Annotated in this window: 123 protein-coding genes and 3 pseudogenes (1 of these 126 running past the window's edge); 38 read left to right on the forward strand and 88 right to left on the reverse strand. The window is 34.4% G+C overall.

The annotated features are described in order from the left end of the window. Window positions 1-578: hypothetical protein (locus tag DT250_RS16685; protein ID WP_149213368.1), on the forward strand; the 578-nt coding region annotated here is incomplete at its 5' end. Between the two features lie 112 nt (window positions 579-690). Here DT250_RS16685 and spoVS read toward each other — a convergent pair. Then, window positions 691-963: a stage V sporulation protein SpoVS gene (gene spoVS, locus DT250_RS16690; RefSeq protein WP_000427790.1), complete on the reverse strand. Its 273-nt coding sequence runs from the start codon at window positions 961-963 to the stop codon at window positions 691-693. Window positions 964-1,437: 474 nt separating this feature from the next. Between spoVS and DT250_RS16695 the strand changes: the two genes are divergently transcribed. Next, window positions 1,438-2,022, forward strand: coding sequence for a hypothetical protein (locus DT250_RS16695; RefSeq protein ID WP_002085940.1), 585 nt, complete (start codon window positions 1,438-1,440; stop codon window positions 2,020-2,022). Between the two features lie 185 nt (window positions 2,023-2,207). Here the strand turns inward: DT250_RS16695 and DT250_RS16700 are convergent, their stop codons facing one another. After that, window positions 2,208-3,809 carry an esterase/lipase family protein gene (locus DT250_RS16700; RefSeq protein ID WP_097857106.1) on the reverse strand — a complete coding sequence of 534 codons (1,602 nt, stop codon included), beginning with the start codon at window positions 3,807-3,809 and terminating at the stop codon, window positions 2,208-2,210. A gap of 550 nt (window positions 3,810-4,359) precedes the next feature. Here DT250_RS16700 and DT250_RS16705 point away from each other — a divergent pair. Then, window positions 4,360-5,199: an arylamine N-acetyltransferase family protein gene (locus DT250_RS16705; protein WP_048540941.1), complete on the forward strand. Its 840-nt coding sequence runs from the start codon at window positions 4,360-4,362 to the stop codon at window positions 5,197-5,199. A gap of 93 nt (window positions 5,200-5,292) precedes the next feature. Here DT250_RS16705 and DT250_RS16710 read toward each other — a convergent pair whose 3' ends face one another. Both DT250_RS16710 and exsG read right to left on the reverse strand, forming a co-directional pair. Next, entirely contained in the window at window positions 5,293-5,502 is a 210-nt protein-coding gene (locus tag DT250_RS16710) for a hypothetical protein (protein ID WP_000830261.1), read from the reverse strand. A 216-nt stretch (window positions 5,503-5,718) separates the two neighbouring features. Next, window positions 5,719-5,871 (reverse strand): exosporium protein ExsG, encoded by a 153-nt coding sequence (gene exsG, locus DT250_RS16715; RefSeq protein ID WP_000395678.1) that lies wholly within the window; start codon window positions 5,869-5,871, stop codon window positions 5,719-5,721. Window positions 5,872-6,078: 207 nt separating this feature from the next. Between exsG and DT250_RS16720 the strand changes: the two genes are divergently transcribed. From DT250_RS16720 to DT250_RS16750, 7 genes are all read left to right on the forward strand, one after another. Further along, window positions 6,079-6,972, forward strand: coding sequence for an excalibur calcium-binding domain-containing protein (locus DT250_RS16720; protein ID WP_149213369.1), 894 nt, complete (start codon window positions 6,079-6,081; stop codon window positions 6,970-6,972). A 205-nt stretch (window positions 6,973-7,177) separates the two neighbouring features. Beyond that, a complete protein-coding gene (gene ric / locus DT250_RS16725; RefSeq protein ID WP_060488596.1) occupies window positions 7,178-7,885 on the forward strand; it encodes an iron-sulfur cluster repair di-iron protein in 708 nt (235 codons plus the stop codon). 211 nt (window positions 7,886-8,096) lie between these two features. Next, entirely contained in the window at window positions 8,097-10,502 is a 2,406-nt protein-coding gene (gene nirB, locus DT250_RS16730; RefSeq protein ID WP_098802040.1) for an NADPH-nitrite reductase large subunit, read from the forward strand. 15 nt (window positions 10,503-10,517) lie between these two features. Next, entirely contained in the window at window positions 10,518-10,835 is a 318-nt protein-coding gene (gene nirD, locus DT250_RS16735; protein WP_097858829.1) for a nitrite reductase small subunit NirD, read from the forward strand. Window positions 10,836-10,893: 58 nt separating this feature from the next. After that, entirely contained in the window at window positions 10,894-12,318 is a 1,425-nt protein-coding gene (locus tag DT250_RS16740) for a uroporphyrin-III C-methyltransferase (RefSeq protein ID WP_097858828.1), read from the forward strand. Then, window positions 12,315-13,025 carry a sirohydrochlorin chelatase gene (locus DT250_RS16745; RefSeq protein WP_097858827.1) on the forward strand — a complete coding sequence of 237 codons (711 nt, stop codon included), beginning with the start codon at window positions 12,315-12,317 and terminating at the stop codon, window positions 13,023-13,025. The genes DT250_RS16740 and DT250_RS16745 overlap by 4 nt, the downstream gene beginning before the upstream one ends. Then, window positions 13,018-13,488 carry a precorrin-2 dehydrogenase gene (locus DT250_RS16750; protein ID WP_098815598.1) on the forward strand — a complete coding sequence of 157 codons (471 nt, stop codon included), beginning with the start codon at window positions 13,018-13,020 and terminating at the stop codon, window positions 13,486-13,488. Before DT250_RS16745 ends, DT250_RS16750 begins: the two co-directional genes overlap by 8 nt. A 194-nt stretch (window positions 13,489-13,682) precedes the next feature. Here DT250_RS16750 and DT250_RS16755 read toward each other — a convergent pair whose 3' ends face one another. From DT250_RS16755 to moaA, 8 genes are all read right to left on the reverse strand, one after another. Then, complete coding sequence (locus DT250_RS16755; protein WP_149213370.1) at window positions 13,683-14,060, reverse strand: SpoIIAA family protein; 378 nt, start codon at window positions 14,058-14,060, stop codon at window positions 13,683-13,685. A gap of 185 nt (window positions 14,061-14,245) precedes the next feature. Then, window positions 14,246-14,443, reverse strand: a complete 198-nt coding sequence (locus tag DT250_RS16760; protein ID WP_000737854.1) for a PspC domain-containing protein — start codon at window positions 14,441-14,443, stop codon at window positions 14,246-14,248. 268 nt (window positions 14,444-14,711) lie between these two features. Continuing rightward, window positions 14,712-15,881 (reverse strand): nitrate transporter NarK, encoded by a 1,170-nt coding sequence (gene narK / locus DT250_RS16765; RefSeq protein WP_000678171.1) that lies wholly within the window; start codon window positions 15,879-15,881, stop codon window positions 14,712-14,714. 80 nt (window positions 15,882-15,961) lie between these two features. Continuing rightward, complete coding sequence (gene moaD / locus DT250_RS16770; protein WP_097858824.1) at window positions 15,962-16,195, reverse strand: molybdopterin converting factor subunit 1; 234 nt, start codon at window positions 16,193-16,195, stop codon at window positions 15,962-15,964. Then, entirely contained in the window at window positions 16,192-16,662 is a 471-nt protein-coding gene (locus DT250_RS16775; protein ID WP_097858823.1) for a molybdenum cofactor biosynthesis protein MoaE, read from the reverse strand. Before DT250_RS16775 ends, moaD begins: the two co-directional genes overlap by 4 nt. 41 nt (window positions 16,663-16,703) lie before the next feature. Next, a complete protein-coding gene (locus DT250_RS16780) occupies window positions 16,704-17,996 on the reverse strand; it encodes a molybdopterin molybdotransferase MoeA (RefSeq protein WP_149213371.1) in 1,293 nt (430 codons plus the stop codon). A gap of 42 nt (window positions 17,997-18,038) precedes the next feature. Next, window positions 18,039-19,052 carry a molybdopterin-synthase adenylyltransferase MoeB gene (locus DT250_RS16785; protein WP_097858821.1) on the reverse strand — a complete coding sequence of 338 codons (1,014 nt, stop codon included), beginning with the start codon at window positions 19,050-19,052 and terminating at the stop codon, window positions 18,039-18,041. A gap of 17 nt (window positions 19,053-19,069) precedes the next feature. After that, a complete protein-coding gene (moaA, locus tag DT250_RS16790) occupies window positions 19,070-20,083 on the reverse strand; it encodes a GTP 3',8-cyclase MoaA (RefSeq protein WP_149213372.1) in 1,014 nt (337 codons plus the stop codon). Between the two features lie 278 nt (window positions 20,084-20,361). Here moaA and DT250_RS16795 point away from each other — a divergent pair, with 278 nt between their 5' ends. Then, window positions 20,362-21,054 carry a Crp/Fnr family transcriptional regulator gene (locus DT250_RS16795; protein WP_097858819.1) on the forward strand — a complete coding sequence of 231 codons (693 nt, stop codon included), beginning with the start codon at window positions 20,362-20,364 and terminating at the stop codon, window positions 21,052-21,054. A gap of 93 nt (window positions 21,055-21,147) precedes the next feature. Here the strand turns inward: DT250_RS16795 and narI are convergent, their stop codons facing one another. The 4 genes from narI to DT250_RS16815 are packed head-to-tail and all read right to left on the reverse strand — an operon-like array spanning window position 21,148 to window position 27,553. Further along, on the reverse strand, window positions 21,148-21,837 hold the full coding sequence (gene narI, locus DT250_RS16800) for a respiratory nitrate reductase subunit gamma (RefSeq protein ID WP_000969208.1): 690 nt from the start codon (window positions 21,835-21,837) through the stop codon (window positions 21,148-21,150). Window positions 21,838-21,854: 17 nt separating this feature from the next. Further along, complete coding sequence (gene narJ, locus DT250_RS16805; RefSeq protein ID WP_060488583.1) at window positions 21,855-22,385, reverse strand: nitrate reductase molybdenum cofactor assembly chaperone; 531 nt, start codon at window positions 22,383-22,385, stop codon at window positions 21,855-21,857. A gap of 19 nt (window positions 22,386-22,404) precedes the next feature. Beyond that, a complete protein-coding gene (narH, locus tag DT250_RS16810; RefSeq protein WP_046953633.1) occupies window positions 22,405-23,880 on the reverse strand; it encodes a nitrate reductase subunit beta in 1,476 nt (491 codons plus the stop codon). Next, on the reverse strand, window positions 23,870-27,553 hold the full coding sequence (locus DT250_RS16815) for a nitrate reductase subunit alpha (protein ID WP_097858817.1): 3,684 nt from the start codon (window positions 27,551-27,553) through the stop codon (window positions 23,870-23,872). The genes narH and DT250_RS16815 overlap by 11 nt, the downstream gene beginning before the upstream one ends. A gap of 476 nt (window positions 27,554-28,029) precedes the next feature. On the opposite strand from DT250_RS16815, the gene DT250_RS16820 reads away from it, so the two are divergent. From DT250_RS16820 to DT250_RS16840, 5 genes are all read left to right on the forward strand, one after another. Then, window positions 28,030-28,530 carry a hypothetical protein gene (locus DT250_RS16820; RefSeq protein ID WP_097858816.1) on the forward strand — a complete coding sequence of 167 codons (501 nt, stop codon included), beginning with the start codon at window positions 28,030-28,032 and terminating at the stop codon, window positions 28,528-28,530. Window positions 28,531-28,647: 117 nt separating this feature from the next. After that, entirely contained in the window at window positions 28,648-28,989 is a 342-nt protein-coding gene (locus tag DT250_RS16825) for a hypothetical protein (RefSeq protein WP_060488579.1), read from the forward strand. Window positions 28,990-29,394: 405 nt separating this feature from the next. Next, window positions 29,395-30,357 (forward strand): AAA family ATPase, encoded by a 963-nt coding sequence (locus DT250_RS16830; protein WP_000553990.1) that lies wholly within the window; start codon window positions 29,395-29,397, stop codon window positions 30,355-30,357. Next, a complete protein-coding gene (locus DT250_RS16835; RefSeq protein WP_149213373.1) occupies window positions 30,357-31,571 on the forward strand; it encodes a DUF58 domain-containing protein in 1,215 nt (404 codons plus the stop codon). The genes DT250_RS16830 and DT250_RS16835 overlap by 1 nt, the downstream gene beginning before the upstream one ends. Further along, entirely contained in the window at window positions 31,568-33,796 is a 2,229-nt protein-coding gene (locus tag DT250_RS16840) for a transglutaminase TgpA family protein (protein WP_149213374.1), read from the forward strand. Before DT250_RS16835 ends, DT250_RS16840 begins: the two co-directional genes overlap by 4 nt. Before the next feature lie 83 nt (window positions 33,797-33,879). Here DT250_RS16840 and bsaA read toward each other — a convergent pair whose 3' ends face one another. Continuing rightward, the gene (gene bsaA / locus DT250_RS16845) at window positions 33,880-34,362 is read right to left on the reverse strand and encodes a glutathione peroxidase (protein ID WP_060488576.1); all 483 of its coding nucleotides are present in this window, start codon (window positions 34,360-34,362) and stop codon (window positions 33,880-33,882) included. A 224-nt stretch (window positions 34,363-34,586) separates the two neighbouring features. Here bsaA and DT250_RS16850 point away from each other — a divergent pair, with 224 nt between their 5' ends. The 4 genes from DT250_RS16850 to DT250_RS16865 all read left to right on the forward strand — a co-directional run bounded on the left by DT250_RS16850 (window position 34,587) and on the right by DT250_RS16865 (window position 36,779). Continuing rightward, window positions 34,587-34,796 (forward strand): DUF3925 family protein, encoded by a 210-nt coding sequence (locus tag DT250_RS16850; protein WP_060488575.1) that lies wholly within the window; start codon window positions 34,587-34,589, stop codon window positions 34,794-34,796. Window positions 34,797-34,891: 95 nt separating this feature from the next. Next, complete coding sequence (locus DT250_RS16855) at window positions 34,892-35,863, forward strand: MBL fold metallo-hydrolase (protein ID WP_097858474.1); 972 nt, start codon at window positions 34,892-34,894, stop codon at window positions 35,861-35,863. An 85-nt stretch (window positions 35,864-35,948) separates the two neighbouring features. Further along, on the forward strand, window positions 35,949-36,383 hold the full coding sequence (locus DT250_RS16860) for a hypothetical protein (RefSeq protein WP_060488573.1): 435 nt from the start codon (window positions 35,949-35,951) through the stop codon (window positions 36,381-36,383). A gap of 150 nt (window positions 36,384-36,533) precedes the next feature. After that, window positions 36,534-36,779, forward strand: a complete 246-nt coding sequence (locus tag DT250_RS16865) for a hypothetical protein (RefSeq protein WP_060488572.1) — start codon at window positions 36,534-36,536, stop codon at window positions 36,777-36,779. A gap of 54 nt (window positions 36,780-36,833) precedes the next feature. On the opposite strand, the gene DT250_RS16870 is transcribed toward DT250_RS16865, so the two are convergent. Together DT250_RS16870 and DT250_RS16875 are read right to left on the reverse strand one after the other, a co-directional pair. After that, entirely contained in the window at window positions 36,834-37,514 is a 681-nt protein-coding gene (locus DT250_RS16870; RefSeq protein ID WP_098190071.1) for a DUF3600 domain-containing protein, read from the reverse strand. Then, window positions 37,511-38,089, reverse strand: a complete 579-nt coding sequence (locus tag DT250_RS16875) for a sigma-70 family RNA polymerase sigma factor (RefSeq protein WP_149213375.1) — start codon at window positions 38,087-38,089, stop codon at window positions 37,511-37,513. The genes DT250_RS16870 and DT250_RS16875 overlap by 4 nt, the downstream gene beginning before the upstream one ends. 206 nt (window positions 38,090-38,295) lie before the next feature. On the opposite strand from DT250_RS16875, the pseudogene DT250_RS16880 reads away from it, so the two are divergent. Next, window positions 38,296-38,836, forward strand: a pseudogene (locus tag DT250_RS16880) (alcohol dehydrogenase catalytic domain-containing protein). 29 nt (window positions 38,837-38,865) lie between these two features. Continuing rightward, a complete protein-coding gene (locus DT250_RS16885; RefSeq protein ID WP_088080925.1) occupies window positions 38,866-39,504 on the forward strand; it encodes a zinc dependent phospholipase C family protein in 639 nt (212 codons plus the stop codon). 44 nt (window positions 39,505-39,548) lie between these two features. Here the strand turns inward: DT250_RS16885 and DT250_RS16890 are convergent, their stop codons facing one another. The 5 genes from DT250_RS16890 to DT250_RS16910 form a co-directional block, all read right to left on the reverse strand. After that, window positions 39,549-39,932, reverse strand: a complete 384-nt coding sequence (locus tag DT250_RS16890; RefSeq protein WP_000581455.1) for a VOC family protein — start codon at window positions 39,930-39,932, stop codon at window positions 39,549-39,551. 123 nt (window positions 39,933-40,055) lie between these two features. Then, a complete protein-coding gene (locus tag DT250_RS16895) occupies window positions 40,056-41,225 on the reverse strand; it encodes a DEAD/DEAH box helicase (RefSeq protein ID WP_000588608.1) in 1,170 nt (389 codons plus the stop codon). 19 nt (window positions 41,226-41,244) lie between these two features. After that, entirely contained in the window at window positions 41,245-41,772 is a 528-nt protein-coding gene (locus DT250_RS16900) for a hypothetical protein (RefSeq protein ID WP_149213376.1), read from the reverse strand. 90 nt (window positions 41,773-41,862) lie between these two features. After that, on the reverse strand, window positions 41,863-43,551 hold the full coding sequence (locus DT250_RS16905; protein WP_088081189.1) for a formate--tetrahydrofolate ligase: 1,689 nt from the start codon (window positions 43,549-43,551) through the stop codon (window positions 41,863-41,865). Window positions 43,552-43,645: 94 nt separating this feature from the next. Further along, window positions 43,646-44,326 (reverse strand): class I SAM-dependent methyltransferase, encoded by a 681-nt coding sequence (locus DT250_RS16910; protein WP_149213377.1) that lies wholly within the window; start codon window positions 44,324-44,326, stop codon window positions 43,646-43,648. Between the two features lie 204 nt (window positions 44,327-44,530). Here DT250_RS16910 and DT250_RS16915 point away from each other — a divergent pair, with 204 nt between their 5' ends. After that, on the forward strand, window positions 44,531-44,869 hold the full coding sequence (locus DT250_RS16915) for a hypothetical protein (protein ID WP_060488565.1): 339 nt from the start codon (window positions 44,531-44,533) through the stop codon (window positions 44,867-44,869). A gap of 29 nt (window positions 44,870-44,898) precedes the next feature. Here the strand turns inward: DT250_RS16915 and DT250_RS16920 are convergent, their stop codons facing one another. The 4 genes from DT250_RS16920 to ytfJ form a co-directional block, all read right to left on the reverse strand. Next, window positions 44,899-45,111, reverse strand: coding sequence for a hypothetical protein (locus DT250_RS16920; RefSeq protein WP_000798747.1), 213 nt, complete (start codon window positions 45,109-45,111; stop codon window positions 44,899-44,901). Window positions 45,112-45,180: 69 nt separating this feature from the next. Continuing rightward, a complete protein-coding gene (locus DT250_RS16925; protein ID WP_048540982.1) occupies window positions 45,181-45,501 on the reverse strand; it encodes a hypothetical protein in 321 nt (106 codons plus the stop codon). A gap of 51 nt (window positions 45,502-45,552) precedes the next feature. Beyond that, the gene (locus DT250_RS16930) at window positions 45,553-46,329 is read right to left on the reverse strand and encodes an oxalate:formate antiporter (RefSeq protein ID WP_000014094.1); all 777 of its coding nucleotides are present in this window, start codon (window positions 46,327-46,329) and stop codon (window positions 45,553-45,555) included. A 160-nt stretch (window positions 46,330-46,489) separates the two neighbouring features. Further along, the gene (ytfJ, locus tag DT250_RS16935; protein WP_060488563.1) at window positions 46,490-46,915 is read right to left on the reverse strand and encodes a GerW family sporulation protein; all 426 of its coding nucleotides are present in this window, start codon (window positions 46,913-46,915) and stop codon (window positions 46,490-46,492) included. A gap of 132 nt (window positions 46,916-47,047) precedes the next feature. Here ytfJ and DT250_RS16940 point away from each other — a divergent pair, with 132 nt between their 5' ends. Continuing rightward, window positions 47,048-47,833, forward strand: coding sequence for a GNAT family N-acetyltransferase (locus tag DT250_RS16940; RefSeq protein ID WP_149213378.1), 786 nt, complete (start codon window positions 47,048-47,050; stop codon window positions 47,831-47,833). A gap of 283 nt (window positions 47,834-48,116) precedes the next feature. On the opposite strand, the gene DT250_RS16945 is transcribed toward DT250_RS16940, so the two are convergent. The 25 genes and pseudogenes from DT250_RS16945 to DT250_RS17065 form a co-directional block, all read right to left on the reverse strand. Beyond that, a complete protein-coding gene (locus DT250_RS16945; protein ID WP_000628355.1) occupies window positions 48,117-48,890 on the reverse strand; it encodes a DUF3952 domain-containing protein in 774 nt (257 codons plus the stop codon). Window positions 48,891-49,066: 176 nt separating this feature from the next. Next, a complete protein-coding gene (locus DT250_RS16950; protein WP_149213379.1) occupies window positions 49,067-49,843 on the reverse strand; it encodes a hypothetical protein in 777 nt (258 codons plus the stop codon). A 62-nt stretch (window positions 49,844-49,905) separates the two neighbouring features. After that, window positions 49,906-50,676, reverse strand: a complete 771-nt coding sequence (locus DT250_RS16955) for a hypothetical protein (protein WP_149213380.1) — start codon at window positions 50,674-50,676, stop codon at window positions 49,906-49,908. Window positions 50,677-50,738: 62 nt separating this feature from the next. After that, window positions 50,739-51,523: pseudogene (locus tag DT250_RS16960) on the reverse strand (hypothetical protein). 57 nt (window positions 51,524-51,580) lie between these two features. Then, the gene (locus DT250_RS16965; RefSeq protein WP_149213381.1) at window positions 51,581-52,351 is read right to left on the reverse strand and encodes a hypothetical protein; all 771 of its coding nucleotides are present in this window, start codon (window positions 52,349-52,351) and stop codon (window positions 51,581-51,583) included. A 236-nt stretch (window positions 52,352-52,587) separates the two neighbouring features. Continuing rightward, window positions 52,588-53,385, reverse strand: coding sequence for a hypothetical protein (locus DT250_RS16970; protein ID WP_149213382.1), 798 nt, complete (start codon window positions 53,383-53,385; stop codon window positions 52,588-52,590). A 182-nt stretch (window positions 53,386-53,567) separates the two neighbouring features. Beyond that, the gene (locus DT250_RS32300) at window positions 53,568-53,825 is read right to left on the reverse strand and encodes a hypothetical protein (protein WP_149213383.1); all 258 of its coding nucleotides are present in this window, start codon (window positions 53,823-53,825) and stop codon (window positions 53,568-53,570) included. Window positions 53,826-53,954: 129 nt separating this feature from the next. Beyond that, window positions 53,955-54,188, reverse strand: coding sequence for a hypothetical protein (locus tag DT250_RS32305; protein WP_236788292.1), 234 nt, complete (start codon window positions 54,186-54,188; stop codon window positions 53,955-53,957). Between the two features lie 355 nt (window positions 54,189-54,543). After that, window positions 54,544-54,987: a DUF5085 family protein gene (locus tag DT250_RS16985; protein ID WP_062921603.1), complete on the reverse strand. Its 444-nt coding sequence runs from the start codon at window positions 54,985-54,987 to the stop codon at window positions 54,544-54,546. Then, window positions 54,984-55,445, reverse strand: a complete 462-nt coding sequence (locus tag DT250_RS16990; protein WP_016088165.1) for a DUF5085 family protein — start codon at window positions 55,443-55,445, stop codon at window positions 54,984-54,986. The genes DT250_RS16985 and DT250_RS16990 overlap by 4 nt, the downstream gene beginning before the upstream one ends. A gap of 101 nt (window positions 55,446-55,546) precedes the next feature. Further along, window positions 55,547-56,344: a hypothetical protein gene (locus DT250_RS16995; RefSeq protein WP_149213384.1), complete on the reverse strand. Its 798-nt coding sequence runs from the start codon at window positions 56,342-56,344 to the stop codon at window positions 55,547-55,549. Between the two features lie 31 nt (window positions 56,345-56,375). Further along, window positions 56,376-57,926, reverse strand: a complete 1,551-nt coding sequence (locus tag DT250_RS17000) for a T7SS effector LXG polymorphic toxin (RefSeq protein ID WP_149213385.1) — start codon at window positions 57,924-57,926, stop codon at window positions 56,376-56,378. Window positions 57,927-57,938: 12 nt separating this feature from the next. Beyond that, window positions 57,939-58,238: a TIGR04197 family type VII secretion effector gene (locus DT250_RS17005; RefSeq protein ID WP_088015821.1), complete on the reverse strand. Its 300-nt coding sequence runs from the start codon at window positions 58,236-58,238 to the stop codon at window positions 57,939-57,941. 3 nt (window positions 58,239-58,241) lie between these two features. After that, window positions 58,242-58,664: a YwqH-like family protein gene (locus DT250_RS17010; protein ID WP_149213386.1), complete on the reverse strand. Its 423-nt coding sequence runs from the start codon at window positions 58,662-58,664 to the stop codon at window positions 58,242-58,244. Window positions 58,665-58,676: 12 nt separating this feature from the next. After that, window positions 58,677-63,188 (reverse strand): type VII secretion protein EssC, encoded by a 4,512-nt coding sequence (gene essC / locus DT250_RS17015; RefSeq protein ID WP_149213387.1) that lies wholly within the window; start codon window positions 63,186-63,188, stop codon window positions 58,677-58,679. Between the two features lie 43 nt (window positions 63,189-63,231). Next, window positions 63,232-64,431: a type VII secretion protein EssB gene (gene essB, locus DT250_RS17020; protein WP_149213388.1), complete on the reverse strand. Its 1,200-nt coding sequence runs from the start codon at window positions 64,429-64,431 to the stop codon at window positions 63,232-63,234. A gap of 73 nt (window positions 64,432-64,504) precedes the next feature. Continuing rightward, window positions 64,505-64,756, reverse strand: a complete 252-nt coding sequence (locus DT250_RS17025) for an EsaB/YukD family protein (RefSeq protein ID WP_001007572.1) — start codon at window positions 64,754-64,756, stop codon at window positions 64,505-64,507. Between the two features lie 4 nt (window positions 64,757-64,760). Then, the gene (gene essA, locus DT250_RS17030) at window positions 64,761-65,264 is read right to left on the reverse strand and encodes a type VII secretion protein EssA (protein ID WP_149213389.1); all 504 of its coding nucleotides are present in this window, start codon (window positions 65,262-65,264) and stop codon (window positions 64,761-64,763) included. Beyond that, a pseudogene (esaA, locus tag DT250_RS17035) lies at window positions 65,236-68,843 on the reverse strand (type VII secretion protein EsaA). The gene essA and the pseudogene esaA overlap by 29 nt, the downstream one beginning before the upstream one ends. 126 nt (window positions 68,844-68,969) lie before the next feature. Continuing rightward, window positions 68,970-69,266, reverse strand: a complete 297-nt coding sequence (locus tag DT250_RS17040; protein ID WP_000918601.1) for a WXG100 family type VII secretion target — start codon at window positions 69,264-69,266, stop codon at window positions 68,970-68,972. Window positions 69,267-69,643: 377 nt separating this feature from the next. After that, window positions 69,644-70,072: a GNAT family N-acetyltransferase gene (locus DT250_RS17045; protein WP_097907110.1), complete on the reverse strand. Its 429-nt coding sequence runs from the start codon at window positions 70,070-70,072 to the stop codon at window positions 69,644-69,646. Next, a complete protein-coding gene (locus DT250_RS17050; RefSeq protein WP_097889439.1) occupies window positions 70,069-70,440 on the reverse strand; it encodes a cupin in 372 nt (123 codons plus the stop codon). Before DT250_RS17050 ends, DT250_RS17045 begins: the two co-directional genes overlap by 4 nt. A 12-nt stretch (window positions 70,441-70,452) precedes the next feature. Continuing rightward, complete coding sequence (locus DT250_RS17055) at window positions 70,453-70,938, reverse strand: GNAT family N-acetyltransferase (protein ID WP_149213390.1); 486 nt, start codon at window positions 70,936-70,938, stop codon at window positions 70,453-70,455. After that, window positions 70,935-71,495: a 2'-5' RNA ligase family protein gene (locus DT250_RS17060; RefSeq protein ID WP_088063135.1), complete on the reverse strand. Its 561-nt coding sequence runs from the start codon at window positions 71,493-71,495 to the stop codon at window positions 70,935-70,937. The genes DT250_RS17055 and DT250_RS17060 overlap by 4 nt, the downstream gene beginning before the upstream one ends. A 6-nt stretch (window positions 71,496-71,501) precedes the next feature. Further along, entirely contained in the window at window positions 71,502-72,068 is a 567-nt protein-coding gene (locus DT250_RS17065) for a GNAT family N-acetyltransferase (protein WP_149213391.1), read from the reverse strand. A 136-nt stretch (window positions 72,069-72,204) separates the two neighbouring features. Here DT250_RS17065 and DT250_RS17070 point away from each other — a divergent pair, with 136 nt between their 5' ends. Then, window positions 72,205-72,831, forward strand: coding sequence for a DUF1648 domain-containing protein (locus DT250_RS17070; protein ID WP_149213471.1), 627 nt, complete (start codon window positions 72,205-72,207; stop codon window positions 72,829-72,831). Window positions 72,832-72,862: 31 nt separating this feature from the next. On the opposite strand, the gene DT250_RS17075 is transcribed toward DT250_RS17070, so the two are convergent. Both DT250_RS17075 and DT250_RS17080 read right to left on the reverse strand, forming a co-directional pair. Beyond that, window positions 72,863-73,990, reverse strand: coding sequence for a metallophosphoesterase (locus DT250_RS17075; RefSeq protein WP_149213392.1), 1,128 nt, complete (start codon window positions 73,988-73,990; stop codon window positions 72,863-72,865). Between the two features lie 120 nt (window positions 73,991-74,110). Next, the gene (locus tag DT250_RS17080; RefSeq protein ID WP_087982720.1) at window positions 74,111-74,533 is read right to left on the reverse strand and encodes a GNAT family N-acetyltransferase; all 423 of its coding nucleotides are present in this window, start codon (window positions 74,531-74,533) and stop codon (window positions 74,111-74,113) included. A gap of 130 nt (window positions 74,534-74,663) precedes the next feature. On the opposite strand from DT250_RS17080, the gene pdxR reads away from it, so the two are divergent. Then, complete coding sequence (gene pdxR / locus DT250_RS17085) at window positions 74,664-76,064, forward strand: MocR-like pyridoxine biosynthesis transcription factor PdxR (RefSeq protein WP_149213393.1); 1,401 nt, start codon at window positions 74,664-74,666, stop codon at window positions 76,062-76,064. Between the two features lie 46 nt (window positions 76,065-76,110). Here pdxR and DT250_RS17090 read toward each other — a convergent pair whose 3' ends face one another. After that, window positions 76,111-76,956: a YitT family protein gene (locus DT250_RS17090; RefSeq protein WP_000831975.1), complete on the reverse strand. Its 846-nt coding sequence runs from the start codon at window positions 76,954-76,956 to the stop codon at window positions 76,111-76,113. Between the two features lie 170 nt (window positions 76,957-77,126). Beyond that, window positions 77,127-78,335: a macrolide family glycosyltransferase gene (locus DT250_RS17095; RefSeq protein ID WP_088609019.1), complete on the reverse strand. Its 1,209-nt coding sequence runs from the start codon at window positions 78,333-78,335 to the stop codon at window positions 77,127-77,129. Window positions 78,336-78,721: 386 nt separating this feature from the next. Here DT250_RS17095 and DT250_RS17100 point away from each other — a divergent pair, with 386 nt between their 5' ends. Genes DT250_RS17100 through DT250_RS17110 form a run of 3 tightly spaced genes read left to right on the forward strand, consistent with a single transcriptional unit; the run spans window position 78,722 to window position 81,217 of the window. Next, on the forward strand, window positions 78,722-79,600 hold the full coding sequence (locus DT250_RS17100) for an aminoglycoside phosphotransferase family protein (RefSeq protein WP_149213394.1): 879 nt from the start codon (window positions 78,722-78,724) through the stop codon (window positions 79,598-79,600). Between the two features lie 23 nt (window positions 79,601-79,623). After that, window positions 79,624-80,511 (forward strand): GNAT family N-acetyltransferase, encoded by an 888-nt coding sequence (locus tag DT250_RS17105; protein ID WP_149213395.1) that lies wholly within the window; start codon window positions 79,624-79,626, stop codon window positions 80,509-80,511. Further along, entirely contained in the window at window positions 80,504-81,217 is a 714-nt protein-coding gene (locus DT250_RS17110) for a class I SAM-dependent methyltransferase (RefSeq protein WP_097889431.1), read from the forward strand. Before DT250_RS17105 ends, DT250_RS17110 begins: the two co-directional genes overlap by 8 nt. Before the next feature lie 20 nt (window positions 81,218-81,237). Here DT250_RS17110 and alr read toward each other — a convergent pair whose 3' ends face one another. Continuing rightward, window positions 81,238-82,413 carry an alanine racemase gene (alr, locus tag DT250_RS17115; RefSeq protein ID WP_149213472.1) on the reverse strand — a complete coding sequence of 392 codons (1,176 nt, stop codon included), beginning with the start codon at window positions 82,411-82,413 and terminating at the stop codon, window positions 81,238-81,240. A 171-nt stretch (window positions 82,414-82,584) separates the two neighbouring features. Here alr and DT250_RS17120 point away from each other — a divergent pair, with 171 nt between their 5' ends. After that, window positions 82,585-83,046 carry a DinB family protein gene (locus DT250_RS17120; protein ID WP_098147741.1) on the forward strand — a complete coding sequence of 154 codons (462 nt, stop codon included), beginning with the start codon at window positions 82,585-82,587 and terminating at the stop codon, window positions 83,044-83,046. A gap of 7 nt (window positions 83,047-83,053) precedes the next feature. Here DT250_RS17120 and DT250_RS17125 read toward each other — a convergent pair whose 3' ends face one another. From DT250_RS17125 to DT250_RS17140, 4 genes are all read right to left on the reverse strand, one after another. Next, window positions 83,054-83,830, reverse strand: coding sequence for a Cof-type HAD-IIB family hydrolase (locus DT250_RS17125; protein ID WP_098856743.1), 777 nt, complete (start codon window positions 83,828-83,830; stop codon window positions 83,054-83,056). A 6-nt stretch (window positions 83,831-83,836) separates the two neighbouring features. Further along, window positions 83,837-84,427: a histidine phosphatase family protein gene (locus DT250_RS17130; RefSeq protein WP_149213396.1), complete on the reverse strand. Its 591-nt coding sequence runs from the start codon at window positions 84,425-84,427 to the stop codon at window positions 83,837-83,839. A 264-nt stretch (window positions 84,428-84,691) separates the two neighbouring features. Beyond that, window positions 84,692-85,663: an SPFH domain-containing protein gene (locus DT250_RS17135; protein WP_088063126.1), complete on the reverse strand. Its 972-nt coding sequence runs from the start codon at window positions 85,661-85,663 to the stop codon at window positions 84,692-84,694. A gap of 2 nt (window positions 85,664-85,665) precedes the next feature. Next, window positions 85,666-86,094 (reverse strand): NfeD family protein, encoded by a 429-nt coding sequence (locus DT250_RS17140; RefSeq protein WP_087982739.1) that lies wholly within the window; start codon window positions 86,092-86,094, stop codon window positions 85,666-85,668. 275 nt (window positions 86,095-86,369) lie between these two features. On the opposite strand from DT250_RS17140, the gene DT250_RS17145 reads away from it, so the two are divergent. Continuing rightward, window positions 86,370-87,587, forward strand: a complete 1,218-nt coding sequence (locus DT250_RS17145; protein WP_149213397.1) for an MFS transporter — start codon at window positions 86,370-86,372, stop codon at window positions 87,585-87,587. A gap of 45 nt (window positions 87,588-87,632) precedes the next feature. Here DT250_RS17145 and DT250_RS17150 read toward each other — a convergent pair whose 3' ends face one another. The 5 genes from DT250_RS17150 to spoIIP all read right to left on the reverse strand — a co-directional run bounded on the left by DT250_RS17150 (window position 87,633) and on the right by spoIIP (window position 92,390). After that, complete coding sequence (locus DT250_RS17150; protein ID WP_097906684.1) at window positions 87,633-89,108, reverse strand: amidase family protein; 1,476 nt, start codon at window positions 89,106-89,108, stop codon at window positions 87,633-87,635. Between the two features lie 185 nt (window positions 89,109-89,293). Further along, window positions 89,294-89,740 carry an NUDIX hydrolase gene (locus DT250_RS17155; protein ID WP_076537077.1) on the reverse strand — a complete coding sequence of 149 codons (447 nt, stop codon included), beginning with the start codon at window positions 89,738-89,740 and terminating at the stop codon, window positions 89,294-89,296. Between the two features lie 23 nt (window positions 89,741-89,763). Beyond that, entirely contained in the window at window positions 89,764-90,504 is a 741-nt protein-coding gene (locus tag DT250_RS17160) for a M15 family metallopeptidase (protein WP_149213398.1), read from the reverse strand. An 11-nt stretch (window positions 90,505-90,515) separates the two neighbouring features. Then, window positions 90,516-91,013, reverse strand: coding sequence for a GNAT family N-acetyltransferase (locus tag DT250_RS17165; protein WP_147786275.1), 498 nt, complete (start codon window positions 91,011-91,013; stop codon window positions 90,516-90,518). Window positions 91,014-91,235: 222 nt separating this feature from the next. After that, window positions 91,236-92,390 (reverse strand): stage II sporulation protein SpoIIP, encoded by a 1,155-nt coding sequence (gene spoIIP, locus DT250_RS17170; RefSeq protein WP_088609015.1) that lies wholly within the window; start codon window positions 92,388-92,390, stop codon window positions 91,236-91,238. Window positions 92,391-92,479: 89 nt separating this feature from the next. On the opposite strand from spoIIP, the gene DT250_RS17175 reads away from it, so the two are divergent. Both DT250_RS17175 and DT250_RS17180 read left to right on the forward strand, forming a co-directional pair. Then, a complete protein-coding gene (locus DT250_RS17175; RefSeq protein ID WP_088609014.1) occupies window positions 92,480-92,776 on the forward strand; it encodes a hypothetical protein in 297 nt (98 codons plus the stop codon). A 4-nt stretch (window positions 92,777-92,780) separates the two neighbouring features. Beyond that, window positions 92,781-93,086, forward strand: a complete 306-nt coding sequence (locus tag DT250_RS17180) for a hypothetical protein (protein ID WP_048543104.1) — start codon at window positions 92,781-92,783, stop codon at window positions 93,084-93,086. On the opposite strand, the gene DT250_RS17185 is transcribed toward DT250_RS17180, so the two are convergent. The 4 genes from DT250_RS17185 to cbpA form a co-directional block, all read right to left on the reverse strand. Further along, the gene (locus DT250_RS17185; protein WP_088063120.1) at window positions 93,059-93,586 is read right to left on the reverse strand and encodes a DUF1572 domain-containing protein; all 528 of its coding nucleotides are present in this window, start codon (window positions 93,584-93,586) and stop codon (window positions 93,059-93,061) included. The two genes, DT250_RS17180 and DT250_RS17185, sit on opposite strands and share 28 nt — an antisense overlap. 17 nt (window positions 93,587-93,603) lie before the next feature. Continuing rightward, on the reverse strand, window positions 93,604-93,933 hold the full coding sequence (gene csaA / locus DT250_RS17190) for a chaperone CsaA (protein WP_046954946.1): 330 nt from the start codon (window positions 93,931-93,933) through the stop codon (window positions 93,604-93,606). Window positions 93,934-93,999: 66 nt separating this feature from the next. Then, a complete protein-coding gene (gene brnQ4 / locus DT250_RS17195; protein ID WP_472926193.1) occupies window positions 94,000-95,334 on the reverse strand; it encodes a branched-chain amino acid transport system II carrier protein BrnQ4 in 1,335 nt (444 codons plus the stop codon). 443 nt (window positions 95,335-95,777) lie between these two features. Continuing rightward, complete coding sequence (gene cbpA, locus DT250_RS17200; protein ID WP_088063119.1) at window positions 95,778-96,425, reverse strand: cyclic di-AMP binding protein CbpA; 648 nt, start codon at window positions 96,423-96,425, stop codon at window positions 95,778-95,780. A 244-nt stretch (window positions 96,426-96,669) separates the two neighbouring features. Here cbpA and DT250_RS17205 point away from each other — a divergent pair, with 244 nt between their 5' ends. The 3 genes from DT250_RS17205 (at window position 96,670) to DT250_RS17215 (ending at window position 99,539) form a co-directional block, all read left to right on the forward strand. Then, window positions 96,670-97,539, forward strand: coding sequence for a hypothetical protein (locus tag DT250_RS17205; RefSeq protein ID WP_088609012.1), 870 nt, complete (start codon window positions 96,670-96,672; stop codon window positions 97,537-97,539). Window positions 97,540-97,747: 208 nt separating this feature from the next. Next, window positions 97,748-99,055, forward strand: coding sequence for a hemolysin family protein (locus tag DT250_RS17210; protein WP_000353742.1), 1,308 nt, complete (start codon window positions 97,748-97,750; stop codon window positions 99,053-99,055). Window position 99,056: 1 nt separating this feature from the next. Then, on the forward strand, window positions 99,057-99,539 hold the full coding sequence (locus DT250_RS17215) for a DUF456 domain-containing protein (RefSeq protein ID WP_046959211.1): 483 nt from the start codon (window positions 99,057-99,059) through the stop codon (window positions 99,537-99,539). Window positions 99,540-99,564: 25 nt separating this feature from the next. Here the strand turns inward: DT250_RS17215 and DT250_RS17220 are convergent, their stop codons facing one another. The 4 genes from DT250_RS17220 to cls all read right to left on the reverse strand — a co-directional run bounded on the left by DT250_RS17220 (window position 99,565) and on the right by cls (window position 102,470). Then, entirely contained in the window at window positions 99,565-100,185 is a 621-nt protein-coding gene (locus DT250_RS17220) for an NAD(P)-dependent oxidoreductase (protein ID WP_088063116.1), read from the reverse strand. 243 nt (window positions 100,186-100,428) lie between these two features. Further along, window positions 100,429-100,608 carry a hypothetical protein gene (locus tag DT250_RS17225; RefSeq protein WP_001045960.1) on the reverse strand — a complete coding sequence of 60 codons (180 nt, stop codon included), beginning with the start codon at window positions 100,606-100,608 and terminating at the stop codon, window positions 100,429-100,431. 187 nt (window positions 100,609-100,795) lie between these two features. Continuing rightward, window positions 100,796-101,254: a spore coat protein gene (locus DT250_RS17230; RefSeq protein WP_000340548.1), complete on the reverse strand. Its 459-nt coding sequence runs from the start codon at window positions 101,252-101,254 to the stop codon at window positions 100,796-100,798. A gap of 31 nt (window positions 101,255-101,285) precedes the next feature. Then, the gene (gene cls, locus DT250_RS17235; RefSeq protein WP_142310359.1) at window positions 101,286-102,470 is read right to left on the reverse strand and encodes a cardiolipin synthase; all 1,185 of its coding nucleotides are present in this window, start codon (window positions 102,468-102,470) and stop codon (window positions 101,286-101,288) included. Between the two features lie 160 nt (window positions 102,471-102,630). Between cls and DT250_RS17240 the strand changes: the two genes are divergently transcribed. Further along, entirely contained in the window at window positions 102,631-102,717 is an 87-nt protein-coding gene (locus DT250_RS17240; RefSeq protein ID WP_000505094.1) for a YjcZ family sporulation protein, read from the forward strand. Between the two features lie 126 nt (window positions 102,718-102,843). On the opposite strand, the gene DT250_RS17245 is transcribed toward DT250_RS17240, so the two are convergent. The 8 genes from DT250_RS17245 to cotH all read right to left on the reverse strand — a co-directional run bounded on the left by DT250_RS17245 (window position 102,844) and on the right by cotH (window position 110,622). After that, window positions 102,844-103,350: an acyl-CoA thioesterase gene (locus DT250_RS17245; RefSeq protein WP_000141167.1), complete on the reverse strand. Its 507-nt coding sequence runs from the start codon at window positions 103,348-103,350 to the stop codon at window positions 102,844-102,846. Between the two features lie 195 nt (window positions 103,351-103,545). Beyond that, the gene (locus DT250_RS17250) at window positions 103,546-104,415 is read right to left on the reverse strand and encodes a TIGR03943 family putative permease subunit (RefSeq protein ID WP_088063115.1); all 870 of its coding nucleotides are present in this window, start codon (window positions 104,413-104,415) and stop codon (window positions 103,546-103,548) included. 3 nt (window positions 104,416-104,418) lie between these two features. Then, window positions 104,419-105,315 (reverse strand): permease, encoded by an 897-nt coding sequence (locus DT250_RS17255; RefSeq protein WP_000418724.1) that lies wholly within the window; start codon window positions 105,313-105,315, stop codon window positions 104,419-104,421. 198 nt (window positions 105,316-105,513) lie between these two features. Beyond that, complete coding sequence (locus tag DT250_RS17260) at window positions 105,514-106,455, reverse strand: magnesium transporter CorA family protein (RefSeq protein ID WP_000932392.1); 942 nt, start codon at window positions 106,453-106,455, stop codon at window positions 105,514-105,516. Window positions 106,456-106,639: 184 nt separating this feature from the next. Further along, window positions 106,640-108,019, reverse strand: coding sequence for a putative polysaccharide biosynthesis protein (locus DT250_RS17265; RefSeq protein ID WP_046954954.1), 1,380 nt, complete (start codon window positions 108,017-108,019; stop codon window positions 106,640-106,642). A 96-nt stretch (window positions 108,020-108,115) separates the two neighbouring features. After that, the gene (gene uptA / locus DT250_RS17270; RefSeq protein ID WP_000881203.1) at window positions 108,116-108,718 is read right to left on the reverse strand and encodes an undecaprenyl phosphate transporter UptA; all 603 of its coding nucleotides are present in this window, start codon (window positions 108,716-108,718) and stop codon (window positions 108,116-108,118) included. A gap of 104 nt (window positions 108,719-108,822) precedes the next feature. After that, entirely contained in the window at window positions 108,823-109,440 is a 618-nt protein-coding gene (locus DT250_RS17275) for an NUDIX hydrolase N-terminal domain-containing protein (protein ID WP_088063114.1), read from the reverse strand. A 105-nt stretch (window positions 109,441-109,545) separates the two neighbouring features. Next, window positions 109,546-110,622 carry a spore coat protein CotH gene (gene cotH / locus DT250_RS17280; RefSeq protein ID WP_149213473.1) on the reverse strand — a complete coding sequence of 359 codons (1,077 nt, stop codon included), beginning with the start codon at window positions 110,620-110,622 and terminating at the stop codon, window positions 109,546-109,548. A gap of 181 nt (window positions 110,623-110,803) precedes the next feature. Between cotH and exsB the strand changes: the two genes are divergently transcribed. Next, window positions 110,804-111,382 (forward strand): exosporium protein ExsB, encoded by a 579-nt coding sequence (exsB, locus tag DT250_RS17285; RefSeq protein ID WP_097906694.1) that lies wholly within the window; start codon window positions 110,804-110,806, stop codon window positions 111,380-111,382. A gap of 45 nt (window positions 111,383-111,427) precedes the next feature. Here the strand turns inward: exsB and DT250_RS17290 are convergent, their stop codons facing one another. The 5 genes from DT250_RS17290 to DT250_RS17310 form a co-directional block, all read right to left on the reverse strand. Next, window positions 111,428-112,039 carry a phosphoserine phosphatase 1 gene (locus tag DT250_RS17290; RefSeq protein WP_097906695.1) on the reverse strand — a complete coding sequence of 204 codons (612 nt, stop codon included), beginning with the start codon at window positions 112,037-112,039 and terminating at the stop codon, window positions 111,428-111,430. Continuing rightward, a complete protein-coding gene (locus tag DT250_RS17295) occupies window positions 112,036-112,572 on the reverse strand; it encodes a short-chain dehydrogenase (protein ID WP_149213400.1) in 537 nt (178 codons plus the stop codon). Before DT250_RS17295 ends, DT250_RS17290 begins: the two co-directional genes overlap by 4 nt. A 12-nt stretch (window positions 112,573-112,584) precedes the next feature. After that, complete coding sequence (gene fosB / locus DT250_RS17300) at window positions 112,585-113,001, reverse strand: FosBx1 family fosfomycin resistance bacillithiol transferase (RefSeq protein ID WP_088063110.1); 417 nt, start codon at window positions 112,999-113,001, stop codon at window positions 112,585-112,587. 58 nt (window positions 113,002-113,059) lie between these two features. Then, complete coding sequence (locus DT250_RS17305; RefSeq protein ID WP_097906697.1) at window positions 113,060-114,721, reverse strand: peptide ABC transporter substrate-binding protein; 1,662 nt, start codon at window positions 114,719-114,721, stop codon at window positions 113,060-113,062. A gap of 84 nt (window positions 114,722-114,805) precedes the next feature. After that, on the reverse strand, window positions 114,806-115,343 hold the 3' portion of the coding sequence (locus tag DT250_RS17310) for a DUF2628 domain-containing protein (RefSeq protein WP_098649354.1). It continues 467 nt past the right edge of the window; 538 of the gene's 1,005 nt are visible here — the last part of the coding sequence; the start codon falls outside the window, past its right edge; its stop codon occupies window positions 114,806-114,808.

The raw sequence follows: 115,343 nt of genomic DNA on the forward strand, positions 1-115,343 counted from the left end.
CGCAAAATCAAGAACAACAATATCAGCAAAATCCATATGCAACAACGCAAAATCAAGAACAACAATATCAACAAAATCCATACGACTCACGTCCAAATTATGAATACCCTCAAAATCCATATGTAGCACCACAAAATCAAGAGCAACAATTTCAACGAAATCCATACGAAACTCAGCCGCAACAACCACAATACCAACAACAAATGTACCAACCAAACTACAACGCACGTGTCTCACCGCCTAAACCACCAACAATTGATCCAACACAACCACAAATTTTACCACCAGGACCAACACTCGATATTACACAACCGCAAATCTTACCGCCTGGACCAATTACAGAACCAACACAACAACAAATTCAACAAGTTGTCGGTACACAGTTTTTACCTTTAAAGAAACCTGTACTAGATTTCGTAAAACCTTGGGTAGATTACGGTTTAAATGAAGCAAAACATACATCACACAAACACGCTTTAACAGAAGTTGCTGCGATTATGTTTTTAGTTGGGAAAGGGTTCAACCCGACGATTGCACATTATATTGTGGAATCTTGGGAGAAGAATGAGCAGTTTTAGAGGTTTTTATTCTCACAAAACTATAAAAGTGTCACAAATGCCTATTTCATAAGCATTTGTGACACTTTTTGTTTGTTATGTTAAATTTCATTTCAATACTGAATTACTGCAGTTACCTTTTCCTTCTAGGACCTACAATTAATTTAATCGCCGTTCTTTCTTGATCATTAATAGTAACCTCTTGAAATGCTGGAACAAAGGCCAAATCAATACCACTTGGAGCAACAAATCCTCTTGCGATTGCAATTGCTTTAATCGCTTGATTTATAGAACCCGCCCCAATCGCTTGAATTTCCACATTGCCACTTGTTCTTAGTACACCAGCTATTGCACCTGCTACTGAATTTGGTTTTGATTTTGAAGATACCTTTAATATATTTTCCATGTAAGTTGCTCCCTCTATTATTTAATTGCTCTTTTGTTACGGTTTAAAATATTTCAACGTATCTTTTATTACTATTCACACCAAAAGCAAACAATGCTACATATGTACATTCATTCGATACTTTTCGTCTTCTTCCTGCCCCACTATGTAAATAAAAGATAATAACCATAAACTCTAATATACAAACACTTCAAAATAGACATTCACTTAAACGATCACATCATTGCAACTGAGGATAATGGTTTTACTTTCACATGTAAAATATGAGTGCCCGCTTTACTTCAATCTTTCAAGATATTCCACTGATATTTCCACCAAAACATCAACCTTTTCTTCTTCAAAATCGTTACAACTACTATTCTATTACTACATTTCATCGTATTAGCACTTTATACTCCAAATCTATCACCTTTTATATAAGACAAGCATAAAATACTATGAGTATACACTTCATTCATAATAGGAGGTAATATATTGGGTTCATACTATCATTCTTCAAATTCAAATAAAAAATGTTCATGTAACTCTTCTTCCAGTTCATATAAAAAATGTTCATGCAACTCCTCTTCTAGTTCCTATAAAAAATGTTCATGCGACCATTCACATAAAAAAAGCTGTCCAGCATACGGCACTTTTTGGCAAACTGAGTTTATAACTGTTCCTTTTGGAGATCCTTTTCCATTTAATCACGTTGGCCCTATAGCAGGAGGAGTTTCCTTACTAAATCCTACTACTATACAATTTAGTCAAGCTGGTGATTATAGAGTTTCTTTCATTTCAACGATTAACACTACTTCAAATCCTGTATTTCCACATATTCCAGTCATGACTATATTTTTAAATAATAATCCACTCGCTAATAGTCAAGGTGATTTCGCTTTCCAAATGAATACTTCATCAAATAACGAATGTCTTCAACTAGCAGGCGAAACGATTGTTACAGTGACAGCTAATTCCACTCTTCAACTGAAAAATAATAGTGGTTTTAATCGTCAAAGTATTGCAACTTGTGATAATGGTATTAATTCAGTTGAATTAACAGTTATAAAACTAAGTTAATAATCCTCTTCACATTCAGATGCTATTTCAGCATCTTTTTTTATTGAATAATGCTCTTTTGATTCCTATAATCAAACATAAATTCCATTGTACGTTTCTGTTAATCTAATAAACATGAAAAAAGTACCGAACTCTTCTACTACAAAAGTTCGGTACTTTTTATATTAAAAACCCCTCATTCTTTCTTACTTCTCCACATAAACCGACTTAACAATTGTACGATTATACGGTTGTCCTTCTTTATTCGTCCCTTTTATATCCATCGTAACGTTATATACTCCTGGTTGCTTTATGTCCTTCAAAGCACCAGTAAACGTATTGTTATTACCCTTTTGTAATTCATTGTATTCAGAGACTAGTTTCCCTTCTTTATTAACTACTCTTACTGTTATAGAAAGATCCCCTTTCATTTCAGGTGCCACAGGTGATTTTTTCAGTTTATACTCAGATTTATTCACTTTAACTTTTGTAGGCATTTGGAGAACAAATGGTGCACCATCATTGTAATCGCTTACAATCAGAAATGCATCTTTCGACTGCTTCGCCATCATTTTAACTTTCCATTCTCCTACATCCATTTTATCAAATTTAAATGTTCTAATTGTCGCACCACCAAAGAAAGATTCACCTTCACCAGTAGTAATAACGCTATCCTTATTTGTATACATTTTTCCTTTTGGAGACATCATTTGTACTTCTACATCAGAAGACGCTGTTAAGATAGAAACTATTCCTTCAGCTTTTTTATCAACCGTAACAGTTTGCTCTATCCACTGATTTTGTGGCAATTCTCCTCCTAATATGTTTTGATTTGAAGTTGTATTTAATTGTTCTATATTTTCATTTGAACTAGTGCTGGATGCTACTAAAGCTGGTACGGCTACACTTGCTGTACGTAAATATGGTTCAATTCGAGAGAAAACAGCAGATCCTTTTCGTATATTATCATGATCAAATCTGGAATCTGTAAATAAATGCGTTCCATATGGCAGCTTAGCACTCCACTCATTTACTAGTCCATCATTTGAACCGTATGATGACAAATATAACCCGCCCATAGATAGCGCAGAAAATACTGGTCCCCAGCTAGTCCCAGTAGCCGTATAGTAACGGTTTAATTTAGCTGCTGGATTATTATCAATCGTTGAACGAAATTTTGCCATTTCGCCCATTTGTAATGAGTACGTACCATCATCTTTTTGACCTAAAATAGAAGCAAGCCATCCTGCCCACCAACTATATGATAAGTCCGCTAAATTTGAGCCATGATGTGGCGTCGCAAGCGTTATAACATTTCCAACAAATCGATTTGCACCATATCCTACTAATGCAGCCTGTGTATCGATACCGCCTTTACTATGTGCTACAATATTAACTTTTTTACCGAAGTGATTATATATTTCTTCTAACTTTTGTGCTAACAATTTTCCGTTGTCCCACTGACTAGCTGACCCTTTCCCAGCAGCATCATATAATTGTATAAATACTGTTTGATATCCTGCTTTCAAAGCATAGTCATACATATCATTTATATCGTGATACACTGTCTTTCCATACCAACTATCAGCATTCCCATTCCTTCCTTGTACAAAAAGAATTGGAGGCTTATTCTCATCATAATTAGCAGGTTTTTGACCTAAAAACCATTCTCCAGGTGTAAATACTTCTGTATCAGGAAATCCCTTTCCAAGCTCTTTTACAACTTCTGCCCGTACATTCGTGCTAATCATTGGAGCCATAATTAAAAATACAATCAGTAAGGCAACACATCTTCTCATCAATCGCATGTTACTCCCCCCACTTTTTTTGAAAGAAGGTGCTCTTTGTAATATTTTTTTATCTTCTCTCTTAATACTAGATAATCTTTTTACTTAAACAAAATCTTGTCCCTATTTGCAAGAGATTACTAGTACACCTTCTTTCTTAACTCACGTTATTCTCTTTGTTTCTATCTCTTCCTTTTGAGAGAACACTATAAAAAAGTTTCTCAATAATTGTTAACCGTACTAAATCCAAATATCTCTAAATCATTATTGTCTATATAAAGTATACAAATCTTGAAAAAACTTTAGGAAAAAAACACTTTATTACCACCTAGTTATAAAAAAGATTAATGAAGATATGTACTTTTATTTAATTTTATACAAAACAAACGAATAGAGGCTTATACTGTAAGACTTTCCTACCATTAAATTTTAAACTGAAATTTCCGAATAGAAAATAATATTTCGAGAAACATATATTATGATAATTTTCGCAGACTTGAATTAAACTTTTATAAATACTAACCTATCGGTGAGCAGAAGAAAATTCTGTAAAAAGAAAGGAGAATGCTTTATGATGACCAATTTACAAAAGGAGTTTTTTAAACGACTAAAAATTCCTGCAAAAGAAATAACATTTAATGATTTAGATGAAATTCTCTTGAAAATGGGCTTGATTCTCCCCTATGAAAATCTCGATATTATGGCTGGTACTATTAAAAACATCTCAAAAAATAACTTAGTAGAAAAGTTACTAATTCAAAAACGAGGCGGTCTTTGTTATGAATTAAACTCCTTATTGTATTACTTTTTAATGGATTGTGGGTTTCAAGTATATAAAGTAGCTGGTACTGTTTATGATCTTTACGATAATAAATGGAAACCCGATGATGGTCATGTCATTATCATATTAAATCATAATTATAAAGATTATGTTATAGACGCAGGTTTTGCATCTCATCTACCTCTACATCCCGTCCCTTTTAACGGAGAAGTGATTTCTTCTCAAACGGGAGAATATCGAATTCGCAAACAAACTACCCGAAAAGGTACACACATTTTAGAAATGAGAAAAGGAGCTAACGGGGAATCTACAAATTTCTTGCAATCTGAACCTTCACACGAATGGAAAATAGGCTATGCTTTCACTTTACATCCAATAGATGAGAAAAAAGTGAATAACATTCAAAAAGTGATTGTAGAGCATAAAGAATCGCCTTTTAATAAAGGGGCTATTACTTGTAAATTAACTGATTATGGTCACGTATCATTAACAAATAAAAATTATACAGAAACCTTTAAAGGCACAAAAAATAAACGACCAATAGAATCAAAAGATTATGCTCGCATTCTTCGTGAATCTTTTGGAATAACACAAGAAAAATATGTAGGAAAAACACTAGAAAGAGGATAGTTGACTAGAAGTATTTCATAATAAAGCAGATTCCATATTTAGAATCTGCTTTATTTTATATTTTGTTATAAAGAATTTTTTTGCTGGTATCCTTTAATTTTCAATGATATACTCATCATCATATTTATCATATTGGAGGCCTGATCCTATTTTTGATTCCGTAACTTGATCTCTTAAAAACGGTGCAGCTTCCATTTTGCTAGTTGCAATTTCAATTCCATATTTTTTCGTTAAATGGGCTAATTCTATTAAAAACCACTCTCTTCGCAATGTAACTGGAATATCCAATGTTCTTCTTTTCATATATAATAGCACCTCTTTAATTTCATAACTTAATGAACATCACTACATGCACGTGTGAAAACTACCTTTCATCACTAACATCCAATGAAACATTATAGTATATGCATGTCCATTTTAAACGTGCTATTACAAAACAATATTTTAGTTTACATAATCATATTATGTAAGAGTAGAAGAGAAAGGTATATCCCTTCCCTTCTACTCTAGAAACTTAAATTAAGAACATCTTGGTACACCTAAAGCTAAGAATAAACCTGCTACTCCCGCAGTAATCGGTACTTTTAACGTAATAACATCGTCTACTTTCGTTACTAAAAAGAAAGCATTACCTTCTTGTAATATACAAGTTACCAATAATTGAAATTCCATTTAACCCCCTCCTTTCAATCGTTATATTATACTTTATGAATTCTTCTTAAAAATGTAATAGGAAATATATCTATTTTTCCTTATATATAAAATAAATATTTATAAATCTATTAAAAATACTAATTTTCTAAATTTATATAAATCGTGTAATATCCAATAAGTTCCTATATAATCAATAGTGAAAATCTTACAAATGGAGGTATAAAAATGGCGATTTTGAGTAATATTGGTGCAGCTTTATTTTTTATTGCTTTTATTCTTTTAATTCTATGTATCATTTCATTCTTTAAGAAAAATGGAAAAGCAAAACAATATGGTCGTCCTACCGTTATTCTTTTTATGATTTCAATTCTCTTAACAGGAATGGGCACTACAAAATCTGAACACCCAGTCATCGATTTTTTTGCTACTTTAAGTTTAATTTCATTTATTTTTTTCCTTATTCTAGCAATCTTATCCGTAATTAAAAAGACAGGTGTAGCAAAAAAACAATTTATTATCACTGCTATTTTATTTGTCATTTTTGTTGCATTATCAAGTATTTCAGCTCCTTCTTCTGAAAAGACGACAGCAACAAATAAACAAGTCGCTTCTAATAATGCAGAGAAAAAAGATGATAAAAAGAAAGAAGCGGACGAGAAAACTCAAAAGCAAGAAGATGAGAAGCGTCTAGCCGATGAACAAGCTCGTAAGCAAGAGGATGAAAAACGTCTAGCCGATGAACAAGCTCGCAAACAACAAGAAGAGCAAAAACGTCTAGCTGATGAGCAAGCTCGCAAACAACAAGAAGAGCAAAAACGTCTAGCTGATGAGCAAGCTCGCAAACAACAAGAAGAGCAAAAACGTCTAGCTGATGAGCAAGCTCGTAAACAACAAGAGGAACAAAAACGCCAGGCTGATGAGCAAGCTCGTAAACAACAAGAGGAACAGAAAAAAGCACAGCAAGCTCAAACACAACCTGCTGTAAGTATCAATAGTAATGTAACTTACGCAAATTGTGCCGCAGTTAGAAGTGCTGGGAAAGCTCCTTTATATAGAGACCAACCAGGTTATAGTTCTAAACTTGATCGTGATGGTGATGGAGTCGCATGTGAAAAATAGTAATAAAAAAAGAAGCTTCTAGTAAGCTTCTTTTTTTATTACATAGTATTGCAACTATTTACCTCCCCTCCCTCTTCCTTTTATAAAACTCATTTTATTATTCTCAAATCAGACACATAATAAGTGATTTCAATCACCACATTGTTTTTCATTTATCGCTATTCTTAATTTAGATATTACATTTAAACTTTATGGAGGCATTCATATGGAACATACATTTACTGAAACTTCAATTGTTGGTGAGATTGTTACACAATTTCCGAAAGCTAGTGATCTTTTTAAATCTTATAGAATAGATTTTTGTTGTGGTGGTAATAAGCCGCTTATTGATGCAATTCATGAAAGAAATTTATCGGCTTCTGAAGTAATTACAAAGTTAAATACACTTTATCATAATACGAAACGATTAAATGAATCTGAAATTGATTGGAAAAATGCTTCTTATCGTGAATTGATTGATTATGTAATTCATAAGCATCATCGTTATTTAAATGAAGAGTTACCGCAGTTAAGTCCATATGTGACAAAAGTATTACGCGTTCATGGAGCAAATCAACCTCATTTAGCTCAAATTCATAAGCTGTTTCATGAACTTAAAATGGAATTAGAACAGCATTTAATTAAAGAAGAAACGGAAGATTTTCCATTAATTTTAGAATTTGAACAAAATCCAACTGATGAAAACTATGAAAAGTTAAGCAAGGTAGTAGATGAGTTGGAAAATGAACATAGCCACGCCGGAAATATTATAAAAGAACTTCGTAAAGTGACAAATGACTTTACGCCGCCAGAAGGAGCTTGCGGCACTTATCGACTTGTTTATCAACGTCTTGAAGCGCTAGAGTCTGATTTATTTGAGCATATTCATTTAGAAAATAATATTTTATTTCCACGTGCAATTACAAGAGCATAAATAAAAGCAGGACATGAGTATTTCTACTCATGTCCTGCTTTTTCATTACGTGAATAACATCCACACTTCTCCCCTTCACATTAACCCGAATTTTAATAATTTGTGAATCATTATAGAAGTGTGATAAATATCACATCTCCCCCTTTTTTGATTTTCTATAATAGAAATATAATCCTTTGTTCAACATTTCACATAAAAAGGGGAAACGAAAATGAAAAAACGTTTAGTGATGATCGGAAATGGTATGGCTGGCATACGCTGTATGGAAGAAATATTAAAACATGATAGTGATTCATATGAGATTACTATTTTTGGAGATGAACCGCATCCAAACTACAACCGTATTATGCTCTCTCATGTTTTACAAGGCAAAACAAATATGCAAGATATCATTATGAATGAATATAGTTGGTACGATGAAAACGAAATAACTTTGTATACAAACGAAAGAGTTCAAAGTATTAACCGAGAAGAAAAAATTATTACTACAGAAAAAAATCGTACTCTTACATATGACAAGCTCATTATAGCAACAGGTTCTAGTGCTTTTATTTTACCTGTTGAAGGTTCCACACTTCCTGGTGTAACAGGATTTCGAACTATTGAAGATACACAATTTATGATAGATACCGCTAAAGAAAAGAAAAAGGCCGTTGTCATTGGTGGCGGGTTACTCGGTTTAGAAGCCGCAAGAGGTCTAATTGACTTAGGAATGGACGTACATGTTGTTCATTTAATGCCTAGCTTAATGGAGCAACAACTAGATACGAAAGCAGCTTCTCTATTGCGTGAAGATTTAGAAGCACAAGGCATGAAGTTTTTAATGGAAAAGAAAACTGTAAAAATTCTTGGTACAGACTATGTTGAGGGCATTCAATTTGAAGATGGTGAAGTTGTAGATTGTGATTTAATCGTAATGGCTGTCGGAATACGACCAAATACGAAAATAGCAAGAGATGCTGGTCTCATTGTCAATCGAGGCATTGTAGTCAATGACTACATGCTTACAAATGATGAATCCATTTATGCAGTTGGCGAATGTGCAGAACATGATGGTATCGCATATGGACTTGTTGCCCCTCTTTATGAACAAGGCGCAATATTAGCGAAACATATAACGAATTTACAAACTGATGGATATACGGGCAGTATCGTCGGTACGCAATTAAAAGTTGCTGGTTGTGATTTATTCTCTGCTGGCCAAATTTATGAAGATGATCAGACGAAAGCAATTTCAATATTTGATGAATGTAAACGTTCCTATAAAAAAGTATTAATTCGTGATAATAAAGTCGTCGGTATCGTTTTATATGGTGACACAGCTGATGGCACACGCCTCTTTAGCATGTTAAAGAAAGAAGAGGATATACAAGAATATACAGCCGCTTCCCTTCTTCACAAAGCTGGTGAAGAAAGTGAACTTGACGTTGCTACAATGAGTGCAGATGACACGATTTGTGGATGTAATGGTGTTACGAAAGGTACAATCGTTCATGCCATTTTAGAGCAAGAGTTAACTACTTTTGAAGAAGTAAAAGGCTGCACGAAAGCCGCAGGATCTTGTGGTAAATGTCGTCCGCTTGTGGAACAAGTTTTATCTCATACACTCGGAGATGCTTTTGATGCTTCTGCGCAGTCTGCTGGTATGTGCGGATGTACAACTTTATCACGTGATGAAGTCGTAGCCGCCATTCACGAGAAAGGCTTAAAATCTCCAAAAGAAGTACGCAATGTTCTTGGTTTTGCATATGAAGACGGCTGTTCAAAATGTCGCCCTGCTTTAAATTACTACTTACGGATGGCGATTCCAGAAGAATATGAAGATGATAAATCATCTCGTTTCGTTAATGAAAGAATGAATGGTAACATTCAGCACGATGGTACATTTTCTGTTATTCCACGTATGTACGGAGGCGTTACAACAGCTGATGATTTAATGAAAATTGCTGAAGTTGCGAAAAAATATGACGTCCCTCTTGTGAAAATTACAGGTGCGAGTCGAATCGGCTTATATGGTGTTAAGAAACAAGATTTACCTAACGTATGGGCTGACTTACATATGACTTCGGGATATGCGTATTCAAAATCGCTTCGTAATGTAAAATCATGTGTTGGTTCTCGCTTCTGCCGTTTCGGTACGAAAGATTCATTAGGACTTGGTATGCTCCTTGAACAATCATTAGAAATGGTAGATACACCCCATAAAATGAAGATGGGTGTAACGGGTTGTCCGCGTAACTGTGCGGAAGTACTGACGAAAGATTTTGGCGTTGTTTGTGTCGAAAATGGATACCAACTTTATATTGGTGGAAATGGTGGTACAGAAGTACGCGAAGCTGATTTTGTAATGATTGTCCCTACTGAAGGTGATGTCCTTCGCATCGCTACAGCTTACATGCAATATTATCGTGAAACTGGTATTTACGGAGAGCGTACTGCCTACTGGACAGAACGTTTAGGTTTCGATCACATAAAAGAAATACTACAAGATGCAAGTATGGTGACTACGCTAAATGAACGCTTCCAAACAGCTCGTAGCACATATACGGAAGCGTGGGGACAAGCACTAGAAACGAAGTCATTAAAAGCGATGTATGAAGTAGAAACTGTGAAATAAGGAGCTGTGATCTATATGATACAAACGAAAGAAAAAATAAAAGTTATGCGTGCGGAAGACCTTCCTATTCAAATCGGTAAAGAAGTGCAAATGAAAGGTATGTCTATCGCCCTATTCCGCCTTTCAAATGGAGATATTCGAGCTGTAGAAAATCGTTGTCCTCATAAAAACGGACCGTTAGCAGAAGGAATTGTATCTGGAGAATTCGTCTTTTGTCCACTGCATGATTGGAAAATTTCATTACTAACAGGTGAAGTTCAAAAACCTGATGACGGCTGTATTCAAACATACGAAGTAGAAGTTATTGATAGTGACATTTATTTATACATGTAATTTTCGAAAGGAAGCCTCCTCTGGCTTCCTTTTAAATAAAAATAGAAGAGGTGCGATGATGAACGGATATGTATATTTAGTTGGTGCAGGACCAGGTGATGAAGGGCTTATTACAAAGAAAGCGATAGATTGTTTAAAGCGTGCAGATATCGTTTTATATGACCGTTTATTAAATCCTACCTTTCTTAGTTATACAAAAGAAACATGTGAACTTATTTATTGCGGCAAAATGCCAAAGAATCATATTATGCGACAAGAAATGATTAACGCCCACCTCCTTCAATTCGCACAAGAAGGAAAAATCGTTGTCCGATTAAAGGGCGGAGATCCATCTATTTTTGGCCGTGTTGGTGAAGAAGCAGAAACTTTAGCAGCAGCGAACGTTCCATATGAAATCATACCAGGTATTACATCTAGCATCGCCGCTAGTAGCTATGCAGGTATCCCCCTCACCCACCGTAACTACAGTAATAGCGTCACTTTATTAACTGGGCATGCAAAAGGGCCTTTAACCGATCATGGAAAATATAATTCATCCCACAATAGCGACACAATTGCCTACTACATGGGTATAAAAAACTTACCTACAATTTGTGAAAACTTACTACAAGCAGGAAAGAAAAAAGATACGCCAGTAGCCGTCATTGAATGGGGTACAACCGGAAAGCAGCGCGTTGTCACAGGAACACTTTCAACCATTGTTCCTATCGTCAAAAACGAGAATATTTCAAATCCATCCATGACAATTGTTGGTGATGTCGTTTCCTTACGTAATCAAATTGCTTGGAAAGAACGTAAACCATTACATGGTAAAAAAGTTTTATTTGCATCCGCAACGAATAAAACAAGTTCAATGAAGCAAAAGTTACAAGAAGCCGGTGCAGAAATATATCAAATTCCTACTTTCAAAAAAGCAGAATACACATTAATACTTGAACAAATCAATGAAATTTTTAACGTTGATCGCCTTGTTTTTTGTTCAGCTGAAAGTGTAGAAATATTGATGCGATCATGTAGTAAACATCAGAAAGATATTCGTTCCTTACAGGCGAAACTGCAATATTTGAACGTTGCCACTCAAGAAAAACTTATGCAATATGGGCTACTAAGTAAACAAGCAGAGTTCTCTTCCGATACAACTGTTTATTTAGGTAGAAATATTAATCGAATTGCTTTTATTCAAGAGAAAATTGGTGCCGGTTCATATATGATGACTCATGCGTATACAATTGATCATCGTTTCGATGAAGTCCATTCTCGTATGCTTTCTGAATTCTCATGGGATAGCATTGTGTTTGAAGGGCGTGCCTCAATTGATACATTTTTATCAGAAATAAAACGACTTGGCTTTATCGATATTCTTACTCTTCCCTTCTCGTATACCGATATTCCAACTTTACACTATGCGAATAAAGTCGGTTTTCATAATGTAGATGAGCAATTACAAGACATGATTATGAAGAAAGATTTGGTGGTACGATGAAAGGAATTGTATATGTTGGACACGGTAGTCGCCTGCGAGAAGGTAATGAACAATTCATTCACTTTATTCAATCTGTTATGAAAGAACGTAACGAAAGGAGTCAAAAAATAGCTTTTCTTGAACTAACGACACCTACCATTCAAGATGCCATTACAGAAACGATACTAGAGGGAGCAACTGAAATAATGATTGTACCTGTTTTATTATTTGCAGCAGCTCACTATAAACGTGATATTCCTTTTGAGATAGAAAAAATACAAAAGCAATATCCACATATAACATTTTCAGTTGTACAACCTTTTAGTACACATCCACATATGGTTGAACTTGTAGTAAAAAGAATACGTGAAACTATTCCAATGCAAAGTAGTAGCGTTTTACTCGTAGGGAGAGGTAGTAGTGACCCCCAGCCGATACATGAGTTACAACAAATCGGAGCAGCTGTCGAACGAAAACTCAGTATGCCAGTATGTTGTTCCTTTTTAACGAAAGGAACGCCCACTTTTACTGCTGTGCTCAAGACTATAACATCGACTGCATCCCATGTATATGTCATGCCGTACCTTCTCTTTACTGGATTATTGCTTCAAAAAATTAAGTTGCATACAAAAAAATACGATCACGTTACAACTTGCAATTGCCTTCAGTTTGATACATATATGAAATTAACATTATTAGAACGAATGGAGGAATGTGTGTATGTATAACATGTACCCTCTTATGTTTAATCTACATAATAAAGTGGTCGTTATCATTGGTGGAGGTAAAATCGCATATCGAAAAGCGTCTGGATTAAAAGATACAGGCGCTTTTGTCACCGTTGTCAGCCCAGAAATTTGCAAGGAAATGAAAGAACTTCCTTATATTAATTGGAAGCAAAAAAATTTTTCTAATGATGATATTAAAGATGCTCATCTTATTTATGCAGCTACAAATCAACATGCTATAAATATGATGGTCAAACAGGCCGCCCATGATTTCCAGTGGGTTAACGTTGTAAGTGATGGTGCAGAATCATCGTTTCACACACCTGGTGTCATCCGACATGATGAATATGTTGTCACTATTTCAACTTCAGGTAAAGATCCATCGTTTACGAAGCGTTTGAAGCAGGAACTAACATCTATACTTCCTAAACTTGTAAAAAAGCTTTCTCGTACTCACAAATAATAATCTATTTCTTAGCTAAAATAGTAATTACCTTTGGACAAACGTTTTTTAGAAGCGTTTGTTCTTTTTGTTTTGGTTTCTTTTTTGAAACTGCACAGGCAATCTGCGAAGAAATTGAATGGTGTTGGCAACTTGTAAACCAGTAAATGTTATGATAACTGCAACATTACGAGCAACTCGTTCCATTCAGTTTTTTATATTGAGTATTCATCCAACCAAATTAGCGCTTGTTCATAATCATCAAAAAATTTCACAGATTCTTTCGTATTGGATTGTTGCAAATAATTCAGTATCTCCCCTTCTTCAAGAAGAAATGCAATTGCCTTACTATGATTCAAAATGGTTTCATTGAAGAACTTATCTTTCCATGCTTTTTGAACAGAAAAATGAGTTGGCTTGTATCCTTTTCTATCTACCAATAATTTGTATTTCCGCCCCTCAGAAATAAATTGCTGACAAACCTGTTCAAAACCATTAAACCATTCATACACATCCTCTGTATTAATCTGGCCAATTAGATGGGTAACAATCAAATCTCCTGAAACTGTCGTTCTAATATTCCGTTTATTCAACTTAGAATCATCCCCCTTAGCGTAAAAATCTCATAACACTCTTACTTAATACTCCCATCCCTACAAAAGCAAGCTGACCAAAGGAAGCCTCTTTCTAGTACGCTAAACGTGTAAGAAGCGGAATGCCTTTATCTACTCGTTTCTTTAAAGTTCCTGATTGTAGAATTAGGTTTAAGGTCATACATTTATCCCTTAATTTCTTTATCCGTAGGCAAAACAATTGCAGCAATTATATAAAGTAACACTGTAAATCCACTAGTAAAAAAAGCTGATAATGCAGTTACTATGCGAAGAATACTTACATCAATTCCATACTTGTCGCTTAAACCACCTAATACACCTGATACTTGTTTATCTTGAGTGGACTTATATAGTTTTTTCATCTAAACACCCCCGATCCGATTAAATATTTGTATGCTAAAAATTAGTTCGATCTTTGGAAGAGATTTAAAATTTCTTTAACTGACCCTTTAATTGAATAACTTCTGATATCTATATTTTAACATAAAATTCCATAAAACTTCTGTTTTTCATTTTCAAACCACATTATTTTAGAATACAAGTGTTTGTTAAGCTAGCAATAAAAAACATAGCGAAGCCTATTACTAAAAGACCCCTCCTAGATTACTTTAGGAGGGGTCTTTTTCTTTATTAATGATTCTTTAACATCACTAACAGCTTTTCTTGACTATACATCCATACTGTAATGATTAAACAAGCAAGTGCGACTTCTGATAATGCCATAAATCCAATTGCATAATGACCTGTTAGTTGGAATAGTAAAGTTAAAATTAGGGGCGGGAAGAACCCTCCTAGTCCACCTAAAGCTGAAACGAGTCCATTTACAATACCAGCTTGTTCAGAGAAGTACATTGGAACGAGTTTGAAGATTGTACCATTACCAATCCCTGCACAAAATGCGACTAGTAGGCAACCAAAAGTATACACGTTCATACTAGGCATAAATGATAAAATAATACCTGAAAGTGTTAAACCGATAAATACGAAGATTAATATTTTAAACGGGTTAAACTTATCACCAAGCCAACCACCAATCGGACGCATCATTGTTGCGAGTACGATGAATCCGGCTGTCCGCATACCTGCATCTACTTTTTCTAATCCGAAGTGAGATACTAAAAAGTTTGGTAAGTATACTGTAAATGCGACAAATGATCCGAATGTTAAAAAGTAAAAGATACATAAAAACCAAAGTTTTTCATTTTTATATACACCTTTTATTTGTTCCATTAATGGTGTATTCACCTTTTTCTCCTTACGATCACCTAATAAAAAGTTCATAAGTGCAAATGCTGCAAGTAAAACTAAATAACACTGTACTGTCGTTCTCCAGCCAACTGAAGTTGCGATAACTGGTGCTAAAAACGAAGTAATTGCTGTTCCGGCGTTACCGACACCGTAAATACCATTTACAAAACCGTGACTCTCTTTCGGAAAGTATTTCGGTAAAGAAGTTACCCCTACGGAGAATACGGCCCCACCGATTCCGACGAATAAGCCACCAATAATTAAATCCATCATTGAATTGGCAACACTAATATAAAAGACAGGAAATAATAATAGAATAAAACTAATAAAGAATAATTTTCTTGCTCCGAAACGATTTGTCCAATAACCAATTGGAATGCGAAGAACAGAACCTAAAATAACTGGTACTGCTGTTACCATAGAAATTTGTCCCGCAGTTAATGGAATATCCGCTTTAATATAAGGCATTAATGATGATAAAATGACCCATACCATAAAACCGATAACTAGATTAGAAGTTTGTAAACTTAATTGAAAATTAGGACCTTTCATCCTGTTCCCTCCTATGTATGCATAGTTATATTCATTCCCTCCAGCCTAATCACGTCCTAACATGATTAGGCTGAAAAGAATCAACCACCACTTACTGGCGGAATCATTGCTACGACATCGCCAGTTTGAATGATATCATCCTCATTTGCATACTCTTCATTTATAGCGACCATTATCTCACTTGAAATTGCTACGTTGTATTTCGTAATAAGGACTTCCTTTAGTTCAGCAACCGTAATATTTTCATAATCTATGTGCAAGGACGGCTTACTTGCTTCTTCTTGTATATGTGCAAATAATAGTACTTCAATCATATTCTCATCTCCTTTCCAGGCTCACCATTTGCATACGCTACCTTCTCTAACTGATCACCTATCCATGACTCACCATCTTCCCAAAACTCTTTTTTCCAAATCGGAACAATTTGTTTTATACGTCCCATAATATATTCGTTCGCCTCATAGGCAGCTTTCCGGTGTTGTGTAGAAACAGCCACGACAACAGCAAGATCAGAAATTTGTAATGTACCAATGCGATGTGTAATGGCGACAAATGTCCCAGGCCACCTCTCTCCTACTTCAGTACCAATTTTCTCAAGCTGTTTTTCTGCCATTGCTTTATATGCTACATACTCTAAGTATAGTGTACGACGTCCTTTCGTAAATTCTCTTACAGTACCAATGAAAGTAGTAACAGCACCACACTCACGACGAATTACTTTGTTTGTAACTTCTTCAATTGAAATAGGTGTATCAATTACTTCATAATACGTATGTGTCATCTTGCACCTCTTATCTTTGTATAAGTTAGCAATCTATTTTTCTATTCTTTGTATGATCGAAACTGTTCTTCCCACGGCCACTCACTTCCGACGTTTGATTCTAATAACAGTACCGAAACAGTCATTCCTGCTTCAAATCCTCTCGTTCCGCCCGGCAGGACGATACATGCATTCGCTTCTGCAAGTGAAGAAATGGCACTAGATTTATCTAAACCAACTGGTGTTGCTTGCAATGTTCCATCTACAATTTCCACTTTCCCTCTTACAAAACGAGTAAATGGGTTTGCTTTCAGAAAGTCTTTCTGTAAAATTGCCTCTGCACGAAATATGTGCGGATCTTTTCTATGCAAATATGTTCTAATGACTGGCCGGACATATAATTCACAACCGACATAACAAGCAGAAGGATTACCAGATAGACCAAATAATAGTTTTCCTTCTAGCTCAGCTACAGTTGTCACACTTCCTGGTCGCATCGCTATTTTATTGAAAAGTACATTAGCTCTTAATTTCTCATAAATAGCAGGTAAATAGTCATAGTCTCCTACCGAAACGCCACCAGTTGTAATTAAAATATCGACTTCTTTTATCGCTTTTTTCACAGTGTTATAACATGTCTCAAAATCGTCAGCGAATTGTCCATAATACTGTACAACCCCGCCCGCTCGTTCAACTTGAGCAGCTATCATATAGGAGTTACTATTTCGAATCTTCCCTGGCTTTAATTGTTCATGTACTTCAAGCAGTTCACTTCCTGTCGTTACAATTCCAATAACCGGCTGTTTTACAACGTGAACGGTACTATAACCAAACGTTGAAAGAAGCGCCACTACTCCAGGGTTAATAACAGTCCCTTTTTTCACAAGGATGGTATTTTGTTTTACATCCTCTCCTTTAAAAGAAATGTTATCCCCAGCAATAAAGGAACGTTTCAATTTTATATAAGTCTTTTCATTTTCTTCAAACCCTTCTGTTAGCTCTAACATAACAACTGCATTACACCCTTTCGGAATTGCGGCTCCTGTCATAATACGGACAGCTTGAAATGCTTTCACTTCTTCTGTAAAAACAAAACCGGCTCCAATTTCACCAATCACTTCAAACAGAATGGGATTACTGCTACTTGCTTCTTTTGTATCTTCTGCTCGAATCGCAAACCCGTCGTATGGAGAGCGATCAAAATGAGGGACATCATGATCTGCAATAACATCTTCTCCAAGAATTCTTCCGTAACTTTCTATAAGAGAAACCTCTTCTATTTCACCTTGATGAGCGTATTTCATTACACGTGCCACTGCTTCTGCCACCGGAATTGGTATACGTTTTTCTAACATTCTTTTTCACCTCGTTTTAATAAGGGACAACGCTCTTTCTGTTCATCCTATATATTTTGCGTATAATCGTTTTGCTATTTTCACATCATTTGTTCCATGAATAAATGCCCTACCGTCTGTAAATAAAACGAAACGATATTTATCAATTAGAAATGATAGTAAGTAAGGCGTTTTTTGGACATGTACACTTTTTTGTAATCGTTTTTGAATTTCGTTTAAATTAAGATCTCTCTTTATTCCTGAACGGATTTGAACTGTATTCCGTCCGCATAGCACTTCAGTTTTCATCTGCGCTTCAAATGCTAGACTTGGATACGTTCGTGATTTCCCACAAGATGGACATGTACTTTTTTTCTGTCTATTTACTTTTAATGAGAGATATTGATTGTTCCAAATATCAAATGATAGCATCGTTCCTCTTAGTGACTCATAATCATCCACCAATATTTTCATCGCCTCTGTCACTTGGTGAGCAACAACCATCTGTACAGCTGGCTGAATAATTCCGGCTGTATCGCATGTTGCACCGCCCATAGGATGATTCATTAGACAGCGAAAACATGGTGTTTTCCCAGGAAGAATTGTATACGTTACACCGTAACTTCCAATGCATCCACCGTATATCCAAGGTATATTTTCTTTTTGTGAAATGTCATTTATAAGTAGGCGCGTATCAAAATTGTCAGTCGCATCTAATATGAGCTCCACTTCTTTTGTTAACTCTTCTATTTCTTGCATTGTGACATCCGTTACAACTGGTACAATTTCCACTTCAGAATTAATCTTTCTTAAATGTTCTGCCGCTGCAATTGCTTTCGGTTTACAATGCTTTGCATCTTCTTCTGTATATAACTGTTGCCGCTGTAAATTACTCCATTCGACGTAGTCACGATCGGCAATTGTCAATTTCCCAATTCCCATCCTAACGAGCGCTTCCGCATTTGCAGCTCCTAGTGCACCCGCACCGATTAGGAGCACTTGCTTTTCGCTTATTTTGCTTTGTCCCATTTCACCAATTCCAGAAAACAATACTTGCCTTGAATATCGCTCTTGCATAGAGAATCCTCCTTTCGCTATCCGCCAATGTATGACATTTCAACTTTTGGACGTTTATTTGTACTTTCCACCGTTCTTTCATCTGAATATCGATCTGTTCTATATCGCCATGTATGTTGTAAAATTTTTAATAGTGAGGCATCCGAAATATTTTCTCGAAGAAGCGTTCGCAAATCCGTTCCTTTTTCTCCAAATAAGCACGTATAAAACTTGCCGTCTGCCGAAATACGAGCTCTCGTACAAGAAGAACAAAATGACTCAGATACTGAAGTAATAAATCCAACTTCGGCATCGCTCCCTACATATCGATACAATTTCGCAACTTCTCCAAAGTAACGAGATTGAACAGGCTCAATCGGATATACGCGATTAATCTTCACTATTAATTGTTCCTTCGTAATAACTTGTTCAAAGTTCCATCCGTTCGTACTGCCAACATCCATAAACTCAATGAAACGTAACTGTATTTCTTGTTCTTTAAAATACTGAGCCATAGGAAGAATTTGACTATCATTCATTCCTTTTTTTACGACCATATTTACCTTTACTTCTAATCCAGCTGCCTTCGCTGCTTCAATTCCTTTCAGTACAGGTTTTGTACTTACATTTCTTCCGTTAATTTTTTGGAAGACGTGATCCTCTATCGCATCTAAACTAATATTTACACGCTTTAATCCCGCGTCTTTTAGCGCCTTAGCTTGTTTTGCTAAATGAATTCCGTTTGTTGTGAGCCCAATGTCTTTTAAACCTTCTAGCTTTGTAAGTCTAGCGATTAACTTCGGTAAGTCTTTACGCAATAACGGTTCACCGCCAGTAAGTCTAATTTTTTCAACTCCCATACTTATAAATAATCTAGCTAGTCTTTCTATTTCATTAAAAGTTAATAAAAACTCTTCCTGTAAAAAAGCGTAATCAGATCCGAACACTTCAGCAGGCATACAGTATGTGCACCTAAAATTACAACGATCAATAACTGAAATACGTAAATCTTGAAGTGGACGTTCTAAAGAATCTTTCATTTTCTCGTGCATCTATATCCCTTCTTTTCTGCTGCAATCCTTAGTAAGTTTTCAATTTTTCATTTGCCTTTATTATAAAAAAGAAGCTACATATTCAATGTGACTTTTCTCACATCACTTTCCCCATTCAAAAATTCTTCACAAATCCGTTCGAATTTTGTTCACATCTTCAGTGCCTACTCCTTACGGTCATTGAAATTTCACTATATTTTTAAAATAGCTCTTGCATTTCCAGCATACTTACACTCAAAATAGGAAATGGATTGCTTATAAGAAGAAAGGTGATTGCTGTGACAAACAGTATGACATTATCTCAAGATTTAAAGGAATTACTTGCATCTGTTGAATATAAAATGCAGATAAAAAAAGGTAGTTTTATTTTTCAAGAAGGTATGGAGGCAACCGAACTCTATATTATCCACTCAGGAAAAGTACAAATTAGTAAACTTAGTGCTGACGGACAAGAATTAACACTTCGAATTTGTTCAGCATATGACATTATTGGAGAATTAACATTGTTCACGGACGATGCGAAGTATTTATTAAATTCAAAATGCCTTGAAGATGTTGAAGTAGGCGTTATAAAGCGTGAAGCGTTAGAAAGAGAATTACTCCAAAAGCCTGCACTTGTATTTGAATTTATGAAATGGATTAGTGAACATTTAAGAAGAATGCAAACGAAGTTCCGAGATTTAGTATTACACGGCAAAAAAGGTGCCCTTTATTCTACTCTCATTCGAATGACAAATAGTTACGGTGTATTAAAAGAAAATGGTATTCTCATCGATTTACCGTTAACGAATCAAGAACTTGCTAATTTCTGTGCAACTTCACGCGAAAGTGTAAATCGAATGTTAAATGAATTAAAAAAGCAAGGTACAATTTCTATTCATAAAGGAAAGATTACAATCCACGATTTACAATTTTTAAAACGTGAAATTGCTTGTGAAGATTGCTCTGCTTCTGTTTGTAGTATTGATTAGCGTCTTATTTAGATACTTATACCTATAAAGAAAGCCGAGGTCTCCAATTAGATCTCGGCTTTCTTTATAAGTTACTAAACATATAAAACAACATTATTTTTTCAATTCATTTGGAATACGTCTTCTGTAAATTACATAACTACGGCTTATATATTTAATTGGGGCACTAAATACATGTACTAGTCTTGTAAATGGCCATACTGCGAAAAGCCCCATTCCTGCAAGAATATGAATTTTAAACCATACAGGTACTTCCATCATATATTCAACTTTCGGTTGGAAAATGAAGAGGCTTCGGAACCACGGACCGATCGTTGTACGATAATCAAACCCTTTTGAGTCGATGTTTAAAAACGTTGAGGAAAGCCCTGCTAGCATTACGATAAGTAATAAAATAAGCGCAATATAATCTCCCTTTGTGCTCGTTGCAATGATACGTTTTACTGTTACGCGGCGGTACGTTAATATAATTAAACCGATGATAGAAGCAACACCTGCCGGAAGTCCGAAACTAATCGCTATTACATGATACATATGCTCCGAAATACCTATTGAACGGTATACAGCCTCTGGAATTAAAATCCCCATAACATGACCGCCAATTACGAACATGATCCCAAAGTGGAATAATAGACTTCCAATTCGGAGCATTTTCTTTTCTAATAGTTCACTAGATTTTGATGTCCATCCAAATTGATCATAGTTGTATCTGAAAATATGTCCACCGATAAAGATTGCAAAAATGATATAGGGAAACAATACCCATAGAAATTGATCCATCATTTTGACAACTCTCCTTTCTAATTTGTCTGTACACCCCATGTATCGATAGCGAGTAGAACAGCCGCAAGAATGGGTTCATACATACTATCTGCTTCTTTTAACTGAACGTGTAATGCTTGTATGTTTTCCTTGTATTTACTCATAATTTCTTCACTGTCTTGCTCATTTGCATTGGCAAAAAACTCGAGTAATAACGGTAAATAATCAGGTAGTTCTTTATCTGTTACTTCAAAACCAGATTTTTTATAATGCTGTTTTAACTCTAATAACTCAATACCTCTTTCTCTTTGTTCGCCGGTGTTCATATAAGTAAGATACATATTTGTCTTTTTACCAAAATCGAATGTATATACGTAAACATCAATTAATTGATCGTTCGTTTTATCTAGCGCTTGTTTTATAAATGCTGTAAGTGATGCTTTAACGTCTTCCTGTTCAATCGCTTCAATCTCTTCTTGCAATTCAGTTAAAGCTTCTCTCCACCCGAGTTCCGGATAGGAAAGAAGGAATGAAGAACATGAAAAAGCAGTTTGTAAACTTTGTTTCATATTTTTCCGCCCCCATTATTTAAGAAATTGTCATACAAGAACCGGGACCACCTGCGAATGATAAACCACAACTTCCTTGTTCACTATATAAATCTGCAACTTGCTCGCGGTGAGTGGCCGGAATGACGAAACGATCTTTATATTTCGCGATAGCAAGAAGACGATACATATCTTCTACGTCCTGTTTCGTTAAGCCAAGTTCTTTTAATACCGATTCATTTGGTTCTTTATTAATTTGCAATGCTCTCATATGCGTTCGCATAACAGCCATTTTTTTCAATGTAAGACGAATATGTGATTCATCTCCTGCAGTGAGTAAATTCGCTAAATATTGAATTGGAATACGCATATTATCAATAGCAGGGAAAATCTCTTCTGCTTGCCAGTTACTACCTTTCCCCTCCACCATGTTCATAATTGGGCTAAGCGGCGGGATATACCAAACCATTGGCATTGTACGATACTCTGGATGAAGAGGTAGAGCGATTTTCCAATCGATAATCATTTTATAGATTGGCGACTGTTGTGCCGCTTTAATCCATTCTTCAGGAATCCCTTGTTTTTTCGCTTCAGCTGCTACTTCTGGATCATTTGGATCTAGGAAAACAGTAAGCTGAGATTCATATAAATCTTTTTCATCTTCAACAGACGCCGCTTCTTTTACTTTGTCAGCGTCATATAGCATTACCCCAATATATCGAATACGTCCTACACATGTTTCCGAACATATTGTTGGCATACCCGCTTCAATACGCGGGAAGCACATTGTGCATTTTTCAGCTTTATTCGTTTGCCAGTTAAAATACACTTTTTTATAAGGACAAGAAGATACACAAAATCTCCATGCACGACATGCATTTTGATCTACAAGGACAATCCCATCTTCTTCACGTTTATACATCGCACCCGATGGACATGAAGATACACAAGATGGATTCATACAGTGTTCACATATGCGCGGTAAATACATCATAAAGACATTTTCAAAATCTGTTTTAATTTCTTCTTCCATTTTCTTTACGTTCGGATCTTGTAATCCTGTTATATGTCCGCCTGCTAAATCATCTTCCCAGTTTGGACCCCATTCAATTTTGTCGATAAATTCACCTGTAATTGCTGATTTCGGACGAGCAACTGGTTGATGTTTACGCTGTGGACTATTTGTTAACGTTTCATAATCATAGTTCCAAGGTTCAAAGTAATCATCAATTGTTGGTTGATCTGGATTGTGGAAAATATTCATAAGGCGCTTCATTTTCGAACCGGATTTCAGTTGAATTTCACCATTTTTCAATTCCCAGCCGCCTTTATATTTCTCTTGATCTTCCCATTGCTTCGGATAACCAATTCCCGGTTTCGTTTCTACGTTATTGAAGTACATATATTCAGCACCTGGACGATTTGTCCAGGTGTTTTTGCACGTTACACTACAAGTATGGCAGCCGATGCATTTATCTAGGTTCATTACCATTCCGACTTGTGCTTTAATCTTCAAGCCAATCTACCTCCTTCAGTTTGCGAATTACAACGTTTAAGTCACGCTGGTTCCCTGTTGGACCATAATAGTTAAATCCATAGCTTAATTGGCCATATCCACCAATCATATGTGTCGGTTTCACATGAATACGGGTTGGACTATTATGCGTTCCTCCGCGGGTGCTTGTTAATTTCGTACCAGGCACGTTAATGTGACGATCTTGTGCATGGTGCATAAATGCCATTCCTCTCGGTATACGATGCGTTACAACAGCACGCGCTACAACAACTCCGTTACGGTTAAAGCACTCAATCCAATCATTATCTGCAACGCCAGCTTCTGCAGCGTCCTCTTTATTCATCCAAACAGTTGGACCACCTCTAAATAGCGTTAACATCGGTAATGAATCGAAATACATACTATGAATTGACCACTTATTATGTGGTGTTAAATAGTTTAAAGTAATTTCTTTCCCTTCTACTTCAGGCCGTGATTTACGGAACGGCTTATGTTGCAGAATTGGTTTAAATGTTGCCATCGTTTCACCGAATTCTTTCATCATGTCATGATCTAAATAGAAAGATTGTCGACCAGTTATCGTTCTCCAAGGAATGAGACGTTCTACATTTGTAGTAAATGGTGAATAACGGCGTCCACCTTTTTCTGAACCTGTAAAGGCTGGAGAAGTAATTACTGTTTTAGGCTGCGCTGTAATTTGTTCAAATGTGAAGCATTCTTCTTCACGTTCTTCTGCTAAATCACGTAGTTTTAAATCCGTTTGTTTTTCAAGTGCTTCCCATGCTTTTACAGCCATATGACCGTTTGTTGTAGAAGAAAGTGTTAATACCGCTTCAGCAGCATTAATTGCTTCTTTTATGTCTGGGCAACCTTTCGCAATAGAATCCGTTCGAACGACTCCTAATCGGCTCTTTAATTGCTCATATTCTTTTTCTGCAGACCAAGAAATCCCTTTCGTACCAATCGGTTGTTTTCCTGCATTTGGTCCTAGCGCAGTCATTTTGTCATAAATCGTTTTATAATCCCTTTCGACAACATGAATTTGTGGCATCGTTTTACCTGGGATCGGTTCACACTCACCTTTGCTCCAATCTTTAATCTTGCCGAGTGGTTGCGCTAATTCTTGTGGTGTATCGTGAAGAAGTGGTGTTGCAACAACTTCTTTCATTGGTTCAAGATCGATTTTCTTCGCTAAATCAGACACAGCTTTAGAAAGAGAAGTGAAAATGTCCCAGTCAGAGCGTGCTTCCCACGGTGAACCGATTGCTGGATTAAATGGATGTACAAATGGATGCATATCTGTACTACTTAAATCATGCTTTTCATACCAAGTTGAAGCAGGTAAGACGATATCAGAATAAAGCGCTGTTCCAGCCATACGGAAATCTAAATTAATGAGTAAATCTAACTTCCCTTCTGGTGCTTCTTCATGCCACTTAATTTCTTCTGGTCGTAACGAATCACTATCGTCATTCATTAATCCGTTCGTTGTACCTAATAAATGTTTTAAGAAATATTCGTGTCCTTTACCAGAACTTGAAATTAAGTTTGCACGCCATACGAATAAGTTGCGCGGGAAGTTATTTTTATTATCAGGATCTTCAATCGCAAATTTCAGTTCTTTATCTTTTAATTTTTGTGCAACGTATTTTCCGATTTCTTCTTGCGTTGTTGCACCAGCAGCAACAGCTTCTTTATATAATTCAATCCCATTTTTCTCGAATGTCGGATACGAAGGCAACCAGCCAAGTCGTGCGGCTAATACGTTGTAATCACCGTGATGTTGATAACGAGAGTTGCCTTCCACTGGTGATGCTAAATGTCCCACTGGTGTATCTTCATAGCGCCATTGGTCTGTTACGAAATAGAAGAAAGATGTACCGTTTTGTAATTTTGGTGGCCCTTGCCAATCTTTTGCCATCGCGATTGTTTGCCATCCTTCCGCTGGTCGTAATTTTTCTTGACCAACGTAATGCGCCCAACCACCGCCGTTTACACCTTGTGCCCCAACGAGAAGAACAAGATTTAAAACGGCGCGATAAATCGTATCAGAGTTAAACCAATGGTTAATACCTGCTCCGACAATAATCATTGAGCGACCATTCGTATCAACAGCATTTTGTGCGAACTCACGAGCGATTTGAATAATAAGCTCACGTTTTACTCCTGTCATTTTCTCTTGCCATGCAGGTGTAAACGGTACGTCATCATTGAAGTCTTTCGGCTCTTGTCCGCCAAGTCCTCGGTTCACACCGTAATTTGCTAACGTTAAGTCGTATACAGTTGTAACGAACACTTCGCCTTCTTCTGTCATAAACTTTTTCACTGGAATTGTACGTTCTAATACTTTGTTTCCATCATCAGAGAAGTACGGAATTTGTACAGTTTGAACACTATCCTCCATTCCAAGTAAAGAAAGACGTGGATCGATCTTTTCACCTGTTTCTTCATCTTCTAAACGTAAGTTCCATTTCTTTTCATTATCCCAACGTGACCCCATTGTGCCGTGAGGTGTTGCAAAATCGTTCGTATTCTCGTTCCAAAGTACAGGTTTCCATTCTCCTAACTTCGTTTCGCGTCCAATATCAGAAGCATTTAAGAAACGATCAGCAACGAATTGATCCCCTTTTTGTTTCAATGTGACGAAAAAAGGAAAATCAGTATATTGTTTCGCATACTTTGTGAAGTATTCCACTTGATTATCTACGTAAAATTCTTGTAAGATTACGTGCCCCATTGCCATCGCAAGCGCACCATCTGTACCTTGTTTCACACTAATCCAATCATCCGCAAACTTTGTTGACTCAGCGAAATCAGGACTTACTGAAACAACTTTCGTTCCTTTATATCGAACCTCCGCTAAAAAGTGTGCATCTGGCGTTCTTGTCATCGGTACATTTGAACCCCATGTCATAATGTAACCAGAGTTATACCAGTCACTACTTTCTGGTACATCTGTTTGATCACCCCAAATTTGCGGAGAAGCTGGTGGTAAATCAGCGTACCAATCATAGAAGCTAAGCATCGGCCCGCCCATAAGTTGCATAAAGCGGCTACCTGCAGCATGACTTAACATCGACATAGCTGGAATTGGTGAAAAACCAACATTTCGGTCTGGACCGTATTTTATTACTGTGTAAAGTAAAGAAGCTGAAACGAGTTGTAACACTTCATCCCAATTCGCACGAATGAATCCCCCTTTACCACGCGCCTGCTTATACGTACGTGCCTTTTCAGGGTTTTCCACAATGCTTTTCCAAGCGTCTAGTGGTGACTCGTTATTTTGTAATTCTTCTTGCCACATACTCCAAAGAACACCACGTACATACGGATATTTCACACGAAGCGGGCTATAAATGTACCAAGAAAAACTTGCTCCACGCGGACATCCTCGCGGTTCAAAATCAGGCATATCAGGACCTGTAGTCGGATAATTAAGCTCCTGCCCTTCCCAAGTTACAATTCCATCTTTCACATAAATGTTCCAACTACATGAACCAGTACAGTTCACGCCATGTGTAGAACGAATTACTTTATCATGCTGCCAACGCTTTCTGTACACATTTTCCCATTCGCGATCTTCATATGTTTCTTGTGTATGGTTATCGTTATAACGATCTATTGGTGAAAAATATTTTAAACGTCTCATTAGTGCTGAAGGTTTCTTCTTCATACTGTTCACTCCTTTAATACGTCTCTCTTACATACCCTTACTATAAGAGAGGTTGTAAAATACAGATGTGACATTTCGCACAGTTCAAGAGATTGTCAAAAATTCCGGAACAAATATAAAAAAGTGAAAATCTAATCATTGTGGAGGGTTCACATCCTTCACTGACTGTTAAATTACTTCCTTGCTTCTAGCAAAGTTTAAGATGTAGTACAGATTAAACTGAGCGTACAAAAAATTTCTTATATAATAGCGGAAGTAATTTGGGAATAGTTAAATTTGATTTGCCTAAATCGTAAGATAAGTTTATAAATGAAAATAAAATACTTTCAATCCACCATACTAAGGGTAAATATCCTGAAAATAGTTGAACCAAAAACGCCAGGAAATCCATATGATTTGCCAGCAACTTGGATTGAATGAAGAGAAGAATACACCAGAATGGCAGGATATTAAGATAATAATAAAAGGAGTAGATTATGATATTAGAACCGCTTTATGCAGAAAACATTATAGTAGCCGTCATATATAAAAATGAGTTTAGGTGGTATGTAACAGATAAAGAACTATGGTTTTTAGATTATAATAAATTAGATAATGCATATAAAAATTTAGATATAAGCATTGAAGATAATGATGAAACGGAAGAAAGAAATGAAATAAAAGTATTAGATCATGAAAATGTAGAAGGATTTTTAGTAAGGATTAATCAATATAAAACAACTAAAGAAGAATTAAATTATTTACTACTTGAAAATATTAAAAGGAAGAATGCAGGAGAAGATCTATTAGATTATAGTCCAGTCTTATTAATTAACTTTGATAATAAAATACTATATTCAATGTTTCCAGAACCGGCATCATACGAAAACTATGTACCAAAAGATTGGATAGGTACATATGAAGATTTCACTGAACTCATACCTACATCAGAGAAATATTGGATGAATAAGTTTAATAACAATCTACTTTTACTATAAATGTAAGTAAGACAAGAATAATGATAGTATAAGAATTTATTACCTTAATAGAGCTTATGAGATTAATAGAGAAGTAAATAGAGTCACTAAAGCCAGAAATAAAGGAGTAAAATAGTCATGAAATATCCATATAGTTTTGAAGTACTTAACAGTAGTGATTTAGTTATGAGACTTCCTCAAGAAATAAAACTTGTTGAAACTTTTTTAGGAATTGAAGTTGCAGCTTTTGGAGATTGGATTTTAGAAGAAATACATAGTGTTTTAAACGGAGAAAAAAATTATGTAGTAGTAAATGGCAACATTTGCAGTTTAGAAATCCGGAACGACACAACTACTGTGTTAGACAATTTAGCCGAAGATGGGAAAGGAAAATATTGTGAGATTGAAACAATGGAATTGGTAGAATTGATTCATATTTGGTTAAATAAACGAAAAGAATATAAAAAAGATAAAAAATAAAGGAGTGTAATAATTTAAATAGATGGCCTCTTCATGTGAAGCCGACTTTATTTTATTCATATATATTTTAATCACAAGGCGTATTAATATATGTTTCAAACTTTACGCGTAGGGTTTCCTACGCTATTTATTTTGCTCATTGAGGTCAATCTTTCCTGTCCTTCTCCTCTTCTACTTTTACCCACGATACTATTCTATATCAAAACGTATTTCACATAAAACGAGAAATCATTATTTACCATATTGCCCTTAGTTACGGAAACAATTATACTAGATGTAATCAGAATAAATAATCTGAATATTCTTAGAATTAAAGATGAAATCTTTAATTCCCGCAATTAGATGGATACATACTATTTCCCACTAAATAGATTAGCAAACGATAATAACATTAGGAGGATTACGATGCACCAGCTTGATTCATTACATCCCATTATAGAAAAAATAATTAACAATATTGAAAAATTAATGGTCGGAAAAAGAAAAGAAACGATTTTAGCTTTGACAGCTCTCTTAGCTGAAGGTCATGTACTATTAGAAGATGTTCCTGGCGTTGGGAAAACAATGTTAGTACGTGCTCTTTCTAAATCCATTGATGCTGATTACAAGCGCATTCAATTCACACCTGATTTACTGCCGTCAGATGTAACAGGTGTTTCTATTTATAATCCGAAAGAGCTCCAATTTGAATTCAAGCCTGGACCAATCATGGGGAATTTTATACTTGCTGATGAAATTAATCGTACATCTCCAAAAACACAGTCTGCCTTACTTGAAAGTATGGAAGAAGGCAATATTACAATAGATGGCATGACAAGACCGTTACCAAAACCGTTCTTTGTAATGGCTACACAAAATCCGGTCGAATATGAGGGAACATATCCTTTACCAGAAGCACAGCTCGATCGTTTCTTATTGAAGCTAAAAATGGGATATCCTACACCAGAAGAAGAATTTGAAATTTTAAACAGGATGGAAAAAACAAATCCCCTCTCCCATTTACAAGCTATTACAACAATAGAAGAATTACTTTATTTACAACAGAGCGTACGGGAAATAAGCATGGACAAAGCAATCAAGCATTACATTGTAAAGCTTGTTAGTCAGACTCGTTCTTATAGTTCTATACAGCTTGGTGCAAGTCCGCGTGGCTCGATTGCTTTAATGAAAGCTTCACAAGCTTATGCATTCATCCATGGCAGAAATTATGTTATTCCCGACGATGTTAAATTTTTAGCTCCCTACGTGTTAGCTCACAGACTCATTCTAAAAATGGAGGCAAAATTTGAAGGAATAACAGGAGAACAAGTTATCGCAAAAATCGTTGCGCGAACTACCGTACCTACTCAAAGGAAGATGAACCTTTAATGAAACGGATACTACGAGCACTCTATCATTTTATTAAGTTATCACTCATTCCGTTATGCCTAGTCTTAACATTTGTATACGCTATGCTTCAAGGAGGATTTGTAAGTTGGTTTTTGTTTTACAGTGCGATTCCTATTGGCCTTTATTCACTATTGCTTCCCTTCTTTGCTTTACGGAACGCCGAGGTAAAACGAAGAACAAATCAAGACGAATATGTAGCAGGAGAACCATTTTTAAGCACGATTACAATAAAAAGAAGTTTTCCATTTCCCTTACTTTATTTAATTATAGAAGATGAACTGCCATTACAATTCACAAATTGTAAACAAACGAAAGTAAATAAGGCAATACTCTTTCCAGGATTGAAACGAAATATTTCGTTTCAATATGCAATTGACACAATACCTAGAGGAGAGCACACTTTTTCAAGCGTACGTGTCAAAACTGGTGATCTATTCGGTATGATGGAGAAAGAAGTAACTTTTTCAGTTCCAGATACATTTTTAGTCTACCCTCAGTATGTAGATATAACATATCGACAAATGGAAAATCATTTCGAACAAGGAGCACTTTCAGCAAATATAAATTTAGTAAAAGACTCTACCATTTCTGTCGGTGTGAGAGACTATAAACCTGGTGACCGCTTTTCATGGATTGATTGGAAAGCAACTGCACGAACAAACAACATTATGACGAAAGAGTTTGAACAACAGCGCAGCCATAATATTATGATATTCATGGACAGAACCCCATCCCCTCTATTCGAATCAGTCGTCACATTTACTGCCTCTATTGTCAGGTCTGTCTTGAAGCAAAATTCACCGGCGTCATTCGTATCTATCGGAAAAGAACGAACTTTTTTCCCTTTAGACAATGGGGATAGTCAGTTGCATCAAATCTTTTGTCATTTAGCGAAAGTACAAGCAGATAGTGTATTCCCGCTCTCCCGGAGTGTAGAAATGGAATTAAGAAAAATTTATGAGCCCGTCACGATTATACTCGTGACAAGCGATCTTTCTCCCGATATTCAAAAGGCGGCTGACTTTGCTGCTATAAAAAATAGAAAATTAATGGTGTTTGTCGTAAAAGAAAAAGCAAATCAACTCTCACACCGAGAACTCAGTATTCTAGAAACTCTACAAAAACGACAAATATTTGTAAATGTGGTTTATGGAAACCAGTATACAAACGTGTTTTTTGAGGTGAGCAAATGATAACATTACAGGAAAAAAAACAATGGGATATGACTAGATTTTTCATGCATGCATGCGCATTTCTACTTTTACTAGAATGGCTAAGGCCCCTCGTAGGTATTACAAACGTAGGTAGATTAGATGTTTTCGTAATATTTATAGGGATTTGCTTCACTCTCTCTTTTTTTCAAATAAAATGGCAGATTCCAATAAAGATCGTCACGATTTTATTCATCATTCATTTCCTATATTATAAAAATGCTTTTATAAATCCATCTTGGCTAACGAAATTTTTCACTGATATTTCTCGAAATTCCTCCTTGTTATTTCAGGGGAATTTGCTAGATATTTCTCCAGTTTTTCCAACACTTTTATTTTTTTTATCCTTTTGGTTTTTGAGTGCTTTCATCTCTTTTTGGATGATTCATAAAAAACGTGGGTTGTTATTTCTTATATTGACTATTATTTATATCACCATTTTTCATAACTTACATTTATACAATGCAAACTATGCTATTATTCGTACTATTGTCATCGGCTTTTTTATGCTTAGTCTTCTTCGCATAGAACGAATAAAAGAGATGGAACACCTACAAAATTTTGCTAGAGAAATCTCAAAATTACTTAGACCTCTTACAATATTTATTGTATTGTCAGCAACGATCGCATACTTCGCTCCAAAATTTGGCCCTCAATGGCCAAACCCAATGGATTTTTTAAAATTCAACACATCCGAAGCAAGTAAAAAACAAGAAGTTTCTAAAATTGGGTATGGTTTAGATGATTCGCGATTAGGCGGTCCTTTTAAGGCAGATCCGACAATTGTTTTCACAGCACAAACGCAAAACAAACAATATTGGAGAGTCGAAACGAAAGATTTTTATACAGGAAAAGGCTGGGAAGTTTCTGAAAATCAAAAAAAGGTTTCTTTTAAAAATAAAAACGACGTCGTGAGCTGGTACGAACAACATACAAAAACGGAGGCCACTGAGGCAACAATCACCATGCAAAAAAGTTATCCTCACCTTACCTATCCAGCAGGATTAGTATCTGTCGAGGCTTCATCTAATGTATCCTACAGTGTTGACCCCTTTTCAGAAAAAATCTATACGATGGATGGAGACTCTTCTACTACTTTAAATTCATATAAAGTAACATATGAGATCCCGGAGTTTTCCATAGAAAACTTGAAAGCTGTAAACACGAATGAAGGTCATGAAACAAGTCCTTATTTTATGACAAAGTACACGCAACTTCCCGAATCATTACCGCAGCGAGTAAGAGACTTAGCTATTAATCTAACAAATGATAAAGACAACCGATATGATAAAGTACTGGCTATTGAAAACTACTTCACCGACCATTCTTTCGTATATGAAACAATGAATGTCTCGTTCCCTACCAAAAACCAAGATTATGTTGATCAATTCCTTTTCGATACAAAAAGCGGCTACTGTAATAATTTTTCGACATCTATGATTGTGTTACTTCGTTCTGCTGGGATTCCTGCTCGTTGGGTAAAAGGTTATACAGAAGGAACTCTTGATAACACACTAGTTGGTGCAGAAGGTGAGGATGTTTATAAAATCGCGAACGATAACGCACACTCTTGGGTCGAAGTATATTTCCCAGGATACGGATGGATTCCATTCGAACCAACAAAAGGATTTACTAATCCCTATACTTTTACAAATAATACTCCTGCTCCTACTTTACAAAATAGCGAAGAAACTAATTCTCAAAACACGCAAATGCACCAGAGAAACAATGAAGCAAAGCTCAAAAGTTTAATAGAAGATACAGAGGAATCTTCTACTAAAAAGATTCCAAATTCGAAAAATGGATTTTCTTGGTGGTACGTATTCATCTCTACGATACCGATTAGTATTATAGGATACATTCTCTTCACCACTAGAATGAAGTGGATTACATTTTTTATTATTCTTTTCTATAAATATCGAAAAGACGATGCTGTTTATACAAAAGCTTACGATGCACTTTTAAAACAATTTGCGAGAATTGGTATACGACGAGGAGAAAGTCAAACATTCCGAGAATATGCTCTCCATATCGATACACTTTACAACTCGGCTCATATGCAACAACTTACTTTCAGTTATGAGAATGCTATGTATCAAAAAGGACAGGCCGCAGCAGAATGGAAGAAATCTGTACACTTATGGGAAGTTCTTATGAAAAAAGCAGCTTCTCCGCCAAAATCAAATGACTTCCATTCAGTGATTTAATCTTGATAATGTGAGTTGAAAGAAAACGCCTCAAAGAACAATGTAGTTCTTTGAGGCGTTTTTTAATAAAGTGAAATTCCTAGTTATTCCCCAAGTACCTTCTCAATCTCAACCTCTAAATCTACCGGCTTCGTCTGCGGCGCAAAACGCCCTACTACTTTCCCGTCTTTTCCGATTAGAAACTTAGTAAAGTTCCATTTCACTGCTTTCATACCGAGTAAACCTGGGGCCTGTTCTGTCATATATGTATACAGAGGATGAGCCTTATCACCTTTTACATCAACCTTTGCAAACATCGGGAAGTTTACACCATAGTTTAACTCACAAAAACTAGTAATATCTGCTTCTGTACCTGGTTCTTGTCCTCCGAATTGGTTACAAGGGAAACCGAGTATTTCTAGTCCTTGGTCTTTATATTTATCATATACTTCTTGTAAACCTTTATATTGCGGTGTAAAACCACACTTGCTAGCTACATTTACAATAAGAAGTGCTTTTCCTTCGTAATCTTTTAACGATTTTTCTTCTCCTATTATCGTTTTAGCTGAAAAATCATAAACTGTCATTATCCTTATCCCTCTCTTCACTATCATTCTATGTTTATACTATACTACATTTGTGAATATACAGCTCTTATTACGTACTTACACCCCCAGATGATAGCGCTTTGTTTTTGTTCGAAAATTCGACACAGACTACTAGACTTTTATGATGGAAAGTTTTACAATTGAATTGTGAACAAAATGTGACAGTTTATATTCCATTATAAAAGAAAAGGATGGTGTTCATTATGAAAACTGCACAACATGAAACGATTTCAAATCGCGAGTTTTATTTCGTACTATATATGATGTTATTGTATGTGATTGGCTGGGTAATCGATGTAAATGGTTTATTTTTAAGCTCCTACTTTAATTTAGCAGGAGAGATTATGCTTCCAATCGTTGGTGGCATAGTTGGACTGTTCGTTATGTCTATCAATAAAGAACAAATGAAATAACAACACTTTAAAAAGGCAGAAGACGAGCTTTCGTTTTCTGCCTTTTTCTATTTTAGCGTATAATAGAAACATACAGTAACTAAGGAGTGGTAACGATGAAAAAAGTAGAGCAGTTATCTTCACACCTATATCTTATTGATGATTTTGATTTACAACACAATGAACGAACTGGTACGTACGTTTTATTAGGTGACGATATTACTTTAATTGAAACTTGTGCAGCCCCTTCTCTTCCGTATATTTTAAACGGCTTACAACAATTACATATTGATTTAAACGATGTAAAAAACATTATCGTTACACATGTTCATTTAGATCACGCTGGGGCTGCTGGTTTAATGATGGAGAAGTGTCCAAACGCTACTTTATATGTGCATTCTCGCGGTGCTCGTCATATGATTGATCCAACAAAACTTATTTTAGGCGCAAAAGCTGTATACAAAGAAGATTTCGATAAACTATTTGATCCAATTCTTCCTATTGAAGAAGAACGTGTTCGTATTGTACAACATGGTGATACGTTAAAAATTGCCGAAGACCTTACACTTACTTTTTACGATACACCGGGGCATGCTAAGCACCATATTAGCATTCACGATTCATTAACAAACGGCATTTTTACTGGCGATACAATCGGAATTTATTATAGAGAACTCGCAGACCTTGGTGTAGAACTATATTTACCATCAACGTCCCCTTCACAATTCCAACCAGATGCGATGATTGCTTCTAAAAATCATATTCAAAGTATGAATGTAGATACTATTTATTTCGGTCATTACGGTGCATCATCCAATGTTACAGAAGTATATAACCAGCTTGAACATTGGTTACCTATTTTCGTTCATACTGGTAAAGAGGTCTTTGAACAGTATAATGATTTCGACGAAGCGACTAAAGCTTTACAAACTGTATTAATGGATAAGATCTCTTCTCACCTTACAAAGTTACATGTTCCATCAGATCATTCCGTTTATAACATTTTACATCTAGATATAGAAATTAGTGCGATGGGCATTATAGATTATTTCACGAAGCAAGAAAAAGCAAACTCCACTATTAAATAACCGTAAAAGAAGAGATATACAACAGTAGTTATTGTATATCTCTTTTTTCTTTGAATATATTTTGAGTAAAGGATGGTGGAATGCAATGCAAAAAGTGATGCTATACCTCTGCTTCACATTATTTATCGTCTTATTATTATTTGTCGGAGTGAAAATTCAATTTTATTTAGATACAGATGCGCAGGTGAACTTTAACGTATATCCAAGATTATTCTACTTTACACTCTTCCCTCTTATCGTTGGCATTTTATTACGATTCCTTCAATCCATTAATCGCGAAACGAGTAAACAAAACTGGCACTTTCAACCGGATAAATTTATCGCGATTACGTTGCCGACGCTATTCATTTCCTTTTCTCCAGCTCTACTCTTTTCACCAGTTGGTGCGTACCTACCATATTTAGCTAATATTATTCTTATAAATACAACTTTTGTTACGATAATTAGTTTAATAGCTGGTTATTCACTATTAGATTGTTTTATACAAAAGGACAATGCAACGATGAAAAAATATAATTGATAACCATTTTTTAAGTGTTGCTAATTAGGTCAGTTTGTTTATAAATCTAATATTACTTGTAAAAGCCGATATAAACAAAAAGGGGAATTATGTTAAAATTAAATTGGTTGTATTTAGATCAAAATGCATTTTATCCAGAGGAGACTTATTATGTATAAATTAGGGACTTTCTCGTTTCTAACGTTTCTCGCAAGTATATGTTCCTTCTTTATTTTAAGAGGACCTAATGCAAATTTAACTGTAATTATTGCGATTTTAGGCATACTTTCATTACTCGGAATTTTTTTTGCAATCGCATCAAAAAATTGGTTATTCGGAATAGTTGGTACGGCATTAAATGGAGTAATACTAGTATTTGTATATTTCTTATTACTAGCAAAAGGAATAGGTGGCTAATATATTTACGTTTCAATAAGAAAAGCTCAAAGCTAAAGCTATGAGCTTTTTTACTTATCGCACCTTTTCATCTACATACTCCATAAACTGCTCCGCTTTAATAAATCTTTCTTTGTACGCCTCAGGTATTTCTTCTACTTTCATTCCACCAGTTGATTTTGTCTTCACTCGCACTATTTCATGCGTCATTAAAGCTTCCATATAGCGATCAAACTCTTCTTGTGTTAATACTTCTTTACTAGATTTATGACCATTTAATTTATCAAAGTATGGTTGCAGGCCCATACTTACCTTTTTCATTTCTTCTCTTTTTGCTGGTGATAATTGATCATAATCAATATTACCGTTCGAATCTCCGTACGCAAGCTTTGCATTTGTTAATTTTTTTAGTTCTTTTGTAAACTCTTCATATTCCTTCGCACCCATTTCATCTTTCGCTTCCGATAACTTTGCATTAAAACGCATATACGCTTCTAATGTCATCGCTCCGGCGTGTTTTTTTACATTCTCAAAAGATCCGTATATACCATCCGCCATAATAGATTGATACGCAAAACCAGTCGTCGGGATTAAAAATGCTGCTACAAGTACTCCTGCGATAAGGCGCTTCTTCCTTTTACTTCCCCCGCTCTTCATTTTTATTTGGACAATTACTTTTTCTTTTAACTCCGGCGGGGCAATAATCCCCTTCGCTTCTTCTTGTATAGATTCTCTAACTCTACAATCTAAGCTCATTTCACATTCCCTACCTCTCCTAAAAAGATTTCTTCTACTTGTTCTTTTTGACGTAGTTTTTTTAATGCCGCGTGAATTCTAGATTTCACAGTACCAATTGGAATATGTAATATGTGTGCTACTTCTTCTTGTGAATAATCGTGTAAGTATCTTAAGATAATAACTTGTTTCAATTTATACGGTAATTTATGAATGAGTTCGATTAGTTTTTGGTTTGATATTTTACTTACAACATCGTTAGAAAAATCAATTTGTACTGGTTTTCTTTGCACTTCTGCTTTTTTTATAATTCGTAATCGCATCCACCTCTTTCTTCTATAAGAGTGAATTTGTTTAATCGTAAGTCCAATTAGCCAAGGGCGAAATGGCTTCTCGCTATCATACTTACGAAGCGATTCATATAGCTGTATGTATATTTCTTGAACGACATCATCTACATCCGTTTTATCACCTATTAAAAAATGTGCTGTTTTATATACTTCTTGAATCGTTTTATCATACAATTCGCTATACGCCTCTTTATTGCCTGATAAAGTTAATTGGATTAAATTTGTATACAATGTTTCATCCTTCATTTACCTTCCCTCCTTTGTCTTACACTTTATATTGGCAAGTAATTGATATTTCGTTCGATTTTTCAAAAGTTTTTTTATATAAATTAATATAATGATTCAATCAGTTCATAAGCTTCACTTATAATCACACATAACTATTATATAATTTTCCAATTTCTAATGACGATTTAAAATGATTTATATAATCAAATTTAGGAGGATATATAATGAAAGCTATCGTTGTAACGTCGTTCGGTGGTCCTGAAGTGATGAAATATACAGATGTGGATATGCCGACTATTTCAGAAGATCAAGTTTTGATTCGCGTTGTTGCTACTAGTATAAATTTCGCCGATATTAAATCCCGTTATGGTAAAAAAGGAAATACAGCACTACCTTTTATACCAGGGATAGATGCCGCTGGTATTGTAGAACGTGTCGGTTCTCAAGTGAAAAATATTTATCCTGGACAACGTGTCATTGCTTTTCCTCAAAATGGATCTTACGCAGAATACGTTGTCGCAAACGAAAGATTTACACGCAAGTTGCCGCTCTATACTCGGTTTTAGCTTTGGTACTACACGAAAAAAACGTCCTGAACTACTCCAAAAAACTGCAAATGAAGTTTTCCGTTATTTACGTGATGGCCGTCTGAAAATGAAAGCTGCGAAATCTTTTCCACTTCAAGATGCAGGGAAAGCACATGAATGGGTCGAAAGTAGAAAAAGTACAGGGAAAGTAATACTAACTGTTCAGTCCCCTTCCTGAAATGAATACTTGAAACCGAGGTGTCATTCATGGGATCACGAATTATGCATGCTATTATCGCTAACAGGATTGCCGAGAAATTATCTATTCAAGATAAAACTTCTTTTATACTTGGAGGCGTAGCCCCCGATGCTGTGCATTCAAAGATAGAAAAAGTCACCTCACATTTTTACGCTGGCTCAACAAAAGACTATACGAGACGAATTGATTATGAATCATTTATTCATAAATATAAAGATTATATGGAGTCCCCTTTTCTCCTAGGCTATTGCACCCACCTCATTGCCGATGATAATTGGCTAAGCGGCTTTTTTCTACCTTGGCTTAAAAACAGAATCGAAAATGACGAAACTATCGCGCCTATGTACTACAACGACTTTAAATTATTGAACGCAAAATTACTTTATCATTACGATAAAGAACAACGGCTCTTCTCTCTTCTCAATCAAGAGGCTCACATTATAGATATTGAAGAGGTTTCTAAAGAAAACGTTTTAGCTTTTCGAAAGTATCTTTTTGAAGATATGTTGTATCCAGAGCAACATTTACATGAAGACTTACAAGTATTTACGTTTAATCAAATCATTGGTTATATTGAGACAGCTATTAAAAAAGGCGTATTTTATATTAATCAACTCTCTAATGAAAAATCCACTTCAAACATGTAATCCCCCTCAATATATTTGAGGGGGATTTTCACATAGCAATATTATTATTTGTTCTTTTCCATAACCGCAAAATAATTGCCTTCACTATCAGCAAAGTTAAACACTTTACCAGAAGGCATAGTTACCATTTCGCCAACAGTAACATTTTTATTTTTTAAATCTGTATATAGTTGATCAAGATTTTCTGAGAAGAACATTAGGGACGGTGTACCAAGATTTAATTCTGGGCTCATCTTAGAAATAACTTCTTTATTATGTAATATAATGCTCGTTTCTGCACCGCTATTCGGAGCAATTTCAATCCATCTCATTCCTTGCTTGTTATCTTCCTCTGCAACTACATGAAACCCTACCTTTTCCGTCCAAAAATGTACTGCCTCATCTTGATTATTTACATATAACATAATTTGTCCGACTTTATGAATCATTGTTTTTCCCCCTAATGGTTTTAATATTCTATGTAGGTTTCTACAGGTACTATTATTATTCCTTTTTCATTCAATTACAAACAAAAAAGACGCAACTACTAGTAGTTACGCCTTCCCCATTATTTATCTAGGCTTTTTCTTCCCAGTAAATGCTGGTTTCTTTTTCTTTGGTGCTTTCGGTTTCGTTTCTACAAATGATCCGTTGAACATTTCTTGCTTCGTAAATACGATGCCTAGTTTTTTTGCAAATTGAAGTAATTTACGCTCTTCTTGTTGTGTTACAAGAGAAACGACTGTTCCTTCTTTACCCATACGTCCTGTACGTCCTGAGCGGTGTATATATTGGTCGACTGTGTCTGGTAACTCCAAGTGGATTACATGTGTTAAATCATCGATATCAATACCGCGTGCTGCAATATCAGTAGCAAGTAGAATTTCTAATTTCCCACCGCGGAAAGCACGCATCGTTGCTTCACGCTCTTGCTTACTTGCCTCTGCATGAAGAGCTGCTGCTTTCATTTTACGGAATTGCAATTTCTGAGTAATTTCATCTAAACGGAATGGGTCATTTAAGAAAGCAACTGCTTTTACATCGCCCATATGCATAATTCTTCTTACGTAATCATTTTTTTCGCGTCGCTCACAAATGATATACGTATGCTCAACTAAGCTTTTTGACTCTGCACGTGTTATACGTACTAATTGTGGTTCAACTGCTAAATCACGTGCAGCATCTTCTGCCGCTTTTGTAATTGTCGCCGAGAAGAATACTAATTGACGATCTCGCATTGTAGATTTAATTACATCTTGTACTGCGCCCATCATCTTTTGTTTTACAATTTGATCAAACTCATCAAATACAATCGTTTTCACTTCATGCATCTTTAGCTTTTTCATTCGAATTAATTCTAAAATACGTCCTGGTGAACCGACAATTACTCTCGGATGTTTCTTTAATTTTTCAACTTGGCGCTTAATATCTGCACCACCAATTAAAGATGCCCCTGAAATTTCAGTCCCTGCTGTAAACTTTTGAACCTCTTCGTGAATTTGCATTACAAGCTCACGTGTTGGCGCTAAAACAACAACTTGTGGTTGTTTTACTTCAGGATTAATTTTATGTAAAAGGGGTAATAAGTACGCTAATGTTTTTCCTGTTCCAGTTGGAGATTCAGCTATAACGTCTTGTCCTTCTAAAATAGTTGGAATCGCTTGTTTTTGAATTTCAGTTAATTCTTTAAAACCAGCCTTCTCCCAAGCTTGTTGTAAAAATGGTTGCATATCTTTTATCATTTGTTTTTCTCCTTTATCTCTATTTTTGAAGAAAATGTTGTATTGTTCGCACCGTTTCTATCATGTGTGAAATAATAGCTATTAAATCATCAACATGGTCTTCTGTAATCGCTTTTTGAAATATAACCTCTACCTTATTATGATATGAAATCGCTTGCTTATTATATTCGTATGAAATTTTCTGCGTAATCATTCTTTCTTTTCCCCATATAGAATGCATGAAATTTTCAATTTCTTCACACACTACCTCTGGCTTTTCTATCGGGAATGAAAATGCTAACTTCATTTCACAACCTGGTGTAAATTGTGGTACTTCCAATATTTCACCAGACAAGTTCTTTGCATCTACAGATAGTGAAAATGTTGCTTTTACTACCGGTTCGAACGGTTCTGTTAATTGAAACGAAATATGGTATATACGACTTAATGAGGCAAGGTCCATCATATCTTTTCGATCTGTCACAAGAATATCTCCATGTAAATCAAAATCATAAACAGCACCTTCTACGATTACTTTTAAATTATCAAAAGCAGTTGGATCAAACATAATTTCCTCCAAAAAACAGGCGCCTTTCGATGGAAAGGCGCCACTTGATGTATATATAGTTTACAGATAAACGAGATGAATTACAACCTTTTAGAATAAACCTACTGCTTTTCCATCTTCATTTACATCCATTTGTAGTGCTGCTGGCTGTTTTGGAAGGCCCGGCATTGTTAACATTGTTCCTGTTAACGCAACGATAAACCCTGCACCAATTGATGGTTTTAGCTCACGAATTGTAACGATAAAGTCAGACGGACGACCTAATTTTGTTGCATCGTCAGAAAGAGAGTATTGTGTTTTAGCCATACAAATTGGTAGGTTACTCCATCCTTCTCCTTCATATTGAGCTAATTGCTTACGTGCTTTCGGAGCAAATTCAATATCTTTTGCACCATACACTTTTTGAGCAATTGTACGGATTTTTTCTTCTAATGGTAATTCTAATTCATAAAGTGGTGCGTAGTTGTTCTCACCTTTTTCAATTTCTTTTAATACTTTTTCAGCAAGGTCAACTCCGCCTTGGCCACCCTTCTCCCAAACTTCCGTTAAGGATACTGCATAGTCACGCTCATTGCACCAATCTTGTAAGTATGCAACTTCTGCATCTGTATCTGTAATAAATTTATTAATTGCAATTACGAAAGGCACACCGAAGCTTTGAATTGTTTCAACATGCTTCTGTAAGTTTTCCATACCTTTTGCTAATGCATCTACATTTTCTTCTTTTAATTGATCTTTTGCTACGCCACCATGCATTTTAAGCGCACGAATAGTTGCAACAATAACAACTGCTTCTGGTTTAATGCCGGCTGCACGAGCTTTAATATCTAAAAACTTCTCTGCACCTAAATCAGCACCGAATCCAGCTTCTGTAATAACATAATCACCTAATTTTGCGGCCATTGTTGTAGCGATAACACTGTTACAACCGTGAGCGATATTCGCAAATGGTCCACCGTGAATGATAGCTGGTGTATTTTCTAACGTTTGCACTAAGTTTGGTTTTAATGCGTCTTTTAATAATAATGTTAACGCACCTTCTACACCTAAATCTTTAACCGTTACAGGTTGATTTGCAAAGTTATAAGCAACTACGATGCGAGATAGACGAGCTTTTAAATCTTGAATATCTGTTGCAAGGCAGAATACGGCCATAATTTCAGATGCTACTGTAATATCAAAACCGTCTTCACGTGGTACACCTTGAACTGGTCCACCAAGACCAATTACTACGTTACGTAGGGCACGATCATTTAAGTCAACACAGCGTTTCCAAACGATTTTACGCGTATCAATTCCAAGTGTGTTTCCTTGTTGGATATGATTATCAATAAACGCCGCTAACGCGTTATTAGCAGTTGTGATCGCATGAATATCTCCAGTAAAGTGAAGGTTAATGTCTTCCATAGGTACAACCTGTGAAAAACCGCCACCTGCTGCCCCGCCTTTTAGTCCCATCGTTGGTCCAAGAGATGGTTCGCGAAGTGCAATTACTGTTTTCTTACCAATTTTATTAAAAGCTTGACCTAAACCAACTGTTACTGTTGATTTACCTTCTCCAGCTGGAGTTGGGTTAATCGCTGTTACTAAAACAACTTTACCGTCTTTCTCATCCTGTAAGCGCTTAAAAATATCAAGAGATAACTTACCTTTATAATGCCCGTATGGCTCTAATTCATCTTCTAAAATATTTAATTCAGCTGCAATTTCTTGAATCTTCTTCATACTCGCTTCTTGCGCGATTTCAATATCGGATTTAACTGTTGTAGTAGTTGTCATATACCCTAGTCCCCCTTTAATTGGTTCTGATGATATTGTATCAGTTTTTTGTATTTTCTGCACTTATTTACCCCCTAAAAATTCTTTCATTTCTTTATGCGTTTTTTAACATAAATACCCATAAGAATGTTAACGATTGTTGTAACTCGATAGGTAGTTGACCTAGCATCTTCTCATTTACTCCGCGCTTATATACACCGATGCCATCTACAGCTTCAAAACCTTGTTCTTTCGCTAACTGTTCAAACTCCCAAGGCATCATCGTATTACAAACAACGTCTTTGCCATATAAACGAGGATAACTGTTCTCTCGAGGCTTTGCTGTCGGTCCTAAAATTGCAATACATGCATACCCATCTCTTTTTAAAACGCGCTTTATCTCATTTAATGCTCGTAATGGTTCCTCGGTCCATTCTAAAGAATTTATTGCCATAATTGATTCAAATTGCTCATTTTCAAATGGTAAGGAAGAAAGATCCCCTTTTATAAAAGATAAATTCGGTCCTTCTCCACGCTCCTTCCCTTTTTGAATCATCACTTCTGATAAATCTACTCCAACTGCTTTATAGCCCGCGCGACTTAATTTATATGTACCATATCCATCCCCACAACCAACATCGAGCACCTGAGCTTCTTTCTTCACATACTGTTCAAAAAACGGAATAATTGTACTCCTACTCCCGCTGTCCCACATCTCTTGACTATTTTGATTCCAAAATTCTGCACTACTATCCCATTTTTTCTCTGCTGATTCATGCCAATTAAATTTCGTCATACATTCCCCTGCCTTCACGTTTTATCATTCATTTCATTCTACATCATTTTCCAAAATTCCTGTTTATCTTCATTAGGAGATGTACAAGCTAATAACGGAATCTTTATTCTCCAATTTTTTCTTTACTTGGGTTTAACTCATACTCATGTTCTTCTCTTTGTGTAAGATACTATAGGTACACCCAATTGAAAGAGAGGGATGTACATGCGAAGAAAGAGAAATCATCATTTTAAAAGTGGTGAAAAACACGAAGAGTATGCAGCTGAAATATCACCAGCTGGCATACCAATTAGACATAAGCGTAAAGAAATTGCAAATGAAATAGAAGGTACAAACACCGGTGCAATGGTAGGCTATGTCGCTTTATTTCTTTCGCTTTTCTCAATTGCATTTTATCCAGTTACACTCGGCTCTCTTGCGATTTTAGTCGGCTTATTAGCTGTCAATTTCGGAGCAAGAACACTTGGATATACAGCAATTGGTTTTGGTAGTTTTTCCGTTTTATTTACTTTACTCTATCCGCTTTCTTTGTCAGCGTTTTAAAAAAACACACCAAGTTATACTTGGTGTGTTCATTCGTGATACAACATAATATGACCGCATCCACAGCAATGTTTCGCTGTAATTTCTTGAAACACTGGATAATTTTCTTCATCCCTATGTTCAATAAACACCTTTTCAAAACGGTACATGTTTGGCGCATATGCCCAATCTTGTTTCGTACGTGCATACAAAGTTGAGGAAAAAAACTCCTCACCACCGCAAACGATACATGTATTCTTCATTACTATCCCTCCTATGCTTGTCTTACTTCATCTATATGAACATAAGCATAAGAAAAAGACCTTCCATTACTAGAAAGTCTTCTCTGAAACAAAAAGAAATGTACCAAACATTCCTACTCCGCTATATTCTTTCGTAACACCAGCTTCTGTTTTAAATGTTTGCTTTGCAGTCATAAAGAATACGCCATTTCGTGCATCTGTACTTTCAAATTGTAATTTTTCTTTTTTACCATCTACATTTTGTGTGCATTCAAAACTACTCTCATCACATTTCAATGCATACTTATCCTCTACATATACTTTAAAATCCGATTCTTTCGGACAAGTAATAAGTAAAATCGCTACGAGAATAATACTTACAATACCCACAATTGTATAATATTTCTTCATTTGTACTCCTTTCAAATGACAAGAAAACTTGACTTCATGCGCCAAGTTTTCTTAGTCCACAACCCATTGCCATTCTTGTTCTTTCTTATCAAAAATAAGCCAGCCTGTCTCTGTTGCTTCTTCTTTCAATTCATCGATATTATCTAGCACCTCATCCGTACTTTCATACGAACCAACTACATATACCGGAATTTCAAGACCTCTTCTTGACTCAATTTTCCCTGCTAGATCAATATAAAGACCATCCTCCATTAATGGAAGAAGCCCCATGATCACTTCTTTCGAAATTGCTGGGAAAATTTTTGATTTTTGGAACAAAGAAAAACGTTTCTTACCAAAAGCACCGAGTTTATAAGGAATGACTTTACTTAACATCCCTACAAAGTCAGCAATTCTACGATAATACACTTTGTTGTACCATCCGTCATCATGTGAAAAATAAACAAATCTATTTTTCAATAGCGGAAAGAATGTTCTTGCAAGTGGTTCTTTTTTGTGAGCCAAATATAAAAGCTCTGCAATTTCTTTTGGCTCTAATTCATCTAAATCGCTTGCATCATCAAAATCTACCCAACAAAATTCATCAAATTCATCAATCTCTGCTTGAATTAGCTTATGTATATTTTCTTCCTCAACATATTCAAATAAAGTATGATAATGAAAATCTGTCCATTCAAAGTTATGCTTCAAAAGCAACACTTGATGAAGCGGTGAAGGGATGTTACTTGCAAACTCTTTAAACGTAATTCCTGATGTAATAAAACAATGACCCCGACGATTACCATTAATATATATCATATTCTTTACTTGGTCAGATCCTCCAGACAAAGCACCTAGCCACCTTCGTTTTATATGTTTCAATTCTATAGCATATTTTAACATGAAAAATTTTAGAAACATAGAAAAAAATTCAAAAACTATTTACAATTTCATGTGTTTTATTACATAGTGATTACAAGAAAAAACACCTGCTCGTGAGCAGGTGTTTTTAAAGGATTTCATCTGGGTTTTGAGGATGATGATTTTCCTCTTTCTTTTCATCTTTTTGGAACATCGATTGAATTTTATCAATTGTTTGTGGAGCTAATTCAATCATTTTTTCTGCTAAATGTGTCGCATTTTGTAGATGCAGAATATTTACTCCATCTTTATTCACTACAAGAAATGCTACTGGTGTAATAGAAACACCACCCGCGCTACCGCCACCAAATGCAGGGTTACCGTTTGCTCTTTGTCCATCATTCGTTTGGAAATCAGAACCTCCTGCTCCAAAACCGAACGCTACTTTAGAAACCGTTAACACCACACCACCGTCAGCCGTTTGAACAGGCTCTCCAACAATCGTATTTACATCAACCATTTCTTTTAAATTTTCCATTGCTGCTTTCATTAACCCTTGAATTGGATGATCCACCGTTCATAACCTCCTTTGTCATATCTTTCCTAGTTTTTCCGAAAGTTTGTGAACTAAACATAAAATTTTATATTGATTTCAAAAAACTTAAGTTGTAATATTTAGAAAAATAAAAAAAGAGGTCGATTCGTTATGATGCGAAAATTAATAAAGAAAGATCATGAACAAGTATTTTCCTTTCTAAAAGAAGAAGCAGCCCTTAACTTATTTATTATTGGAGATATTGAGGCTTTCGGTTATGATACAGATTTCCAAGAACTATGGGGAGTATTTAAGGAGGATGGAACATTACAATCGATTTTACTCCGCTTCCATGATGCATTCATACCATATAGTAAAGAAGCATTTGTTACATCTGATTATGAGACGCTTCTTTCCTCATATATGCCGCTTAAACTATCTGGCAAGTCAACTATCGTAGAAAAATTTGAAACTTCTCCTGCTATTCAACTAGGTGCCAAAAGTGATATGTATTTTTGTGAATGTCTAAATGGCAACAGCTTACCTGACACGCCTATTCATGAAACGATTAAGCTTGCATCAATAGATGATGTAGATCGAATTATGCAATTAAGAAGTAGCATCGATGAATTCCCGACTGCTCATGAATCAGAAAAAATGTTAAGGCAAGCTCTCGAAACAAATACGGGACGTACTTATTATATTGAAAAAGACGGCGTAATCATCGCATCCGCCTCTACTTCCGCTGAAAATTCATTATCCGCTATGGTTGTTGGCGTATGTACACACCCGAATTATCGCGGAAATGGCTACGCTTCACTCATATTACAAAAAATGATTCAAGACTTTACAAAAGAAGGCCGAACACTTTGTTTATTTTATAACAATCCAGCTGCTGGACGAATTTATAAACGACTAGGATTTAAAGACATTGGCATGTGGACGATGTATCGATAATAAGAAGTACTCTATAAGAGGAAATAGTTGTAACTTAGCAATAAAAGCAGATTACACAAAAACTTCACACCGTTATTATGAAGATGGAAAAACTACTTGCGGAGCAATACTCTAACTAAAACATGTTATGTATTCAAGCTAAATTTAGATAGATAAACGCCCCAATTGTTGCACCTACTCCAGCAATTGGGGCGTTTACCCTCAAATTCTTTCCACTATATTTATGAAACATTTATTCCACTTATGTCGCTATTATCATTACGTGCAAATGCTCTTTTTAATATTACTGCTTCTTATTATACTGTGCTTTAAAATCAATATATTCCTGTCTCGCGTCCTGATTATTACCTTGTTGACTATCAAAGTATGTGTGTATTTGTGATATGTGTTCTACTGACTTTCCTTCTTCATTTCTCTTTTTATAATTCACTACAATACTCACTTCCAATATCTGCTCTGAGCCCTTTGTAAACTCAATATGCAGTGCGATCGATCCACCACCATATTCATCATATTGTATTTTCAACTTATCATTAATAATATTTTGAAACTCTGATTCAGTTAGTGTATATCCAACAGTACTAGGCTGACCAAACTTTTTTATATCACCTCCTGGCTTCATCTTTAGTTTCCCTATCCCTTTTAAACGATCTACAATTAGGTTCACGTATGAAACATCCAGACTTGAATCCGTACTTTGTACCTGTCCATTCTCATAACTAATATTTGTACTATAATTAACTTCTTCTTTATAATTTTTATTATCTACTTCCGAGGTAATTTCTTGTGTTGTATTTCCATATAAACTTTTATCTTTCGTATTATATATGCCTTTCGAAGTTTGATAGATTGTTTTACTGTGCTCTCCATCTTCCTTTTGCTCATATGTACTATATATACCTCTTTGTTTCACATACGCATATCCATCATCACTCGCAGACATAACCTTTTTCATATCACCTTCATCCAAAGCTTTGACAAATGGCTCATATTCTATCTTTTTTTCAAAAAAACTACATGCTTGTAGTAGGCTGATTGTTATTATGATAGTAATCATTTTAGAAACCTTTTTTGTGTTCATTTCATCATCACACTACCCACTCTACATTTTCGATCAGATAACCTTCTAATCACTTTAATCACCTTACATAATTAAATTTTCTTTTAGAAGTTAAAATACTCTCCTGTAAATAATTACTTTTCTATCATCAAAACTTACAATACGCACTTTCTTTATGCCTTACGTTTCGATTTACTTTTTTTATTTTTCTTTTGATATCTTGGAGTTTCTCTTTTATATTGCTCCCACGTTTTATTAAATGATGGAAATTTAAATCTGCAATATGCTAATAGCTGAAATTCAGCTGCACCGATTGCTATCGTATACATTAAAAAGGTCCCTACTACATACATAAATAAATCATCAAACCCATAATCGTTATGAAAATATATCAAAATAAGAATAGTTACTGCGTATAGTGTAGCCCACTTCATCATCTTCCCTTTTGTTTTACTAAAGAAAGAAGCAGACCTCTCATCCATACTAAACGCACCTTCACTTGCCAATTTAAATGTATCTATTGTTGTTACGATATGAAAAATTACTGCTCCTAAAAGCAATAAACCCGCATACAGTATTGTAATCCAATCAATTGAATTATTAGCCATTTTGGTAACAGTCAAAGCAATAGGAGCTATTGTTGCCAATTGGAATGAACATAATAATACGACAAGGGTTTGTAGTTTTTGAAATTTAAATTGAGCTATCGGAAATGAATAAAAAACGAAAAGAATTATTTGTATAATATATAACAATACTTCTAACTTAACAATTCCTATATTAAAGAGAAGCATGCAGTAATCCCACCCAGCTGATAAAACAATAGAAAAAATTGTGATTGAACTAAATAGTATTCCTCCAAACATAAATCCTGTAGCCCCCTCAGGACTTAAACGATCATTACATGTCATCCTAAACTTATCTAAATCTTCTTCTTTTATATTCCACATCCTGGCTCTTCACCTTCTATATGTTTCAATTATTTTGCGCGCACTAAAATTCTATTAATATATTATTTATTTTTCGTTTTGAATTTCTTATTTCGCTTTCGAATTCTCCCACGCATTCTCTCATTCTCTTCCCACGTTATATGAAATGACTTGAATTTGAATCTACAGTACACTAAGAGCTGGAATTCAGCTGCTCCGATGGCTACTGCATGCATTACAATTGTCCCTACTACATACAAAATTAACGTATCAAAGTCATAATCATTATGGAAATAAATGATTATTAGAAGGACTAAGTTATATACCATGCTACCTTTTATCATTCTTTCTTTTGTTTCACTAAAAAATGATTGAGACCTCTCATCCATACTAAATGCACCTTCACTTGCTTGCTTAAACGTATCAATTGTTGTCACAATATGAACGATAACGGCTCCTATAAATAATAACCCTACACAAATTAAAGTCATTCGATCAATTGAATAGTCAGTCATTCCAGGAAGAACTAACGCTGTAAATGTTATTGTACCTAATTGAAATGCATATAATAATACAACGAGCGTTTGTAACTTTTGAAATTTATAACGTGCTTTTGGAAAGGAATATAGAATTAAAAAGATGAATTGTAAGCTATATAAAACAATTTCAATTTTAACAATTGTTTTGTCAAAGAAAGTATTATAATACTCCAAGCCCCCCATAAAAATAAAAAACATAAATACTGAAGTATAAACTATCCCTCCAATAAAGAAAACCATAGCACCCTCAGAGCTTAAACGATCTTTACATGTCATTCTAAATTTTTCTAAATCTTCTTCTTTTATATTCCACATCCTGACTTTTCACCTTCTAAACAGTTTAAATAATTCTCATACACTTAAATTCTATTGCACCCTTACTTGCTTTTCGTTTTGGATTTTGTATTTCGCTTTCGAAATCTTCCACGCATTCTCTCATTCTCTTCCCATGTCATATTAAATGATTTAAATTTGAATCTACAGTACACTAGAAGTTGGAATTCAGCTGCACCTATGGCCACCGCATACATTAAAATTGTCCCTACTACATATAAAATTAATGTATTAAAGTTATAATCATTATGAAAATAAATGATTATAAGAAGAACTGATATATATATATCATGCTACCTTTTATCATTCTTCCTTTTGTTTCACTAAAAAATGAACGAGACCTCTCATCCATGCTAAACGCACCTTCACTTGCTTGTTTAAACGTATCAATTGTTGTCACAATATGAAATATCACTGCTCCTATAAATAATAACCCTACACAAATTAAGGTCATTCGATCAATTGAATAGTCAGTCATTCCAGGAAGAACTAACATTGTAAATGTAATTGTTCCTAATTGAAATGCATATAATAATACAACGAGCGTTTGTAACTTTTGAAATTTATAACGTGCTTTTGGAAAGGAATATAGTATTAGAAAAATTATCTGCAAGCCATACAACACAAGTTCAATACTAACCAGTGTTTTTTCAAACATAGTAGTATAAAAACCCCAACCAAACTTCACCAATGCTCCTATAATAAATAGCATCATTAATGAATCGATAATTATTGTTCCTAGCATAAATCCCTTCGCACCTTCAGGACTTAAACGCCTTCTGCTTGTCATCCGAAATTCTTCTAAATCTTCCTCTTTTATATTCCACATCCTGACTTTTCACCTTCTATACAGTTTAAATAATTTTCATTCACTACCATTACATTCTTATTCACTTTTCGTTTTAGGTTTTGTATTTCGCTTTCGCATTCTCTCATCCTCTTCCCACGTCATATTAAATGACTTAAATTTAAATCTACAGTACGCCAATAGTTGGAATTCTGCTGCCCCAATGGCTACTGTATACATTAAAAAAGTACCTATTACATATCCAATTAAAGTATCAAACGCATAATCATTGTGAAAATAAATCAAAATAAGAAGGATTAATGTGTATATTGAAGCAACTTTCATCATAGTTTCTTTTGTTTTACTAAAAAAGGAAGCGGATCTTTCATTCATACTAAGCGCACCTTCACTTGCTTGTTTAAACGTATCAATCGTTGTCACAATATGAACAATCACTGCTCCTAAAAATAAGAAACCTACATATACTAATGTAATTCGGTCAATTGTATAATCAGACATTCCAGGAAGAATCAGAGCTGTGAATAATATTGTACCTAATTGAAATGCATATAATAATATGACAATCGTTTGGAACTTTTGAAATTTAAATCGAGCTTTTGGAAATGAATATAGAATTAAAAAAATTATTTGCAAGCTATATAGCACAAGTTCCATTCTAACGATTGTTTTCTCAAAGAAAGTAGTATAATAGTCCCAACTAAAGGTTACTAAAGTACCAATAAGAAAAAACATCATAACTGAAACATATACTATGGTTCCTATCATAAAACCTAAAGCAGCCTCAGGGCTTAATCTATGTTTACATGTCATCCGAAATTTATCTAAATTTTCTTCTTTTATATTCCACATCTAGTTACACACCTCTAACTACTTTTTGGGTATATATCACTATGAATCAATTAATTTCTAAATGCGATAGCTGACAACAACCAATCGTCCTTTTTACAATTTGAGTGATGCTTATTAAATTTAAAAACGATAATACTTTATAGTGAACTTTCATAATCACTACCCCTTATACAAGGTTTTAATTCTTCACAAATAGATTCTTCCACCATAAAAAACAATCTATTACTATTATCATTTCAGTTTTTATTTTGCTTCTGTTCTTTCTCCCTTATTCTTTTTCTATTTGCTATAAATTCTTGGCGATCCTTTTCATGTTGTTCCCACGTAATATTAAATGATGGGAATTTGAAACGACAATACACCAATAGGACAAATTCTACAGATGCAACGGCAAATACATATAATATAATTGTTTGTAAAAAATAAAACACCATCGGTTTTAGCGCAAAACGAATACTTGCAAAGATCAATATCAATAGGACAACTATATAAATTACCATTCCAATGAACATCCAGAGTTTTGTATTAGTAAAAAATGAGACTGATTCCCCTTCCAACTTATAGCCTCCATATTTTGCTTTTTTAAAAGTATGGATTGTAATTACAATATGGGTAGTAATCGCTCCTAATAATAATAAACCTATATAATATACGGTTAAATTTTCACAAGTATATCCAAATATCGCTTCAATTAATACATAAGCATACCCTACCGTTGCAACCTGAAACGAGTTAAACACAATTACAATGGCTTGTAACTTTTGTAATTTAAATCTTAATTTCGGAAATGAATAGATAATCAAAAAAAGGATTTGCAGAATATATAATACTAACTCTACAGAAACAAATATTTGTTCAAAAGATTTTGGATAAGCCTCCCAACCAAGTTGTAAAAAACCCAAAATAATAAAAAACATCGGTAATGAAGCGTATACAAAAACTCCAACTAAAAAGGCCATTACACCATCAGGACTTAATCGGTTTTTATTTGTAATTTGAAAAAAACCTAAATCTTCTTCTTTTATTTTCCGCATTCAAGTGCCCCACCTTTAACCACATTCATTTAAGTCATGTAGATTAAAAATAAAAACCTTCTCATTTTAACGAAAAGAGAAGGTTTTCTTGCTGTTATACATTCATGCTATATACAAAACTTTCCCTCTTCAAATAACGTATTATAGTTGTTAATCTTTGGATTTTTATTTCCGCTATTGATTTAGGCATTTTTACTTTTCTTAAAAAATACCAAATATGCAAATAATGACGAGATTAAGAGGAATACACCCGCCCCTATACCCTCATATATTTTAAAATAAACAGCAGCAATTATCACAAATATGGACATTATTATTATTAGAATCATTGTATATTTCATTATAAATTCTAACACTTTATAGATAGATACTATTGTCCTTTCAAAATAAGAACAGAGCGAACTGCAGAACGTAACTACTACCCATTCAGATTGATCCAACTGAAAAATCTCATGTCGAATTATTCAATCAATTACATATAGATCTTAGAATAAAAAACCTCCTCATTCTAACCAGAAGAGAAGGTTCTATTAATCTCAGATATTCTTACATTATAATAATGATTCTTTTTAAGCTATTTCATAATGCTCTGCTATTGTTTTACACATCTTTTTATATTCCAGCATCCACTCTGCTATTTCTTCTTTCTCTTCGTCAGTGGATTTTTTCTTATATTTAAAATCAATCACTTTCATATCCAAAAATACTTCTTCTTCCATTTCTTCATCTACCGGAATACATTGGATAATAACTTTTGTTGTGTTTGAAACCTGTACAAAAATTTCAAATGTACCAACAAACATAGCAACCGTTCGGGATAATTCTTTATTACTAATATATAAAATCGCTGCAAGTTCTTCTGCAATTTAGGTATATAAACAATATATCAAGCATTTCAACAGCTATTATGCAATCATCCACCGATACTTTATCCAATATTTTCTGTTCAATTAATCCCCCAGTTTTATCCCCACACTCTTACTGAAAGTACAAAGGTTTTTCTTTTGAAAATAACCACATATGTAGGCTAGGCCCCTTACTACTAAAAACAACAATTAGAACTCTTAATTCAAGAATACCTTTATATTCTTCTATAAAACAAAACTAAAATTAGGGTTTTACTTTTCATATCTTTATTATTAAAAGTGTACTAAATTATTATTGTGTATCTACTGCAATTTTTATTTCAACATACTGTAACTCTTCATCACCACTAAAAATATGGTAAATAGGTGAGATCATATCAAGTTCATTATCTTCCATATACTGAAGAATCTCAGCATATGCATACTCTGTTAATGTTTCAAAATCTCCTGCATATCTTTTCATTAACATGTTATCAACATAGTAATAACTTCGAAACTTCATTGTTTCTGATTTAGGAATACTACTCTCATATACTGGCATAAATAATTCAATAAACATATCTCCATCTGATGGTACATTTTTCAGGGCATAAAACATTGGGCCTTTGACCGTTAAATTCGCTTGCGCAATTTCTGTCAATAAATCTTCTATTACTTTTTCCATATCAGTATAGTGAAAAAAATATTCTCTCGATACAACATTTGTATAAGCAATGCTTTGTTCCTCAACTATCATCGCACTAATTCACCTACTTCAATAATAGGAGCATAAATATCCAACCACATATCACCATATACATCTAAACATACGTGATAAAAGCTACTATCTAATTTCATATGATTCTGTTCAGCAAATTCATTTAAAACACGATAAGCGTCTTCAATATCACCATCTTCATCTGAGAATCTAACACAAAGTGCTTCTTCAATAAGAATTGCATCAATATACTCATACGGTGAATCCTCTTCCATATTTACCCTTACATTTACTGGGACACAATACATATATTCACCATATTCTGGTTCATTCTCTAATGGTGAATACGTAAAAAGAACAGGTCCTATTGGGTATATATCGTTATGAACTACTTGATTTCTAAGTGCGATAGCTGGTAACAACCAATCATCTTTTTTTACTATTTGAGTGATGCTTATTAAATTTAAAAGCGATAATGCTTTATACTGAACTTTCATAATCTCTACCCCTTATACAGTGATTTATTTATTTCTTCACAAATAGATTCTTCCACGCACATAAAAAAAACAGTTTATGACTATCATTTACAAATCTCATTTCAATTTTTATTTTTATTTTGTTCTTTTTCTCTGATTCTTTTTCTATTTGCTATAAATTCTTGGCGTTCCTTTTCATGTTGTTCCCACGTAATATTAAATGATGGGAATTTGAAGCGACAATACACTAACAGGACGAATTCTGCTGATACTACAGCAAATGTATATAATATTATTGTTTGTACAACATAAATTGCCATTTGGCTAAATGTATAATTAAGATTTAAAAAAATTAATATAAGTAGAACCATTACACCAATTGTCATTCCAATCGATAAATATAATTTTGCGTTAGTAAAAAATGAGACGGCTGGTCCTTCCGATTTATATCCTCCATGTTTTGCCTTTTTAAAAACATCAATTGTAGTTACAATGTGAGTACAAAGCGCCCCTAACGTTATTAAACCAATATAAACTAACGTTTTATTATTACTTGGAAAATCAAACATTCCTTCAACCATCATAACAATAAATGGTAATGTTGCTAATTGAAAAGAATAAAATAAAGTCACGATGGCTTGGAGTTTCTGTAATTTAAAAGCAACCTTTGAAGACATGAAAATTATTAAAAAAATCAACTCCAAAATGTACAACTTTACCTCAGATCGTACCAAAAATGTTTCAAATGGTGTTAAAGAAATCTTATCACCGTTCAGCAAAACACCTAAAAACATGATGAGCATAGGTATAGAAGTATATGCAAAAACTCCTACATAAAAGATTCTTATATAATCCGGACTTAATCTGTTTCTATTTTCAATTTCAAAAAGGCCCAAATCTTCTTCCTTTATCTTTAGCATTCATTTATCCTACCTTCTAATTTTATATAAATTACCAAAATATTGATTTCAATTTTTTAAGGACCTTTGCATTTTCTTTCGTAAACTCTTTATAATTTCCAGACTTTAAATTATCGTTCATATTTACCGCCCATTTTACTAATTTCTTTGTTCCGCTAACTACACTTTCACCTCCTAATATACTAAGTTTCTCATTCACCAGTAATGAGGCTCCAATCCCCACCACTGCACCTATAGCTCCTCCTGCCAAGGTTCCAAGTGGTCCCACAGCAGTCCCAATCGCTGCTCCAGTTGCTGCTGCTCCCGCTGCATATGCTAAGTCCACACCTGTATCTAATGCAACATCTCTTACATCCTGTAGCTGAAATCCATCATCTTGTGACTTTATAGCATTATCTACAACTGTCAGCCCTGTTCCAATAATTGCCACACTTTTGAAGAGCGTCCCAGTACCTTTGAGTTTTTTAAATGTCTCTGGCCATTTCTTAAAATTGAATTCGTCAATGCTCTTTTGAAATTCGGTCCCAAATGAATCTGTCCATCTATTTTTAAATGCTTTTAAAAAACCTTCTTCCTTCCGAGTCATCATAAAATCTTCACCCGCTTTAAATTCAGGAAATTTATAAATATCTTTTTTTGCTTGTTTTATTACATTTCTTGTTTCGTTGTTGTACTTGACTTTAAATTTATCTTTAAAAATAAATTTAAAAATAGCATCTTCATTTGCATCTGTAGCTAAAAGTTTGGAAGCCGCTACAATATCGGCATCGTTTAAAGTTTTAAATACATATGCCCCTTTTCCTTTTCGAGCATTAACATCAAAATCAACACCAAATCCCAAATTTTTTTTCATGTAAACCAGACGTAAATAACCAGAAAATAATCCGACTACTCCTTTTTTCGCTTTACCCGTATATCCCGCAATCATTTTAGCTACCCCAACTATAGATGCGAAGGTTCCTTCAGACAGAAGTTTTTCGGTTGTATCACTAGAAAAGTTCCCTTCAGTCTCTTGTATTTGTCTCATAGCACCATCTAATCCGCGTAACATGTCATCAAAATTTTGAAGATCATTTTGTTGACTATTGTAAGCCTCTAGTTTTTCTAACGTATCACTGATTTCTTTTTGACTTTTTTCAACCCCTTCAGAAATTCCTGATGATGAGGGATAATGGATCGGAACAATATCATTAATTGAACTGATAGTCTGTTGTGCTAATTCATTTGATTGATTAAAACTGTTACTATACCCATTAATTTTTTGCTTTACATTATCTAAATAACTCCCATAAATTTTCGTATCTGCATCACTATCAACAGAACTATTAAAATCTTCTATTGCTTTTTCAAATTGCATACTTAAGCTTTCTGCTGCGACCATACACCCTGAAATAACACTTCCATGAACTCTAGATAAATGGCCTTTAATTCCATCAGCAGCAGCACCTTGAAATGAATTAATCTCACTAAAATCCGCTATCTTTCCTAATAATGATTCAAACTGTTGATTCAACTCAGTGGCACTTGCTTGAAATCTATTCTGAAGTTCTTTTACTTCTTGTAACTCTATATTTTTATCCACGTTTCTCCCTCCCTATTTTGCATGATAATTTGAATCTATCATTCTTAATTGCTTCTCAAGTTGTTCGTCTTTTTCAACTATTTTCTCCCCAGTTTGTTGTATTTTATTTAAGTCATTTTCTAATATTTGTTCGTATCGTTGCACCTTTTGAGATAACTGTTCAATTGCTTCACAATATTGAATCAGTCTAGTCAAATTTGTACGACTCAACTTCATATCATTAAATTTCGGTTTCCCTAAATCACTAGCACCACTTTTCAAATCACTTACTTTCGCGTCAAATACCCCTTTATTTAATTTAATTTCCCCCATTTATCATTTCCCCGCCTTCTGTACTTCTACTTGAATACTAGCGTCAACCATTGAAACACTTCTACTTAGAGAAAGAATACTAGACTCACATGTAGCGATTTCTCTTTCAAGCCGCTGTATGGCTTGATCGATGTCTTCTTGCACTCTTCCTAGTTCTCCGATAAATTTCCCTAAATTCGAAATGACTTGTTGTTCATACGTTTCTTTAAAAGTAGTTGCTCTTTGCCCTTTCCAACTACTTTCGTTTATTTCTAAAGACTTAAACTGCTCTTGATTTTGTTTAATTGCTTCAAGATTATTTACAAATTTCCCCTTAGCAGTTATTAGCCTTCGTAGTTTCATTTGTAATTCAGCCAATTGCCCTTGTTGATGACTTATACTACTTAATAAACCAGATTTTTGACTATTTAATTCCTCTATCCCCATGCAAATCCCCCCTTAAATAGTTGGCACTTTAATTCTAGTAGCAAAACGATTTTCAACAAAATACCCTTCAAATGGATTTAATTTTGTACTACTTAAATCTTTATTAGATACATCGAAGACCATTTGGCCTGATGATTTTCTAAGTAAAATAACATGAGATTGCGTTTTTATTGTTTTTGAAACTAAGTCGTATCGACTGTCAATCGAATCAACATCACAGCCAATTACGAAGTGGATGCCCATAAATGCACCATTTGTTATTAATTCCGCCAAACTATATATATCGCTATCTTCTAAATTACTTAAAATATCATTTACATCTGCAATTACGATTACAATCGGCTTAAATTTCTTAATAAATTCTGCCGGGTTCACTGTTTCACTTGATGCTTCCTGCTCTTCTTTAAACGCCGCTTCTCTCGATTTATAAGCATTTGTAACTTGTTTAATCGTTTTCTCAATTCCTGTTTTTTCAGCTACATATAAAGCAGCGCTCTCTCTATAGTTTGAGAAATTGCGTGTTCTTGTATCAATTAAACCTAGATCAAAGTGTCCACTATCTGCTAATTGTTGAAGGAATTGATGAACTACATTTTCAACTTCATCTTTCTTAATTCCCCCTACAACAATATTAGACGCTTCCGTTAAATCTAATTCGAGAGGCGTAACGTTTTCTGTCTCTACACCAAATGTTAGTTTGCCTGCTTCAATAATTTTTCTTGTTTCTGGCCATGCAATGAATTCCTTATATTCCAGAACTTCAGGTACCATAGGAATTGCTTTCGGTCTTTCTCCATCCCAGAAGGAATCCATCTCTTTTCCTTCTGCTTGTATATTTTCAATTCGAGTAAGTACATCTTCTCCATTTGTCGGTAAAGCTGTTTGGAAGATTGTTGGTTCGTCAATTTTAACTAAACCACGGCCTGCTAATTCTTCAATTTTTAAATCTGTTCTTCCTACAATAGCTCTAGATTCTGCCTCATCTATCATATATAGAGCAATTTGTAGTTTAATATTTGTATTTACTTGTACTCTCAATGCATTTTGACGTGTAGCCGTAAGCATTAAATGAATTCCTACCGCTGCCCCTTCACGTACAATTTGTGCAATAATGCGTTCAAAGTCTTCGACAAATCCAGCTTCTCTAACAGCATCATAGTTATCTAACGTAATTAATATTGTTGGTAATACTTCTTTACTAGCTCTCTCATACATTTCAAGACTCGCAACACCATATTTACTTAGCAATTGCTTTCTATCTTTTAATAGGTCTTCTATGCGACGAAGAAACTTCTCGCATTTTTCAACTTGGTCTAATGTAATGATGTCTGCCACATGCGGTAAAGATTTTAATGGCATTAAACCATTTGTTCCGAAGTCTAATAAATACACATGCAAATGCTCCGGACTATGCTGACGAGCTACATCCATAATGACTGATTGTAAGAATGTTGATTTTCCGTAGCCTGGGCTTGAGAAGACCGCTACGTGTCCGTCTTTACTAATATCTAGTGTTAATGGTGTTTGTGATTGTAATTCAGGCTGATCTAGTAGACCAACTGTTGCTTTTAATGGTTTCTTTTCTTTCGTCCATGCTTCTTTGAACTGAATAGCGTGTAAGTCTTGTAAATATACGCTTTCTGGAAGTGGTGGTAACCACGGTCTAGCTAACGCTTCAATTTCATTTACTTCTGCGTAATCGTGAATGTAGTCAATAACAGCATCCAGTTCAGATGGTACACTTATTACTTCTTTACTGCTACCAAGTCCACTTAAGTCTTCACTTAATATTTCATATTGTCCTAAATCATTTATTGCATAGATTGTTGCGTCTAAATGTTCTTTATCTTCTTTGTTTTCTACATAGTCTGCTCCGCTCCAAGCTGATTGGAATAGTTCATAAATTTCATTATTCCCAACTTGTAAGTAAGCACGTCCTGGTAATGTAATTTCAGCAGCATCTGGTGTTTTTAAAATTTCATTACTATCTGACGTATTTTGAACTTTTAATGCTAGTTTGAATTTCGAGTTACTCCAAATTTGATCATCTACAACACCACTCGGTTTTTGCGTAGCTAATATTAAATGGATCCCGAGTGAACGACCGATACGCGCTGTTGAAACTAACTCTTTCATAAATTCTGGTTGTTCTGACTTCAGTTCCGCGAATTCATCACTTATTAAAAATAGATGTGGCATCGGTTCACTTACTAAGCCTTCTTTATACAATTTTTGATACTGATTAATATGGTTTACATCATTTTCCCCAAATAAGCGTTGTCTTTTTTGCAATTCAGCTTTAATTGATGCGAGCGCTCTCATACTTTGTGCTCCATCTAAGTTCGTAATTGTTCCTAATAAATGCGGTAAGTTTTTGAATAAATTCGCCATACCGCCGCCTTTATAGTCAATTAGTAGAAAGGCTACTTCGTAAGGATGGAAATTGACTGCTAGAGATAATATATACGATTGTATAATTTCCGATTTACCTGAACCTGTTGTACCTGCTATTAACCCGTGTGGTCCGTGTGCTTTTTCGTGTAAATTTAAGTTTACGATATCTTCTTTACCACGTAATCCAAGTGGTACAGCTAAAGATTTATGCGCTGCATTTTTCTCCCAGCGACTTGTGATATTCAGTTCTTTTACTTTCTCAACACCGTACATTTCTAAAAATGTTACACTTTCTGGGATACTATTTTTTAAGTTTTGCAAATGATTTAACGGTGCTAATGCTCGTGAAACATCTTCTAAATTGAACCCTTTCGGTACGTGATTTAGTTTAAATTGACGGTTTACAAGCTCTCCTTGTTCTAAGATGATGTTCCCTTGTTTTGCATCTCTTATGTCTATTACCGTTTTCACATGCTCCGGTAAACTTTGCATAACATCTTGTACAAATACAAGTGATACACCTAATTGACTCGGATCATCATTAAAGAATTCCATAACAACATGGTCTAGTATTAGTTTTTCATCTGTAATGAGAACGACATAGTGCGGTGCAAAGTACATTTTTTCATTCGTTGAACTTTTTTCATCTAGTTTTAATTTTCGTTCTTTCAATATTTGATACAAACTATTTAACACTTGATCACGGCTACGATCATGGTACACAAATCCACGTACATTTATATCGCGAACACTTCCATGAGGTAACCAGCGCATCCAATCCCATTTTTCTTTCTCTTCTTCAGGAAAAATAGTAATAAACTGCAAGTCATAATAACTATGGAATAATGCTGTTTGTACAACTAATAATTGTAATTGTTCTAACACTAAAGAGCGTTGTCCAATATAGCCAACCGGTCCATTTATCAAATCTGTTACAACAGGTACATCTTCCAATGATAGATAACGCTGTCTTAGTTCACGTGCTATATCTATTAATTCATCTTTCGTTTGACTAAACTCTTCTTCATTAAATTGGATTTCAAAACTTGTATTAGCTTGTCCTGTCCCAACGCTAAATGTTAAGAAATCATGATGTAGCATTGTTTTTTCATATATACGTGGATTTACTTGCACAGCCATATTACGTATCACTTCAACATTTGGATTATGATATTGTAATGCATGACGTTGCTTTTCACTTTCTGCATGTAAATCTTTCGTTTTTTGTTTTATATACTCTCTATAACTTTTATCACGTTCCACAATGTCAATTTTATATTGCTTTAAATTTTTTATATAAGATGTGACAGAAACAATAATCGTTACTAACGTCATCGCAATCGATGCAATAATAAACATTCCATATTTCATAAAGATAGCAAGTAATACTGTTACGACAATCATGACAAGAGATGGTGCAATGATTCTTGCCAAATGCTCAGTCGGTTTTGACGGCATACTTGAAGGTTTTGCAATTGTCATTTTCTCTTCTGGTTCACGGTAAATAATACGTGGTGAACGATGATAGTCTGGATAACCACTTTGATAATTCGTTTCTGATTCTACTAAAATAGGTAACGTGGATTTAACGTTCTCTTCTGAAGACAATACTTGAATATCTTCACTACCTATTTCTACTAAAACACCATCAAAATATAATTGATCTCCAGCTTCTAACATAACGCTATCTTTTAGCTTCGTATAATTATGAAATACATCCCCGGCATATACGTTCACTTTAAAAGAATCGTACAACGTTTCACGAGATAGCATTAAATCTACATTTGTCCCAGTAATAGAAATGTCATCAAAACTGTTTTGACTCAATGTAAGAGAATGTTTCGTTCCTATATCAAACACTTTATTTGTGCCAATAATAGATATAAAGATTTTTAAACTCACATCTTTAGTTTTTCCAATCTCAAATTCCTTATTGAACTCTATTAATTGATTTTGTACCATCCAAGCATTTACTTCATTATTCCACTTTAACTCTACTTCTTGTTCTAAACTTGGATTCGTAATATCATTTGTCCACTCTTTTCCAATCGACACTATTGATTGCTCATTTGGATGTAATGTGCACTTATATATTTTGTCTCCATAAGTCAATACTAATAGTTGCTCCATCCGTGTTCACTGCTCCTTTTCAACTGTCTCATCAAGTGCTTCTTTACTCTTTTTTCTCTGTGTTCGACGAGTCTTTATCGTTTGATGATTTGCCATATTTCTTTTCGTATTCATCTAATTGTTGTTCATATGTTTTTAACTTTTGATCACGTTCTTCTCCTGACAAGTCCGGATTATTTTTCAGCGATTCAATTTGTTTAACAAGGCCGTACATAATAAGCTGCGGATCATCAAGAGTTTTAGCTAAATCTAATGATTTATCAAAATCACCTTTTCCGTTATACATCCAATACAACAAATACTTTTCATCACTTTTCAAACTAATATTTTTCATAATTGATTTCTTTTGATCTTCGCCTAGTTTTTCAGCTGTAATGTATGCAAATGCTAACTCATATTTAGATGCAATCGGTAATGATTCAAATTCCTCTTCATTTAATTGCGTAATTACTTTGTCATAATCAGTTGCTATGAAACCCGCATTTGCTTCTAATAATTTATTTTGATAAGGAAATTTTATAAAAGTGAAATATATTAAAGGAGCAGCTAAAATAACTGTCGCCGCTATGAAGGAAAAAGCTAAGTATTTAAATGATTTATAGCTCTTTTTAGGTACTAACTGCATATTTTTTTCTGTTTTTGTTTGTTCCTTCTCAAAGCTGTCATCAAGAAACTGCAGTAATGCATCTAAACTTTCCATTTGAGCAACTGTCTGTTCAAATGTTGTTTCTTTTGCATCTTTTAGTAACCCAGCATATAAATCATCAAAATTGTGCTTTTCGGAGAATAAAGCAATAATTAGACACTTGTATTGCGTTAAAAATTGCTCTTCTAACAACGGGGTTGGTGGAACAATATCTCGAATTCCTCTATGTATAATATTTGGCATTAAATTCGCATTAAAAACTATATTGTCTGGATGTAAAAAGAACGTGATTCGTTTATTTAAATATTTACGAAATTGCGCAACATTTCGAAGCAGTCTCAATTTCTCATTTCTTCCAAAACGGCCAAGGTCGTCCCACTTATATAATTTTTTGTCGACTTGAAATAGAAACGTAAACATATCATCCATTTCTTCTATCGTTAATGGTACAAAGTCAGATGATGCGCCCGTAATTATATCGAATTGACGGAAGTCTTTTATACGTGTTTGAGATTTTGTCATCTCCAATTTCCAGTTTTCTTTTTCTATTTGAAATTGATAGTTCATTGCATCAATTTGAATTGTTTTTTCCGTCATGTTTATCCTCTTCTCCTTTTCTTTATAACCAGTAATAACTTATTTTCAAAAAACTACAAGTAAGAAATATTCTTTATAAAACTTGTAAAATATCTCCGTCTGTTATTTGGTGATCAATTAAACGATCATTATCTGTTAAAACAATTGACTTATTTTTCACTTTCATTACAAAATGTGAACCTTCATGATTATCAATCTTTAACGTATCTAATAAGTTTTTCAATAAATATTTAATAGATTGATGATTCGGAATACGCAAATCATATGTATTTCCATTCCATTTACTAAAATCTACCGTTACATTAATATGCGTTTGTATTGCCATTACTTTACCTCCAACTTTTCCGAAGAACCGTATAAATACCGATGCAAATAAGTAAAACACTGCCGCCTAACAATATGATTATTGTTGTACTGATTGGCTTTTCATTTATTGTTTGATTACTTGCTACTTCATCAGCGCTTTTTCTTACAACGTATTCACTGCTAAACAAACTATTTTTCGTATCTTTAACACGAGTATTTTCTTTTTGTTTTATAAAAAGAGAATCTCTTAAGGATTCCATCTCTTTTTGTTCTTTCTTTTTCTTTTTTTGAATTTCTTCTTCTATATCTTTATTAAATAACTCAATTGATGCTTTATCTAATTCTGTTTCCTTATGTTCCTTTTTATTTTTTTCTTGGTCTTTATCTTCAAAGCGGTCTACTTTAAACTGAATCTTTCCATCATCACCAAGATAACTGTCCGCCGCGCTCCTAATCGGTAGCGCGACAAACAGTAAAAGGAAACAAATAAATGATAACTTAACCACTATGCTCCATTGTTTGATCATTTACTTCTTTTTCCTCCCATTTCTTGTGCCATACAAATAGATTACTAACTAATCCTATAATGGCAATTACAAACAATACGATAAAAATAACTTTTCCTGTATCTTTACCGCTAATAAAATCATTTAGAAAACCTTCTATATATTGAAGCGGTGAAAATTGACGCAATTTACCTACAGAAGACATTTGGTCTACTTTACTTCCAACTGCTTCAGTTAAAAATAGATACATACTTAAAAATACTAATAAGATAAACATCCCTACCATTTTTATTTGTCGTAGTAAGTATGTTGAAACTAATACGAACGCCATCATAATGATTGTGATAAATGCAATCCATAGTAAACTTTGATCCTGACCGAATTTTAAAAGACGGCCTGAAATGATTCCTATACTGATTCCTTCCACAATCGATATTCCAAATGCTACTACTGTAGTTGGTACATTCATATCAATTAAAGAGAATCTCTCTTCAAAATGATCTGATTGCGTTCGTTTCTTTTCTTGATTCGCAATTGCATATGCTGTAAATAACGCAACAATGAAACAAGTTAATACGATTAAGTATGGTGTAAAAGCATTACCAGCTACAATTACCCCATCATTTTGTTTCTGAACTGGACTAGATAAAAACTCATATAGCATCTCATTTTGACGATCTCCAATACGACTATTCGCCAAAATCTTCGTAAAGTTTTTCGAGAATGCTTTATCATCTTCCATTTTCTTCGTAAAATCATTTAATAAAGAATCTGCTTTCGAAACAATTGTCGTTCCGCTGTCTTGAATTTCTTTTGCTTGTCCATTAATTTGGTCAAATGTTTTATACACATCATCTGAAGTCGCTAAACTATGCTTTGAACTTTCTACTAATGATTGAGTTTGCATCGTTAAAGATTTAATACCAGAGTCTAACGATAATACAGCTGTTTGTTCACCTGCATTATTAGTCGTTAATACTTGTTGCTCTTCAACTAACTTTAAGCTACTTTCACGCCATTTCGCTAAACCTTTTACATACTCCCCTAAATTTTGATTCATACTAGTCGCTTGCTGCATCGTTTCATTTAACTTCTCTGCTAATAGCATTGAATTTTGATCTGCACTAGTAATGAGCTGTTGGTAAGAGTCTATTTTTTGTTTTAAACCTGTCATATCTTGCTTTACTTCACTCGTAATACTAGCTGAAACAAGATTTGAAATTAAATCAATTACACTTTGCTTATTTAACATATAGTACAATGAATGATCAGTAGCAATCGCATCTAAACTTCCCTCTTCAAGCTTAGGCCCCACATCATTCGTTCTTAAATCAATCCCATAATACACTTGATAAAGACTCATTAAACCTTGATAACTTTGAACGGTCTCCACTGCTTCTTTAATTAATACATTAGATGTATTATTTGTTAACTTCTCAGTTTTTTGATGTACAATATAATTATTTGTACGTTCAATAACTGTTGAGCCACCACCTTGATTTTGGTTTCCACCGTTTCCGTTATCTGTCCCTGTTCCGCCTCCTGGGTTTCCTCTGTCCCCGTTCCGCCTCCTGGGTTTCCTCCGTTATCTGTTCCCGTTTCGCCTCCTGGGTTTCCTCCGTTATCTGTTCCCGTTCCGCCTCCTGGTCCTGGGTTTCCTCCGTTATCTGTCCCCGTTCCGCCTCCTGGGTTTCCTCCGTTATCTGTCCCCGTTCCGCCTCCTGGGTTTCCTCCGTTATCTGTTCCCGTTCCGCCTCCTGGGTTTCCTCCGTTATCTGTCCCCGTTCCAGCTTCTGGGTTTCCTCCGGTGTTATTATTACTCTGTTCTGTTTTTTGAATAATAGGGTTTTTAGCAGTGTGTACTAGCGGCATTATTCCATACTGCGTTTTATTAACGACATTTTCTACCTTGTTATTTTCTGTTTTTGTTTCTTCATTTTCTTTATTTGGTTTTTCTTTTTTAGGTTCTTCTTTTCCAGTACTAGTTTCTTTTTCGTAATTACCATTCAATTTCCATTCCCACGTTACAGGAGAGAAAACATCTATATTGATACTTGGATCTATTAGCTTCACATGAAGACTAATTTTCAAATCTCCCTCATTACGTGCTGATATTGCAACTGCTCCGTTTTGTAGAAATTCACTTGTACGGTCCACACCATCAATTAATAGTGAATCTGTACTTCCATATAACTCAAAGCCACTAGGAATACTTATATTCATAGTTTGTGAAGAATCCATTCGAATTACTTTCGCTGTATCACTGAATATAATCCCATCTTTAGACAAACTTGCTTTTACTTCTTTAATTGAATTCCCTAAAGATATTTTATTTACTGGTTCATAATTAAAATTATTTTCTTTATTATATTTATTCGTAAATTGGATTACGTTTTTCAGTTGTACTTTCGTTACATCAGGCAAATCACTTTGAACGATTTCTTCCATGTTCATACTAGGCAACTTTGTAATTAAATTTTCAATTTGTTGCTTGATACGAATATCTGGTTGTTTCATTAACGAATTTATAACTACTTCGTGTTGTCCATCATTTGATATAGACTTTTGTAATCGTTTAAGGATTGTCGCTTGCATGTCACTTTCTAATTTCTCTGCAAGTTCTGTATCATATTCTGACACTTGTTTTTTTACATCCGTTAAATATTTTTGTATTGTTGAAGCATCAGCTAAAATATTAGGATCTTTCTCTGAAAGTGTAAATTGATTTGCGATAATTTTATTCGCAGCTTCTAATGCGCTTAACTGCTTTAAAACATCGCCTGAATTCATATCACTCATATACTGATTAAATTGATTTGTAAAATTATTCGCTAACAGATTATTATCAGTTTGTATTTTTTGAAAGTTATTAAATCCTTCTAAATACGTATTATTAGATTTATTCCCTTCATCTAATGCTTGTCCAAACCCTTTTAAAACATCTTGGAATCCTTTAAAACTATTAACAGAAATACCAGTGTAATCTTGTACCGTTTTAAATTGGTTTGTATAATTTGCCAACGGGCTATGTACATCTTTTTTATACATAGTCGTTTGATTGGTCCCTTTTTCAATTATTTTACCTATATTATCTTGTGCACCTTGCAACTTACCGATAACACTTGCAAAATAAACGTCGATGATTTGCTTATTAAAATCTTCTAAAATAGCAGAAGCTGTATTTTCTGCCTCAGCTTTCAAATCTTTATTCCCAGTTGCATTTACTTTGTAATTTAAAGTTAATTTCTCTGGAAGTTCTGAATCAATTGCAACAGCCTTTCTAGAAAAATCGTTAGGTATTACAATCATCATATTGTAATTATTATTTTTCAGACCACTTTCTGCTACACCACGACTTACTACGTACCATTCTTGTTTCGTATTTTTATTTACATTTTTAACAAATTGATCTCCAAACGCTATTTTATTACCTTCAAATACAGTACCTTGATCTTCATTTACCAATGCAACTGTCATTTTTTGCGTAGTATTCTCATTTGCTTTCTTAACATTTTGATTTAACGCTAAATAGGAGACCCCTGTTGATAACACAAGAGCTAAAATAATAAACAACAAGATGCTCCACTTGAACTTTTTCACTACCTATCACTCCTGCGACTGCGAGTCTTTTAAGTTAAAGACTTCGTATCTTACTCTAATTTTAAAGTAATTTAGCCATACAACGTATGGTTGCATGGCTAAATTATATAGTTCTTTTTATCTGTCTTATTGTAGGCCGAAATTACGAGAAAGATCTTCGTCATGTCTTGCAACAGCTTCTGCAGTTTTATTAAGCTGCATATTAATTTCTTGTAATAGCTGTGCGAAGTTTTGTACTTTTGGCTTTAATTGATTGAACTGTTGATCAAAACCTTCGAAAGCACGACCTTCCCATTCTCCTCTTAATTCATTTTGTAAGTTTTGTAGTTGACGTAAAATGTCCTCAATTTGATTTGCACCTTGTCCATATCGAGTCGCTTTCGATTTAAGCTCCTCTGGTGACATGCGAATTTGTCCTGCCATGAATAAATCCCCCTTAAAATTTAAAAATAGTAAAATTAACCAAAAATCAATTCTACAAATTGATTATATCAATAATTTAAAAATTTCTAAACAAAAAAATGATATTTTTCCAAAATTTCTCTTTTACTATAATAACACTATATTATACAATACTAATTTAGTGTTTTTTAGCATACTCTATAAATCTACTATAAATTTAAAGAAAACTTTTTATTATATATATATCTTTAAGGACTTTTCCATTTTAAATTCCAGCAATAAAGTGCTGACTAAATCATTATTTTGTCCTATCTCATTGATGTAAGTTGATTCTATTTGTAATGCCGGATACACCATTTGCAAATACGCAACATATTCTCTTTCTCTTTTTATTTTTCTCACTTCAAAGTCATAATTACCTGTCTTTCAACAAAACCAAACTCTTCGTACATCTCTTTCGCAAAATTCCCGGCAAATACATTTAAGCGAATTTCTGAATATGTCTCCTTCAATTCCTTAATACCAGCTTCCATCAGTTCTTTCGACAGTCCTTTCCCGCGATATTCTGGAAAAACGTATAACTCATATATAAATCCAAGTTTTTCATGAGAAAAATAGTCTGTATTTTCCCCTATTAATACCCATCCCATTACTTTCTTTTCTTCCTTAATAACTAAATAATATGCTCCCTTTTCCACTATTGGCTTTGTAATTTCAATCGCTTTCTCTATACTTAATCGACAATTCCCTCTTGTCCCTTCAAAAAGTGATTGAGCTGCATACTGTAAGATTTCATTCGTTTCTTCTCGATTCGCCTTTTCTATCATTTTTCACAACTCCACTCATTAATAGGCATTACTATCGCTTGTTCAAGTTCCTCCGACTCAATCACAATTGCCAGCAATCCCTTTTCCGTAATCGTTTCATGAAATTCGCCCTTCTCCCAAAACACAGCCTGTCCCGCTTCCACCTTCACATTTTCTTTATCTGCTCCGCATACATATCCTTCTCCATCCACAATAAGAAGCAGCTGTGATACAACTGCTTCATGATATCCAATTATTCCATTCTCTCGTAAATGCATAGCACCAATATGTACATTTCCTTTATGGTTTAATATTTTTGACATTATGAAATTAGATTGAAATGCTGAGATTTTCTTTCCCACTTTTTCACTAAAATCAAAAATTTTCATTACTAATCCTCCCTATACGTATAAAACCATCCTTACTGTCTGCATCATATGTCCTTCAAAATCTTCTTCAAATTCCTCTAATTGTGCAAAACCTTTCGCTTCATAAAAACGTTTTCCTTTTTCATTCGCTGCTTCTACATGAATGTATAGTTTCCGAATTCCTTTTAATTCCGTTAACCCTTTTTGTAATAAAGCACTTCCTACCCCTTTCCCTTGCTGATCTGGTAACAAATAAATCGCTCCTAATTCTGCTTCGTTTTGCAATCTAACAGGTGAAAAATTCGCAAAGCCAATTACTCCTCCCTCTTCTTCCGCAACGAATAAATGTGTATTTTCAAGACGATATTTCATTTTTTCATCAGAATAGGCCTCGTCTAAAAATCTGTCTTGAATCTCTCTCGGAATAATGCTTTCGTATGTATCATGCCAAGCTATTTTCGCTACGGATTGTACAGCGTGAATATCTTCTTGCTTCATTTCTCTAATTACATATGTCATCTCGTTGTCTCCATTCTCTTTAACTTATATTCTGCTAATATACTAGAAGAAATGGCAGAACCATTTTCATAATTCACTTTAATTAATTTTAATTTCTCAATTGAAGCTGTTGCATAATCAAATTTTTCATATATATATTCCATTACACTTAAAAACTGATTTGCATGTAACTTATTTGCAATCGTGCAATGCGGAACCCATTTTCCTGGTACATAATATGAATTTAAATTATCATGAAAAGTTTTAAAATTATCATGATAAGAATGATGAAGTTTTAACAATTCATCTGTAATGGTCGGTGCTAAAAAGATCGTTCCATTAGTAGGAAAAACTCCAACAGAAGGAAAATTTATTGCAGCCATATTTTCTTGAACAGCTACAAACTCCTCTAATTTCTTAGTATATAAGTTAACATCTACCTCATTGTAATCAGCTAATGTAATATGAGGTTCTACTCCGGCTAATTGATTTGTGCCAATGATATTTGTTATTTCATTTTGTAATTCTATAATTTTATTAGTAAACACACGATCAAATGTAGCAATAATAGCGTACATACTTCCTCACCCCTTCGTTACATATAACGCTTCCCATTCTTCACGAATCATTCCCATTCGAATAGAATCATAGTACGTCCCGTTATAATAACGGCATTTGCGCATCCTACCCTCTAAGCTCATTCCTATTTTCTCCGCTACTTTCATCATTCGTTCATTGCCAGACCAAGTCGTGATTCCTACTCTGCCAATCTCCATCTTTTCAAATAGTAAATCTCGATATAACGTTAACGCCTCTGTACCATAACCACCATTCCAGTAATTTGGATTATAAATAACAAGCCCTATCTCTAACCAACGCGTCGGTTTATATTCCCAATAAAACCCGATTGTCCCTATAATTTGACCGTTATTTTCTATAATTAAATTGGATTGAGGTTCCTCTTTTAAACGAGTTTTCATCTTCTCTTTATAAGACGAGTATTCTTGCATTGAAAACGGAAAATACGGTGCATCCCATTTTTTCCATTCTGGATTTTCTTCTTTAAATACGAGATCCCATAATGTTTTTATATCTGATTCTTCAATTGCACGAATTGTAACTTTATCCCCTTTTACTCTTACGTTTTGCATAATTTCCTCCTACACTCCTCTTTATTTCATATATAATTATAATATTTTTTCAGAAAAATCAAAACAAATATCGTTTATTATATTGTATAATTTTGTTATAAGATACCAATTATTCATGTGGAAAGCTGGTGATTCAATGAATAATCGATTTAGTATTACTTTATTTCTCACTATTATTACAACAAATATTATTCTCTATTTCTTCTTACCATTACGTATTGTTACGAAATGGTACTTCAATGGAACGCCTACATCAACAATGGATAAAAGCACTTTTGTTATCGTAAATATAATTATATGTACCTTCTTATTCTTTTTATTTTTAGCTTTATCTAAAGCAGCGAGTAACCAGAAATTTCTCCTTTGGATTGGCAACACAATTTTACTATTTTTATTTTTTGTCGATATTGTCATTGCTCTCATCGCTCTTGGCTTCACTCTTCCTCTTGATCATTTAATATTTTTAGCATTAGGGCTTTTATTTATATTAATAGGCTATTTCAGTTCCAAAATCGATACGAGTAAATCAACGGTTTCATTGGAATGGAATGATAAACATCTTGAAAAAAGAGCTTCAAATATTTGTAGTATTTCAATGATAATAGCTGGTATTTTCCTAGCCGGGCTTCCATTTATCGTTCCTGTTCCGTATAGAGGTTATGCTATAATCGCAATTATTTTAGGAATGACGCTTGCCATTTTACCGAGTACGATTTACTTACTTATGAAAGACAGCAAGCAATCTACTCATTTAAAAAGGTAATAAAAAAACAGGAGGTTCTATACCTCCTATTTCAGCTAAACGTTTTCTTTTTCATTTTTTCTATCTCAACTAAAATCCCTTTCTCTATCCAGCCTTCTATTCCATCTCTTTTCACTAAATCATATCCTGAACAGCTGCCATCAATGAGAGAAACAATGTCCCCTTTTCTTACACTTATTTGTGCACAAGAAATATCGGTTTTCACTGTGTATTCACCTGAATCAAGTTGCCTAATATATTCATTTTTCACAGAGAGTAATTTATTCGTTTCTCTTTGCTTACATACCGTATAATCTTTCATCTTCTCTATAGGATCTATGTAATAATACGGATATGTCACCCCGCCCTGCATTGATGTGTTCGCATTAAAATCCGCTATCACTTCAAACTCTGGAAAATAGTCTACATATGTATAAGAAAACGTATCACCTGCTCTTGTCCTTTGAATGATAAATGCGTTTAATTGTCCTGCTTCTTTAATTGCATTTCCACCGTCAATTGCAATAATCTTTTTCTCCTCATCAATAACTGGATTGTTAGACGGTGCCTTGTCTGAATAGTTTACAACAGGCCAATGACCGACAACTACATACTTATTTGCTCTATGTAATTTATCGAAAAACTCTGGCATTGCTATCGCATTTTTTCGTTCTGTCTCTTTCCAATCTTCTCTATCTTCAAGGCCAGCATGTACAAAGATATAATCTTCTGTTTCAAGCGCTGTTGGCAATTCTGTCAGCCACTTTATTTCTTTTGAAAAATGGCTCATTAATACTTCCCTTACTTTTTGAATAGGCGTACCTTCATGAATAGAGAAATGCACACACTCTAACCATTCATTAAAAATCGAATGCTTTCTCGTACATAAATAATTGATAAGACCAGGATTTTCATTTAAAAGCGCATCAACTAAAACTTCACAATTCCCTTCAACAACGTGAACATTTGAATTGTTCTTTACAAGATTCATAACGTAGTTTACGACGCCGATGCTGTCTCTTCCTTTCTCACAAAGATCACCATTAATAATTAAATAATCTTCATCTTTAAAGTTAACTTTCTGTAGTAATTCTTTTAAAAGAAGTAATTCTCCATGAATATCAGATATTACGATTACTCTAACATCATTAGGGATTGATAGTTTCTTTATTTTTTCCAAGTGTAAGCGCTCCAATCATTCTCTGTATTATTTACAAAAAAACAATTCAACAACATAAATTATAAACCTTTCTAAATGAAATAGGTTCTATATATTATGTCATATAGAACCTATCCTTCTTTATAATTCTTTATAAAAAGAAAAACTTACCTTATCATAACCTTCTCTTTCATAAAAGCGGTGAGCGTCTAATCTAGGAAACGCTGATGTAAGAACGATGGACTCACATTCGTTTTCTTTTCCCCAGTTCTCTATATAGGAGAGTAATACATTCCCATACCCTTTTGAACGATGTGCTTCTGCTGTTACAAGGTCATATACGAAAACATGTTTCTCATTATAAAAATTCGTACAAATCGCTACACCGGCTAGACTAACTGCTTCATCCTCTTCATTACGTAGCGAAAATAGTTTATAATTCTCTTCTTTCATTTTTTGAAACAAAGAACTTGCTTCTTCTCTTGAAAGTTTCGTTCGTAACTGCTGTAATACGGGAAATACATCATGTAAATCCGCTTCTGTTACTACTTCTCTAATATTCATTTTGATTCTCCCCTTACTATTTATAAAATTTTCTAAATGTTATATCATCATTATAGAAAGCCACTGCCCTTAGCTTAAGTGACAGTTTTATCCTTTTTTATAAGGCCAGTATGAAAAGGAGCGTCTACGAATGGATCTGACTATCCCATTATTATTACAAAGTAAAACACCCCTTTACTTACAAATTTATGAATATATGAAACGAGAAATCTCTCATGGATCACTATGTGCCGGTACACGCCTTCCTTCTCACAGAAATTTAGCAGTACAACTTAATGTGAGCCGTATTACAGTGGAATCCGCTTATCAACAATTACTAGCTGAAGGGTATGTAGAAAGCAAACCGAAACGTGGGATTTTTGTTGCAGAAGTTGATATGGATGTCATTCAAAAGAAACAGCAAATTGCGTCAAACAGTGCTAACAATAAAGAAAACGAACAATATGATTATGATTGTAGTCAAGGACTTATTGATCAAAAAGCTTTTCCGATAACAAACTGGAAAAGAGCAATACACGAAACTTTATTTCAGTATGAAAATGAATTATTTGCTAAAGAAGATCCGCAAGGTGAGCTCATTCTACGAGAACATATTTCAAAGTATTTATATCATGCTCGCGGAGTACATTCTTCGCCTGATCAAATTATAATTGGAGCAGGTACGCAGCCTCTTCTTTGGCTACTAATTCAACTACTTGGTTCAAAAAAAGAATACGGAATCGAGAATCCTGGGTTTCACCGTATACCTGCTATGATTCAAAGTTCTGGTCTTACCGTTCACCCCATCCCTTTAGATGATAAAGGAATTCATATTTCCGCTTTACGTGAATCGGGTTGCAATGTAGCGTATGTCACTCCATCTCACCAATTTCCACTTGGAATCATTATGCCATTATCTAGAAGACTCGAGTTATTAAAATGGGCGAATGATTGTAAGGACTATATTATTGAAGATGATTACGACGGGGAATTCCGTTATATAGGAAAACCTATTCCTTCTTTACAAGGACTAGATGCAAATGAACGTGTTATTTATATGGGAACTTTCTCGAAATCTTTTTTACCTTCTTTACGAATGGGATATATTGTTTTACCACCTCATCTGTTAAGAGCCTATGAAGAGCTTGGTGGTATGTTTAAACAAACTGTTTCTACGCTGCAGCAACTTACCTTTGCCACCTTTATTCAAAATGGTGATTGGGAACGTCATATTAACCGAAGTCGGATGTTATATAAAAGAAAACATATTTCTTTAATTAAATCTATTACAAACGAGATGGGAAATAACGTCCATATACTCGGTGAACAATCCGGACTTCATATTGTACTTCACGTTCATAACGGGATGAATGAACAAGAACTTATTCATGCAGCCGCAAAAGAACGTATTAAGTTATACCCTCTCTCCACATACGATTCTGTTCATAATGTAATGGATGAGTCGTATGTATTGCTCGGTTTTGGCAGTATTCCAGAGGATCGTATCGAAACTGTAGTTCAATTACTGAAAAAGGCCTGGTTCCCTAAATAAGAATAGCTCCACGTAAGTTATACTTACGTGGAGCTATTTTCATTCACTATTTTTCTGATCTCGCTGCCCTTCCTGGCCGCTTAACACCAGTTGTTTCTGTTGAATAGGAAGCTTCAATGATAGCAGTTGGATCTACAGAGAGAACGAGATCTTTCATTTTTGGATAAATGAAACGGTTTGTAATACAATAAATGATTCTCTTATGTTCTCCTAAAAAACCACCTTCTCCATGTAGATACGTAACGGATAATTGCAATTCTTTCATAAGCAGATCGCCTATTTCTTTATTTTTACCAGAAATAATCATGACGCTCTTTCCTTGGTTAATACCATCTAATATGAAATCAATCATCTTCGTAACAATATAGAAAATTGCTAATGAGAACATCGCTTGTTCGATTGAAAATAAAATCGCTACAAATGTGAAAATAACTGCATTTACAGCAAGTAAAAATGTACTAATCGGTACTTTAAAGTGTTTGTTCATCCAAACCGCTAACATTTCTGATCCATCTATTGCGCCACCCATTTTAACAACAATCCCAACGCCTATTCCAAACAGTACACCACCATAAAGTACAATTAATAATTCAGAAGTTGTAATCGCCGGAAATGGTTTTAAATAGATTAATCCGAGTGTTGTAACTACATTTGCATAAGATGTACGGATGAAGAACTTCTTCCCCATTACTTTTGCAGTAAATAACAGGATAGGAATATTAAGTCCTAAAAACACTCCGTAAAGCGGTAATCCAGCAACTTTATTTGCCATAATAGCAATGGCCGTTACCCCACCATCTACTAAGCCATTAGGTGCTAAAATAAGCTCTAATGAACCCGCTACAATAATCGATCCAATTGTTAATAATACGTATTCAAATACTCTTTTCATTCATTACCCCCAAAACTTATATATTTTCTTAGTATTATTTTAACGTAATTTTACTACTAATTCAAAGATATGAGTTTATATACACAAAAGTTTCACCTTTACAGTGATTTTTTTATGTAATTTATTTACAGAAACACACTTACGTATTACAGTAAGTGTGCTCCAAACATTTATTTAAGTTTTAAGTATGAATTCATTTTCATTTTTAATATTTCATCAACTGCCCTATTATACCCACCAGCATTTCTAAGGGACTCACCAACTTTACGACTATTTTCTTTAAATGTCACATCATCCATTACTTTTTCTACAGTTTCACGTAACAATTCAGAACTTAATTCTTTACGATTAATCCTTATTCCAGCCCCTACTTCACTCACTCGTTGCGCAACTAAAGGCTGATCTCCTGTTACCGGAATTACAACTAACGGGACACCGTAATATAGTGCTTCACTCGAACTATTCATACCACCGTGTGTCACGAATACATCAGCATGCTGTAATATTTCTAATTGCGGTACGTAATTATACAACTTAAAGTTATTCGGAATGTTTTCAAATTGATTTAAATTTATCTTCTTACCAACAACTAATACGACTGTCGCTTCTACATCTTTAAACGCTTCAAAACATTTTTCATATAGTTCAGGTTGTTCATTAAAAACTGTTCCCATAGAAATGAAAATCAATTTTTCATCTTTTAAATCTTCCATAGAAAAGCTGTCTACTTCTTTTCGAGTAGCAATTGATGGGCCGACAAACTTATACGATTCATCGAATACATCTGAACGCGGCTGGTATTCTTTTGAAGTATATACAATAGTAATATCACCAGGATGATTCATAATATCATACATACTATTACATTTCATTCCATACTGCCTATTCCATTTTTCCATTCCCGCTAAACAAGATTGATATAACGGATTCGTTTCATCTACTTGTCTTGATTCTTGTTCATCATTAAAATTAATGTACTGATTAAAAGCAAATGTTGTACAAGAAGAAACGCTAGGTAATTTTAAAATATTGGCTATAATACGTCCTACGGGAAAATGATTATCGTATAGCAAGTAATCGTACTTTTCCCCTTTTGTTTCTTCTACAATTTGAGTCACAATACGCTCTGATGCTTCAATCATATGAGATAGCATCGTCAAAGGACTCCCACCTTCATTTACTCGTTCCATAATATTAATTTGAGAGAGGAAATTCTCAAACACTCGGAATTCTGCACCTGTTGCTTCAATCTTCTTTCTATAATCTCCAATACAATACGAAACAACTGTCTCCCCTCGCCGAATTAACTCACTTACAATAGCTAAAGTCGGATTTATATGACCTTCTCCGGGAAAATTTATTACGAGTACATTTGCCATCATATTCTCTCCTATCTAACAATATTAATAGTTAATTATATTAATTAATTTAAAACTATTATAAAGGAATCTATTCTACTTCTTCATATTTTTCACTTCATTTTATTATTGAGAAATATTTTTCATAACCTACATTATAACTCTTATAAAAGTATGCTTAACCTTTCATTTATTGAAAAATACGGGAGTTACATTCAGGCATTTTTACAGATTTATCATCAGAAACATTATTTTGATAATTCATACAAAAGTAGAAAAATATAATTTCCACACTGATTTCTCACTATAAATTTATTTAAGTTCTAAGTTGTCCTCATCATTATCCACTTGGAACATATTCTGTTATATAATGAATTTATAGAATTTACAGAAAAAGAGGTAACTTCATGCTACAACAACTATTCACTTCACCTATTTTATCTATTCAAGCTTTACACCCAGGTTATGAAGACCATGCAAGCGATGTGTTTCTCGTCCGAACAGAAGATGCAGAAGTCATCGTTCGTTCTTCTAAAATGAATGAAGAGCCAAATAATGATTTTTGGTGGGGATGTAAAAACCTATTTGGAATTGATCCAAGGAACGTACATCATTTAAAAGCTGTACATACATTGCTGCAAGAACATACTAATCTTCCTATCCCAACAATATTAGAAAAACATATTTTAAATGGCCGTGAATTCGTTGTAGCCGAAAAGTTAGTAGGTAACACAGTTCAATCTTTTATCGGGCAACCAGATTCTATTTTATTCAGTCTAGGAAAAGGGCTTGCAGAAATACATACATTTAAAGCCGATTACATAGGAAATGTGTCAGGTTCCTTCCAAATTACACTAGATGAATTCCAATCACACATTTTAAATGCGAGTAAAGAGCTTGTGAATATGTTTTATTCCGATAATGAAAGCATACAAAATGCATTTCCTACTTTTGAATCACAACTTTCTTCCTTACCAGCACCAAAGGAATCAACGCTCGTTTTAATTGATATGGACCCTACTCAGTTTTTATCAGATGGTACAACTATTACGGGATTAGTAGATACAGAAGCCTATGCCGTTGCTCCCCGGGAGTTTGATTTTATCGGCTTAGAATATGTGTTTACAGAAAAAGAGGCACATGCTTTTAAACAAGGTTACGAAACCATTATGCCCCTTCCTCATCTTGCAGAATGTAGACCTCCCTATCGATATTTGTACCGGTTATTATCTGTTCAGGGCAGTGTGGAGTTAAAAAAGTGGCTTAGTCATCCATCCTATTTTTAAATACGAATGAGAGGGGTTTTGAAATGAATATTGAACAAAAGAAATCTTTAATAGCAAACGAAATTCAGCAAATGAAAGATTTAGCTCATATTTGTGGGCAACACGATCAAATTGATTACTCATCAGATTTACATATAAACTTTTTAACTGCTCGCAATAATGAAGAGGTATATGATTTCCTATTTTATGATAATACTCAATTAATCGGTGCATTAAGTATGTATGATTTTGAAAGACCGACAAAACTGGAGTTAATAGGGTTTGTTCATCCGAACTATAGGAAACAACATATAGGCACTACTCTTTTACAAACCGCAATGAAAGAAATACGAATAAGAGCGGCAGATGAAGCTCTTATTATTATGAATGGGGATTCTGCTTCTGGGAAAGAATTTGCAAGACATATGAAGTTACCTTATTTATATAGTGAATATAGTATGGAGTTCAAAGCTAAAGAAGTTCAAAAAACAACAAAGAATTCCATACAGCTTACTCTTGCATCTTCAGGGTCACTTCTTGATCTTATTGAAATTTCCAGTAAAGCTTTTGGAGATTCAGCAAAAAATACCGCTACATGGTTACAAAAAATGATGAATTCCCCTTCCTATCAAGTTTACTGTGCTCTTATCGACGAAAAAGTGATAGGAACGATTACAGTTTCTGAGCAAGAACAATCTACTACACTATCAGGATTCGCCGTTCATCCTTCTTATCAAGGTAAAGGATACGGAAAAGATATTCTTAGTTATATGGTACATACCCTTATTACAAAAGGAATTTCAACAATTGAATTAGACGTCGAAACGAAAAATAACCACGCTTTAAAACTATATACACAATGTGGTTTTGAAATGAAAAAGAAGCATGACTATTATAATGTAATGAATCTTGAGGTGAATACATATGTGTAAAAAACTAATTTATTCTGATTATGATATTTTCGCATCCATTTATAATAAACATTGGGGGCATTATGCTGAACACTCCTATCTACTTTTGGAAAAACTCGTTTTACAATATGCACCACCACATTCTCATATTTTAGATCTTTGCTGCGGGACTGGTCACCTTACTAAGAAATTAATTGATAATACTTTTTTAGTAACTGGTATAGATGGTTCTGCTCAAATGATTGAATACGCACGTCAAAACGCGCCAGACGCAACCTTTATCGTCGATGATGCTCGTTATTTCAATATAAATGAGCAATTTCACTATGTTATCTCTACTGGCGATAGCTTAAACCATATTTTAAAATTAGATGAATTAAAAAATGTTTTTCATAATGTTTACTCCGTATTACATAGCGAAGGTACATTCGTATTTGATATGAATATGGAGAAATGTTTTCTTGAAAATTGGATTGCTTCATTTCATATTTCAGCGGAAGAATATGTATGTACAATTGATTCTACATATGATAAAGAAAATAAAAAAGCAGAAATGAACTTTATACTATTTCAACATGACATAGATAATAATTGGAAAAGAAGTGACTTTTCTTTTGAGGAAGCTTGTTATTCCAATGAAGAAATAATTTCTTCATTGGAATCTGTAGGTTTTAAGAACATTCAATTACACGGTACAAACAGAACATTTTTCATTTGTCAAAAATAAAAAAACTGAATCATAACGATTCAGTTCTTTCTTAGTATATTTACGACAGCAGCCGTTTCATTATTTTCTTTATACACTCGCGGGATTCTTCTGTCTAACATACAAGTAACTTCATAGTTAATTGTACCTAACATATCCGCTACTTCTTCTACCGCAATTTCTTCTTCACCTTGTTTACCGTAGAATACTACTTCATCCCCAACTTGTACTGGCATTGCTTTTGAAACGTCTAACATAAGTTGATCCATACAAACACGGCCAATAACAGGTACTCGAACTCCATTTATTAATGCATGCCCTTTATTAGATAACTGACGATTATATCCATCAGCATAGCCAATCGGTACAGTTGCAATCCATTCTTCACCAGTCGTTACATACGTATTCCCATAACTTACACCGCGATTCTTCTTCGCATGTTTAATATGAGCTACTTTTGATTTTAATGACAACGCAGGCTGTAAAGAAACGACTGCATGATCTACCTCTTTTGAAGGATACATTCCATATATTCCAATACCTACACGAACCATATTTTGAAATGTATTGCTAAGCTCCATTGAACCTGCACTATTTGAACTATGAATATATGGAATATGAATTCCTAATTCTTTTGCTGCATTGACAGCTTTCTCAAATAAACTTGTTTGCATATTCGTATATGATTTATCAATTTCATCTGCCGTAGAGTAATGTGTAAACATTCCTACTACCTCTACATACTCCATACGGTTTAATTCTTCTAAAAATGGTTTAACCTCTTCTTCTTGTAAACCGATACGACTCATTCCTGTATCAATTTTCACTTGAATTTGCGCTTTCTTTTGAAGACGGTTTGCGATTTCATTTATACCTTGTAAATCTTCACTTCTATAAACAGTCATCATAACGTCATATTGAATTGCCTCTTCCGCAGCTGCTACTGATGTATAACCTAAAATTAAAATCGGCACGTTAATTCCTGCTTCTCTTAACTCTATCGCTTCATCTACAAATGCAACTGCAAGCTGATCTATTCCTACTTCAATAGCAGCTTTCGCAACTTCAACCGCCCCGTGACCATACCCATTTGCTTTTACAGCAGCCATCATTGCAATACTTTCATCATTCACACGCTTTTTAAATTCTTTTACATTATGTTTTACTGCATTTAAGTCAACTTCAATAATTGTATCTCTTCCATATTTCAAACTCATTGGTCTAACTCCTAACTCAATAATTGCATTCCATTCTATTTCACGTTTCATATGACCTTTTACAATATAATACTTTTCAATATGCTAGTCAAACTACTAGAATTTTCGGAATTTTGAGTATGATATAATACCCTTAAGAAACTATTATATACGGAGAAGAGGAGAATTACAATGTTTGTACAATCTGCATTGCATCAACTACAAGTTGCTGTTGATACTTCTATTCAAATGCTTAACCAATATAATGAAGATAGTTTAAAAATACAACCAATTCACTCGAAGCGAGCTTTATTTGAAATGTGTGCACACCTTTCTCTGATTTGCCATGCGGATTTACTCATTTTAAATGGTAGTACTGAAAAACAACTACACACTTTCTATAAAGAACAAACACCCGAAACAATTACGCAAATGCAAAAAACGATGCTACAGGGCTACGATGTACTTTCTAAAACTTTTTTATCCTATTCCAATGAAGAATTAGCGGAAATTAAGACTGCTTATTGGGGTATTTCTTATTCCCGTTTTGAATGGTTGCTTGAAATTGTTGCACACTTTTATCATCATCGTGGGCAAATTCATATTTTATTGTGCGAGCACATTAAAGATCCTAACATACCTTTATTCCAATAAAGGTATGTTAGACGACATGAAACTTCTCTAAAGCAAATAAAATACCACCTTCACTCGCCTTCTTTGTAACGAAATCAGCTTTTGTTTTTAGTACTTCTCCGCCATTCCCCATCGCAATTCCTAATCCTACATATTGCAACATCTCAATATCGTTTCCACCGTCACCAAAAGCAATTGCTTCTGATTTACAAATGTTTAAGTGATCCAATACTTTTTGAATTGCGGTGAGCTTCGATACTTTATTATCTTCCAATACATTTATGACATAACCATGAAAACGGTCGAATGTAAGCATTGGGTATTTTTCAATAAATTTTTGAGATTCTATTTCATCCGCATACAAACATAAACAATAGATCTCTTCAGACAAATCCTTGCTTTTTTCAGGGTACTCCCCTAAATTTAACGTCTCGCTAAGTGCTTGCATTACACGCTCATTATCTGAGGCTATTCCGTTCATTGTAAAATCCTCAGTAAAATAAGAAACGCCGTGACCATGTAATTCTGCAAACTCTGAGATATCATGAACGATTTCACTTGAAAGTACCGATTTATGTAGAACTGTTTCCCCACACTTAATATGTGCACCATTTGCAGAAATAATTGTATGTATGCCCAGCTCTTTAAATTGCGAACATAAGCTATATGGTCTCCCTGTTGTAACAACTACGTGAATTCCTTTATCTATTAATCTTTGTATCGCTTCTTTTGTACTTTCGTGCATACTTCTATCAATCTCACTTAAAAGCGTACCGTCAACATCAAAAAACACTACTTTGTACACGGGTCTTTACATCCCGTCCAAATGATTCGTATCATTAATGAAATGTACCGTTTTTTGTTCGCCATCAATTTCAATTAAGCTTATTCCCGTATCTCCCATTTTAAAATAATAGTCCATTGAAATGGGCATTTTGAAAAACGCACGTAGTAGACTATTTATTACACCACCGTGTGCAACGATTGCTATCCGTTCATACGTATTCTCTGTCACGATTTTAGAAAAGATTCCTTCTATTCTCATTCTAAATTCAATAAATGATTCCCCATTATCAAAACGGTCATGAAGAAACTTTGGCTCTGGATATTTCTTTGCTTCTTCAAAAGATAAGCCTGCTTGCACTCCGTTATTAAACTCCATTAATTCCTCTTCTAGTTGAATTGGACATCTAATTCCTTCAGCTAACGTTTCACCAGTTTCACGAGCACGCTTTAATGTACTTGCCCAAATAAAATCTGGTGGAAAATCTACTTTCACTTTCTGTACAAGCCTTTGCACTTGCTGTCTTCCTTTTTCTGTTAATTCAAAGTCAGCTCGTCCTTCATGTACGTTTAAGATATCAGCTTCTGATTCTCCGTGGCGTATTAATAATATTTGCACTTGTTTCCCACTCCCTTGTTTAATATCCACAAAATTCCATTATATCATATTTTAAATTTTATTTAACAAAAATATATTACTTTGACAGTTTTTTAACCGTCTAGTAAACGTGTTATTCCACTTAACATTTCCAAACACTCTAAACTTATAATTCTTTAAAAAGTGACAAACAAAAAAGCCCTATCCATAATGGCAAAGGACTAATATTTTTTATCCTACTCAAAAATAAAAAGAGAAACGGCATTCCATTTCTCTTTTTCACTCTTATTGTTCTTTTTGTGTATCTGAAGAAGGCAATTTCTTCGCTTGTTTTTCTTTAAAGATTTCTCCAATGGCCCCGAGAGTACCAAGCGTCTCAATTGCATTAGACGGAATAAAGACTTTATTTGCTGGCCCTTTTGCAACCTCAATCAATGATTCAAATGATTTATAAGCAAGTACGCGTTCATCTAAATCTGCTGCACGAAGTAATTCAATTCGATTTTGTTCTGCTTTTGCAATTTCCTCAATCGCTCTTGCTTCCCCTTGCGCTTCTAGTTCTTTTGCTTCCTTTATACCTTCAGCTTCTCGAATACGTGCTTCTTTATCACCTTCAGCCATTAAGATTTTACTTTGCTTTTCACCTTCAGCACGAAGAACTTTATCTTGTTTTGCAGCTTCAGCTTCTAAAATGATCGCACGTTTATTACGCTCTGCTTTCATTTGTTTTTCCATTGATGCTTGCACATCTTTCGGCGGATTAATATCAACAACTTCAACACGTTCAATACGAACGCCCCATTTTTCTGTTGCTTCATCAAGTGCTAAGCGAATTTCTGTTGAAATTTTTTCACGACCTGATAACGTTTCATCCAGTTCCATATTACCAATGATTTGACGCATCGTTGCAGAAGTAATGTTACGAACACCATATTCATAGTTTGAAATACCATATGTCGCAAGTTCCGGTTCCACAATTTGATAGAAAATAATTGTATCAATCTCTACTTGTACATTATCTTTCGTAATTACCTTTTGCGGCGGTACATTCGTTTGTTGAATACGTAAGTCATGATATACACGAACTCGATCTACAATCGGGATTAATAAATTTAATCCTGGCTGCATAACACGTTGAAACTTACCAAATCTTTCAACGACTCCAACTTTTTGCTGTGGAATAATTTTAATTGTTAACGCGATAAATGTAACAACAATTAGTGCTAAAATAATCGTTAATGTTAATGCTACTGCCATATTTATTCACTCTCCTTTTTAACTTGTAATATAGTACTATTCCTCTTTATAACAATAACTTTTTCTCCAACATCAATTGGATCATCTGCAATAGCTGTCCAAGTATCTCCATCCACCTTCACAATACCATTCGCTTCATTTGTAATCGCTTGCATAACAATGCCTTTTTTACCGACAAGCAAATCTACTGTATCAGTAAAACCTTTTGCTTCTCGAAAGTTTTTTGAAATTCTTTTCGTAAAGAAAGTCAATGTTAAACTTACAATCGCACCAGCAACAACTTGTAACAGTAGTGCTTCAGGGGCAAACAAAGCAATTAGACCTCCGACAACAGCTCCAATTCCAAGCCAAAGCATATAAAACGTAATCGACAACAGTTCCGCAATAAATAAAATACCAGCTATTATAAACCAAATTACCCAAGCAGCCATATGCAACCCTCGCTTTCTTTCTCATTTTCTATATGTATATGAAGAAAAGAATGGTTTATCCGCCCTTTCTTATACCGGGGCATTTACTACAAGCTATTGTACATATTCACTGTTATAAAAAGTATCAATAAAATACTATATTAATATATTCTTCATTATACATGACATTTCCTTTCAAAAAATGACAAAAAATTAAATTCTTTCACAATTCCAACTTTCAAATTATAATTATTCTAACTATTGGAATTTTTTCCCTCAGGAAGGTTGTGTACTTATTGCAAAATCGTTCACTAATTTACTATTTAGGCTCTAAAATATGCATTACTCTCGCTGACATCGTATACATCATGATTATTACAACTCATATGTATACCACAACGAAATCAGCTACATTAACCGCGCTTTTTCCATTAGTACAAGTCATAACTAATCTTATAGCAAATACATCTGCACCACTTATCATGAATCGTTTTTCATCTTATTCCTTACTTTTCACACTACAATGGACAAAAACTGTTCTATTATTTTTATTAATGATATTATTCCCAGCCCTTTCCTCAAACGTTGTAACACTATTCTTTTTCATTTTTTTCATTTCTTTATGTAGCGGCTGGAGCGCACCGTTATTATACGGTATCCTTCCTCGCCTTACACGAAAAGAACAATTAGTAAAAGTAAATAGTATTTTTTCCTTTTCCACACAAATTGCGCAAGCCGCTGCTTATTCATTTACAAGTGTTATAGTTCTTCTTATCGGTGCTACTTCTACACTCATGATGAATAACATTTTGATGATTTTTGGGTGTGTTGCACTACACGTTTCATTACGTTCCATACATACTGAACGAGTAATTGAACCTTCTTCTTCAAAAGGCGCTGCTTTACTGGAAGGTTGGAAACTCTTATTTCAGAACCCCTCTCTCCGTACCGTTACATGTATGGACTTAATTGAGACTTTCGCAGGGACGATATGGATCGGCGCTATTACGATGGCTTATGTAACAACTGTCCTTCATAAAGGAGAAGAATGGTGGGGATATATTAACACAAGTTATTATGCGGGGACGTTAATTGGCGGGATATTAGCGTGGAAAATGAGTACATACATTCAAAACAATTTAATACGCTCCATGGCGATAGGCTCTCTTATGTTTAGTATTCTTACATTTTTATATGGTATGACAAGTAGCGGGTTTATTGCGCTTTTTCTATGCGTTCTAATGGGGCCATGTTATCAAATTAGAGATATTTCTCAAACGACGGTTTTACAATCCAGCGTCGCTCCTTCTTTATTATCCAAAATGTATACAGCACACGGCGCACTTCTTTCAACAGCTTCTGGTCTTTCTATGCTTAGCATTGGCATTATTACCGACCTGTTCGGTGTTCGTACTATTTATATTCTCGCTTCTATCCTTATATTGTGCTCTGCTTGTTTATCATTTAACTTATTAAAATATGATAAAACAGAGAAAAAAGATATTTCACTTTAATGAATAAAATAAACAGGACAGGAATTCCTGTCCTATTTATTTTATTCATGATAAGTTAGGGATTTTCCGATGCTTTGTCGCTTGTTCAAAAGCGTATGCTAGTTTAATCAAGGTCCCCTCAGAAAAAGCAGTGCTTGCAAGAGTAATTCCAAACGGTCTTCCGTTATCCATATATCCCGCAGGTATCGCTATAGACGGATAACCTGCTTTCGCACATATAGTCGAGCCGATATAGGAAGGGAATAGAATCGCATCAAGATCATATTTTTTCAGTGCAAAATCAATACCTTGTTCTTGTGAAAAATATATATCTGCTAATCTTGCATTTAAATATTCTGGATTTCTTAACGTATTAGGAAAATCTTTTCTTCTTTCTAACTTAGTTTGTCCATATTTTAAAGCTCTTTCAGCTATGTTTTCATTAAACGCCATTAACTCTGAAATAGAATGTACTGGCATAGTAGAAGGTAATTTAGAAAGATAGTTATCTAAACTATGCTTTAATTCATAGAGCGATACTCCCCAGCTCCATTCTCTATGAAAAGACGGAATATCAATATTTTCTACTACTGTTGCTCCCTCACTACGCAATACTTCAATCGTTTCCTTAAACAATTTTTCATCATATTCACCAGTTTCATAATAATCTTTTGGTGCATTGCTATATACACCAATCTTTGCTCCATGTAAACCGTTAACATCAAGATATTTTGTATAATCATGTTCTGCTATACCTTCACTTTTATGAGTAGCTACATCCTTCTCGTCTACCCCAGTTAAACTCCCTAGCAAAATAGCAGCGTCTGTAACCGTTCTAGCAAATGGACCAGCTGTATCTTGCGAATACGTGAACGGAATAATGCCTCTACGACTAATTAGACCAACAGTCGGTTTAATACCGACTACAGAATTTTGAACAGCCGGGCTTAAAATAGAAGCATCCGTTTCCGTTCCAACAGATACTACTGTAAAGTTAGCAGCAACTGCAATCGCAGCCCCCGTACTAGAGCCACCAACAAACATATCATCCTCGCCCGTCCCATATGGATTGATTGTTTGTCCACCTCTTGCACTATATCCAGCCCACATGTCAAAAGACATTGCATTTGCTAATTCTGTCATATTTGTTTTTCCTATTATTACTGCTCCTGCTTCTCGAAGTTTCGTAACGAGAAATGCATCTTCACTACTTATATTTTGTTCCAGGGCAATCGTACCTGCACTTGTATGCATAGAGTCATTCGTTTCAATATTGTCCTTAAGTAAAACAGGTATACCATGTAATGGTCCCCGTCCACCTTTTGTCTTTCTTTCATAATCTAACGCTTCTGCAATAAAAATAGCGTCTGGATTGATTTCTAAAATAGAATTGATTTTTGGCCCTTCTTGATCATATTTCGCGATTCTATGAAGATAATACATAACTAATTCTTTTGAAGTTAATTGCCCAGCTTCCATCGCTACTTGTATATCATGAATTGTTAATTCTTTTTGTAATCGAGCATTGAACTGAATCTCCATCTTCATTCTCCTTCTTTAAAAGCTTTTATTGATAACGTGTATCTATTACTTTTTCATTTTCTCCGCTCCTCGCATATACAACTACAATCCCTTTCAAAGAATTCAACTTACCAATGTAAAAACCTTTTATTTCCTGAAAAATAAAAAAGTCTGAAACGATTAAATTTCCGCTTCAGACTCTTTTATTACTTTACATATACCTCATCTAACAAATGTAAAAACTCACCTTGTTTCCCAGCTAGTGCAGGGCATTTTGCAATATCAATCCATTCGTAGCAAAATACTAACCCTTGATCTTCCTCACCGGCACTTACAATATGTTCCCAATCATCTTTTACATCTGTTAGTAAAGTTACGTGGAAAAAATGCCGCTTTTGATATTCCTTTTTCTCTTTCACAAGTATGATGTAATCGGCTAGGAATCTTTCTATGCATAAATGACGTAATCCAGACTCTTCCTGTACTTCACGTAAAATTGCTGCTTCTAACGTTTCCCCTTCGTCAACTGTTCCCCCTGGTACTTGTATACCAGCTTCAGGTATATCACGATGTTTAAAAACAAGCAGTTGCATAACTCCTTCTTTTTCTCTTGTCACATATGCGTGTACTTTTTTCTTATATAACACCGTCATAATCCTTCTCTCCCCTCAATTGCTCACTGCGTTACTTCTTCAAGCGTCAGTTGATTTTCATATAAATATGTAGCTTGTGGGTTACCCACATACCTTACGTGCCATGGTTCATATCGATAGCCCGTAAACGATTCTTTCTCTTTTGTATATCGAATTACAAACCCAAATTTATGGGCATTTTCAGACAGCCACTGCCCTTCTTTCGTTTCACCAAAAATTGTCTCTAGCTGAAACTTAGCAGCTTGAGATGTAATATCCATAGCAAGCCCTGTTTGATGTTCACTCGTACCAGGAACCGCACTCGACATCGCTGTTTTTACTGCTCCATCTTGCTTTTTATACATCGTATTTAATGCTTTTTGTCGATCGAAAGATCTAAATCCCGATACTGCAAATAAGAAAATATGCTCCTTATCTGCTTGCTGAAACATTTCCTCTAGCGCCCCTGCTGCTTCTTTCCTCATTTTTTTCTTTTCTTGATCACCTTCACTTGAGTAGCGCACTTTCGGAATAACTAAATCTGGCGGTCTGTATCCATCTGGTAAACGTCTACTTTTATTCACAAGCACAAGCATCGAATTCGGATTACTAATTACCGCAATATCACCATCCATATTGGCAATCGTTTCTTTCGCTTTCGGAAATATGTTATTTACATTTACCTCGCGCGCCTGCTTATCCTTATACATTTTATAATTGATTCCTGCTACTCCAACAATGAGTATCATCGCTACGATACCAAGTAGTATCCATCTTTTTTTCATATAACGACCTCTTATTTTAATAATTTGGCCATTTCATACTCATCGATGTTCTCTCCACCGATAATAAGAGCTGCTCTTTTGACACCTTCTTTCTCAAATCCAACTTTTTTATATAGTGCCTGAGCTCTTGTATTGTGGGCCATTACCGTTAATTCTAAACGCCATACATCATGTAATCTTGCCCACTTCTCAGCCTCTTTAAACAATCTCGTCCCAATACCTCGCCCGCTATACTCTTGCAAAATACCAATTACAATACTTGCTACATGTCTCTTTCTTTGAATATGATTTCCATTCACTAAAATAAACCCTACTATACTTTCTTCTTCAACTGCTACGAATATTGTTGCATATTCATTTTCTATAAAGCGATGAATCATTTGTTCTTGTTGCTCGGCTGTAAATTTTCTTTCTCCTGGTTCATATAGCATAAATTTCGTTTCTTCATCTAGTTGCTTACTTAATTGCAAAAATGGTGCTGCATCTTCTATTTTGATCTCCCTAATCACTTCTATCACCCTACCCGTTTTATAATAAAAAGTTTTCCTTGTAAAAAGATTTTCTCTACTTTCCCGAAAATCCCTTTGTAAATCTCCCAGTATGATTTGACAAATTTCGATATTACTATAACAACGACAAATTATGTCTATTCTGTGACGTCTCATCATGACAAAAAACGCAAGCTTTACACTCACGTTTTTTCAGACTCTCCCACAAATTTATGTTTCATTTTATCCATTCACCTTTTCTGCCTGCCAGAAATATTCACCAAATGCTTTAGCAAGGGCATCAATCGATCGATTTAGTTCTTCCTCCGTATTATCTACGCCACCAACTTCAATTAATATCGCTTGTCCTGATAAGTCTTGATTGTAGACACCATTTCCTGTTTGGAATCCTTTTTGAATGACACCACGACTCACTCCTGGATATTTCTTATTAATTTCCTCATGAAGAGCTGTTGCTAATTGTAAGTTCTTTTCATAATTTTTATTGCCTTTCCCTATTACGAAAGCAAGCTTTGCATATGATTTATCTCCAATTGCTTTTGTCGTGACATTTTTCCGAGCACTATCACGATGCAAGTCAAAGAAGTACTGCAGTTCTTTATTACCTGTCATTGCTTCTTGTACAATTTCCCGTGACACTTTGTAAGAACTATTACTATTTAACCCTTTACTAATCAACTTTTGACCGACATCAGTCTTGTCGTTAGTAGCTCCTATCCCTTCACTTTCTAATTGTTCACGAAATCGATCGCCCACTATTGAAATATTAGTAACGGAACTTGTTGCTTTATTCGGATTTGGATCGTTTGCTAAATTTAGTAACGGCAAATAAGATTCCCAACTATGCGAATGATAAATAAGCGCAACTTGTCTTTTTCCTGTTGTTTGAGCCGGTTGCTTTTTCTCTTTGTTCGTATTCGGCTTTTGAGCCTGTCCGCCTTCACCAGTCCGTTCTTTTACCACTTCTTCAAGCGGAACGCTCGACTCTATCGGTAAGTTAGAGTAATTTGTCCCTTCACCCGCAATAACAATTTCTGTATCGTACTTTCCAAAACCAGGTAGCTCTTTTCCGACAAAACTGCGTACATCATTAAAACGAATATTCGTAGCCATAGAAAAGAGAAACGAAGAAATTGAAAAATCTTGATTTAAATTTCGATACTCCTGTGTAAAATAATGATTCTCTTTCCCAAGAACGTACATGTAACCATTCATCGATAACTCATTTAACCAATTATATAAATACGTTGACTTTGTCTCTTTCATAGAGGTTACCATCATACTAATAAGAAAAAAAGTCGCTAGTACTGTAGTAATAATAAATAAAACTAACTTACGTACACTTGTGAACTTCACATAAAAAAAGCCTCGATTCATACTATCACCCTCTCTATTTCAAGTTATGTACAAGCTCTAGAGAATAGACCGTCTAAATTCCGGCTATATTGTTAATGAGGTGAAATGAATTGAAGCTACTAATAGGAACATTACCCATTGTACTATCATTTATTTTTTATTGGCTTGCTAAGCATCCTACAATCCGTGTTGCTTTACATATTTCAGCGTACTTAGCACTTTATGTACTCGGTACAATTATTTCTATTAATATATATGATGTTTTAATACAAGATTTAGTTTTCATGACAAGCATTCATGGAATTTTACTAAATCCATTTTTTCTTATATCAGGAGGATATATAGGGATATACACCTTGCACTTAATCTTGTCTTACGTTATTACGAAAATAAAAAATGGAGCGTAATAAAATGCAACCACCATTCATCTGTCATACATGTAAAAAAAGAATTGTGCGAAAGAAAGATCTTATTATTGCCACATCGTACTTCCGCTTTTATTTATTTCACAGTGATTGCTTTAAACGACAGCAAGTGTTCATCTCACGATTTATCCCTGTAAATACGCTTTTTAATTTCTTTCTTATTATATACGGACTTATTTTTGGCAGCATGCTTATGATTACAGAACCATCTATTATTTGGGTGATTTTCTTATTTCCCATTTTATATCGGTTTCTTTCCTATTATTATGTTGAACGTTTTTTCTCTACATAACGTGCAGACTGCCCTCTAGGAATACTTAGACATTCCCACTCATTTTCTTTTAACATCTTCCCAATGTAAATAATCTGTCCAATATGCAAAGCATAATGAGAAATTTGTCTTTCAATTGCTTGCATGACAGTATGTGCTTCACCGCGAATATATACCGTCTGTAATAAATCTTCTGGCGTTAGCACATGCATCGTTTTCAAAACATATTCCCATCCTTCATTCCATGCTGCGAGAACCTCTTCCTTAGAATGATAACCATCTTCAAATTCAGCGTCTCGGTTACGATTTATTTTTTCACCATCAGATGTTAAAAAATCCGTCCATCTAGAACGCATATTACCTTGCAGATGCTTTATAATAACCGCTATACTATTTGTTGCTTCATGAGAAGACCATTCAATCTGTTCATATGATAATTGAGAAAGCACCCGTTCCCCTTGTTTCTTTGTTGCTTCAAAATTCGAAATGGCACATTGTAAATATTCTCGTCCAATATCCATGTTCCCCCGCCTTTACACTAACTAATTTTCGTTCCATTTGGTAATTCCATATTGGGCTGAAGTAATACGACATCACCGGCTTCAGGTACTCCCCCTAAAACAAGCACTTCTGATTTAAATCCAGCTACACGTTTTGGCGGAAAATTTACAACAGCAACGATTTGCTGACCGATTAAATCTTCTGGGGTATATCTCTTCGTAATTTGAGCACTTGACTGCTTAATTCCAAGCTCTCCAAAATCAATTTCTAGTTTAATCGCTGGAACTCTTGCTTCTTTAAATTCCTCTGCATGTGTTACAGTTCCAATTCGTAAATCCAAAGCTAAAAAATCTTCAAAATTAGCCATTTTATCATTCCTCCCATTTATTACTTAGACAAAACAATAAAATCCCCTTTAAAAAAAGAAAGGCGCCTAAGCACCTTTCTTTTGTAGTTCACTTGATTCATTTGATTTATAGAAGAAACCAAGAATCCCGCCAATACATGATGGGATTAACCATCCTATTCCTTCATTATATAATGGTAACATTTGTAGTACGTTAGAAATCGCGTCAATTTTAATGTTCGCACTTTCTAAACCGTTAAAGAAACTAATTAACAATGCGCCTAGAATAGCTCCAATATAAATGGTATTACGCTTCCCAATCCATTTATGGAAGTAAGAAAGTACGATTAATACGATTGCAACTGGATAAATGATCATTAACACTGGTAAAGTAACTGTGATTAATTGTGTTAAACCTAGGTTAGATACAATTAAACTAAACACACATACCATCGTTACAATCGCTTTATGCGAAAGTTTAGGGAATAAGTTTGTAAAGAAGCCAGCACAAGCTGATGTTAATCCAACAGAAGTTGTTAAACAAGCGAGTATAATAACGAGCCCTAATAAAATTTTACCACTTGTTCCATATAACTCATTTACAACATTCGTTAAAATAAGTCCACCATTCTCTGATACACCAAGTGATGTACTTGTTGAACCAAGATAAGCAAGTGATAAATAAATTAACGTTAAACCAAGTACTGCAATAATACCTGATACTACTGTTATTTTTGCAACTTGACTACTTTCTTTTATTCCTTTAGAACGGATAACTTGTACAACGACAATTCCAAATACAAGGGCACTAATTGCATCCATCGTTAAATATCCTTGTATAAATCCACCAAAGAAAGCATTTTCTTTGTATGCTGCTAGCGGCGCAGCTGGTTCTCCAATTGGATCAATAATTGCCTTTCCAACAATAACAGCAACAATCAATACTAACAATGGTGTAAGAAATTTTCCGAACCAATCCACTAATTTAGATGGATTTAATGATAAATACCAAGTTATTCCGAAGAAAACTATCGTGAAAAGAAATAGCATGTACCATTCGGAAACCAATGCCTCTGATAAAAATGGCTTCATACCCATTTCAAATGAAACGGCTCCAGTACGCGGAATCGCGAAAAATGGTCCAATTGCTAAATAACTAATCAATGGGAAAATAAACGCGAATATTGGGTGAACTCTAGAAGATAGCGCTTTCAAGTCCCCCTCTACAAACGCGACAGCTGTTACAGCTAATAGGGGTAATCCGACTCCCGTCACAAGGAATCCAATTGTAGCAATCCAAACATTCTCTCCAGCTTGTTGCCCTAAAACTGGTGGGAAAATTAAATTTCCTGCTCCTAAAAATAGTGCAAATAACATTAAACCGATTGCTACCGTATCACCTGGCCTTAAACGTCCCTTCATACTTTTCATTTGCATAGCACTTTTTCATTGTTTATCTCTATTTTCACAATATGCTATGCATCCTCCTCTCTGCTCAAGCTGATAAAATATGCCCCTTACAAAGCAGTGTCTTTCTCCATAATTTCTCCATTCCCCTTATTTTTACTCTAATTATTAATTATTAATTTTTGATTTTTTTGAATATTTAACTCATTAGAGTGGTATTGCGTGGAGTATAGTTGTCAGACCTCTTTGTTTTTATCACACATATAGTAACATATTTAGTTGAAAAATAAAAACATATTTTCAAATTGATTTTTTTGAAAATCAAAATTATCTACATTTTTTATTCTTTTACACAAATATTGTTACAATCTCGACTTTTATCCTATCATTATTTTTAAATAACTTTATTCAAGTAACATAACAAAAACCATCCAACATAATTAGATGGCTTTTGCATGTTACTCTATCGTTTCAACTTCGCGTGGATTTTTCATCTCTTCCACATACACAACTCTAAATCCGTGATCTTCTAAATCTTTCAGTAACGTCTCTAATTCACCGTCGTTAAACTCTTCTCCTAATGTAAACATAATTCTCCGAACTAATAAGGCATCATTATCAAAAGTCATTAAACTTTGGATACCTGTATATTTCTTTAATACTGTCGATAATTTTTGAATGGCCCCATTATAATCTTGTGTCCCAATCATGACAGAATATTTACTAGAATGAACGCCCCAAGCATCTTCTAATAACTCAAAAACCTTTTTATGCGTTAAAATTCCAAGAAAGACTCCATTTTCATCAACTACTGATAAATAAGGTAATTTTTTTATTGTAAAAAATACTTTAAAGAACGAAGAATCTTCTCTAACATAACCTTCTTTATCGTTTAATAATTGTACTACACTCTCTTCCAGCGAACCTTTATATTCTAAAATATCTACTTTGTATACATTCCCTAAATACTTCTCTTTTTTTTCATCTAAAACTGGTACACAACGATACCCAGTTTTATTTAAATGCTCCAGTGCTTCCCCTATCGTAATTGAACTTGAGCAAAATAAAACTTCCTTTTTCGGCACATAATTCCCTTTAATCCTCATAAACAGCCTCCTTATGTTAAAATACTTTCTGTGCCATAACTATATTATATTTTCAGAAAAAAATAAATAATTTATTTTACTTTTCTGAAAATTATTCATTTTCTTGTCATAATTTATTCACGTTTCATTCACTTATATTCCCTACAATACTAAATTTCTTTAAGAAAAATATATTGTAACTTACGCCGAAAAAAGCTAAAATAAGAATAAGAATTTTCTGAATATTCTAAGAGTAGGTGATTACATGTCTTTATTGCGCTCACATATATGTAAATTTATTGTTGGTGTTCTCATTATATTTATCATTAGTCCTATTCCTGCATTATTCATTACACATAAATACTCATACATAACTGGCTTTATAAGCATTTTTCATAACTTCGCACAACTTTCTTCTATGACAATTCCAAAGATTGATTGGATGCACGAATCTATCTTTTTCTCAGCAAATCAAATGGTTCATACTTCTAATCATTCAACACCGTTATTCCCTTACATATGGGAAATATATTTTTTATCGATTGTTCGTTTTACCTTTACTCTTGCGATTGGATTCTTTATCAGCTTAGGGATCGGCCATTTATTTTTTAAAGCACCTCAATCGGTTAAGAAGTTCACTTATTTATTAAAATGGATACCGTACTCTTTTTGTACTGTATTATTACAATGTTCGGTCTTATTACTACTCCTATACATCGCAAAATTGATAAAGCTTCCTTACTACTCATCTTTTATCATCGTTTGTAGTACTTCCATGATTATCGTTATGCAAGCAATAAAAAAGTGGGTTCCTTTCTTAAGTAACACCAATGAATATGAAATAAAACAATCTTCTTTCCTTGTAGATACATTGTTTTTAGCGCTTACTTCGAATCATAAATCTATTCTAGGTTCCATTATTCTTTCATTCGTTATTATGGAATGCGTTTTTCATGCAAGCGGACTATTGCAATTTGTCGTTCAATTCGGTGGAAATGCACCTGTTATTGTTACAATTAGCTTATTACTTTTGTATATCCCGTATTGCATACTCTCTTTCCTTCAAACACTATGGACGACAAATCACGTTAAACAACAATCATACGCTTTAACGAGAAGTATTCCAAAACCTTAATTTGAAATAACCCTCTATAATATGAAAGTAGGGGGTTATTCCTTTTGTATAGCGGACAAAATAACAGCAAATTCAAAAACTATTGCAGAAACATACCAATATTTACCCTTTTTCTTTGACTATTCTTTTCGTTTGGATTTATTATAAAAGTATAACATAATCGCAGGAGGTGACATCTTTATTCCAAACTACGGAATAGAGAACACACTTGGACATATTAAATATTTTTCTCATCTTTGTGCTCATCCTTATTTCCGGCTTTTTCGTTGCATCAGAATTCGCTGTTGTAAAAGTACGAAAAAGTCGCATTGACCAACTTGCAAATGAAGGCAATAAACAAGCTTTAGCTGCAAGAAGTGTCCTATCTAATTTAGATGTTTATTTATCAGCTTGTCAGCTCGGGATTACGATTACTTCTTTAGGGCTTGGTTGGCTTGGTGAACCGACTGTGGAACATTTACTACGACCGCTCTTTGAAAAGATTAATATTACTGGAACAATGGCGAATACTTTATCCTTTATTATTGCTTTTAGTGTTATTACATTTTTCCATGTTGTATTAGGTGAATTAGTTCCAAAGTCTTTCGCCATTCAAAAAGCTGAAGCAATCACACTTAAGTTTGCACGACCACTTATTTTATTTGATAAAATTATGTATCCATTCATTTGGCTACTTAATAGTACGGCAATCTTTTTCACAAAACTACTCGGTTTAGAGCCTGCGAAAGAAAATGAACTTGCCCATTCTGAAGAGGAACTACGACTCATTTTAGGTGAAAGTTTCAAAAGCGGCGAAATAAACCAAACCGAATATAAATATGTAAATAATATTTTTGAATTTGACGACCGGGTCGCGAAAGAAATTATGGTCCCTCGTACAGAAATGATTTGCTTATCTACTGAAAATACGTTAGAAGAGAATATGGATATCGTCGCAACTGAAAAATATACACGCTATCCGATCATCGAAAAAGATAAAGATGATATTATCGGTATGATCAATACGAAAGAAGTATTTCACGATCAAACGAAAGGCATTCATAAACCACTTGAATCTTACATACATCCAGTACTAACTGTATTTGAAACTGTTCCAATTCGCAAAACATTAGTACATCTACAAAAGAATCGCGTTCAGATGGCAATCATTATGGATGAATATGGTGGTACTGCTGGACTTTTAACAATGGAAGATATTCTTGAAGAAATCATTGGAGAAATTCAAGATGAGTTTGATGCGGATGAATCACCTATGATTGAAAAACGTACGCCGAAGCTTACTGTTTTAGATGGGAAGGTGCTCATTTCTGAAGTAAATGATATGTTTGGCCTGCATATTGATGATAGCGATTTAGATACAATTGGAGGCTGGCTCCTCTCTCAAGCAGTTGATTTAAATATTGAAGCTGGTTATTCCATTGAATTTGCCGGTTTTCAATTTAAAGCACTAGAACTTGATGGACATCAAGTGAAAAAAATTGCGGTACATAAATTAGACACGAAGAAGGAGTTATAAAGTGACAGTATTATTAACAATCTGTATCATTGCCTGTTTCATTGTTTCATTTCTCGCCTTTATTTATCCTATCATTCCAGGCATCCTTGCTGTTTGGGCTGGATATTTCATTTACCATTTTGGTATAAATGGCGGAGAACTAACAACTTCCTTTTGGATTATTCAAGTCATTTTCACACTATTTATTTTCGTGGCTGATTTTATTGCAAATGGATATTTCTTAAAGAAATACGGAAGTTCTAAATGGGGAGAACGTGTCGGTATGATTTCTATCATTGTCGGATCTTTCTTCTTCCCACCATTCGGTTTAATTATCATACCGTTCTTATCGGTATTTATTACAGAACTCATGCATAAAAAAGCGCCAAAAGACGCCTTTCTAGTAGGAGTTGCTACTGTAGTTGGTTTTTTAAGCAGCACAGTAGCGAAAGCTATTCTCCAAATCATTATGATTCTCATATTTGTATGTTATATCATCTTTTAACCATCCCAATTTCGGGATGGTTTTTTTAATATGAAATACCTACTCGGCTATTCTCATATTTGTTTTCACTACACAGATTCCACGTAAATTGCGCTGTATCACCAACTGTTATTTTCGCTCCCCCTTCTGGTAATACATCTTTTTCAGTTCGATACACTCCTGTCACATCACCGTCTATTAAATGCGTCGGACAAACGACCGTCCAACATAAATTACTACTACTAAGTATCTTATATGCAGCTAAATGATCTTCTGCTGCTGTTGTCATTTTCCTTTTTGATTCAGCTGATTGAAAACGATATAAATTTAGATTTGTTCTTGCTTGTAAAATACCTGCTGTTCCTATTGTAATGATTTTATGAACCCCTACTTCTTCCATTTTCTTTATAATATGTGGCATACTCTTCGCCAATGTCCCATTTTGATCCGTTCCAAGTGCACTAATTACTATATCGCTTCCTTCTATCGCTTTCTTTATATCATTTTCATTTAGTACATTACCTTCTATTACTCGTAACCTTTCATGTTGTATTTCTATTCTATTTAAATCACGTGCTAATGCAGTTACTTCAGCTGCATCCTTTAATGCTAATTTTATTATATTTGAACCTACTCGACCTGTTGCTCCTAATATACATACTTTCATTTGTTTTCCTCCTATTTCATTCTCCCTCTATTTTTCAATAATCTCAATCAATTTACAACAAAAAAGCTTCCTCATATATAAGAGGAAGCTCTATTATTATTTTACCCCGCTTTAACGGGCAGTAAGACCCCACCTCAAAATTCAGTAAAAACAAAGAAGTTAGATGGGGATCAACTGCCCGTAAAAGCCCGATTGGTTCAACTAATAATCAGTGGGGGATGCCTCACTGATTAAAGTTTCACTTTATTTCTTTTCTTTAGAATCTGTAGACTTCTCAGTTCCACTTGTTTCTTTATCCTTTTTGTCCTCTTGTTGTGTTGTTGTATCGTCTTCTTTCTTCTTGTCCTCACCTTTACTACAACCTACCATTAATAAAGAACTTGCAAGTGCCATAGCAGTTAATGATTTAACCCATTTGTTCATTTGCGTTTCCTCCTTTAGATAGAATATGTACAACCCCCATATTACTCTCTATTTTTAAAGGAAAGATTGAAAAATAGTAAATAAACGGTAAATATTTGTAAATTTTCTAATAATAGATATGTACACCTCGTCTTTTTTCTCCATGAAAAGTAAAAAACTAAGGCGCCTATCTTTCCGCCTTAGTTTCTTATGCAAACTTCTCATTTTCATATACATGTTTAATCTTATACTCTTTCTTCACAACATATTGCCATACACTATAGGCATAACGATTCATTTTCAGGAAGCAATTTTCTAAGAACGAGCGGAATTCTGGATTCGCAACTTCAACTGCCACTTGAGCGAACTTTAGTGCTAACCGTTTTAAATGCGAAATATAACAAGTTGCAATATGGATATCCCCTGTATATTTACTATCAGTTTCCTTTTCCATTTCATGAAAATGAGATGAAATTGGTTCACAAGTTATATGCTGTACATTCTCTCCTTCTTGAAAATTCACTTGTTCATTATACGCTTGCAACATATATGGTAAATGATGCTGTAATAGCTCTTTTAATTCTTCGTCTCTTACCTCCCCTGTATACTCCCCAACCTTATAAATAAGCATATAACTATACCTCATTAATTCTTTCATACAATCCATGAAAATACCTCCCTCCTCTTTTGTCTATATGTTATAAATATGATGCTATAACATTTGCTATTCTTGCTAAAAACCAATCCCACTTACTAATTTTCTCAAAGTCTTCTTCTGAAAATCTTTTTGATTTATGAAAGTCTTCTTTTAATCGGTTCCATACGTCAGCAACAACTGTTGTATCATATATGATACAGTTAGATTCACAATTTAAATAAAAACTTCTATTATCAAAATTCGCTGTACCTATATCAACAATTTCTCCATCAATGATTGTTACTTTCCCGTGAAAAAAACCATTCCGATATTGATAGATCTCCGCTCCAGCATGGTTCATCTCTCTCAAATACGGATAGGCAGCTTGTTTTAACAATACTGCGTCGCTTTTAAATGGTACGAGAATTTTCACATTGACACCTCGGTTTAATACACCTTTTAACTCTTTCATCATTTCTTTACTTGGTACAAAATATGGCGTAGCAATAATTAAAGACTTTTTAGCCTGCTTTAAAAGCGCTCCATATTTTTCCCATAACCCTTTTCCATCTGAAAATAAATATTGATATTTCACATGCCCAATTGCAGGTAGACTTTTATGTATAGGCATTTTTTCTCCCGTATCTTCTTTCCAGTCAGCAGCAAATTTTCTTTCCATATCCTTAGCACCATTCCCATTTACTCGCACATGATAATCACGCCACGGACCAAATTTCGGATCTTGTCCAAGGTACTCCTTTCCAATGTTAAAGCCGCCGATATATGATATTTTTCCATCTATCGTAACAATGCGTCTATGGTTTCGTTGATGCAACGAATAAAATAAATGTTTCAATTTAGGTTTTTTACTAAACGTAAACTGGACACCATTGCTTTTTAGTTGACGAATTATCTTTTTCTTCAGCTTATATCCACCTATTCGATCAACTGACAATTTTACTTCTACTCCACTCGATGCCTTTTTCTCGAGTAACTGCAAAAACTCTTTGCTTATTTCATCTTTACCTACAATATAAAAATGGATATATATGTACTTTTCTGCATTACGTATATCCTCAAATAATTTCGTATATAACTCTTCACCGTTCGTATATAGTTGAAATTCACCTAATCGAACTTGCCCTAATTCATATTCACTAGCCATTTTTTTCCCCATTTCCACATCGATGTTCATCCAAATGAATACACCTATTAAACAAAGGATTACAACGAAAAAGTGTTTCATGGATATTTTCCTTCCTCCAATTACTGTTATTTCTATATCTTCCCTTTTTTAATACAATATCATTCAAGAAAATATGTCATTACATGATATATGTCCATATCAAACGATAGCTCATTTGCATATTGTATGTTGTATCTTAAAATAAAAGGAGGAAATAACAATGGGCTTCGCACATGGTAATGGATTCGCGCTATTAGTCGTATTATTTATCCTCTTAATCATCGTCGGTGCTGCTTGCTTCTGCTAAGTAGTTATCGTCATATGATATGTGGATGAAAAAACTATAAAAGCGGACACCTATTTTTAGGTGTCCGCTTTTCATATGAAAAACATTTCCGTTTGTTATTGTACCTTTAACGACTACATATTCAACTCAAAAAGTTAATAATGTAGCTACTTTCTTACTCTCCGCCTTACGTATATGGCGTTGTTCTGCACGTAACACTGCAATGCGATGTAATTCTTTCTCTTCTTCTGTTTCAGGGATAACTCGCGGCACAGGAACCGGATTATTTTCCTTACTAAGTGCAACAAAAGTAACAAATGACGTTGCTGCTATACGTTTCTCACCCGAAATTAAATCTTCTGCTACTACCTTCACAAATACTTCCATAGAAGTTCTACCCGTCCAAATTACAAAAGATTCATAACTAACACAATCTGAAGAGCGAACAGGATGTAAGAAATCTACCCAATCCATAGATGCTGTGACACATTCTTTTCTTGCATGCCTCGTTGCTGAAATAGAAGCAACCATATCCATCTCGGCTAATATCTTCCCACCAAATAGCGTATTATGATCGTTTAAATCTGTTGGAAATACTCGGCTCGTTTTAAACACTCTAGACTCATTAGCTGTTTTCCCTTTTACTTCAGTCATTGTTATCACCTCTTTGATTATTTAACCCGCTATTTGCAGACATTAAGACTCCCACCACAAAATTCGGCTGGAGCAAAGAAGTTCGGTAAGAGTTCCATTTCCCATTAACACTAGAACGGTATGAGCTTACTATCACTACACGTTTAATATTAACAACATTCAGAACTCTTAGTCCACAAAAAAGAACCGATGTTATCAATCGGCTCCTCTAAATACATATTGTTCTTTTGGCGGTTCAACCTTATTCCATTTCGTTACTTCTAATACAGGGATATTCGCATGGAATGGCTGATAAAATTCCGTTGATATTTCTCCTTCAACTTGAATCCAATCATCATTTTTCCATTCTACACCTTCTGGTTTTTTCACTAACATACCATATACACCAGAATCCGCTACACAATGTATAATCCCGAAACGGAATAAGAAATATTGTTCTTTTTGAGAAGAGTCATCTTTGAAAACAAACCCTTTAAAAGATAATTTTTTCCCAGTAAACTCGCCAGGATAATTATAAATTGTTTCCATCCCTTTTAGAAAATCTTCATCTTTTAAAGTAATACTATCTTTCGTAACAAACTCTTTTTTCCCCTTTTCCATTACACCACGGTATCCTTCTTTCCCGTAATAAATGCTCGTATCAGGTCTTAGAAATTGCCTTGTCATAAATGGATCTGTACTTTCTGCTTGTGCAACAGGAAAATGAAATCCTTTCGCCTTAACGATATCTGAATCTAACGTTGCAATCGGGAAAAACAGCCCTGAGACAATCGGAAAACAAAACAATGAGTACGAAAATGCTTTTTTCCACCATGTATTCTCATCTTTTGAATGATCATGCCCGCAATGGCTATGATCACAACCACAATTGTGCTGTTCTTTTTCTTTTTGATGTTCTTTTTGGAAAACGATAATAATTTGAACGACCGTTAAAAAACCTAAAATAATAGCTGCTGTTTTTGATAAATAGGCATACTTCATATTGATATACTTCGTAATATTACCTGAAATATGAAGCTGCGCAATTAAGATTGTAAAACCTAATAATATATATGCTCGAAACATAACCTACCACCCCATCGCATAAATGAGTAGTGAGCTTGCATAAACAACAAGTGTAACTGTAACTGTAACGACAATTACAAATTTCGTTTTAAATGTCGCAAGCATCATAAACATATTTTTAATATCCACCATCGGTCCATATACGAGGAACGCGACAAGTGATGCTGTTGAAAATGTACTTTGGAATGACGAAGCAATAAACGCATCCGCTTCTGAACAAAGTGATAAAATGTAAGCTAGTCCCATCATAACAGCTGGTGAAGAGAACGGCCCTTGTCCTATAGCAAGAAGTGTTGAAGTTTGTACGAACGTTTGAACTGCCGCTGCAATTAACGCACCTAATACTAAATATTTTCCCATCGAGAAAAATTCCTCAACAGCATGCGTACATACATCCCACATTTTTTTACGTAATGGACGCTTATGATTCACTTCTGGGAAGTGATCATCTCGTAATTGATGTTCTTTAAACATAAATGATAATATAATTCCAACGATAATTGCTACGATAATCGCTACGATAGAACGATACCATACCATGTGCATACTACTTCCAAAGGCAACGTATGTTGCAAATAATACGACCGGATTAATAATTGGCCCAGTTAACATAAATGCAATCCCGGCATATGGTGGAACCCCTTTTCCGATTAACCGTCTTACAATCGGAACGATTCCACATTCACAACCTGGAAACATCATACCTAAAAAAGTAGCCATTAAAACAGACAGAAAACGGTTTTTCGGCATCCATTTTGCTACCATATCCTCTGTCACAAACATTTGAATGAATCCTGAAATAAATACACCAATGAGCACAAAAGGAAGTGCTTCGATCAATATGGAGATAAAGATTGTATTCATTTGCAGGAATGCTTTCGGTAATTGAAACAATTCCATGATGTATTTCCTCCAACTTTTCATTAACAATATGTAATTTTAACCCCATTTTATGAATTGGACAAGGCTTATACGGAATTCACTTCCTTCATATACATTACATTTTATAAGTTATATTCTATTCAAAACTTTCGATTTCATAGCAAAAAAGCTGCTCTAGCGCAGTTATATAACTATGCTAGAGCAGCTTTCTTCTCGTTAAAAGTAACGTTTCTTCCAAAAAACAAATGCTAATGTGAAAGATAGTGTTACACATATTATGAGTACAATTACAAAACCATGTGCTTCCCCTTCAAACGGAACCTTTACGTTCATTCCAAAGAAACTAGAAACCATCGTTGGTAATGATAAAATGATTGTAATAGACGTTAACAGTTTCATAACACTATTTAAATTATTTGATATAACGGAGCTAAAAGTATTCATCATTCCACTTAAAATGTGACTATATATTTCCGCCATTTCAATAGCCTGTTTATTTTCAATTAATACATCTTCTAATAAATCTTGATCGTCTTCATACATTTTTAAAAATGTACTGTTACGCATTAATTTTTGAATTACAATTTTATTCGCCTTTAATGATGTTGTAAAGTAAACTAAACTTTTTTCAAGGCCTAGCAATGTGAAAATCTCTTTATTTTTCATCGACTTATTTAATTGATGCTCTAAATCGATTGTTTTTCTGTTAATTTGCTTTAAGTATCTTAAATAATAAGTAGAAATCGTATATAAGAGCTGAAGTGCAAAGCGTGTCTTTTTAAACGTATAAAATTCTTTAATACGTTGATTAATAAAGCGTTCGAAAATTGGGTTTTCTTCTAAACAAATTGTCACAAAGCAATCTGGCATTACAATCATACCTATTGGAATCGTGTCATAAATCGAATTTCCTTCTTCATCATGTCTAACTGTTGGAATATCCACGATTATTAAGGTATTATTGTCTTCCTTTTCAATACGAGAGCGTTCTTCATCATCTAAAGGGTCTTTAATGAAATCTAAGTCTACATTTAAAGTTTGTACTAGATATTGAATTTCTTCTTCCGTTGGATGAAGTACATTAATCCAGCAACCCTTTTGCATTTCCTCAACCTCTTGTAGTTTTCCGTTTCGGTCTGTTAAATAAATATTTAACATACTATCACCCCGATTCTTTTTACATGTAGGAATCTACCTCTCTTACATAACAGTTTTTGAACCGCCATTCTCAGCATATGAAACATACGTTTAAATTTCAATAGAAAAATTATTTTGAAAACGTTTTTATAAGAAAAATATTCTAAACAAAGAAAAAGACAGAGTGCTCTCTGCCTTAAAAAGCTTATGTTGCCTTTATAACATATTTAGAAAGCATCCACAAGTTAAAGCCAACTGAAATCGTATAACCAGCGTATGTTGAAATAATAAAACTTACATAATCGAAATACGGAAGCAATACGATATTTAAAACTATCTTTACAATAATGCCAATTACTAATCCTAGCACTGTTTTCTGTTGTTGGTTAATTCCTTGTAACATCGCAGCTGTTACTGTAAAAAGCGAAAATAGTATACAGGCAGGAGCATAATACTGTAAAATAACTCTCCCCATCTCCGGATCATTTCCGGCACCAAATAAAAGAGTATATACTGGTTTTGCTAACAACATCATTCCAATCGCCGCTGGTACAGTAATACCTACTACTAATACATTCGTTCTCGTAAAATGTTTGTACAGTAACTTCACATTCCCTGCTGTATAGGCTTTTGTCATCTCAGGTACGAGAGACATACTAAAAGCAGTCGCAACGGAAACTGGGATGAGTACAACCATCTGAACAAGACCAATTATTGCATTTATCTTCTCCGCTTCTCCTTGCATATACCCTATTTGTATAAGTAGTTTATTAATTGTAAATGTATCAATCGTCTGATACAACGGAATTGCTAAACCAACCACAACAAACGGTATTGAATATGTAAAGAGCTCCTTATACAGTGAGAAGAAAGATTTCGTTGTTTGCGGTATACTTGCCATCTCTTTTTTCTTTAAGTGCTTTCTCCTCCTTATGTAATACGCACTTAGAACTGTTAATCCACCTATCGCTCCCATAAAAGCACCGAACGTTGAAATACCAACAGCTAGCGAGACAGAAGCTTTTAAAATATATAAAACGACAAAGCTTCCTATTAAAATGGTTAAGACCCGAAAAAACTGCTCAACAACTACACTTAAAGCAGAAGGCCCCATCGATTGAAACCCTTGAAAGAATCCCCTTAATAAACTCATTACCGGTACAAGTATTAACGCAAAACTTACAATTTGGATATTAGTAGTGACCGCTGCTACACTATTCCCTGTTTGATCATTTCCATCGATTACAAGTTTAGCTAAATGTGGAGCTAATATATATAGCGTAAAACATGAGATTACTCCCATTATTAACATAAAAAAGATACCGCTCTTTAGCACTCTCTTAACCGTATGATAATCATTCAGTTGATCATATTTAGATACCATTTTTGAAACGGCAAGTGGTAGTCCCATCGTCGCAATGCTGAGCATAATCGTATAAGGACGATATGCATATGTGTATAAAACGTACCCACTCGTACCAACCATTGCTGTAAATGGTATAACATATATAAATCCTAACATTTTAGATATCATCGTTGCCATCGTTAAAAATATCGTTCCACGTATAAACGGTGACCCTTTCATCACATTCCTCCGCTACGCTTTATTATTACACATTATGGACAACTCCTTTTTTTTAGAACCGAAACAAATAAAAAAGCCAATGAAAAATCATTGACTTTAACGCGCTGCTTTTTTCTTTTTTAAATACTTTAAACCGAAGTATAGAGCAACAAAGAGAACAGCTCCTATAATTATGTAATGTGTGTAATCAGATGCATACTCTTTAATGTGTCGCCAATTTCCACCAAGCTTTTCACCTAAGTATATAAATAGTATTGACCATGGAATAATCGCAACTACTGTATATAGTGTAAATAGTTTTAACGGCATTTTAGCTAATCCTGCTGGAATAGAGATTGCATGACGTACGACTGGGATAAAGCGTGCAGAAAAGATTACTCCTGCTCCGTAACGCTTAAACCAACCTTCCGCTATGTCTAAATGGTGTTTATTAATAAGTAGATATTTCCCATATTTCTCTACAACCGGACGCCCTCCGTAATATCCAAGCCAGTATAAAAAGATTTGGGCTAAAGTACCACCAATAGTTCCGGCGATAACTGCACCGACAAAACTAATTTTACCATCCGCTACTAAAAATCCAGCATACGAAAGTACAATTTCACTCGGGATAATTTCAATCATTAAAGCTAGTGCTACTCCAAAGTAACCTAAGCTTGCAAAAAATTGCAATAACTGATCTATTATGCTTGCTAACATTTTATTTTCTATCTCCTTTTTTCTTCACATACCATCCCATTATTACATAAAGGTTGCATTCTGCCAATATCTTCATTTCAACAATATCATCGGCATAAGCATTATTAATCTATTAATGTTTCTTTTTGAGGTTCTTTCATGTAGGCAAACATTTCTTTAATTTGCTCTTCTGTATTTCTAGCAATCGATAAATTAGGCAATTCATTCTCACCAAAAAACTCCACATCTTCTGTTTCAATACTAATTTTCTTTTCACCACCAACAATCTTACAGCCAATAAAAATTTTATATACATGTGTTGCTGAAGGCGATGGTTGATGTTTTTCTTTATCAAATATAGCCAGTAGCTTAAAATCATCTACTTCATAACCCGTCTCCTCTAAAACTTCTTTTGCTGCTACTTCTGTCGGCGTATAACCGATATCAGCCCATCCACCTGGCAATGCCCATTTCCCATCACTTTTTTCTTTCACAAATAATAGTTTTTCATTTTGAAAAATGACTGCTCTTATATCAACTTTAGGTGTTTGATAGCCTGTCTCACTTGCAAATAACTTCTCTACTATTTCCCAATCTGTCTTTGTATAATGTGACATCATCGAAATGGAAATATCCCGTAATTGTTGGAAACGCTCTATATCATACACATCTTTAGAATACGTTAAACCCGCTTGAGCTATAGATTGTATTTGTTTTACCCAATCAACCCACTTAACTGTCATGTTTCCACATCTCCATTCTTTATTAAGTAAATATTACTTCAATTCAATTGATACATCTTTATTATACAAAAAAAGAGATTGATAATGTTCCAATCTCTTTCAAAATTAATCCAATTCATGTAAGTGGTCTTGTATATACTTTCTTCTTTTATTTATATATTCATCAATCATATCAGCTTCTTGATCAAATGTTTCTAATTTTTCTTTCATATATGGATCTTGTAGTAAATATGGGCGAATCGATTCACACAAACCTTCTACTTTCGGCATCATAAATGAAACGGTAAATTGTTCTTCTAATATTTCTTCCAAAATGCTTCGGTATTGTTTTCTAAATACAGGTATATCTAACAATCTTGCACTTAACGTGTTATAACCTTGGATACGAATATACTCATGATTAAGTGGTCTCCCTTGTACATCCCGCCCCCAAGTCGCATCATAATCCCACGGTATCACTTCAAATAAATTTGTTTCATCGTTATGATATAGTGCATAGTTATGAACGAAACCATCAAAGTTTTGTGTAAAAATAACGCCAGCTAACCATCGTAAATATTTATCAACATGCAAAAACTTTCCAATTTCTTTTTCATAAGCTTCCCTCGACAAAGCATTCGCTTGAAATACAAATTCACTCAGCTGTTCTTCACTATTTTTATTCGAACATTTAAATTCATAACCCGCAAAGAGCTCAGTCTTAACATCTTTATCTCTCTCACTCATTAAAGAAAAATTCGCATCATCATCTATCGCATAATAAATAGAACCACTCGGTAATCCTCTATTTTTCAAAAAGTTTTCATCAACTGATTCTAACTGTAAATATACACCTTGAATTTGACCATTAATTTTTATAAATACATGTTGTGATTTTGGTGAAAGTACACCAATATCATGAAAAAAATCTAAAGATAATTTATTTCGTATGAGAGACGGATCCATAAACTCAGAATTTAAATGAAACTCTTTCGCACCTTGAAATTTTTTCGGTTTATAAAACATAACATGATAAGACTTTTTCTCAAATTCACGAATATGAGCGCCTCGGTATACGATATCAATGTCATACTTCTTTTTTCCATAAGTTAATTTTGCTGGCACTGGACTATCTGACCAAATTTCTTTTTTCAACTCCACTAAGTTCATTGGATGAATAAAAAAATCATATGAAGGTAGCATATTTCCCCATCCCTTCTCAGTTCTCTTCATTCAATGTATGCACCTTGCCTTGTCCATACATCCGCTATCATCTATTTATATAAAATTACACTCTTGTCCTGTTCAGAAAGACGTCATATCTCATATCATGTTAAGGAAAAAGAATACCTTTTCAACTTAATACATGATAAGGAGGATTTCTATGAAACGTGATATTAGAAAAGCGGTTGAAGAAATCAAAAGTGCTGGGATGGAGGATTTCTTACACCAGGATCCAAGTACTTTTGAATGCGATGATGATAAATTCACTCATCATAATTGTACAACTGGATGTAAATGTACAACTGGGGGTAAATGTCCAAGAACAAGATGTACTCGCGTGAAACATTGTACGTTCGTTACAAAATGTACGCATGTAAAAAAATGGACATTTGTTACGAAATGTACTCGTGTACGTGTTCAAAAATGGACATTTGTTACGAAAGTAACGCGTAGAAAAGAATGCGTTTTAGTTACAAAACGTACTCGCAGAAAACATTGTACTTTCGTTACAAAATGCATACGCTTTGAAAAGAAATTTTTCTGGACAAAACGAAGTTTCTGTAAAAAATGCGAATTCTTCCCTCACGGACACGGTCACTCTTGCGATGATTCATGTGATCATGGTAAAGACTGTCACGATGACGGGCACAAATGGAATGATTGCAAAGGCGGACATAAATTCCCATCTTGCAAAAACAAGAAATTCGATCACTTCTGGTATAAAAAACGTAATCGCTAGTTTTTATGCCTACAAAAAAAGGCCGTTTTGCGGCCTTTTTTACGTTCATTGAAAATGACTTATATCTGCAAATTGCTTCACTTCACCTTTATCTTCTTCAAATTCTATTATACTTAGACTAGCACTATGCATAAATGGATCATCCCATACATTTTCTATTTCAATACCCGCAAAATGTCCTACAAGTAGTTTTGCCGCTGCCGCATGGGAAACAATTAATATACTTTCTCCTTTATGCTTTTCTAAAAGAAGCTGTATCCCATCCATTACCCTTTTATGAACAGCCGCAAAATTTTCTCCCGATGTTGACTGGAAAAGATGTGGTTCATACCAAAACAACTGTATTTCGTCTGGGTACTGCCTTTCTATATCATCGACTGTCTGTCCTTCCCATATACCCATGTTAATTTCATAGAAATGCTCATCCGCGATTATCGGTATATCACGTTCGCCCTTTATTAACTCTGCAGTATGAAGGGTTCTTTCACTCGGACTACTATAGATCGCATCGATAGATAAATCTTTCATTCGATCTCCTAATTGCTTAGCTTGTAACATACCATTTTCAGTTAAAGCAGAATTTTTCCTGCCTTGCATTCGTTTCTCTACATTCCATTCCGTTTCACCATGCCTTGTTACATATACCGTTGTCTTCACTTCAATTCCCACGGTTCTACTCGTCCTACAATCCATTCATCACATTTACTTTCAATTCCTTTTATTACTCCATCCGATATTTCTTCATGAGTAAGCCATCTTCCGTATGTATCTTCTAATATAAAACCTAATATTATTCTATGATAGCTACATCGCGTACCGCCTATTTTTTGTGAGGCTATTCTCGACGCTTTACTGCCTAAAATATGAAAAACGTTGTATGTTTCAGACGACAAGTCTAATTCTCTACAAATGAGTGATAATGCATCCTTTGCACTTGAGTGTATCCATGCAACAACCAATGTTATTGGGCCATTCCTCTCAATTGTGTTTTTAATAGCTAACTTTACATCGTCATCATGGTGATAATCTAACGGAAGGCATGTGATACTTTCAGGTGTGGTACTCTCCCGTTTAACATTTTCTAATTTCACTTCATCTCTTCCAATAATAGAAACATGAAACCCTTGCTCACAAAGCCACATAGACACCCTCTTTAGCATTCCCGTTCCACCAATTACTAACGCATGCAACTTCTTCCCCCCTTAGTAAAATGTCATATGAGGTTTATCTTCCCTATAATAATTAATTCGGTCTTGCAATGTCCCTGAATGAAACTCAAACTTATGTCCATCAGGATCAACAAAATATATAGACTCACAATCTCTTACATCCCGTTCTCTTCCTTGTAAAATATGAACATCATTTTCTTCTAATCGCTGTATTAGACGTTCAAAGTCTTCTTGTTCAACAGAAAATGCAATGTGCGTATAAGATTGATGAATCTCATTTCTCGGAATATGTTTCTCTTCATTAAGTGCTATCCATACTCCACATATGTTAAAATACGCCAATTTTCTCCCTTTAACTAATAATTCTCCCCCTAATACTTTTTCATAAAACATAATAGAGTTTTCTAAATTAGACACTGAAAAACAAAGATGATTGATTCCCCTTAACAACTATAATTCCTCCTTATACAAAAAAAGATGAGCGAAAATTCACTCACCTTTTATTATACTATTTTTTTGTAATATATGCCCATTTATAACTGAAGTCCCCGCCAAACGTATGATTAGCAATACCTTTTACAAACGGCTTCTCTAAATAAGCTGTGCTTTGTTGATACGTAGGAGAAATGGCAGCATCTTGACCAATTAAGATTTTTTCAGCTTCCGCAAGTGCATTCCAGCGTGCTTTATCATCTTTTAATAGCTCTCCTTTTGATTTCGCTACTAAATCATCATACTTCGGATTAGAATAATTCATTTCATTAAATGAGCTTCCAGTAACAAACATATCAATATAAGTCATTGGATCTGGATAGTCAGGGCTCCATGCAGATAATGAGAATTCATATTCGAATTTCTTTTCTAAATCTAGCTTCTGCTTGTATGGTTGCTGTTTCAAATTCACTTTAATACCAGGTAAGTTTTTCTCTAATTCTTCTTTAATAAAGTCGCCTACTTTTTTACGGCTACCATTATCATCATTTAGTAATTCAACCGTAATTGTATCTTGACCAAGCTCTTTCTTCGCTTCTTCCCATAATTTTTTTGCTTTCGCTGCGTTATCTTTACTATCACGGAAGTTTTTATTTACAGAGCGGAAGTCTTTTCCATCCGGACCTGTCGTGAATTTTTCAGGTACTAAGAAATATGCTGGCAAAGAACCGTCATTTAAAATGACATCAGCAATTCCTTTTTTATCGTATGCTAAATCAATCGCTTCACGTACTTTTTGGTTTTTAAATGTTGCATTTTTTTGGTTAAAACGCAAGAAATACATACGTGGATCTAACTTCGTTTTAAATTCATCTGGCTTATTCTTTTTATATTTATCAACAAATTCAGAAGTTAAAATAACTCGATCTGCTTGATCACTATCATATAAATTTACTCCAGTGCTTGTTTCCTTCACAATACTTACATTAATTTCGTCTAACTTTACAGTATCTTTATCCCAATAATTAGGATTTTTCTTTAACTGATAATTTTGTTCATGTTTCCATTGACTCATTGTAAATGGTCCATTATATAATAATTTATCTGCTTCTAATCCGTATTTATCTCCTTGCTCTTTCACATATTTTTCATTTAATGGGAAAAATGTAGGGAACGACGTAAGCTCAAGAAAATAAGGTGCTGGTTGCTCTAATTCTACTACCAACGTTTTATCATCCTTCGCTTTAACACCCAATTGATCTGATGGTAATTCTCCTTTATTTACTTTCTGTGCATTTTTCACATCAAATAAAATGAATGCATATTCTGCCGCTATTGCTTTATCTAATGTACGTTGCCATGCATATACAAAATCTTGTGCTCGAACTGGATCACCATTTGACCATTTCGCATCACGTAATTCAAATGTATATGTCTTTTTATCTTCACTAATCTTCACATCTTTTGCCATGCCTGGTGTTGGTTTATTATCTTTATCTAGACGATATAAACCTTCCATTGCATTTACAAAGGCACGGAAAGATACAGAATCCGTTGATTTAGATGTATCCATTGAAGGAATTTCAGCTGTTTCTAGCAAATTTAAAACTTGTTTATCTGCCATTTCCTTATTCGATTCTTTCTTCGTTGTCGAAGCCTTCTCACCATTCCCACATCCTGCAACCAATACACTTGTCGTTAACGCAAGTGCAGCAATTGTTGTTGTCTTTCTCTTCATTCTTCCTTCCCCCAATCTATATGTATAAGTTAAATCTTGTATAATATATTTCATTATACAAAAGATTCTGATTATTTTAAATATTTATTTTAACAAACATAGAAAAAAGCGGTCGGAAGTTTCTTTCCAGCCGCTTTTTTGAATCGCATTTACTTGTAATCCATCCTCTATATCAAATGGATTTTGAACCTTAAATATTTCGTCCATCATCTTCAAAAACTCTTCTTCATTTTTAGATTCACCATTAACCGTAAGCGAGTACGGTTCCACTTCACCCAATTTATAATCGACAACAAATTGAATCGTCACCTTTTGTCTTGGTGATCCCGCGTTATATCCTTGGAATTCTACTAATTCTAACCCTTCCGTTCCACGATAATATATCCAACCTGAATTTTGAAAATAATTTTCGAAAGATTCACCTATTGAAAAGAAAGGATATTCATAAAGCGAGCTTGTACGAACCTTTTGTATAACGTCTCGATCAGTCGGAAAAAAGAAATGACTAAAAAATATGCTAGCAACTGCTAAAATAGTAACAATTGTCGCTCCCATTTTGCTCGTTCCGCCGCTATCATGGATAAGATAGTTTTCAACTGATTTATCTTTTATTTCTCTTGCT

This window comes from Bacillus sp. AR2-1 (assembly GCF_008368755.1).
Taxonomy (GTDB): Bacteria; Bacillota; Bacilli; order Bacillales; family Bacillaceae_G; genus Bacillus_A; species Bacillus_A wiedmannii.

What these genes read in the sequence shown, in the direction of transcription:
- DT250_RS16835 (WP_149213373.1), top strand. Translation starts at nt 30,357, where the DNA reads ATGAAACGGATACTACGAGCACTCTATCATTTTATTAAGTTATCACTC.
- DT250_RS16860 (WP_060488573.1), top strand. Translation starts at nt 35,949, where the DNA reads ATGCAAAAAGTGATGCTATACCTCTGCTTCACATTATTTATCGTCTTA.
- nirD (WP_097858829.1), top strand. Translation starts at nt 10,518, where the DNA reads ATGATACAAACGAAAGAAAAAATAAAAGTTATGCGTGCGGAAGACCTT.
- DT250_RS17065 (WP_149213391.1), bottom strand. Translation starts at nt 72,068, where the DNA reads ATGCAAAACGTAAGAGTAAAAGGGGATAAAGTTACAATTCGTGCAATT.
- DT250_RS17220 (WP_088063116.1), bottom strand. Translation starts at nt 100,185, where the DNA reads ATGAAAGTATGTATATTAGGAGCAACAGGTCGAGTAGGTTCAAATATA.
- DT250_RS16840 (WP_149213374.1), top strand. Translation starts at nt 31,568, where the DNA reads ATGATAACATTACAGGAAAAAAAACAATGGGATATGACTAGATTTTTC.
- DT250_RS16990 (WP_016088165.1), bottom strand. Translation starts at nt 55,445, where the DNA reads ATGAAAGTTCAGTATAAAGCATTATCGCTTTTAAATTTAATAAGCATC.
- DT250_RS16920 (WP_000798747.1), bottom strand. Translation starts at nt 45,111, where the DNA reads ATGAAGAATACATGTATCGTTTGCGGTGGTGAGGAGTTTTTTTCCTCA.
- DT250_RS17185 (WP_088063120.1), bottom strand. Translation starts at nt 93,586, where the DNA reads ATGGATATTGGACGAGAATATTTACAATGTGCCATTTCGAATTTTGAA.
- DT250_RS16915 (WP_060488565.1), top strand. Translation starts at nt 44,531, where the DNA reads ATGCGAAGAAAGAGAAATCATCATTTTAAAAGTGGTGAAAAACACGAA.
- DT250_RS17105 (WP_149213395.1), top strand. Translation starts at nt 79,624, where the DNA reads ATGAATATTGAACAAAAGAAATCTTTAATAGCAAACGAAATTCAGCAA.
- DT250_RS17005 (WP_088015821.1), bottom strand. Translation starts at nt 58,238, where the DNA reads ATGGGGGAAATTAAATTAAATAAAGGGGTATTTGACGCGAAAGTAAGT.
- DT250_RS16855 (WP_097858474.1), top strand. Translation starts at nt 34,892, where the DNA reads ATGAAAAAAGTAGAGCAGTTATCTTCACACCTATATCTTATTGATGAT.
- brnQ4 (WP_472926193.1), bottom strand. Translation starts at nt 95,334, where the DNA reads ATGAAGGGACGTTTAAGGCCAGGTGATACGGTAGCAATCGGTTTAATG.
- nirB (WP_098802040.1), top strand. Translation starts at nt 8,097, where the DNA reads ATGAAAAAACGTTTAGTGATGATCGGAAATGGTATGGCTGGCATACGC.
- DT250_RS16700 (WP_097857106.1), bottom strand. Translation starts at nt 3,809, where the DNA reads ATGCGATTGATGAGAAGATGTGTTGCCTTACTGATTGTATTTTTAATT.
- DT250_RS16910 (WP_149213377.1), bottom strand. Translation starts at nt 44,326, where the DNA reads ATGACGAAATTTAATTGGCATGAATCAGCAGAGAAAAAATGGGATAGT.
- DT250_RS16865 (WP_060488572.1), top strand. Translation starts at nt 36,534, where the DNA reads ATGTATAAATTAGGGACTTTCTCGTTTCTAACGTTTCTCGCAAGTATA.
- DT250_RS16895 (WP_000588608.1), bottom strand. Translation starts at nt 41,225, where the DNA reads ATGATAAAAGATATGCAACCATTTTTACAACAAGCTTGGGAGAAGGCT.
- DT250_RS17090 (WP_000831975.1), bottom strand. Translation starts at nt 76,956, where the DNA reads ATGAAAAGAGTATTTGAATACGTATTATTAACAATTGGATCGATTATT.
- DT250_RS17255 (WP_000418724.1), bottom strand. Translation starts at nt 105,315, where the DNA reads ATGGAATTGTTTCAATTACCGAAAGCATTCCTGCAAATGAATACAATC.
- spoIIP (WP_088609015.1), bottom strand. Translation starts at nt 92,390, where the DNA reads ATGAATCGAGGCTTTTTTTATGTGAAGTTCACAAGTGTACGTAAGTTA.
- DT250_RS16740 (WP_097858828.1), top strand. Translation starts at nt 10,894, where the DNA reads ATGAACGGATATGTATATTTAGTTGGTGCAGGACCAGGTGATGAAGGG.
- DT250_RS17240 (WP_000505094.1), top strand. Translation starts at nt 102,631, where the DNA reads ATGGGCTTCGCACATGGTAATGGATTCGCGCTATTAGTCGTATTATTT.
- DT250_RS17140 (WP_087982739.1), bottom strand. Translation starts at nt 86,094, where the DNA reads ATGGCTGCTTGGGTAATTTGGTTTATAATAGCTGGTATTTTATTTATT.
- DT250_RS16900 (WP_149213376.1), bottom strand. Translation starts at nt 41,772, where the DNA reads ATGTTTGATCCAACTGCTTTTGATAATTTAAAAGTAATCGTAGAAGGT.
- DT250_RS17230 (WP_000340548.1), bottom strand. Translation starts at nt 101,254, where the DNA reads ATGGATTGTATGAAAGAATTAATGAGGTATAGTTATATGCTTATTTAT.
- DT250_RS17155 (WP_076537077.1), bottom strand. Translation starts at nt 89,740, where the DNA reads ATGACGGTGTTATATAAGAAAAAAGTACACGCATATGTGACAAGAGAA.
- DT250_RS16955 (WP_149213380.1), bottom strand. Translation starts at nt 50,676, where the DNA reads ATGTGGAATATAAAAGAAGAAGATTTAGAAAAATTTAGAATGACATGT.
- DT250_RS16750 (WP_098815598.1), top strand. Translation starts at nt 13,018, where the DNA reads ATGTATAACATGTACCCTCTTATGTTTAATCTACATAATAAAGTGGTC.
- DT250_RS17050 (WP_097889439.1), bottom strand. Translation starts at nt 70,440, where the DNA reads ATGAAAATTTTTGATTTTAGTGAAAAAGTGGGAAAGAAAATCTCAGCA.
- cotH (WP_149213473.1), bottom strand. Translation starts at nt 110,622, where the DNA reads ATGCTACCTTCATATGATTTTTTTATTCATCCAATGAACTTAGTGGAG.
- DT250_RS17150 (WP_097906684.1), bottom strand. Translation starts at nt 89,108, where the DNA reads ATGGAGATTCAGTTCAATGCTCGATTACAAAAAGAATTAACAATTCAT.
- uptA (WP_000881203.1), bottom strand. Translation starts at nt 108,718, where the DNA reads ATGTTAGCAAGCATAATAGATCAGTTATTGCAATTTTTTGCAAGCTTA.
- narJ (WP_060488583.1), bottom strand. Translation starts at nt 22,385, where the DNA reads ATGAAACAAAGTTTACAAACTGCTTTTTCATGTTCTTCATTCCTTCTT.
- DT250_RS17305 (WP_097906697.1), bottom strand. Translation starts at nt 114,721, where the DNA reads ATGAAGAGAAAGACAACAACAATTGCTGCACTTGCGTTAACGACAAGT.
- DT250_RS17070 (WP_149213471.1), top strand. Translation starts at nt 72,205, where the DNA reads ATGAATAATCGATTTAGTATTACTTTATTTCTCACTATTATTACAACA.
- ric (WP_060488596.1), top strand. Translation starts at nt 7,178, where the DNA reads ATGGAACATACATTTACTGAAACTTCAATTGTTGGTGAGATTGTTACA.
- spoVS (WP_000427790.1), bottom strand. Translation starts at nt 963, where the DNA reads ATGGAAAATATATTAAAGGTATCTTCAAAATCAAAACCAAATTCAGTA.
- DT250_RS16965 (WP_149213381.1), bottom strand. Translation starts at nt 52,351, where the DNA reads ATGTGGAATATAAAAGAAGAAAATTTAGATAAATTTCGGATGACATGT.
- DT250_RS16985 (WP_062921603.1), bottom strand. Translation starts at nt 54,987, where the DNA reads ATGATAGTTGAGGAACAAAGCATTGCTTATACAAATGTTGTATCGAGA.
- DT250_RS17040 (WP_000918601.1), bottom strand. Translation starts at nt 69,266, where the DNA reads ATGGCAGGACAAATTCGCATGTCACCAGAGGAGCTTAAATCGAAAGCG.
- exsB (WP_097906694.1), top strand. Translation starts at nt 110,804, where the DNA reads ATGAAACGTGATATTAGAAAAGCGGTTGAAGAAATCAAAAGTGCTGGG.
- csaA (WP_046954946.1), bottom strand. Translation starts at nt 93,933, where the DNA reads ATGGCTAATTTTGAAGATTTTTTAGCTTTGGATTTACGAATTGGAACT.
- DT250_RS16830 (WP_000553990.1), top strand. Translation starts at nt 29,395, where the DNA reads ATGCACCAGCTTGATTCATTACATCCCATTATAGAAAAAATAATTAAC.
- DT250_RS16890 (WP_000581455.1), bottom strand. Translation starts at nt 39,932, where the DNA reads ATGATTCATAAAGTCGGACAAATTATGTTATATGTAAATAATCAAGAT.
- DT250_RS17250 (WP_088063115.1), bottom strand. Translation starts at nt 104,415, where the DNA reads ATGTTTCGAGCATATATATTATTAGGTTTTACAATCTTAATTGCGCAG.
- essB (WP_149213388.1), bottom strand. Translation starts at nt 64,431, where the DNA reads ATGACGGAAAAAACAATTCAAATTGATGCAATGAACTATCAATTTCAA.
- exsG (WP_000395678.1), bottom strand. Translation starts at nt 5,871, where the DNA reads ATGGAATTTCAATTATTGGTAACTTGTATATTACAAGAAGGTAATGCT.
- DT250_RS16870 (WP_098190071.1), bottom strand. Translation starts at nt 37,514, where the DNA reads ATGAGCTTAGATTGTAGAGTTAGAGAATCTATACAAGAAGAAGCGAAG.
- DT250_RS17045 (WP_097907110.1), bottom strand. Translation starts at nt 70,072, where the DNA reads ATGATAGAAAAGGCGAATCGAGAAGAAACGAATGAAATCTTACAGTAT.
- DT250_RS16905 (WP_088081189.1), bottom strand. Translation starts at nt 43,551, where the DNA reads ATGACAACTACTACAACAGTTAAATCCGATATTGAAATCGCGCAAGAA.
- DT250_RS16815 (WP_097858817.1), bottom strand. Translation starts at nt 27,553, where the DNA reads ATGAAGAAGAAACCTTCAGCACTAATGAGACGTTTAAAATATTTTTCA.
- DT250_RS16820 (WP_097858816.1), top strand. Translation starts at nt 28,030, where the DNA reads ATGATATTAGAACCGCTTTATGCAGAAAACATTATAGTAGCCGTCATA.
- essA (WP_149213389.1), bottom strand. Translation starts at nt 65,264, where the DNA reads ATGATCAAACAATGGAGCATAGTGGTTAAGTTATCATTTATTTGTTTC.
- DT250_RS16945 (WP_000628355.1), bottom strand. Translation starts at nt 48,890, where the DNA reads ATGATTACTATCATAATAACAATCAGCCTACTACAAGCATGTAGTTTT.
- essC (WP_149213387.1), bottom strand. Translation starts at nt 63,188, where the DNA reads ATGGAGCAACTATTAGTATTGACTTATGGAGACAAAATATATAAGTGC.
- pdxR (WP_149213393.1), top strand. Translation starts at nt 74,664, where the DNA reads ATGGATCTGACTATCCCATTATTATTACAAAGTAAAACACCCCTTTAC.
- DT250_RS17110 (WP_097889431.1), top strand. Translation starts at nt 80,504, where the DNA reads ATGTGTAAAAAACTAATTTATTCTGATTATGATATTTTCGCATCCATT.
- DT250_RS17025 (WP_001007572.1), bottom strand. Translation starts at nt 64,756, where the DNA reads ATGGCAATACAAACGCATATTAATGTAACGGTAGATTTTAGTAAATGG.
- DT250_RS17260 (WP_000932392.1), bottom strand. Translation starts at nt 106,455, where the DNA reads ATGTTAAATATTTATTTAACAGACCGAAACGGAAAACTACAAGAGGTT.
- DT250_RS17180 (WP_048543104.1), top strand. Translation starts at nt 92,781, where the DNA reads ATGCAACCACCATTCATCTGTCATACATGTAAAAAAAGAATTGTGCGA.
- DT250_RS16720 (WP_149213369.1), top strand. Translation starts at nt 6,079, where the DNA reads ATGGCGATTTTGAGTAATATTGGTGCAGCTTTATTTTTTATTGCTTTT.
- DT250_RS17245 (WP_000141167.1), bottom strand. Translation starts at nt 103,350, where the DNA reads ATGACTGAAGTAAAAGGGAAAACAGCTAATGAGTCTAGAGTGTTTAAA.
- DT250_RS17225 (WP_001045960.1), bottom strand. Translation starts at nt 100,608, where the DNA reads ATGAACAAATGGGTTAAATCATTAACTGCTATGGCACTTGCAAGTTCT.
- cbpA (WP_088063119.1), bottom strand. Translation starts at nt 96,425, where the DNA reads ATGAGGATTAAAGGGAATTATGTGCCGAAAAAGGAAGTTTTATTTTGC.
- DT250_RS16775 (WP_097858823.1), bottom strand. Translation starts at nt 16,662, where the DNA reads ATGACACATACGTATTATGAAGTAATTGATACACCTATTTCAATTGAA.
- DT250_RS16940 (WP_149213378.1), top strand. Translation starts at nt 47,048, where the DNA reads ATGATGCGAAAATTAATAAAGAAAGATCATGAACAAGTATTTTCCTTT.
- DT250_RS16925 (WP_048540982.1), bottom strand. Translation starts at nt 45,501, where the DNA reads ATGAAGAAATATTATACAATTGTGGGTATTGTAAGTATTATTCTCGTA.
- DT250_RS17275 (WP_088063114.1), bottom strand. Translation starts at nt 109,440, where the DNA reads ATGACAGTTAAGTGGGTTGATTGGGTAAAACAAATACAATCTATAGCT.
- DT250_RS16970 (WP_149213382.1), bottom strand. Translation starts at nt 53,385, where the DNA reads ATGCGGAAAATAAAAGAAGAAGATTTAGGTTTTTTTCAAATTACAAAT.
- DT250_RS17080 (WP_087982720.1), bottom strand. Translation starts at nt 74,533, where the DNA reads ATGAATATTAGAGAAGTAGTAACAGAAGCGGATTTACATGATGTATTT.
- DT250_RS17120 (WP_098147741.1), top strand. Translation starts at nt 82,585, where the DNA reads ATGTTTGTACAATCTGCATTGCATCAACTACAAGTTGCTGTTGATACT.
- DT250_RS17055 (WP_149213390.1), bottom strand. Translation starts at nt 70,938, where the DNA reads ATGACATATGTAATTAGAGAAATGAAGCAAGAAGATATTCACGCTGTA.
- DT250_RS16875 (WP_149213375.1), bottom strand. Translation starts at nt 38,089, where the DNA reads ATGAAGGATGAAACATTGTATACAAATTTAATCCAATTAACTTTATCA.
- DT250_RS17095 (WP_088609019.1), bottom strand. Translation starts at nt 78,335, where the DNA reads ATGGCAAATGTACTCGTAATAAATTTTCCCGGAGAAGGTCATATAAAT.
- DT250_RS16705 (WP_048540941.1), top strand. Translation starts at nt 4,360, where the DNA reads ATGATGACCAATTTACAAAAGGAGTTTTTTAAACGACTAAAAATTCCT.
- DT250_RS17100 (WP_149213394.1), top strand. Translation starts at nt 78,722, where the DNA reads ATGCTACAACAACTATTCACTTCACCTATTTTATCTATTCAAGCTTTA.
- DT250_RS16710 (WP_000830261.1), bottom strand. Translation starts at nt 5,502, where the DNA reads ATGAAAAGAAGAACATTGGATATTCCAGTTACATTGCGAAGAGAGTGG.
- moaA (WP_149213372.1), bottom strand. Translation starts at nt 20,083, where the DNA reads ATGCACGAGAAAATGAAAGATTCTTTAGAACGTCCACTTCAAGATTTA.
- DT250_RS17265 (WP_046954954.1), bottom strand. Translation starts at nt 108,019, where the DNA reads ATGAAAGGGTCACCGTTTATACGTGGAACGATATTTTTAACGATGGCA.
- moaD (WP_097858824.1), bottom strand. Translation starts at nt 16,195, where the DNA reads ATGATTGAAGTACTATTATTTGCACATATACAAGAAGAAGCAAGTAAG.
- alr (WP_149213472.1), bottom strand. Translation starts at nt 82,413, where the DNA reads ATGAGTTTGAAATATGGAAGAGATACAATTATTGAAGTTGACTTAAAT.
- narK (WP_000678171.1), bottom strand. Translation starts at nt 15,881, where the DNA reads ATGAAAGGTCCTAATTTTCAATTAAGTTTACAAACTTCTAATCTAGTT.
- DT250_RS16780 (WP_149213371.1), bottom strand. Translation starts at nt 17,996, where the DNA reads ATGTTAGAAAAACGTATACCAATTCCGGTGGCAGAAGCAGTGGCACGT.
- DT250_RS16825 (WP_060488579.1), top strand. Translation starts at nt 28,648, where the DNA reads ATGAAATATCCATATAGTTTTGAAGTACTTAACAGTAGTGATTTAGTT.
- DT250_RS16995 (WP_149213384.1), bottom strand. Translation starts at nt 56,344, where the DNA reads ATGCTAAAGATAAAGGAAGAAGATTTGGGCCTTTTTGAAATTGAAAAT.
- DT250_RS16885 (WP_088080925.1), top strand. Translation starts at nt 38,866, where the DNA reads ATGGGATCACGAATTATGCATGCTATTATCGCTAACAGGATTGCCGAG.
- DT250_RS32305 (WP_236788292.1), bottom strand. Translation starts at nt 54,188, where the DNA reads ATGTTTGTTGGTACATTTGAAATTTTTGTACAGGTTTCAAACACAACA.
- DT250_RS16785 (WP_097858821.1), bottom strand. Translation starts at nt 19,052, where the DNA reads ATGCAAGAGCGATATTCAAGGCAAGTATTGTTTTCTGGAATTGGTGAA.
- DT250_RS16850 (WP_060488575.1), top strand. Translation starts at nt 34,587, where the DNA reads ATGAAAACTGCACAACATGAAACGATTTCAAATCGCGAGTTTTATTTC.
- narI (WP_000969208.1), bottom strand. Translation starts at nt 21,837, where the DNA reads ATGATGGATCAATTTCTATGGGTATTGTTTCCCTATATCATTTTTGCA.
- DT250_RS16745 (WP_097858827.1), top strand. Translation starts at nt 12,315, where the DNA reads ATGAAAGGAATTGTATATGTTGGACACGGTAGTCGCCTGCGAGAAGGT.
- DT250_RS17205 (WP_088609012.1), top strand. Translation starts at nt 96,670, where the DNA reads ATGTCTTTATTGCGCTCACATATATGTAAATTTATTGTTGGTGTTCTC.
- bsaA (WP_060488576.1), bottom strand. Translation starts at nt 34,362, where the DNA reads ATGACAGTTTATGATTTTTCAGCTAAAACGATAATAGGAGAAGAAAAA.
- DT250_RS16760 (WP_000737854.1), bottom strand. Translation starts at nt 14,443, where the DNA reads ATGAAAAAACTATATAAGTCCACTCAAGATAAACAAGTATCAGGTGTA.
- DT250_RS17060 (WP_088063135.1), bottom strand. Translation starts at nt 71,495, where the DNA reads ATGTACGCTATTATTGCTACATTTGATCGTGTGTTTACTAATAAAATT.
- DT250_RS17160 (WP_149213398.1), bottom strand. Translation starts at nt 90,504, where the DNA reads ATGAAAAAAAGATGGATACTACTTGGTATCGTAGCGATGATACTCATT.
- DT250_RS17010 (WP_149213386.1), bottom strand. Translation starts at nt 58,664, where the DNA reads ATGGGGATAGAGGAATTAAATAGTCAAAAATCTGGTTTATTAAGTAGT.
- cls (WP_142310359.1), bottom strand. Translation starts at nt 102,470, where the DNA reads ATGAAACACTTTTTCGTTGTAATCCTTTGTTTAATAGGTGTATTCATT.
- DT250_RS16950 (WP_149213379.1), bottom strand. Translation starts at nt 49,843, where the DNA reads ATGTGGAATATAAAAGAAGAAGATTTAGATAAGTTTAGGATGACATGT.
- DT250_RS17135 (WP_088063126.1), bottom strand. Translation starts at nt 85,663, where the DNA reads ATGGCAGTAGCATTAACATTAACGATTATTTTAGCACTAATTGTTGTT.